At 37.3% G+C, this 115,343-nt stretch carries 104 protein-coding genes and 1 tRNA gene (2 of these 105 only partly in view); 59 read left to right on the forward strand and 46 right to left on the reverse strand.

What is annotated here, in order from left to right:
- Positions 1-78, reverse strand: partial view of an NAD(P)/FAD-dependent oxidoreductase gene (locus J7E57_RS09755; RefSeq protein ID WP_215127498.1) — the 5' end (the start) only. Its footprint begins 1,113 nt before the window's first position; the window shows 78 of its 1,191 coding nt (coding positions 1-78); the start codon lies at positions 76-78; its stop codon lies off the left edge, out of view.
- Positions 79-132: 54 nt separating this feature from the next.
- On the opposite strand from J7E57_RS09755, the gene J7E57_RS09760 reads away from it, so the two are divergent.
- Positions 133-1,272 carry a 5-(carboxyamino)imidazole ribonucleotide synthase gene (locus J7E57_RS09760; protein ID WP_215127500.1) on the forward strand — a complete coding sequence of 380 codons (1,140 nt, stop codon included), beginning with the start codon at positions 133-135 and terminating at the stop codon, positions 1,270-1,272.
- Between the two features lie 85 nt (positions 1,273-1,357).
- Positions 1,358-1,888 carry a 5-(carboxyamino)imidazole ribonucleotide mutase gene (gene purE, locus J7E57_RS09765; protein WP_215127503.1) on the forward strand — a complete coding sequence of 177 codons (531 nt, stop codon included), beginning with the start codon at positions 1,358-1,360 and terminating at the stop codon, positions 1,886-1,888.
- A 378-nt stretch (positions 1,889-2,266) separates the two neighbouring features.
- On the opposite strand, the gene J7E57_RS09770 is transcribed toward purE, so the two are convergent.
- Complete coding sequence (locus tag J7E57_RS09770; protein WP_215127505.1) at positions 2,267-2,830, reverse strand: YqgE/AlgH family protein; 564 nt, start codon at positions 2,828-2,830, stop codon at positions 2,267-2,269.
- Between the two features lie 46 nt (positions 2,831-2,876).
- Here J7E57_RS09770 and pdxH point away from each other — a divergent pair, with 46 nt between their 5' ends.
- The 4 genes from pdxH to J7E57_RS09790 all read left to right on the forward strand — a co-directional run bounded on the left by pdxH (position 2,877) and on the right by J7E57_RS09790 (position 7,323).
- Positions 2,877-3,527, forward strand: a complete 651-nt coding sequence (gene pdxH / locus J7E57_RS09775) for a pyridoxamine 5'-phosphate oxidase (RefSeq protein WP_215127507.1) — start codon at positions 2,877-2,879, stop codon at positions 3,525-3,527.
- 92 nt (positions 3,528-3,619) lie between these two features.
- On the forward strand, positions 3,620-4,513 hold the full coding sequence (locus J7E57_RS09780; protein WP_215127509.1) for a 3-hydroxyacyl-CoA dehydrogenase family protein: 894 nt from the start codon (positions 3,620-3,622) through the stop codon (positions 4,511-4,513).
- Positions 4,514-4,544: 31 nt separating this feature from the next.
- On the forward strand, positions 4,545-5,567 hold the full coding sequence (gene ruvB / locus J7E57_RS09785; RefSeq protein ID WP_029277907.1) for a Holliday junction branch migration DNA helicase RuvB: 1,023 nt from the start codon (positions 4,545-4,547) through the stop codon (positions 5,565-5,567).
- 247 nt (positions 5,568-5,814) lie between these two features.
- Complete coding sequence (locus J7E57_RS09790; RefSeq protein WP_215127511.1) at positions 5,815-7,323, forward strand: bifunctional GNAT family N-acetyltransferase/carbon-nitrogen hydrolase family protein; 1,509 nt, start codon at positions 5,815-5,817, stop codon at positions 7,321-7,323.
- A 61-nt stretch (positions 7,324-7,384) separates the two neighbouring features.
- On the opposite strand, the gene J7E57_RS09795 is transcribed toward J7E57_RS09790, so the two are convergent.
- Positions 7,385-7,591 carry a hypothetical protein gene (locus J7E57_RS09795; protein ID WP_215127514.1) on the reverse strand — a complete coding sequence of 69 codons (207 nt, stop codon included), beginning with the start codon at positions 7,589-7,591 and terminating at the stop codon, positions 7,385-7,387.
- Positions 7,592-7,729: 138 nt separating this feature from the next.
- Between J7E57_RS09795 and queG the strand changes: the two genes are divergently transcribed.
- From queG to J7E57_RS09810, 3 genes are read left to right on the forward strand one after another with little or no spacing between them, the layout of a single operon-like run.
- The gene (gene queG / locus J7E57_RS09800) at positions 7,730-8,665 is read left to right on the forward strand and encodes a tRNA epoxyqueuosine(34) reductase QueG (protein WP_215128117.1); all 936 of its coding nucleotides are present in this window, start codon (positions 7,730-7,732) and stop codon (positions 8,663-8,665) included.
- A 27-nt stretch (positions 8,666-8,692) separates the two neighbouring features.
- The gene (locus J7E57_RS09805; protein WP_215127516.1) at positions 8,693-8,896 is read left to right on the forward strand and encodes a DUF2281 domain-containing protein; all 204 of its coding nucleotides are present in this window, start codon (positions 8,693-8,695) and stop codon (positions 8,894-8,896) included.
- Positions 8,896-9,279 (forward strand): type II toxin-antitoxin system VapC family toxin, encoded by a 384-nt coding sequence (locus J7E57_RS09810; protein WP_215127518.1) that lies wholly within the window; start codon positions 8,896-8,898, stop codon positions 9,277-9,279. The genes J7E57_RS09805 and J7E57_RS09810 overlap by 1 nt, the downstream gene beginning before the upstream one ends.
- A gap of 101 nt (positions 9,280-9,380) precedes the next feature.
- Here J7E57_RS09810 and J7E57_RS09815 read toward each other — a convergent pair whose 3' ends face one another.
- The gene (locus J7E57_RS09815; RefSeq protein WP_215127520.1) at positions 9,381-11,240 is read right to left on the reverse strand and encodes a M1 family metallopeptidase; all 1,860 of its coding nucleotides are present in this window, start codon (positions 11,238-11,240) and stop codon (positions 9,381-9,383) included.
- 91 nt (positions 11,241-11,331) lie between these two features.
- On the reverse strand, positions 11,332-12,285 hold the full coding sequence (locus J7E57_RS09820; protein WP_215127522.1) for a 3'-5' exonuclease: 954 nt from the start codon (positions 12,283-12,285) through the stop codon (positions 11,332-11,334).
- 184 nt (positions 12,286-12,469) lie between these two features.
- Here J7E57_RS09820 and J7E57_RS09825 point away from each other — a divergent pair, with 184 nt between their 5' ends.
- Together J7E57_RS09825 and J7E57_RS09830 are read left to right on the forward strand one after the other, a co-directional pair.
- The gene (locus tag J7E57_RS09825; protein WP_215127524.1) at positions 12,470-14,443 is read left to right on the forward strand and encodes a DUF3857 domain-containing protein; all 1,974 of its coding nucleotides are present in this window, start codon (positions 12,470-12,472) and stop codon (positions 14,441-14,443) included.
- A complete protein-coding gene (locus J7E57_RS09830; RefSeq protein ID WP_215127526.1) occupies positions 14,444-16,351 on the forward strand; it encodes a DUF3857 domain-containing transglutaminase family protein in 1,908 nt (635 codons plus the stop codon).
- Here the strand turns inward: J7E57_RS09830 and J7E57_RS27255 are convergent.
- Complete coding sequence (locus tag J7E57_RS27255) at positions 16,335-16,457, reverse strand: hypothetical protein (protein ID WP_255512125.1); 123 nt, start codon at positions 16,455-16,457, stop codon at positions 16,335-16,337. The two genes, J7E57_RS09830 and J7E57_RS27255, sit on opposite strands and share 17 nt — an antisense overlap.
- A 339-nt stretch (positions 16,458-16,796) precedes the next feature.
- Here J7E57_RS27255 and J7E57_RS09835 point away from each other — a divergent pair, with 339 nt between their 5' ends.
- On the forward strand, positions 16,797-17,582 hold the full coding sequence (locus J7E57_RS09835) for a murein L,D-transpeptidase catalytic domain family protein (RefSeq protein ID WP_215127528.1): 786 nt from the start codon (positions 16,797-16,799) through the stop codon (positions 17,580-17,582).
- Here the strand turns inward: J7E57_RS09835 and J7E57_RS09840 are convergent.
- On the reverse strand, positions 17,579-18,022 hold the full coding sequence (locus J7E57_RS09840; RefSeq protein ID WP_215127530.1) for a hypothetical protein: 444 nt from the start codon (positions 18,020-18,022) through the stop codon (positions 17,579-17,581). The genes J7E57_RS09835 and J7E57_RS09840 overlap by 4 nt on opposite strands.
- A 203-nt stretch (positions 18,023-18,225) precedes the next feature.
- Here J7E57_RS09840 and J7E57_RS09845 point away from each other — a divergent pair, with 203 nt between their 5' ends.
- Positions 18,226-20,079 carry a DNA topoisomerase 3 gene (locus tag J7E57_RS09845; RefSeq protein ID WP_215127532.1) on the forward strand — a complete coding sequence of 618 codons (1,854 nt, stop codon included), beginning with the start codon at positions 18,226-18,228 and terminating at the stop codon, positions 20,077-20,079.
- A gap of 54 nt (positions 20,080-20,133) precedes the next feature.
- Here J7E57_RS09845 and J7E57_RS09850 read toward each other — a convergent pair whose 3' ends face one another.
- The 4 genes from J7E57_RS09850 to J7E57_RS09865 all read right to left on the reverse strand — a co-directional run bounded on the left by J7E57_RS09850 (position 20,134) and on the right by J7E57_RS09865 (position 24,067).
- Complete coding sequence (locus tag J7E57_RS09850; RefSeq protein ID WP_215127534.1) at positions 20,134-22,047, reverse strand: AAA domain-containing protein; 1,914 nt, start codon at positions 22,045-22,047, stop codon at positions 20,134-20,136.
- A 91-nt stretch (positions 22,048-22,138) separates the two neighbouring features.
- Positions 22,139-22,522 (reverse strand): DUF3037 domain-containing protein, encoded by a 384-nt coding sequence (locus tag J7E57_RS09855; RefSeq protein ID WP_215127536.1) that lies wholly within the window; start codon positions 22,520-22,522, stop codon positions 22,139-22,141.
- Entirely contained in the window at positions 22,500-23,291 is a 792-nt protein-coding gene (locus J7E57_RS09860) for a HipA family kinase (protein WP_215127538.1), read from the reverse strand. The genes J7E57_RS09855 and J7E57_RS09860 overlap by 23 nt, the downstream gene beginning before the upstream one ends.
- A gap of 587 nt (positions 23,292-23,878) precedes the next feature.
- A complete protein-coding gene (locus J7E57_RS09865) occupies positions 23,879-24,067 on the reverse strand; it encodes a hypothetical protein (protein ID WP_029277933.1) in 189 nt (62 codons plus the stop codon).
- Between the two features lie 111 nt (positions 24,068-24,178).
- On the opposite strand from J7E57_RS09865, the gene J7E57_RS09870 reads away from it, so the two are divergent.
- Genes J7E57_RS09870 through J7E57_RS09880 form a run of 3 tightly spaced genes read left to right on the forward strand, consistent with a single transcriptional unit; the run spans position 24,179 to position 25,543 of the window.
- A complete protein-coding gene (locus tag J7E57_RS09870) occupies positions 24,179-24,559 on the forward strand; it encodes a hypothetical protein (RefSeq protein WP_215127540.1) in 381 nt (126 codons plus the stop codon).
- A gap of 44 nt (positions 24,560-24,603) precedes the next feature.
- On the forward strand, positions 24,604-24,807 hold the full coding sequence (locus tag J7E57_RS09875; RefSeq protein WP_215127542.1) for a KTSC domain-containing protein: 204 nt from the start codon (positions 24,604-24,606) through the stop codon (positions 24,805-24,807).
- 1 nt (position 24,808) lies between these two features.
- Complete coding sequence (locus J7E57_RS09880; protein WP_215127544.1) at positions 24,809-25,543, forward strand: DNA-formamidopyrimidine glycosylase family protein; 735 nt, start codon at positions 24,809-24,811, stop codon at positions 25,541-25,543.
- Positions 25,544-25,741: 198 nt separating this feature from the next.
- Here J7E57_RS09880 and idi read toward each other — a convergent pair whose 3' ends face one another.
- From idi to J7E57_RS09900, 4 genes are all read right to left on the reverse strand, one after another.
- Positions 25,742-26,284: an isopentenyl-diphosphate Delta-isomerase gene (gene idi, locus J7E57_RS09885; RefSeq protein WP_215127546.1), complete on the reverse strand. Its 543-nt coding sequence runs from the start codon at positions 26,282-26,284 to the stop codon at positions 25,742-25,744.
- Entirely contained in the window at positions 26,285-27,121 is an 837-nt protein-coding gene (locus tag J7E57_RS09890; protein ID WP_215127548.1) for a phytoene/squalene synthase family protein, read from the reverse strand. It abuts the gene before it with no gap.
- A complete protein-coding gene (locus tag J7E57_RS09895; RefSeq protein ID WP_215127550.1) occupies positions 27,105-28,007 on the reverse strand; it encodes a MerR family transcriptional regulator in 903 nt (300 codons plus the stop codon). Before J7E57_RS09895 ends, J7E57_RS09890 begins: the two co-directional genes overlap by 17 nt.
- 162 nt (positions 28,008-28,169) lie before the next feature.
- Positions 28,170-28,445 carry a hypothetical protein gene (locus tag J7E57_RS09900; RefSeq protein WP_215127552.1) on the reverse strand — a complete coding sequence of 92 codons (276 nt, stop codon included), beginning with the start codon at positions 28,443-28,445 and terminating at the stop codon, positions 28,170-28,172.
- Between the two features lie 289 nt (positions 28,446-28,734).
- On the opposite strand from J7E57_RS09900, the gene J7E57_RS09905 reads away from it, so the two are divergent.
- The 10 genes from J7E57_RS09905 to J7E57_RS09950 all read left to right on the forward strand — a co-directional run bounded on the left by J7E57_RS09905 (position 28,735) and on the right by J7E57_RS09950 (position 36,075).
- Entirely contained in the window at positions 28,735-29,475 is a 741-nt protein-coding gene (locus tag J7E57_RS09905) for a LytR/AlgR family response regulator transcription factor (RefSeq protein ID WP_215127554.1), read from the forward strand.
- A 91-nt stretch (positions 29,476-29,566) separates the two neighbouring features.
- Positions 29,567-30,496 carry a sensor histidine kinase gene (locus J7E57_RS09910; RefSeq protein WP_215127557.1) on the forward strand — a complete coding sequence of 310 codons (930 nt, stop codon included), beginning with the start codon at positions 29,567-29,569 and terminating at the stop codon, positions 30,494-30,496.
- 314 nt (positions 30,497-30,810) lie between these two features.
- On the forward strand, positions 30,811-31,569 hold the full coding sequence (locus J7E57_RS09915; RefSeq protein WP_215127560.1) for a LytR/AlgR family response regulator transcription factor: 759 nt from the start codon (positions 30,811-30,813) through the stop codon (positions 31,567-31,569).
- Between the two features lie 126 nt (positions 31,570-31,695).
- Positions 31,696-32,049 (forward strand): two-component system response regulator, encoded by a 354-nt coding sequence (locus tag J7E57_RS09920; protein WP_317196542.1) that lies wholly within the window; start codon positions 31,696-31,698, stop codon positions 32,047-32,049.
- A gap of 10 nt (positions 32,050-32,059) precedes the next feature.
- Positions 32,060-32,686, forward strand: coding sequence for a hypothetical protein (locus J7E57_RS09925; RefSeq protein WP_215127564.1), 627 nt, complete (start codon positions 32,060-32,062; stop codon positions 32,684-32,686).
- A gap of 127 nt (positions 32,687-32,813) precedes the next feature.
- Positions 32,814-34,187 carry an exonuclease domain-containing protein gene (locus tag J7E57_RS09930; RefSeq protein ID WP_215127566.1) on the forward strand — a complete coding sequence of 458 codons (1,374 nt, stop codon included), beginning with the start codon at positions 32,814-32,816 and terminating at the stop codon, positions 34,185-34,187.
- Positions 34,188-34,203: 16 nt separating this feature from the next.
- The gene (locus tag J7E57_RS09935; RefSeq protein ID WP_215127568.1) at positions 34,204-34,539 is read left to right on the forward strand and encodes an MmcQ/YjbR family DNA-binding protein; all 336 of its coding nucleotides are present in this window, start codon (positions 34,204-34,206) and stop codon (positions 34,537-34,539) included.
- 280 nt (positions 34,540-34,819) lie between these two features.
- Complete coding sequence (locus tag J7E57_RS09940; RefSeq protein ID WP_215127570.1) at positions 34,820-35,236, forward strand: VOC family protein; 417 nt, start codon at positions 34,820-34,822, stop codon at positions 35,234-35,236.
- A gap of 84 nt (positions 35,237-35,320) precedes the next feature.
- Positions 35,321-35,638, forward strand: a complete 318-nt coding sequence (locus tag J7E57_RS09945) for an ArsR/SmtB family transcription factor (protein WP_215127572.1) — start codon at positions 35,321-35,323, stop codon at positions 35,636-35,638.
- A gap of 2 nt (positions 35,639-35,640) precedes the next feature.
- Entirely contained in the window at positions 35,641-36,075 is a 435-nt protein-coding gene (locus tag J7E57_RS09950; protein ID WP_215127574.1) for an SRPBCC domain-containing protein, read from the forward strand.
- A 240-nt stretch (positions 36,076-36,315) separates the two neighbouring features.
- Here J7E57_RS09950 and bioA read toward each other — a convergent pair whose 3' ends face one another.
- Genes bioA through J7E57_RS09965 form a run of 3 tightly spaced genes read right to left on the reverse strand, consistent with a single transcriptional unit; the run spans position 36,316 to position 39,048 of the window.
- The gene (gene bioA, locus J7E57_RS09955; protein ID WP_251029869.1) at positions 36,316-37,620 is read right to left on the reverse strand and encodes an adenosylmethionine--8-amino-7-oxononanoate transaminase; all 1,305 of its coding nucleotides are present in this window, start codon (positions 37,618-37,620) and stop codon (positions 36,316-36,318) included.
- A 2-nt stretch (positions 37,621-37,622) separates the two neighbouring features.
- The gene (locus tag J7E57_RS09960; RefSeq protein WP_215127576.1) at positions 37,623-38,075 is read right to left on the reverse strand and encodes an NUDIX domain-containing protein; all 453 of its coding nucleotides are present in this window, start codon (positions 38,073-38,075) and stop codon (positions 37,623-37,625) included.
- Positions 38,062-39,048, reverse strand: a complete 987-nt coding sequence (locus J7E57_RS09965; protein ID WP_131031170.1) for a cation diffusion facilitator family transporter — start codon at positions 39,046-39,048, stop codon at positions 38,062-38,064. The genes J7E57_RS09960 and J7E57_RS09965 overlap by 14 nt, the downstream gene beginning before the upstream one ends.
- Positions 39,049-39,161: 113 nt before the next feature.
- Between J7E57_RS09965 and J7E57_RS09970 the strand changes: the two genes are divergently transcribed.
- Entirely contained in the window at positions 39,162-40,358 is a 1,197-nt protein-coding gene (locus J7E57_RS09970) for a pyridoxal phosphate-dependent aminotransferase (protein ID WP_215127578.1), read from the forward strand.
- Between the two features lie 385 nt (positions 40,359-40,743).
- Here J7E57_RS09970 and J7E57_RS09975 read toward each other — a convergent pair whose 3' ends face one another.
- Positions 40,744-41,988 carry an ABC transporter permease gene (locus J7E57_RS09975; RefSeq protein WP_215127580.1) on the reverse strand — a complete coding sequence of 415 codons (1,245 nt, stop codon included), beginning with the start codon at positions 41,986-41,988 and terminating at the stop codon, positions 40,744-40,746.
- 200 nt (positions 41,989-42,188) lie between these two features.
- On the opposite strand from J7E57_RS09975, the gene queA reads away from it, so the two are divergent.
- Complete coding sequence (gene queA / locus J7E57_RS09980; RefSeq protein WP_215127582.1) at positions 42,189-43,238, forward strand: tRNA preQ1(34) S-adenosylmethionine ribosyltransferase-isomerase QueA; 1,050 nt, start codon at positions 42,189-42,191, stop codon at positions 43,236-43,238.
- Between the two features lie 75 nt (positions 43,239-43,313).
- A complete protein-coding gene (locus J7E57_RS09985; protein ID WP_215127585.1) occupies positions 43,314-43,979 on the forward strand; it encodes a 2-C-methyl-D-erythritol 4-phosphate cytidylyltransferase in 666 nt (221 codons plus the stop codon).
- A 351-nt stretch (positions 43,980-44,330) separates the two neighbouring features.
- On the opposite strand, the gene J7E57_RS09990 is transcribed toward J7E57_RS09985, so the two are convergent.
- The 7 genes from J7E57_RS09990 to J7E57_RS10020 form a co-directional block, all read right to left on the reverse strand.
- The gene (locus tag J7E57_RS09990; protein ID WP_109924584.1) at positions 44,331-44,489 is read right to left on the reverse strand and encodes a lmo0937 family membrane protein; all 159 of its coding nucleotides are present in this window, start codon (positions 44,487-44,489) and stop codon (positions 44,331-44,333) included.
- A gap of 165 nt (positions 44,490-44,654) precedes the next feature.
- Positions 44,655-44,876 (reverse strand): DUF2795 domain-containing protein, encoded by a 222-nt coding sequence (locus tag J7E57_RS09995; protein WP_010603503.1) that lies wholly within the window; start codon positions 44,874-44,876, stop codon positions 44,655-44,657.
- Between the two features lie 85 nt (positions 44,877-44,961).
- Positions 44,962-45,510 carry a cob(I)yrinic acid a,c-diamide adenosyltransferase gene (locus J7E57_RS10000; RefSeq protein WP_215127587.1) on the reverse strand — a complete coding sequence of 183 codons (549 nt, stop codon included), beginning with the start codon at positions 45,508-45,510 and terminating at the stop codon, positions 44,962-44,964.
- Between the two features lie 76 nt (positions 45,511-45,586).
- Positions 45,587-46,345, reverse strand: coding sequence for an ABC transporter ATP-binding protein (locus J7E57_RS10005; RefSeq protein WP_215127589.1), 759 nt, complete (start codon positions 46,343-46,345; stop codon positions 45,587-45,589).
- Between the two features lie 82 nt (positions 46,346-46,427).
- A complete protein-coding gene (locus J7E57_RS10010) occupies positions 46,428-46,898 on the reverse strand; it encodes a hypothetical protein (protein ID WP_215127591.1) in 471 nt (156 codons plus the stop codon).
- A gap of 42 nt (positions 46,899-46,940) precedes the next feature.
- Positions 46,941-47,231: an Asp-tRNA(Asn)/Glu-tRNA(Gln) amidotransferase subunit GatC gene (gene gatC, locus J7E57_RS10015; protein WP_029278731.1), complete on the reverse strand. Its 291-nt coding sequence runs from the start codon at positions 47,229-47,231 to the stop codon at positions 46,941-46,943.
- A 2-nt stretch (positions 47,232-47,233) separates the two neighbouring features.
- A complete protein-coding gene (locus tag J7E57_RS10020; RefSeq protein WP_215127593.1) occupies positions 47,234-47,959 on the reverse strand; it encodes a lysophospholipid acyltransferase family protein in 726 nt (241 codons plus the stop codon).
- Between the two features lie 2,110 nt (positions 47,960-50,069).
- Here J7E57_RS10020 and trpS point away from each other — a divergent pair.
- The 4 genes from trpS to kdsB all read left to right on the forward strand — a co-directional run bounded on the left by trpS (position 50,070) and on the right by kdsB (position 52,793).
- Positions 50,070-51,068, forward strand: coding sequence for a tryptophan--tRNA ligase (gene trpS, locus J7E57_RS10025; protein WP_215127595.1), 999 nt, complete (start codon positions 50,070-50,072; stop codon positions 51,066-51,068).
- A gap of 118 nt (positions 51,069-51,186) precedes the next feature.
- Positions 51,187-51,801 (forward strand): deoxynucleoside kinase, encoded by a 615-nt coding sequence (locus J7E57_RS10030; protein WP_025144984.1) that lies wholly within the window; start codon positions 51,187-51,189, stop codon positions 51,799-51,801.
- Positions 51,788-52,036, forward strand: a complete 249-nt coding sequence (locus tag J7E57_RS10035; RefSeq protein ID WP_215127597.1) for a hypothetical protein — start codon at positions 51,788-51,790, stop codon at positions 52,034-52,036. The genes J7E57_RS10030 and J7E57_RS10035 overlap by 14 nt, the downstream gene beginning before the upstream one ends.
- A 1-nt stretch (position 52,037) precedes the next feature.
- On the forward strand, positions 52,038-52,793 hold the full coding sequence (kdsB, locus tag J7E57_RS10040; protein WP_215127599.1) for a 3-deoxy-manno-octulosonate cytidylyltransferase: 756 nt from the start codon (positions 52,038-52,040) through the stop codon (positions 52,791-52,793).
- A 72-nt stretch (positions 52,794-52,865) separates the two neighbouring features.
- Here kdsB and J7E57_RS10045 read toward each other — a convergent pair whose 3' ends face one another.
- On the reverse strand, positions 52,866-53,819 hold the full coding sequence (locus J7E57_RS10045; RefSeq protein WP_215127602.1) for a bifunctional helix-turn-helix transcriptional regulator/GNAT family N-acetyltransferase: 954 nt from the start codon (positions 53,817-53,819) through the stop codon (positions 52,866-52,868).
- A 105-nt stretch (positions 53,820-53,924) separates the two neighbouring features.
- Between J7E57_RS10045 and J7E57_RS10050 the strand changes: the two genes are divergently transcribed.
- The 11 genes from J7E57_RS10050 (at position 53,925) to J7E57_RS10090 (ending at position 67,823) form a co-directional block, all read left to right on the forward strand.
- A complete protein-coding gene (locus J7E57_RS10050; RefSeq protein WP_215127604.1) occupies positions 53,925-54,494 on the forward strand; it encodes a hypothetical protein in 570 nt (189 codons plus the stop codon).
- 59 nt (positions 54,495-54,553) lie between these two features.
- A complete protein-coding gene (locus tag J7E57_RS10055; protein ID WP_215127606.1) occupies positions 54,554-55,096 on the forward strand; it encodes a hypothetical protein in 543 nt (180 codons plus the stop codon).
- Between the two features lie 30 nt (positions 55,097-55,126).
- On the forward strand, positions 55,127-55,411 hold the full coding sequence (locus J7E57_RS27125) for a hypothetical protein (RefSeq protein ID WP_251029870.1): 285 nt from the start codon (positions 55,127-55,129) through the stop codon (positions 55,409-55,411).
- Positions 55,404-55,604 (forward strand): hypothetical protein, encoded by a 201-nt coding sequence (locus tag J7E57_RS27130; protein ID WP_251029871.1) that lies wholly within the window; start codon positions 55,404-55,406, stop codon positions 55,602-55,604. The genes J7E57_RS27125 and J7E57_RS27130 overlap by 8 nt, the downstream gene beginning before the upstream one ends.
- A gap of 237 nt (positions 55,605-55,841) precedes the next feature.
- Complete coding sequence (locus J7E57_RS10065) at positions 55,842-58,139, forward strand: outer membrane beta-barrel protein (RefSeq protein WP_251029872.1); 2,298 nt, start codon at positions 55,842-55,844, stop codon at positions 58,137-58,139.
- Positions 58,140-58,152: 13 nt separating this feature from the next.
- Positions 58,153-58,620, forward strand: coding sequence for a hypothetical protein (locus tag J7E57_RS27135; RefSeq protein WP_251029873.1), 468 nt, complete (start codon positions 58,153-58,155; stop codon positions 58,618-58,620).
- A 6-nt stretch (positions 58,621-58,626) separates the two neighbouring features.
- Positions 58,627-59,388, forward strand: a complete 762-nt coding sequence (locus J7E57_RS10070; protein WP_215127608.1) for a GLPGLI family protein — start codon at positions 58,627-58,629, stop codon at positions 59,386-59,388.
- Positions 59,389-59,549: 161 nt separating this feature from the next.
- Positions 59,550-61,166: a CTP synthase gene (locus J7E57_RS10075; RefSeq protein WP_215127610.1), complete on the forward strand. Its 1,617-nt coding sequence runs from the start codon at positions 59,550-59,552 to the stop codon at positions 61,164-61,166.
- A gap of 20 nt (positions 61,167-61,186) precedes the next feature.
- Positions 61,187-62,980: a membrane protein insertase YidC gene (gene yidC, locus J7E57_RS10080; protein ID WP_215127613.1), complete on the forward strand. Its 1,794-nt coding sequence runs from the start codon at positions 61,187-61,189 to the stop codon at positions 62,978-62,980.
- 421 nt (positions 62,981-63,401) lie between these two features.
- On the forward strand, positions 63,402-66,260 hold the full coding sequence (locus J7E57_RS10085; protein WP_215127615.1) for a prolyl oligopeptidase family serine peptidase: 2,859 nt from the start codon (positions 63,402-63,404) through the stop codon (positions 66,258-66,260).
- Positions 66,261-66,542: 282 nt separating this feature from the next.
- Complete coding sequence (locus J7E57_RS10090) at positions 66,543-67,823, forward strand: nucleoside recognition domain-containing protein (protein ID WP_215127617.1); 1,281 nt, start codon at positions 66,543-66,545, stop codon at positions 67,821-67,823.
- Between the two features lie 77 nt (positions 67,824-67,900).
- Here the strand turns inward: J7E57_RS10090 and J7E57_RS10095 are convergent, their stop codons facing one another.
- From J7E57_RS10095 to J7E57_RS10105, 3 genes are all read right to left on the reverse strand, one after another.
- The gene (locus J7E57_RS10095; protein WP_215127619.1) at positions 67,901-68,143 is read right to left on the reverse strand and encodes a hypothetical protein; all 243 of its coding nucleotides are present in this window, start codon (positions 68,141-68,143) and stop codon (positions 67,901-67,903) included.
- Positions 68,144-68,243: 100 nt separating this feature from the next.
- Positions 68,244-68,684, reverse strand: coding sequence for a PaaI family thioesterase (locus J7E57_RS10100; RefSeq protein ID WP_215127621.1), 441 nt, complete (start codon positions 68,682-68,684; stop codon positions 68,244-68,246).
- 219 nt (positions 68,685-68,903) lie between these two features.
- Entirely contained in the window at positions 68,904-71,360 is a 2,457-nt protein-coding gene (locus J7E57_RS10105; RefSeq protein WP_215127623.1) for a TonB-dependent receptor, read from the reverse strand.
- 606 nt (positions 71,361-71,966) lie between these two features.
- On the opposite strand from J7E57_RS10105, the gene J7E57_RS10110 reads away from it, so the two are divergent.
- Entirely contained in the window at positions 71,967-72,425 is a 459-nt protein-coding gene (locus tag J7E57_RS10110; RefSeq protein WP_029274701.1) for a MaoC family dehydratase, read from the forward strand.
- Positions 72,426-72,427: 2 nt separating this feature from the next.
- Here J7E57_RS10110 and J7E57_RS10115 read toward each other — a convergent pair whose 3' ends face one another.
- Positions 72,428-73,072, reverse strand: coding sequence for a hypothetical protein (locus J7E57_RS10115; protein WP_215127625.1), 645 nt, complete (start codon positions 73,070-73,072; stop codon positions 72,428-72,430).
- A gap of 1,085 nt (positions 73,073-74,157) precedes the next feature.
- On the opposite strand from J7E57_RS10115, the gene J7E57_RS10120 reads away from it, so the two are divergent.
- From J7E57_RS10120 to J7E57_RS10130, 3 genes are all read left to right on the forward strand, one after another.
- On the forward strand, positions 74,158-74,847 hold the full coding sequence (locus J7E57_RS10120) for a phosphonatase-like hydrolase (RefSeq protein ID WP_215127627.1): 690 nt from the start codon (positions 74,158-74,160) through the stop codon (positions 74,845-74,847).
- A gap of 192 nt (positions 74,848-75,039) precedes the next feature.
- Entirely contained in the window at positions 75,040-75,402 is a 363-nt protein-coding gene (locus J7E57_RS10125) for a nuclear transport factor 2 family protein (protein ID WP_057935321.1), read from the forward strand.
- A 290-nt stretch (positions 75,403-75,692) separates the two neighbouring features.
- On the forward strand, positions 75,693-76,586 hold the full coding sequence (locus J7E57_RS10130) for a phytanoyl-CoA dioxygenase family protein (protein WP_215127630.1): 894 nt from the start codon (positions 75,693-75,695) through the stop codon (positions 76,584-76,586).
- Between the two features lie 354 nt (positions 76,587-76,940).
- Here J7E57_RS10130 and J7E57_RS10135 read toward each other — a convergent pair whose 3' ends face one another.
- The 4 genes from J7E57_RS10135 to J7E57_RS10150 all read right to left on the reverse strand — a co-directional run bounded on the left by J7E57_RS10135 (position 76,941) and on the right by J7E57_RS10150 (position 89,824).
- Positions 76,941-78,956, reverse strand: a complete 2,016-nt coding sequence (locus J7E57_RS10135; RefSeq protein ID WP_215127632.1) for a fibronectin type III domain-containing protein — start codon at positions 78,954-78,956, stop codon at positions 76,941-76,943.
- Positions 78,957-78,958: 2 nt separating this feature from the next.
- Positions 78,959-86,242, reverse strand: a complete 7,284-nt coding sequence (locus tag J7E57_RS10140) for a hypothetical protein (protein ID WP_215127634.1) — start codon at positions 86,240-86,242, stop codon at positions 78,959-78,961.
- 18 nt (positions 86,243-86,260) lie between these two features.
- Entirely contained in the window at positions 86,261-87,937 is a 1,677-nt protein-coding gene (locus J7E57_RS10145) for a hypothetical protein (protein WP_215127635.1), read from the reverse strand.
- A gap of 63 nt (positions 87,938-88,000) precedes the next feature.
- Positions 88,001-89,824, reverse strand: a complete 1,824-nt coding sequence (locus J7E57_RS10150) for a hypothetical protein (RefSeq protein WP_215127638.1) — start codon at positions 89,822-89,824, stop codon at positions 88,001-88,003.
- 283 nt (positions 89,825-90,107) lie between these two features.
- Between J7E57_RS10150 and J7E57_RS10155 the strand changes: the two genes are divergently transcribed.
- Positions 90,108-90,947: a helix-turn-helix domain-containing protein gene (locus tag J7E57_RS10155; RefSeq protein WP_215127640.1), complete on the forward strand. Its 840-nt coding sequence runs from the start codon at positions 90,108-90,110 to the stop codon at positions 90,945-90,947.
- Here the strand turns inward: J7E57_RS10155 and J7E57_RS10160 are convergent.
- Both J7E57_RS10160 and J7E57_RS10165 read right to left on the reverse strand, forming a co-directional pair.
- Positions 90,934-93,081, reverse strand: coding sequence for a sensor histidine kinase (locus J7E57_RS10160; RefSeq protein WP_215127642.1), 2,148 nt, complete (start codon positions 93,079-93,081; stop codon positions 90,934-90,936). The genes J7E57_RS10155 and J7E57_RS10160 overlap by 14 nt on opposite strands.
- A gap of 22 nt (positions 93,082-93,103) precedes the next feature.
- Entirely contained in the window at positions 93,104-93,814 is a 711-nt protein-coding gene (locus tag J7E57_RS10165; RefSeq protein WP_215127644.1) for a LytR/AlgR family response regulator transcription factor, read from the reverse strand.
- A gap of 264 nt (positions 93,815-94,078) precedes the next feature.
- Between J7E57_RS10165 and J7E57_RS10170 the strand changes: the two genes are divergently transcribed.
- Entirely contained in the window at positions 94,079-94,657 is a 579-nt protein-coding gene (locus tag J7E57_RS10170; protein WP_215127646.1) for a hypothetical protein, read from the forward strand.
- 338 nt (positions 94,658-94,995) lie between these two features.
- On the opposite strand, the gene J7E57_RS10175 is transcribed toward J7E57_RS10170, so the two are convergent.
- The 3 genes from J7E57_RS10175 to J7E57_RS10185 all read right to left on the reverse strand — a co-directional run bounded on the left by J7E57_RS10175 (position 94,996) and on the right by J7E57_RS10185 (position 100,992).
- A complete protein-coding gene (locus tag J7E57_RS10175) occupies positions 94,996-97,194 on the reverse strand; it encodes a glycoside hydrolase family 3 C-terminal domain-containing protein (protein ID WP_215127648.1) in 2,199 nt (732 codons plus the stop codon).
- 49 nt (positions 97,195-97,243) lie between these two features.
- On the reverse strand, positions 97,244-100,060 hold the full coding sequence (locus J7E57_RS10180) for a TIM-barrel domain-containing protein (RefSeq protein WP_215127650.1): 2,817 nt from the start codon (positions 100,058-100,060) through the stop codon (positions 97,244-97,246).
- A 233-nt stretch (positions 100,061-100,293) separates the two neighbouring features.
- Entirely contained in the window at positions 100,294-100,992 is a 699-nt protein-coding gene (locus tag J7E57_RS10185) for a DUF1826 domain-containing protein (RefSeq protein WP_215127652.1), read from the reverse strand.
- A gap of 904 nt (positions 100,993-101,896) precedes the next feature.
- On the opposite strand from J7E57_RS10185, the gene J7E57_RS10190 reads away from it, so the two are divergent.
- The 6 genes from J7E57_RS10190 to J7E57_RS10215 all read left to right on the forward strand — a co-directional run bounded on the left by J7E57_RS10190 (position 101,897) and on the right by J7E57_RS10215 (position 106,369).
- Positions 101,897-104,104, forward strand: a complete 2,208-nt coding sequence (locus J7E57_RS10190; RefSeq protein ID WP_215164970.1) for a helicase HerA domain-containing protein — start codon at positions 101,897-101,899, stop codon at positions 104,102-104,104.
- A 56-nt stretch (positions 104,105-104,160) separates the two neighbouring features.
- Complete coding sequence (locus tag J7E57_RS10195; RefSeq protein WP_215127656.1) at positions 104,161-104,727, forward strand: hypothetical protein; 567 nt, start codon at positions 104,161-104,163, stop codon at positions 104,725-104,727.
- Between the two features lie 112 nt (positions 104,728-104,839).
- Positions 104,840-105,310, forward strand: coding sequence for a hypothetical protein (locus J7E57_RS10200; protein ID WP_215127658.1), 471 nt, complete (start codon positions 104,840-104,842; stop codon positions 105,308-105,310).
- Positions 105,311-105,343: 33 nt separating this feature from the next.
- Positions 105,344-105,829, forward strand: coding sequence for a hypothetical protein (locus J7E57_RS10205; protein ID WP_215127660.1), 486 nt, complete (start codon positions 105,344-105,346; stop codon positions 105,827-105,829).
- A 4-nt stretch (positions 105,830-105,833) separates the two neighbouring features.
- Positions 105,834-106,016 (forward strand): hypothetical protein, encoded by a 183-nt coding sequence (locus J7E57_RS10210; protein WP_215127662.1) that lies wholly within the window; start codon positions 105,834-105,836, stop codon positions 106,014-106,016.
- An 8-nt stretch (positions 106,017-106,024) separates the two neighbouring features.
- The gene (locus tag J7E57_RS10215) at positions 106,025-106,369 is read left to right on the forward strand and encodes a JAB domain-containing protein (RefSeq protein ID WP_215128121.1); all 345 of its coding nucleotides are present in this window, start codon (positions 106,025-106,027) and stop codon (positions 106,367-106,369) included.
- A gap of 136 nt (positions 106,370-106,505) precedes the next feature.
- On the opposite strand, the gene J7E57_RS10220 is transcribed toward J7E57_RS10215, so the two are convergent.
- The 5 genes from J7E57_RS10220 to J7E57_RS10240 all read right to left on the reverse strand — a co-directional run bounded on the left by J7E57_RS10220 (position 106,506) and on the right by J7E57_RS10240 (position 111,520).
- Positions 106,506-106,579: transfer RNA gene (locus J7E57_RS10220), tRNA-Arg, on the reverse strand.
- A 225-nt stretch (positions 106,580-106,804) separates the two neighbouring features.
- Positions 106,805-107,041: a hypothetical protein gene (locus J7E57_RS10225; RefSeq protein ID WP_215127664.1), complete on the reverse strand. Its 237-nt coding sequence runs from the start codon at positions 107,039-107,041 to the stop codon at positions 106,805-106,807.
- Between the two features lie 528 nt (positions 107,042-107,569).
- Complete coding sequence (uxuA, locus tag J7E57_RS10230) at positions 107,570-108,733, reverse strand: mannonate dehydratase (RefSeq protein ID WP_215127666.1); 1,164 nt, start codon at positions 108,731-108,733, stop codon at positions 107,570-107,572.
- Positions 108,734-108,776: 43 nt separating this feature from the next.
- The gene (locus J7E57_RS10235) at positions 108,777-109,601 is read right to left on the reverse strand and encodes an SDR family oxidoreductase (protein ID WP_215127668.1); all 825 of its coding nucleotides are present in this window, start codon (positions 109,599-109,601) and stop codon (positions 108,777-108,779) included.
- Positions 109,602-109,690: 89 nt separating this feature from the next.
- Positions 109,691-111,520 (reverse strand): glycoside hydrolase family 2 protein, encoded by a 1,830-nt coding sequence (locus J7E57_RS10240; RefSeq protein ID WP_215127670.1) that lies wholly within the window; start codon positions 111,518-111,520, stop codon positions 109,691-109,693.
- 349 nt (positions 111,521-111,869) lie between these two features.
- On the opposite strand from J7E57_RS10240, the gene J7E57_RS10245 reads away from it, so the two are divergent.
- Positions 111,870-112,886, forward strand: coding sequence for a LacI family DNA-binding transcriptional regulator (locus J7E57_RS10245; RefSeq protein ID WP_262897886.1), 1,017 nt, complete (start codon positions 111,870-111,872; stop codon positions 112,884-112,886).
- 154 nt (positions 112,887-113,040) lie between these two features.
- Here the strand turns inward: J7E57_RS10245 and J7E57_RS10250 are convergent, their stop codons facing one another.
- On the reverse strand, positions 113,041-114,270 hold the full coding sequence (locus J7E57_RS10250; protein WP_083505475.1) for an MFS transporter: 1,230 nt from the start codon (positions 114,268-114,270) through the stop codon (positions 113,041-113,043).
- A gap of 170 nt (positions 114,271-114,440) precedes the next feature.
- On the opposite strand from J7E57_RS10250, the gene J7E57_RS10255 reads away from it, so the two are divergent.
- Together J7E57_RS10255 and J7E57_RS10260 are read left to right on the forward strand one after the other, a co-directional pair.
- On the forward strand, positions 114,441-114,884 hold the full coding sequence (locus J7E57_RS10255) for a MarR family winged helix-turn-helix transcriptional regulator (protein ID WP_131031026.1): 444 nt from the start codon (positions 114,441-114,443) through the stop codon (positions 114,882-114,884).
- 47 nt (positions 114,885-114,931) lie between these two features.
- A protein-coding gene (locus tag J7E57_RS10260; protein WP_215127672.1) for an MBL fold metallo-hydrolase crosses the window boundary here: on the forward strand, positions 114,932-115,343 show its start. Its footprint extends 425 nt past the window's final position; the window shows 412 of its 837 coding nt (coding positions 1-412); it begins with the start codon at positions 114,932-114,934; its stop codon lies off the right edge, out of view.

The raw sequence follows: 115,343 nt of genomic DNA on the forward strand, positions 1-115,343 counted from the left end.
CTTGCCCAGATAGCCTGCCTGCACCGCACACATCAATCCGCAGGCACCTGCACCAATAATTATTGCATCAGCATTCATCAATAAAATTTATTATGGTTACTTTTGCACAAAAGTAGCATTATTTTCAAGCGCATGGCAAAACAGATTAGCGAATTAAAATTAGGTATTTTAGGTGGCGGACAATTGGGCAGAATGCTCATTCAACAAGCAATCAATTACAATGTAACCACATTAGTTTTAGACCCAGATCCTGATGCCCCTTGCAAACACATCTCTAATTACTTCGAAAATGGCTCAATTACCGATTTTGACACCGTTTACGCTTTTGGAAAGAAAGCCGATATCATTACCATTGAAATTGAAAAGGTAAATATCGACGCACTTGAGCAGCTTGAAAAAGAAGGCAAAAAGGTATTTCCACAATCTAGGGTGATCCGTTTAATCCAAGATAAAGGTGTACAGAAACAGTTTTTTAAAGAAAACGATATCCCAACCTCTCCTTTCCAGATTGTAAATACGAAGGAAGATATGGAGAACAGTACTATCCCTTTTCCATATATTTTAAAACTGCGTAAAGATGGTTATGATGGCAAAGGTGTGATGAAAATCAATAGTGCAGCCGATCTGGCCAAAGCTTTCGATGCACCTTGTATTATTGAAAAATTAGTCGATTTTGAAAAAGAAGTTGCCGTAATTGTTGCCCGTAATGCCAATGGCGATATGAAAACTTTCCCCATGGTAGAAATGGAATTTAATCCAGAGGCCAACTTGGTTGAGTTTTTAATTTCCCCATCTACTTTTGCCGAAAGCTTACAACAAAAAGCAGAAAACATTGCTAAAAATATTGCCTCAGCAATGAACATCACTGGGATTTTAGCGGTAGAAATGTTTATTTGCAAAGACGGAGAGTTGCTGGTTAACGAGGTTGCCCCTCGTCCGCACAATAGCGGTCACCAAACTATTGAAGGCAATTATGTTTCTCAGTTCGAACAACATTTACGTTCTATTTATAATTTGCCACTTGGCGATACCACAAGTATTACCAATGCCATTATGATTAATCTACTTGGCGAAAAAGGCTTCGAAGGTGTAGCTAAATATGAAAATCTGGAAAAAATACTAGCGATTGATGGTGTTTTTGTTCACCTATATGGCAAGAAGTATACAAAACCTTTCCGAAAGATGGGCCATGTAACCATTGTAGATATCGATAGAGAAAAAGCCATAGAAAAAGCACGCTTTGTACAAAAAACACTAAAAGTAGTAGCATAGCCCCCTAGCCCCTTGAAGGGGGAACTACAGGCAAGGTTGAAAAACATAATTAGAAACATAAATTACAAAATATTAAACAACATATATGAACGCTGGAAATTCAAAGTCCCCTTCAGGGGATTTAGGGGCATTAGTTGGAATTATCATGGGTAGCAAATCAGATTTACCTGTTATGCAAGATGCTGCTGATGTATTAAAAGAATTTGGAATAAACTATGAAATTACGGTTGTTTCTGCCCACAGAACACCAGAACGGATGTTTAATTATGCTAAAGAAGCACAAGGCCGTGGCCTAAAGGTAATTATTGCCGGTGCCGGTGGTGCTGCCCACTTGCCAGGAATGGTAGCTTCTATTACCACATTACCTGTTATTGGTGTTCCGGTTAAATCATCAAACTCTATCGATGGCTGGGATAGTATTTTATCGATCTTACAAATGCCAAATGGTATCCCGGTTGCCACCGTAGCTTTAAATGCTGCTAAAAACGCAGGTTTATTGGCCACTCAGATTTTAGCTACAGCTGATGATTCTTTAACGGTTAAAATGCAGGCTTATAAAGATGAACTTAGAAGAAAGGTTGAAGAAAGCGCTTCCGAAATGAGTTCTCAGTTGTAAGTTTTCAATTTGCGATATAAACAATGATTATATTGAAGACGATTATCAAGATAGCATTGATTATATCTCTTGTTTCTTTAATCTTCTCGACCCTATTTTTAACAATCTATGGTGAAATTAATGAGCTAAACCTCAATAATTTCACCTCAATATTTATTTGGTATTCATTGATGTATACCATATGGACAACATTTATATCTACCCTAGCTTTAATTATAATCTCTTTATTGAGAAAAATTAATAATCAAAAAGTCTGGAGTTATATTAAAAGTGAAACAATTCTATTTCTGATAGTAATTGGCTTTACAGCTTTGATAATTCTTTTTTATCATCACCAATATTAACTCAATACTCTAAACTCTATCCCCCAACTCCAAACTAATTCAAACTCGGGTCAACCGGAAAATTACTGATATGAGCATATTTTGGCCCTAAATTTACGATCACATCCCGCCAAAGTTTTTCATCATCGTTACTAAAAATGAGATCAGGATTAAAGATGTCGCTCACCATCCAGGCATTCTGCTCTATTTCACGATCAAGCTGTCCATTATCCCAACCTGAGTAGCCCATAAAAAATTTCACTTCATCCGCGCTTATGGCATTAGTATTTAGGAGTATTTTAAGTGTTTCGAAATTTCCACCCCAGTACAATCCATTCCCGAGAGGTTCGCCACTCTGCAATTTATCATAACACCTATGGATAAAATGCAAGGTATCTGCAGCAACAGGTCCACCAAAATAAATGTAATTTTTTGCATCCCACAAATCCTGGATCACGTCGTTCAGAATGAGATTTCCTACCTGGTTAAGGATATAACCCACAGTTCCATCATCACCATGTTCGGTTAGCAGCACCACAGATCTTTTAAAATTCGGATCGGCCATAAAAGGCTCCGAGATGAGCAAGCGGCCTGTTTTTGGTTTTATATTGTTCAGCATGATGATAATCATTTGTTACACCGTAAAAGATGTCTATTTTTGTTAAATGCAAGTTACAAATGAATTTCTACAAAACCTGCGCCAAGATTACAAAAGCGCTTTGCTGGATGAATCTGACGTTGATCAAGACCCAATTATCCAGTTTAAAAAGTGGTTTCAACATGCTGTTGATGCCCAGATATACGAACCCAATGTAATGACTTTAGCTACAGCCGATAAAGCTGGCAGACCCGATGCCCGTATTATTTTACTTAAAGGCGTTGATACAGATGGATTTAGGTTCTTTACAAATTACCTAAGTGCCAAAGGAAAAGAGCTTAAACGTAATCCATATGCAGCTTTAGTATTTTTCTGGCCTGAATTGGAAAGACAAGTGAGGATCGAAGGAACAGTAGAAAAACTAGATAAGGAAACTTCCGAAGAATATTTCAATACGAGGCCAATTGGCAGTCAGATTGGAGCCGTAGCCTCTCCACAGAGCCAGGTTATTCCAAACAGAGCATTTTTAGAAGAAAAATTTGAAGAATTAAAGGCTAAAAGCACCGATAAAGGTATTGCAAAACCTGCGCACTGGGGCGGTTATATTGTAAAACCCACGAGGATAGAATTTTGGCAAGGAAGAAGCAGCAGGCTGCACGATAGGATAAATTTCGAAAAGGTTAAGGGAATCTGGACTAAAACAAGATTGGCACCATAACTTAATATAATAAATAGAGATCGGGCTATCCGGCAAGATCTCTATTTTAACTAATCGTTTACTATTAAATTCTCTTTTTTAATCTCTTAAAGATGAAACAAATCGCAGTTATAGGATCTGGCACGATGGGAAATGGCATCGCTCATACCTTTGCACAATTCAATTATCAAGTCAACCTGATTGATATTAATCAAGCTGCATTGGATAGGGCCATACAAACCATTACCAAAAATTTAGACAGACAGCTTGCCAAAGGTACATTAACAGAAGATCAGAAAGCGGCCGCTCTTAATAACATCACCACATATACCGCAATAAAGGATGGCGTTCAAAGTTCCGCTTTAATTGTAGAAGCCGCTACCGAAAATGTGGACTTAAAATTGAAGATTTTTAAGGATTTAGATGAGTACGCACCTGCACATGCTATTCTGGCTTCTAATACCTCTTCTATTTCCATTACGCAGATTGCTGCCGTAACCGGTAGAGGTGATAAGGTAATCGGGATGCACTTTATGAACCCTGTTCCGGTAATGAAGTTAGTAGAAGTAATAAGAGGTTATGCCACCAGTGATGAAACAACCAGTACTATTATGTCGCTATCGCAAAGTTTGGAGAAAGTTCCTGTTGAGGTAAATGATTATCCGGGTTTTGTGGCTAACCGCATTTTAATGCCAATGATTAACGAGGCCATTTACACCCTGTATGAAGGCGTTGCAGGTGTTTACGAAATCGATACGGTAATGAAACTTGGAATGGCACATCCGATGGGGCCTTTACAGTTAGCAGATTTTATTGGTCTGGATGTTTGTTTGGCAATATTAAAAGTATTGAACGATGGATTTGGGAATCCTAAATATGCACCATGTCCATTATTGGTAAATATGGTTGCTGCAGGTAAAAAAGGTATTAAAACTGGCGAAGGTTTTTATAAATATACTGCTGCATCAAAAGATCTTGTTGTTTCTGATAAATTTAAAAAATCCTAATTTTTTTAGCATTTAATTTTATATTTGCTGTATGAATGAGAATCTGGATCCTGAAGCAAGCAACCTAAGCCCTACCGATCGCGATATTGAAAGGGTTTTAAGGCCACAGGCTTTTGAAGATTTTACGGGACAGGAAAAAGTGATGGAAAACCTGAAGATTTTTGTTCAGGCGGCGAAACTCCGTGGCGAGGCTTTAGATCATGTTCTTTTACATGGCCCTCCAGGATTAGGTAAAACCACACTATCTCATATCATTGCCAATGAAATGGCTACTGGCATCAAAGTAACCTCTGGTCCGGTATTAGACAAACCTGGCGATTTGGCTGGTTTATTAACCGGCCTGGATGAAGGCGATATCCTTTTTATTGATGAGATCCATCGTTTATCTCCTCTTGTGGAAGAATACCTATACTCTGCCATGGAGGATTTTAAAATCGATATTATGCTCGAAACTGGCCCGAATGCCCGTTCGGTCCAGATTTCGCTTAATCCTTTTACACTGGTCGGAGCCACTACGCGTTCCGGTTTGTTAACAGCGCCATTAAGAGCCCGTTTCGGAATTAACGCCCGTTTGGCTTACTACGATGCTAAATTGCTCACTACAATTGTATTACGCTCTTCTGATATATTAAAAACACCTATAAGTGATGAAGGTGCCTATGAAATTGCACGCCGTAGCCGCGGTACGCCCCGTATAGCCAATGCACTTTTACGGAGAACAAGAGATTTTGCACAGATTAAAGGAAATGGAAATATCGATACAGAAATAGCCCGCTATGCCCTCAATGCATTAAATGTAGATGAACATGGCTTGGATGAAATGGACAACAGAATCCTGGTTACCATTATCGATAAATTTAAAGGCGGTCCGGTAGGTTTAAAAACCATTGCGACAGCTGTTGGAGAAGATGAAGGTACTATTGAAGAAGTTTATGAACCGTTTTTGATTCAAGAGGGATATATTATGCGCACTTCACGTGGCCGCGAAGTTACCGAAGCCGCGTATAAACATTTAAAAAAGAATTATCCGGGGCAAACTGGGAAATTGTTTTAGTGCGGTAAGTTTATGCTTAGTCGTCATTTCGACTGAAGCGCAGCGGAATGGAGAAATCTTTGAACTTACACTAAACCTGGTTTGAAGATTTCTCTACTGCGGTTGAAATGACGATCTATCTTAAAGATTGCTTCACACACCCACTAGCCTACTTATTCAGCTCGCTATGCGATCTGCGGAAAAAACAAAATCACATCGGAACATTTAAGTCACTTTTGTGTTCAATAATTACAAATCAAACATTATTATGAATATTGAATTACGTAAACTAACGCTCGAGGATTACGAAGACCTTAAAGAATCAATGCTACAGGCCTACGACAGTATGGGTGGTTCCATCTGGCCGAAATCTAGTATCGCAAAACTTTTAAATATTTTCCCTGAAGGACAGCTCTGTATCGAAGTTGATGACAAAGTTGTGGCCTGTTCATTAGCCATTATTGTAGAATACGACGAGTATGGAGATCGGCATACCTATAAATTGATCACTGGCGATTATTCTTTTACAACACACGACCCCAATGGCGATACCCTGTACGGCATCGAAATTTTCGTTCACCCGGATTACCGGGGCCTGCGTTTAGGAAGAAGATTATACGAGGCCAGGAAAGAACTTTGCGAAAGCCTTAACCTCAAAAGCATTATTGCCGGCGGAAGAATTCCTGGTTACCATCAATATGCAGAGCAGCTGAGTCCGAGGCAATATATAGATAAGGTAAAAGCTAAAGAAATTTACGACCCCACACTTACTTTTCAGATTTCAAATGATTTTCACGTAAGAAAAGTATTAAAGAATTATTTACCAGGCGATAAAGAATCGAAAGAATATGCCACCTTAATTGAGTGGAATAATATTTATTACCAGGGTATTGATGCCTCAGCCCGTTCGGCAATGACCATCCGTTTAGGTTTAGTGCAATGGGAAATGCGTTTATTCCCGAATATGGACGCATTTTACGAACAGGTAGAATTTTTTGTAGATGCTTTGAGCGGTTACAAATCAGATTTCGTGATGTTCCCTGAGCTATTTAATACACCCCTACTGCAACCATACAATCACTTACCAGAAATTGAGGCGATGCGCAAGCTTGCTGAAAAAACGGAAGAAATTGTACAAAAAATGCATGAATATTCATTGAGCTACAATACAAACATCATTACCGGCAGTATGCCGCTCATTGAGGATGGTAAACTTTACAATGCCACTTACCTTTGTCACCGTACCGGTAAAATAGATGAGTATAGGAAAATCCATATTACACCAAATGAGCAAAAATATTACGGTATGATTGGCGGTGATAAAGTACAGGTTTTTGATACTGATTGTGGTAAAGTAGGTATTTTGATTTGTTATGATGTAGAATTCCCTGAATTGAGCCGCATTTATGCCGAGCAGGGTATGCAGATTTTATTTGTACCATTTCTAACCGATACGCAAAACGGTTATACACGCGTTCGCCATTGTGCGCAAGCAAGGGCGATAGAAAATGAATGTTACGTAGCCATTGCAGGCTGTGTGGGCAATTTACCTAAGGTAAATAACATGGATATCCAGTTTGCTCAGTCGGCAGTTTTTACCCCGTCGGATTTTGCTTTTCCAACCAATGCGATCAAAGCAGAGGCAACGCCAAATACCGAGATGGTACTGGTGGTAGATGTTGATCTACATTTATTAGACGAATTGCATCATTACGGAACGGTAAAGGTGTTAAAAGACAGGCGGAAAGATCTTTACCAGGTTAAACTTTTAAAATAAGCACCTATAAAAAAGCCGGTACAAATTAATGTACCGGCTTTTCATTCTAATCTAAAGCTAATTATTTCCTCATCACAAACCATATAATCAGACCAATAATTATAGCTAGAGGTATCACCCATTTTAAGGCTTGTCCTCCTCCGTTTTCATCTTTTTCTGTAACCGCTGGTTTTGCTGGTCCTGGATCTGCTTTATGACTTTCGTAATCTTTTTCTATCGGTTTCGGAGCTGCTCCTGATTCCGTATGTTGTGGATCTATATTTTCCATAGCTAATGCACTAAAAGCTCTCCCTTTCTCGTTGTTACTCCAATCAGGATGAACTATAATTAATTAATTTAGTTTCTGTATTTAGAACAAGTGATTAATGAAAATGTTTTAAATCTTAAGCCTTATCTTTGCAGATCGGTGTATAACAATAATGCAAAATATAGCCAGCTGATCAAAGATGAAGCCATGCGTTTGGGTTTCATTGCCTGTGGTATTTCTAAAGCTGAATTTCTTGAAGAGGAAGCACCCAGACTGGAAAACTGGCTCAACCAGAACCGTCATGGCGAAATGAAATACATGGAAAATTATTTTGATAAACGCCTCGATCCCAGATTATTGGTTGACGGTGCTAAATCGGTAATCTCCTTGTCGTTAAACTATTATACTGAAGAAAAACAATTAGATCCCAATGCACCAAAAATTTCTAAATATGCTTACGGACAGGATTACCATACTGTTATAAAGGAAAAGTTAAAGGAACTCACTCATTTTATAGAAGAAAATATTGGAGAAGTTTCTGGAAGGGCATTTGTAGACTCAGCTCCAGTTTTGGACCGTGCGTGGGCGAAAAAATCAGGAATTGGCTGGATTGGTAAAAATTCTAACCTGATCAGTAAAACCGATGGTTCTTTTTTCTTCCTTGCAGAGCTGATTGTTGATCTCGAGCTGGATTACGATCATCCATATCAGGCCGATTACTGTGGAAGTTGCACCCGCTGTTTGGATGCCTGCCCCACAGATGCCATTATTGCGCCACAGGTTGTAGATGGAACGAAATGTATCTCCTATCTCACCATTGAGCTTAAAAATGAAATCCCAAATGAGTTTAAAGATAAAATGAGCAATTGGATGTTTGGCTGCGATATCTGCCAGGATGTTTGCCCCTGGAACCGTTTCTCTAAAGTACATAATGAAGAGGCCTTTAAGCCCGAGAATGGATTGCTGGATTTGAATGCAAAAGACCTGACCGAAATTACGGATGATGTTTTTAAAAAGGTTTTTAAGGGCTCGGCAGTTAAGCGCACTAAATTTACTGGATTGAAAAGAAATATCGATTTTTTGAAGCCGGAATAGTCACAAATCTTTTCTATATTTGATACTATGACTGATATTCAATTATATACAAAATTAGCAGACTTACCTACTGAACTAAAAAAAAGAGTATCAGATTATATTGATTCTTTAATGGCAAAAGAGAAATCAATTAATACATCTAAAAAGAGGATATCTGGTTTAGGAAAAGGTCTAATTAGTATAAAGGATAATTTTAACGATCCTATTGAAGGTTTTGAAGATTACCTATAGTGAATATTTTACTTGATACCCATATTGTAATTTGGTTTATCACTAATGACGATAAACTTTCAAGAAAAATCAAAGATCTTATTGAAGATTCAAAAAACAAATGTTTTGTTAGCATTGCAAGTTATTGGGAATTATCTATTAAATATGCGCAAGGAAGGTTGAATTTGAATTCAACTATTGAGGAAATATTTAATATTATAGAAAAAAGTGGATTTGTTATATTGCCCATTACACTGAATCATATTATTCAACTTTCAAAGCTAGAACATTTCCACAATGATCCTTTCGACAGATTAATGATATCTCAGTCAATTATTGAAAAACTTCACTTAGTAAGCAATGACAATTATTTTCCAGCTTATAAAGTAAAACTCATTAAATAATATGGGCGTCCTGCTGAATTCATTTCAGCATCTATTATCTAGAATTACGTTAGATGGATCCTGAAACAAGTTCAGGATGACGATCAAGATTTATTCTACCATTAATTCACCGAAAAAGTATTGTCACTTTTAACCTTGTCTGGTGTATGTGGGTTTCCCATCACTACTTTAGATAGCTTTTTAGTGGTTGCTATATTTATTTTAACCTGTTTATCTCCCTTTTCCCAAATGCCGATTGTACTATGGCTCTTTTCGACAGAACCATCAGCATAAGTCAAGGCTAAATCGATTGGTAAAGGCTTAACGCTTTTATTCTCAATGGTAATCGTATATCCATTTGATGTTTTGTCTACAGCCTTTATAGCCATATCGGTAACGCCATCTTCAAAAAACCAGGCTTTCCAGAACCAGTTTAAATTTTTGCCGCTTCCCTCATTCATGCTATTAAAGAAATCGTATGGCATCGGGTGTTTACCATTCCAGTTTTTAATATAAGTATGCAAAGCTTTGGTAAACAGTTCATCTCCTAGGTAATCTTTAACAAACAAATAAGCCAAACCTGGTTTAGGGTACGAATTGGTAAAAGATCCTGATCCTTTTAAATCTGGTGTTAAAGTCATTATTGGGGTATCATCTTTCCCGCCAGATGACGAAGCCGTAGGTTGTACGCCGTATTCATCAACAATTGTAGAATCAATCATCGGAGAAATCAACCACTCACCTATTGTGGCCCAACCTTCGTCCATCCAACCGTATTTTGTCTCATTTATGCCCATGTAAAAAGGAAACATAGTATGAAAAATTTCATGGTCGGTTAAAGTAATCGCATCTGTGCGATTATCAACCGGGTTATCGTTCACCATCATTGGGTATTCCATTTGGTCCAAACCATCGAATATCGTTTCATGGTTGTATGGAAAAGGCCATTTGGGAAAAGTATAACTCATGGCTTCAATCGTTTTACGGGCGAAATCAATCACTTCGTAATAATCTTTATGTTTTGGATTAAAAACAGCATCTACACGGGTTCTTCTTTTGGTTTTAGGATCAACCACCAAACTGCTCGATTTCCATAAGTAATGATCACTCAAAGCAAATACAAAATCGGTCACATTTTTGGCTTCGAACTTAAAAGTGTTATAAGCATTCGGTTGCGTTACTTTTTTATCGGCTAAATCTTTGTCGGTAATCACATCAATTATAGCATCGTTTTTTTCTGCAGATAACATTCTGGAAACAATATCTTTCTGAAAAACTTCTGAAGGGTTTTTAAGATCACCGGTTGCCCAAACACCATAAGCACCTGGCACCGTAATTGAAGCATTAAACTGATCAAAGTCATTATAAAACTCTTCGGCACCTGTATAAGGGAATTTATTCCATCCATCTACATCATCATAAACAGCAATGCGTGGAAAAAAGTAAGCTACAAAATGCGAGCCTTCATCTACCTGACCTGTACGCATATGCGATCCCTTATTTAACGTATAACTATAATCGATAGAAAAGTTAATCGTTTTTCCAGGTAAAACCGCTGGAACATTCACCGTCATGTTGGTTCCATCAATTTTAAAATCAATGATTGACTTTCCGTTTGCTGCCAGTTTTTCAATTGCAACCCCATCACCCAGATCAGACTCTGCCAATTTTGACTTTCTTGGTGTTCCTTTTTTGTATAGATTGGGGTAAAGTTTAAACCATATTTCCTTCAGTGTATCAGGACTATTATTGGTATAAGTTACCTGAACCTTACCTTTTAACAACCTGCTGATTGGATTAAAATCTACATTAAGATCGTATTTTGAAGTATTCTGCCAATAATTTTTCCCAGGCTTTCCATCCGTATTTCTCGTTTCCTTTTGATAGGCTTTTTGAAATTCAGGCGCTATTCGTAAAGTGGTTTGCGCACTTACATAAATGGTAGTACACAATAGAAAGCTAAATATCTTTATAGATTTCATTTTTTTGAGTTTAGGGCAAGCGCTTTGCACATAGCCTAATGTTATCTTTTAATAACCAACCAATATTAACAGTTAACCGATTAACCAAAACCTACTTACCAAACTTCATTTTCAACTGCTCCAACATATCCGTATTGATTGGTTGTGCTGGTTTTTCTTGCTTAGGCTGAGGCTTTTGTTGATATTGAGGCTTATTTGTTGGTGTATTATTTTGAGGTCTTGCTGCCTTGTTTTCGTTTTTCTTGGCATTGAATTTTGCCCACTCCTCATCTAATTTCTTCTTTGTGTACAAAGGGAAATCCCCCTGTTTCATCCAGGCATAATAACTAGGTTCTACAGAAAATACCTGTGCAGTTGTTTTACCTTTATGTTTACCAAAATTGAAACACACTTCATCATTATCATTATACACCAATCTACCGGCAAAATCTACAGGTTTATTAATATTGGTAAAAATATGCAGTGCATCTACATCATTTACAACGGGAATACTTTTTACACCTTGTTTGCTCTCAAACTCGGTTTCCTTGTACATTTCTAACTGTCCTAGTAAAACCTTATAAGTGGCAATAACATCTGCTTCTGCAGCATGTGCATTAATTAAATCTTCCTGGCAATAGAATTTATAAGCCGCTTTTAAGGTACGCTGCTCCATTTGGTGGAATATGTTCTGTACATCAACAAACTTGCGCTTGTTCATATCAAAATCCACTTCAGCTCTTAAAAATTCTTCTAAAAGCATCGGGATATCAAATTTATTCGAATTGTATCCCGCCAGGTCACTTTCGCCAATAAATTCGGCAATTTCTGCTGCCAAAGTTTTAAAGGTAGGCTCGTTTGCAATGTCTTCATCATAAATACCGTGTATTAACGAAGTTTGCAAAGGAATCGGCATTTCTGGATTTACACGCCAGGTTTTAACCAGTTCAGAACCATCTGGCATGGCTTTTAAAATCGCTATTTCAACGATTCTGTCGGCTCCAACATTAATTCCAGTAGCTTCTAAATCAAAAAATGCTAAAGGGCGCTTTAAATTTAATTTCATTTCTTATGATGTGAGATTGGCGACATTAGATTTGAATCGGAATGTCAAATTCTTTTTTTTCAAAAGTGCTAAAAAGGTTTCATTAGTTCTGTAAAACAGCTTTATTAATTTATAAATTTAATTGTCAAATTATTTCAGAATGTTAGTTTGTAGGATTAAATTGCGACAATTTATATACGCTCAAATGAATAAGACATTAGCCATACTATTCCTCCTATTTTTATCATTAACTACTCATGCTCAAAACTTTGACTTTGGCACAATCACTTATGATGATTACGAATTTGACAGAAAAAAATTAGACAGTAATGCCAACGCTATTGTTTTAAAAGAGTTTGGTACAGCATCTATCCAAAGGGATGATAATACTGGAAGTTTAGAACTGATTTTTGAGCACCATGTGAAAATCAAAATCTACAATAAAGAAGGCTTTAAGGAAGCTAATATTGTTATTCCAACCTATAAAGACGAATCTCGGGAAGAAACGATCAGTGATTTAAAAGCTTCTACTTTTAATTATGTAAACAATAATTTTGTAGAAACCGTAATGGACAGAAAGGCTGTTTTCACTGAAAACCGGTCAAAATACACCAGACTAACCAAGTTTACGCTTCCAAGCCTCAAAGAAGGCGCTATAATTGAATATAGTTATAGGTTAAAATCGCCCAACTTATTTAATTTCAAAACATGGGAATTTCAAAGCAACATTCCAAAGGTGATTAGCGAATATTTGGTTTACATCCCAGGCATTTACAATTACAATGTTTCCTTACGCGGATTTCAAAAACTGACGGATCAAAAAGCAGAACTGAGCAAAGAATGTTTAAGGCTTTCAGGCGTAGCTATCGATTGCTCAAAAATCAACTACATGATGAAAAACATTCCGGCATTTATCGAAGAAGATAACATGACCGCTCCCAGTAACTTTAAATCGGCTATTTATTTTGAGCTTTCAGACGTACAGAATTTGAATGGAGCAAAAACTTCCTATACTAAAACCTGGAAAGATGTTGATTATGAACTGTCATCGTATAAAACCCTGGGCGATCAGATGAAAAGGAAAGATGTTTTTAAAGACCTCATTCCAGAAATTACGAAAGGAAGTACTACCGATTTAGATAAAGCAAAAGCCGTTTATAATTACATTAAAAAACAGATCAAATGGAATAATTATTACGGAAAATACGCAGAAGATAACATTAAAAGAGCACTAGAAAACAGATCGGGCAATGTAGCAGATATTAACCTGAGCCTAATTGCGGCACTTTCTGCAGCTGGTTTAGATGCAGAGGCTGTTATCCTTTCTACCCGTGATAATGGAACTGTAAACAAACTTTATCCGGTAATGAGTGATTTTAATTACCTTGTTGCTAAGGTAAATCTTGCCGATAAAAGTTATTTACTGGATGCTACAGAACCACTTCTACCCTTCGGATTGTTACCACTTCGGTGTATTAACGACCAAGGCAGGGTAATCAATTTAAAGAAACCATCTTACTGGATTGATTTAAAGGCCAGCCAGAAAACAACTACCAGTTATATCCTAACGGGAAAAATGACAACTGAAGGAAAAATCATTGGCACTTTAACTACCCATACCATGGGTTACGCGGCATATGGCAAACGTAAAGATATTCTTCGATACAATTCGCCCGATGAATATGTCGAGAAGCTTGATGAACGTTTAACCAGAATTAAGATACTTGATCATCAAATTTTGAACCTGGATAGTGTAGAAAATTCTTTAATAGAAAAATACGAGGTTGAGTTTACCATAAACGATGGCACAAATAAAGATCAGTTTTATTTTAGCCCATTTTTTATCAATACCATTTCGAAAAATCCATTTAATTTAAACGAACGTACCTACCCAGTTGATTTGGGTGCAGCGTCTGACGAGCGCATTATCATCAATGTGCTTTTATCAGAAAAATACCAATTGATAGAAAAACCAAAAGATATGGCAATAGCTTTACCCAATGCTGGTGGAAAGTATTTATTGCAAACAGGTTTAGATGGAAACACCATTTCGATGAGTCAGATTTTACAGTTTAACAATGCTATTTATCAGCCTGAAGAATATCTTTTCTTAAAGGAATTCTATAGCAAGATCATCCAAAACCAGAAAACAGAGTTTTTATTAAAAAAAGCAAATTAAATGAGATTCTTATTTACCGTATTTTCCTTGCTTTTAGTTTCTGTTGTTGGCTTTGCACAAGACAACTATGATGTTGATTTAATCCCCGCTAACCTGCGCAACCGCGCCAATGCCTGTATCAGGAATGAAGAAACAACCATCGATATGCGCTCGCCTGATAACGTAATGCTTAATGTAAAAAAAGCCATTACGGTATTTAACCAAAATGGAGAGGACGAAGCACGTTTGGTACTCTATTACGATAAAAATATTTCAATTAAAGGGATAAAAGGAGAAGTTTACAACAGCGTTGGCAAACTCACCAACAAGTTTTCTCAAAACGATTTTGCTGATATGAGCGCGGCAGATGGGTTCTCCTTATTTGTTGATAGCCGCGTAAAACACTACCTGCCATCGGTAAACCAGTATCCTTACACCCTGGTTTACAATTATGAAATTAGAAATAAGCAAAATCTGATTATACCCGATTGGAGCCCGAAACCAGCAGATGATGTTTCAGTAGAGAAAAGCACTTACACGTTTATTTGTAAGCCAACAGATCAGGTAAGAATAAAAACCCAAAATTATAGTGGAACACCAGAAGTACTAACTGATGAGAAGCAGAAAAAAACAATCTGGAAAGCAAGTAATATCCTCGCCGTTAGAACTGAACCCTATAGTCCGGCACACGAAACTTATGCAACCAACATCCAAATTGCTCCGCAGGCGTTTTATTATTACAACCATAAAGGCAGTTATAGCAACTGGAAAGAGCTAGGCAAGTGGATTTATGACGATCTGTTAGCAGCACGCAAAGCCCTGCCACCTGCCACCATTGAAATGGTAAAAGATCTGGTAAAAAACGAAAGAACCGACAAAGATAAGGCACGTAAAATTTATCAGTATCTACAGGACAAAACGAGGTACATCAGCGTACAAATTGGTATTGGCGGTTTTCAGCCGATTGCAGCCAGCGAAGTAGACCGGTTGGGTTATGGTGATTGTAAAGCTTTGGTAAACTATATGCAAAGCCTGCTCAGTGCAGCAAATATAGATTCTTATTACTGCGTAGTATCGGCTGGTTCTGAAAAGAAAAGTATGGACCCAAACTATGCCAGCATGGTACAAGGCAATCATATTATTTTATGCATGCCATTAAAGGGTGACACAACCTGGTTAGAATGCACCAGCCAAAAAATCCCCTTTGGCTTTTTAAGCGATTTTACAGATGATCGATTAGTGCTTGCCTGTACTACCGAAGGAGGTAAACTATTGCATACACCGAAACTAACCACGGCTGAGAACTTGCAGATACGTAAAGCCAACTTAACTGTTCAGTTAGATGGCAGTGTATCTGGAAAAATGAATACCGTTTATGCTGGCTCACAATATGAAAATCAGGAATTGCTGATTGGTAAATCAATAACCGAACAACATAAACTACTAAAAGAAGCTTATAACATTGACAATATTGATTTCGAAGCAGTGTCCTTTGCGCAAAAAAAAGATATATCGCCCAAATTAACGGAAGAAGTAAGCATTAATATCAGAAATTATGCGCCTGTTAATGGAAATAGAATGTTTTTACAGCTCAATGCCTTTAACCTGAGGCGGTCAATTCCTGAAATAAAGAACAGAACACTGCCTGTTTACATTAACCGTGGATATACAGACGAAGATAGCATTGTTTATACCTTGCCAGATAATGTAATTACAGAATTGATTATTGGACAAGATAAAGCGTTTAAAAGCCCTTTCGGGGAATATGTATGTAAGGCCAGCTTAGTAGGCAACAAACTAACCTATTACCGGAAATTTATACTAAACGATGGTACATTTCCTGCAGCGCAGTATAATGAGTTTTCGAAATTCATTAATGATGTAAATTCTGCAGATTATTTAAAATTAGCACTTAGCTTAAAAAAATAATCCCGAGGCCAATACCAATAATCATGATCAGGTACATTAAAATTTCTGTTGAAGCGAATCTTTTGTATTTGGTCCAGAAAGAGTAATCATTTTCTTCGTTTGGCATTTTACATTTTTATGCAGCAAAAATAGGAAAATAGATTTAAAGAAAAATTACTAAGTTTTTCCCCGCAGATTTAGGGTGATTAACACAGATTATAATTTAATTAGAGGATCATTTCCGTTAGGAATGACAAGCCACTCAAATCTGCGTCCTTCTGCGGTTCTGCGGGAAACAACAGATATGATATAGCTTGCCGCTTCACATTCCCAAAAGCTATATCACAGCAACTTAAGTCACAACAATGTAAAACCAATTGTATTTGAAACGCTACAGAATTGATTTGGGCAACATTTGAGCAAAACAACCGTATAAATAGCTCAATATCAAACTAAACCATACTGAATGAAGAAATACATCCTGGACATTGCTACGATTTTTTTGATGGGTATGAGCATTGTCGGAACAAGTTGGAAAGCAGCGGAGCTTCCCCATACACAACAAGAAGTAGTTAAGCACATAGCTACAGATAGCTTATACAATCAATATATATCAAATATTTACCATCAGGTTCATTTAGATTCTGCCGGATTAAGTGAACAGGTTTTTGAAAAAGCCCTAACCGGTTTTTATAACTTAAAATATTCTGGTCTTTTACATAGCAAATCCATTTTAACCATTGCAGATTTTGATCAGGAAAGTTCTAAAAAACGCCTGTATATTATCGATCTTGCGAGTAAAAAATTGATATTAAATACTTGGGTAGCTCATGGGCAAAACAGTGGTGGCGATAAACCAGCCTACTTTTCCAACAATATCAATTCGAACCAGAGTAGCTTAGGTTTTTATTTAACCGGTGAAGTCTACTACGGAAAACATGGCCGTTCGCTTAAATTGGATGGCATGGACCAAGGTTTTAACAGCAATGCAAGAGAAAGGTCTATTGTGGTTCATGGCGCCAGTTATGTAAGTCAAAAAAGCATCGATCAATTAGGCAGACTGGGCAGAAGTCAGGGTTGTCCTGCTGTCCCGGCTAAGTTGGCCGATCAGGTGATCAATACCATCTCTGACCGAACGGTACTGTTCATCAATAATTCAGAACAACAATACAATTCATCATTTTTAAATGAAACACTGGCAGCAAGTGTTGTATTAAATCAGGAACAGATTTTAGCAGCCCAAATGGATTAATGTTGTTTAATATTTTTGGCGTTCAGGTTTTTAGGTAAAATCCAGATAAAAAACGATTTGCTACTGGCTAGTAAATCCCAAACCCAACGGTTACTGTCTACCCCCTTTTCGCCGCAGTCTACAACTTCTGCCCGTTTGAGCAGTTTGTTAATCAAAGCTTGAATCCATTTTATTTGCACCATGCGATTGAAAGATAGTCCCAGATAATCGCAATACACATGTACCAGGATTTCTACAATAAGCGAAGCGTTGGAAATCGCTAGTGCTTTACCGAAATGCTGTTCATAATCGGCTTTAATTGTATTTATCAAAAGCTCAAACCTTGCATCTGCTTTTCCATCAAGATAAGTCCAAAGTTGAGCATTACTATATACGCGGATTAATTGCGGTTCGAGCCCTACTTTAATTTTATTACCTGCCAGTTCATAAATTTTATCCATTCATTAAAAATCAATTGTAGCTATTAGATAGTGATATTACCGAATTGTTAATCAATCCGATATAAAAATTTCTGACACAAATGATGGACAAAATTATCTGATAATTGTTTGCCTAAACGAATGTTAAGTAGTATTGTGAGTAATTTTTTTAATCTGTTGCCAATATTTTAATCATCTTTGGGGTTGAAAAGATAAGCCCATTCATGAAGATTGTAATTGCAGAAAAGCCCTCTGTTGGTCGTGAACTTGCTAAAGTTTTCGGAGCAACCACCAGAAAAGATGGATACATTGAAGGTAAAGGATATTCTTTTACCTGGGCATTCGGGCATTTATTACAATTGGCTCCCCCTCAAGATTATGGTTTTATTGGCTGGAGGAAGCAACATTTACCTATGCTTCCGCAAAAGTTTAAACTTGCCATTAGAAAGATTAAAACAAAGGATGGCTTTGTAGAAGATCCGGCAGTACGGAAACAATTAGACACCATAAAAAAACTTTTTGATGAGGCGAGTGAAATTATTGTGGCTACGGATGCGGGGCGTGAGGGTGAATTGATTTTCAGGTACATTTATTATTATCTGAAATGCAAAAAACCTTTCAAACGCCTTTGGATCTCTTCGCAAACAGATGAAGCTATAAAAGATGGATTCAGAAATTTAAAACCCGGAACCGATTACGATACCTTGTTTAATTCGGCCCATTGCCGCTCAGAATCAGACTGGCTGGTGGGAATGAACGCCACACAGGCGCTAAGTATTTCGGCAGGTAACAGAACAGTTCTTTCATTAGGGCGGGTACAAACGCCTACCCTAGCCATGATCTGTGCTCGTTTTTTGGAGATTAAAAATTTCGTTCCTCAAACATATTATCAAATCAGCATTTTACTTTCTAAAGATGAGCAGACATTTAAGGCTATATCAACTTCGAATTATAAAGAAAAGGAAGAAGTAGAAAAGTTATTTGCGCTTGTAGAGGATGTGGCTTCTGGTTTTCCAACGGGCGGAAACATTACAGCTGTAGAAGCAAAGCCAAGAAAAGAACCACCTCCCTTATTGCACGACTTAAGTAGTTTACAGCAAGAAGCCAATAAGAAAAAGGGCTATACTGCTGATCAAACACTTAATATTTTGCAAAACCTGTACGAGAGCAAATTGGTTTCTTACCCCCGTACCGGATCGCGCTACATTGGCGATGATGTTTTTGCCGGAGTTCCAGATTTGATTGCAAAATTTACCGATCATGCTGATTTTGGAAAGCAAGCACAGTTTTTGCAAACCATTACTTTAAATAAGCGAAGTGTTAACGCTAAAAAAGTAACCGATCACCATGCTGTTTTACCTACTGGCGAACAGGCTTATGGGCTAAGCTCAGATAAACAAGCTGTATACGATATGGTTGTTGGTCGGATGATTGAGGCTTTTCACCAGGAATGTCTTAAAGAATTAACCAAAATAACTATTCAATCAGGAGTTACGTTTGTGGCCAATGGAACGGTAATCCGCTCTGCAGGCTGGCGGGCTGTTTTTAACGACCCTGAAGATGATAAAAAAGATGAAGACAATGCAGCTTTACCAAAGGTTGCTGTTGGAGAGCTATTGCCTATAACAGAAAAATCTCTTTTAGAAAAGCAGACTAAACCAAAGCCAATGTACAACGAGGCTTCGTTATTAAAAGCGCTTGAAACCTGTGGCAAGGAGATTGAAGACGAAGAACTGCGTTATGCCATGAAAGATAGTGGCTTAGGTACTCCGGCAACTCGTGCATCCATTATCGAAACATTAATCACCAGAGAATATATAACAAGGGAAAAGCGAAATCTTGTACCTACCAATAAAGGACTTGCTGTTTATGAAGTGGTTAAAGATAAACAGATAGCCCAAGCTGAACTTACCGGACAGTGGGAAAAAAGATTAGAAGAAATACGTTCAGGCTCATCCGTAAAAGATTTTAAATCGGAAATTACAGAATATACCAAAACCATTACGCACGAACTGTTAATTGCAGGGGCCAGTATATCGGGCAAACTTGCAGAAGAAAAGAAACTGGAAAAGGCTTAGCATCAACTTGCGTCATGTCACCTGAAGTAGTTGTAAAAAGCAACAATTTTACGGTTATAGCTCCATAAATTCCCAGGCGCTGTGGTATGCGTTCAATTGCTCAGCATACTGGATAAATTCAGCATAAAAATTAGATTTCGATAAAGTAGAACTATCGCCAATAACAACCAGCTTTTTCTTTGCCCTTGTCATGGCAACATTCATTCTCCTGGTATCTGATAAAAACCCAATGCTTCCATCGCCATTACTCCTGGTGAGGCTAATATAAACCACATCACGTTCCTGCCCCTGAAAGCTATCAATGGTGTTAACTGCAATGTTATTGCGATATGGATTTAAAATTTCATTTTCCTGAACCAACGCATTTAAAATCTGAACCTGCTGTTTATAAGGGGAGACAATGGCAACAGACGGAAAACTATCAGTTAAGGTTTTATCTGTCAAACTAGCAACCAAATTCGTTAAATGTTTGACCAAAAATGCAGCTTCATCAGGATTGGTTGTACTTGTTCCATCTAATTTTTCGTCAAAACTACAACCTGCAGTATCGATAAATTGAATCGGTTGATCGCCGGTAAACAATAAATGATCGGCAACAGAGTGATGCGCTATTAACTCATTTCTGTAAAACACCCGAGATGAATAACCCATAATAGCTGCGTTCATTCTATATTGTTCTTTTAACAACACAACCGACTCTGGATGAAGACTTACTGCTTTTTCGAGTAAAGTATTACTTAAACCATTTCTGGCTGCTTCATTTGATTTTATAGTTGGAGAAAGCTGAAAATGATCACCAGCTAATATTACTTTCTGCGCTTTTAAAATCGGTATCCAACAAGCAGGTTCCAAAGCCTGGCCAGCCTCATCAATTACAATGGTATTATACTTTAAATTCCGAACAGTATAATGGTTGGCTCCCACCAGGGTGGCGGTAATAATCTGTGCTTTAGTAAACAGATTATCCATAATATACTGCTCCGTTTTTTCTACTTCCTTTCCAATTTTATGCGCTTCATCAAACAAGGCCTTACGTTGCTCCCGTTCTGCTTTGCCGAAGCTCCGCTTGTATTTATGAGCCATGTTTTTATACTCACTGGCTTGTTTTTTTAAAGCCTTAATCGTTTTCATCTCCGGATGATCGGCCATTTGATGATCAAGAGTAGCCGCAAGCAATCTTTCTGAAACCCTTGCCGGATTACCCACACGAATTACTTTTAATCCCTCAGCCGCTAATTTTTCAGTAAGTAAATCAACAGCAGTATTACTTGGTGCTACCACCAGGATTTTTTGATCGCTGTGTTTAACCAACGATTTTATAGCGTGCACAAGTGTTGTGGTTTTTCCAGTGCCTGGTGGACCATGAACCACAGCCAAATGATCGGCTGCAATAATTTTATTCACTGCTAATTGCTGTGAGTCGTTTAACGTATTTGGAATGATAAATTTCTCTTCGCCCCGAAATGAAGGTTTTTCTCCTTTCGTTAAAATACGGATCAGTTTATTTTCTGATTCATTTTCTGCCAAATGTGTAGCCTGTTTAAGGGCACTCTGCATTTCGTCGTAGCTGTTATTATCAAAAAGTAAGTCTACACCGAGTTTGCCATCTCTGGTCCAGTCTGGTAATTCATCAACACGGAAGCTGATTTTCATCCTGCTACCACTTTGGTGATTTATAATCCCCTCTATCCGATCTTCTTTGGCATCGTGATTAGAAAATAATACCACCGCCGAACCAAAACGGAACTGATGAGAAAAATCCTGATGGGTAGTCCGTTCCAACTCTACAGTTAAATAATCGCCACGGCCTATTTCGGTATTCCTGATTGCAATAGGGTACCAGGTTAAACCCAAGGCTCTCCTATCGGCAGCCGATGTATTTTCAGTAAGTTTTAAATATGATTGTAAATCTTCGTTGCGTTCGGTATCGAGCAGATCCTGGAGTTTTTTGAAATATTCTTTTGGCAAGGGTAAACTGGTTAATTGTGAAAATTGGTTAACTGGTTAATTGTTAAGTTGTTTGATTGCTAACTAAAAACTGCCAATAGTAAACTGATTACTATAAAACCAGTTCCTGGCGCAACCTTAATAAAGTTTCTTCCGCATCATCGCAAAAACCAGGGTGTACTTTTGAGCACTGCACTACCGTACTTCTGGTTGCCGTGAGCCACCTAAAACGAGAGGCCTGGTCGTATTGACCAATCGGACCTGATCCTTTTGCGGCTGTACTTATTCTTTCAAAAGCACATAAGTTCTCTTTTAGCTCTTCTAAATCTATCTCCGCAGAAAAAGCCTTGACTTTTTTCTCATCCAGGGAAAAAATACTTTTTAGAAATTTTTGCTTGGCACAAAACAAAATAATGCCAACATTAATAAATTCTTCACGTTCTACCCTGGGCATTACGCGAATCACAGCATACTCAAATAAGAATTTCCCTTGCATGCTGTGCTTCTTTTAAAAATATAGTTGAATGAATTAACCTGGTAGTAAGGAAATGCGTATAGGCATTACGGTGTGCTGCTTTGCTTTCAAAGTTCGTTTCGCCTTCTAACCAGTCGTCAGGAATTAAATTAATAACAGACTCGATCTTTTCAGGGCTAAGTAGTTTGCTGAATTCATCATTTACACTTTCGAGTTCAGTAGCCCACGGTAACAATACGTGGTCTTTAACCAAAAAGAAGGGTTTAATAGCCTGCTCTTCCCAGTTCTGCCAAGAATGATGAAAATATAATGCAGCACCATGGTCGATTAGCCAAAGCTCCTTATGCCACAGCAACATATTGGTATTTCTGCAGGTACGGTCCATGTTGGTTAAAAAACAATCTAGCCATACAATCTGCGAAGCAAGTTTAGCATCAACCGTAGTTACAGTCGGATCGAATGTTATTGCGCCAGATAAATAGTGTAATGCCAAATTTAAGCCCACGCTGGCTTTTAGCAGATCCTGTATTTCTTCGTCGGGTTCTGTTCTCCCAAAAGCTTCATCTAAATTAGCAAAAACCAATTCAGGTACACGCAAACCTAAATAGCGGGCTATTTCGCCACCAATTAGTTCGGCAATTAAAGCCCGGGTACCCTGTCCTGCCCCTCTAAATTTAAGTACATATAAAAAGTTATCATCAGCTTCCGCAATGGCAGGCATAGAGCCACCCTCGCGCAAAGGCGTAACGTATCTGGTTACATTTACCGTTCTAAGTTGTAAATCGTTCATATCTGCAGATAGAATGGCCTTTTATTTATTTAGGGCACAATTCTAAACTTGCTGCAAATTTAGCAGAATTCCAACAATAAATTGGTCAAAGTTTAGTCGTAAAGATTCTGATGGGAGGTCTACTGATCAATCGTTAAAAATAAACAGTTATTTTTTTGAAGCGCAAAGCCAGTAGCCATTAGGGAGGGTTCAGTCCTGCTGTCCATTCCAATCCTTTTGGTTAAAACCCGATATTAAACAATGCAACGGGCGTCCAAAAGGGATTTCCATTTCCATCAGGGCTATGTGGCTTGAACAGTAATTTATTTCAAAGTCAGGAAGTGTTAAGTAAATTGGCTACTGCAGGGAAAACGAAGCTAAGAGCAGGGACCAATTAACCTAAACCCGACCATAGTGAAATGCCCCGGTTCTTCATCGGGGCAGAAACGGGGGCGGGACTACCTTAAGCGAAGAACCATCGCAATTGCTTTCCAAATAACAAGAAATGATCAATTTATTTTGACGCTCTCCTTTGCACAAATGAGGCCCGTAAATTTTTGCCGTCTATGCTATAAACTTCATCAGTTTGCAGTATTATTTAACCTCGACTAATCATGCCCCAAATAAGCATTTCCTGCAGGCGTCATCGCAGACGACCACTGAACCGAATCGCGGTTAATTTTAATCAGGCCCATGCTTTCTAATTCTTCATATTCTTCTTCCATCCCACCTAAAACCGAAGAACTAACCTGTTGATTGATTACCTCAAGTAGAGATATGATTTCTGATCTTTCCATAAAACAAATAATTAGCTATATTTTAATTAACATAAATATAATCAAAATGTTTATCGCTTAATAAACATTTTCAAGGGTTTAAGGTTGTATTTATATCCTGATTTAATTACTATGGAAGCACACATTTATTATCTTTTCATTATGGCCTTACCCGTAGCTTGCATCGCATGGACAGTTACCAAAGAAGAAATATTTAAAGAAGCACGTGAATTTTGTGTAGACCGTTCGAAGAATTGCAATAAGTTATTTAAACGAAAGTTTTTTTATGTTTTTACCTGCGAATATTGCTTCAGTCATTATGTAACCGCTATTCTGCTTTTTATTACCAAATTCACCTTACTTTATCCCGATTGGCGTGGTTACGTTATTTCTTTCTTTTCGATAGTATGGGTGGCAAATGTTTATATGAGTTTATATAACATTATCCGTATCGATCTGAAAAAGGAAAAGATTAAAGCTCAGCGAGAAGAATCAGCACTCAAAAACGATTGAAACCATTTGTAATTGTAGCTGTTTTTAAGGTATAAATTAATATTATGCCATCATCAGTAATCAAATATTTTAGTTATGATGCAGCTACAGAAACATTGAAAATCATCTTTGTAACCGATATGATTTATTTGTATAAAAAGGTTCCCGAAAAAATTTACAAGATGTTAAAGGCTTCCGGTTCGAAAGGAAGATATTTTAACCGTCACATTAAGGATAAATTTAAATTCCAGAAACTGGAGGAAGAATAATATGCCCGAAGGTCCATCAATAGTAATATTAAAAGATTTAATCAAAGCGCTCCATTTGGGTAAACCAGAAGTACTGGAAGTAGCAGGCAATGCAAATTTCGACAAGGATAGATTGCTCCATGAAAAGATCCAGGATTTTAAGAGCTGGGGTAAACATTTCCTGATCTGTTTTAACGATTTCACAATCCGTATTCATTTTATGCTATTTGGCAGTTATTTAATTAATGAGCGTAAAAAAGCGCCATTAAAATTGGGACTGATCTTTAAAAAAGATGAATTAAACTTTTATACCTGCAAAGTTGACCTCCTGGAAGGAGATGTTAAAAAACATTACCACTGGGAAAATGATGTATTGGCTGATGAGTGGGACAGCAGTACAGCTATTAAAAAGTTAAAAGAAAAACCCCAGGCGCTGGTTTGCGACATATTGCTGGATCAGCAGATTTTTAGTGGAGTGGGTAATATTATTAAAAACGAGGTCTTATACCGTACCCGTATACATCCCTTATCCAAAATTGAAAATTTACCACCTGCAAAATTAAAGGCACTGGTTAAGGAAGCCAGAAATTATAGTTTTGATTTTTTAAAATGGAAAAAGGAAAATACATTAAGTAAGCATTGGGATGTATATAGTAAGAAAGAGTGCCCGCTTAAGCATAAGATGGAGAAAAAAGAACTCGGAAAAACACATCGGCAAACTTATTTCTGTAAAAAATGCCAAAGACTATATGTCTAGCTAAAAATATTTTTTCGGCTTAAAATTTCCGCTCATAAATATAAACCGCTAAATGTTAAGCGTTTAAATTATAACACATCTTTTATCAAAACAACGAACTATAATCTTAAAGTAAAAGAAATGTTAAACTTTTAGGAATTTTCTAAACTAGTCCTATATTTGTCATCGAGAGCGTTAATTTAGATACGGGTATATGGCTTAGGCTGTATGCCCGTTTTTTGTTTTAGCCGTTGATGCATGCGCTACAACTTTATCCAAGCAGATTCTTAACCACGGCGTATAAGCACTTGGATTAATCGCAATATCCTGTGCCAAGGTCTCCAAATCCATATACTTAAAGCTTTCTACTTCATCGTGATTTATAACTGGTAATTCATCACTCATGCCAAAAAAAACATGATCAACTTCGTGTTCCGTTAACCCATCTTCAAATATTGCCTTGTAGGTAAATTTAAACAGATAGTTCAATTCACAGTCCATCCCCATTTCTTCCATCAATCTCCTTTTTGCTGCATGGATATTACTTTCTCCAATACGAGGATGACTGCAACAGGTATTCGTCCATAAACCTGCAGAATGATATTTGCTCATTGCTCTCTGCTGCAGTAATAGTTCGCGTTTAGAATTAAAAATAAAAACAGAAAAGGCACGGTGCAATACACCTTTCTCGTGCGCTTCCATTTTATCCATCTGTCCTTTCGGCACATCCTCCTCATCAACCAGAATAACTTGTTCTTCCATTTAAATTACATTTAACTTATTACGGATAATAGAACCAAACATCAAACCAACTTTACGCGTGTTCGAAATTCTTATCCTTTCAGTCATAATTTTTTCAGCACTTAAGCGCTTTATTTTAGCAAATAATTTTTTATAATAGATATAAGACAAATATACACCATTTCTGGATGCTGTGGGCAACTGCTTGATACCAGTTAAGGCCATTGCAAATTCTGCTTCAATTTCTTTTTCGATTTCTTTTTTTTGATGATCGCAGAATAGGGCTAAATTAACATTGGGAAAATAATTCCGACTAAGTGTTTGATGATCAGCCTTCACATCCCTCAAAAAATTAACCTTCTGAAATGCGGAGCCCAATTTCATAGCGTAAGGCTTCAATTGTTCATAATCTGCAATACTGCCATTGGTAAAAACCTTTAAACACATTAAACCTACCACTTCTGCGGAGCCTAAAATATATTCGTTGTAAAGTTCTGGTGTATATTCTTGCGTAGAGAGATCCATCTCCATACTCCTCAGAAAAAGAACAATCAGCTCCTGATCTATCTGGTATTGATTGACAACCCTTTGGAATGAATTTAAAATGGGGTTTAAACTAATGCCCAGGTTAATGGCTTCGAAAGTATCCTCCTTAAATTTTTCTAATAAAAAATTCTTGTCATAGTGATGGAAACTATCTACAATTTCATCTGCTAAACGTACAAAGCCATAAATGGAGTGTATGGGTTGACGCAGTTCTTTACCAAGAAAATAAATACCATAAGAAAAGCTGGTACTATACAACTTAGTGGTAAGCCGGCTACAATTGGCAGATAGTTGATCAAAAATTTCTTTCATGTAAAAAAGGGTATTGTATTGTTTTTTCAAATTCATCGAGCGTTTTAAACCAGTTGATATGCTCGATATTGTTTAGTTTACCGATAACCTCACTATTTCCCGCAAGATGAATCTTAGCGGATGAACATATTTCAGACAATTGATCTATGTATTTTTGTGCGGCAGGTTCCAATCTTGACTTTATCATAAAAAGCAAAACATGACCTACATTTAATGTAGAAAATATCCGCTTAATTGAATCCAACGGAACTTTGCTACCTAAGAAAATAACTTGATGATGATGCATCCTCAGCATATAACTGGCAAAAAGCAGCCCAATATCATGATCCTCGTCTTCCGGTAAAAAAAGAAGCCAACTTTCGCCAGTATGCTTTGCTAAAGGAAGATTATTGATATGTGTAAATATTTTTTGACGGATAATGTTTGATAAAAAATGCTCGTGTGCAGGGCAAATATCGTCTTTTCGCCACATTAAGCCCAAACGGACCAATAATGGATACATTATTTTCCGGTAGCAATCAGAAAGTCCCAACTGATCAATGCTTTGATCAATTAAATGATTAAATGAGTGCTCATCAAAAGCCAAACCATGCCTAATAAGTTGCGAAACATAATCTGCCTGCTCATCGTCAGTGGGATATGAAAACTGTTGATCGAGAAGTTTATCAATCGCTTCATCAGAAAGGCTGCAGATTTTAGAAATTTTTAAACCGCTTTTATTTAAGCTTACGATGTTTAATAGTCTTCGAAGCTGCTTATCATCATATAAACGCGTATTGCCTTGAGATCGCATCGGACTCAGTGCATTGTACCGCTGCTCCCAGATCCTGATGGTATGAGAATGGATGCCCGAAAGCTGTTCAAGATCTGAAATAGAATAAGTCATTATTTTGTTTAAATATATTCAATAAAATCTAAACAAAAAAAAAGAAGAAAAAGTTTTTACTAAAACGAACTGGTATTACGATGTAATCGTCATAATTGAATTCACATGAAACGCCTGCTAAACACTGTAAATTTTAACTTGATGACCGGATAAAGTAAGCGGTTAAAATACTTTTTCGGTAAGCAGTACACCTCTTTCGCCATTTCCTGTTTCAATAGTATGTACATTTTTATAAGAATGGCTAAAGAAATCGTAGCCATGTTCCCTTTGTTTAATAGCAACCGTACTTAGCGGATAGCTTAAGTTAGTTTGCATGCACTGTAAACTACCGTTAGCCAGTAGCAGAAAATCACAGTCGTAACCTTGCTCCTGTAGTTCAATAACCTTTTTAGTAATAGACACGTTTAATCTATTAGCGGTGCGGGTTCTATTTTTCATGGGATATTGTTTTAGGTGATTAGGGATGATTATTCTGGTTATTAAATATATCTATTAATAACTACGATTCAAAATGCAATATATTGTTATACAAGTAATTAAATAAATTTGTTTTATTCTTTTTATAAAAACCTTTCATCGTCGGTTTTCGCTGATCATGTTTCTTGCATAAAAAAACATATACGTATCATATTTACTACAAAAACCAACTAAACATCATTGCAGGCCTAAAATAATTTCTTTATTTAAAAAGCAACCTATAATTTCGTTTAACCTTAAAACACACCTAATGAAATTAACATGTATCGTAATTGATGACGACATTCACGCCGTCAACGGTATAAAAACATACATCAACAACCTCGCAAACGTTCATTTAATAAAATCATATACAGATCCTTTACAGGCATTAAACGAAATTACTGTAGGAGATCATGTTGACATTATTTTTATAGATGTTGATATGCCTATGATATCGGGGTTAGAATTATCAAAAGCAATCAGGCATAAAACAGACAAATTAATTTTCACCACTTCGCATTCTAAATATGCCTATGAAGCTTTTGAAATGAATGCAAGCGCTTATTTATTAAAACCATATACCTTTGCCCGTTTTGCGGAGACCATAAACAGATTATTTCCCCTTAGCCCCAGCTTACCGAATGTTAGTATTAAACGAGAAGATGATTATTTCTTTGTAAGGAACAAAAATGAGAAAAACAGCTTAATTAAAGTAAGGTATACAGATATCGTTGCGATAGAAAGCCTGCAAAACTATGTCAGGATTTTTACCCTAAACGAAACCATTGTATCATACATTGCACTATCAGAAATAAAGATTATTTTAAAAGATTATCAGAATTTTGCTCAGGCACACCGCTCATTTATTATTGCTAAAAACTACATTGAGAAAGTTGAGGGTAATACCCTAAAAATGATCAATGATTTAACCATCAACATCGGAAATAGTTACCGTGAGAGCATACAGGACTACATAAAAGAGAAAACGATTAAAACTAACCGCTCTTAAACTAATTTTTTAGTATTTTCGTTATCTAAACAATTAAACGCTTATGGTTTTATTGTTTAGTATATATAGCCGTTCCTCAATCAACTAGCCAATGACGCTTATCGCTAAAAAAAACAAATTACACAAAATTTCAGCCTGGTTTTCGGGCAAAAGACTTCACATTTTAGGTTGGACCATATTCATATTTTACGAGGCCATAATCATCGGCATCTTTGCTGGCAGATTCTCTACACTAAGCACTTATGTTATTTTTTATAGCTTAAACATTGCCACATTTTATTTCCACGCACATGTAGTTTTGGCTTTTGCCCTGAAAAAAATTAATGAAAGATGGTGGAAATTACCCCTGTTTATTTTACTTGAACTAGGTGCTTATTTAATATTAACGGTTTGTTTAGATTATATCGTAATTAATTATACCGATTATAATGGTCCTATTAAATTGACATTTAATGCAGCTTTTTTTGCTGCGCCGATTTACCGGGCCATATACTTTATGTGCTTCGCTACCAGTTATTATTTTCTCCTTAATTTTCTCGAAGAACGGAAAAAGATTGAAGACCTGGAAAAACAACGGTTAAATAACATTATCCAGATAGCCAAATCAGAAAATGCCTTTTTAAAGGCACAGATACAGCCTCATCTGTTATTTAATACTTTAGATTTCATTTATCAGAACGCTAAAAATTCTTCTCCGGTTGCCGCAGAAGCCATTCATTCCCTCGCAGAGATGATGCGCTATTCGGTCGACAGCAATCAGGATAAAGAATTTATTTTGCTTGATGAGGAGATTAACCAGGTAGAAAACCTCATCAACCTGCACCAGCTCCGTAAAGATCACCATTTACAGCTCCGTTTCTGGTACGATGATGAAATACGTAACACTAAAATCATTCCTCTAGTATTAATCACTTTGGTAGAAAACATGTTTAAACATGGCGAGCTGCTTACACCATCACATCCTGCCGAAGTGAGTTTGAGCATCAAGAATCATCAACTTATAATAGAAACCTCAAACTAATAAAAGCAATTAAAGATAACTCAGGTTTAAGTTCCGGAATGGAAAACATAAAGAAGCGTTTAGCTTACACCTATGGCAAAAATGCTGAATTCAGCTACTTTACTGATTCAGACCAGTGTTTCAAAGTAATTCTTGTTATTACAATTAAATAAGAAACCTGCTTTAATAATTTTAGCCGAAAATTTCAAATTACACAATAATCTCAAAAGAAAAGCTGATTTTCCTTGCCGAATACATAAAAATCCGTTTCGAATGTGTTTTTTTTTCATTTTAATGGTTGAAATTGTAATTTGCATCAACTAAACCTATAAAAAATGTCAATAAGTTGTATCGCTATTGATGACGACCCTCATTCCCTAGAGAGCTTAATAGCATATATGGAGAAACTGCCTGATTTAAAGCTTATCCAAACTTTTACTGAACCGCTCCAAGCCCTGGCAGAAATATCGGTATCTAATCCTGTCGACATTATTTTTATGGATGTCGAAATGCCTTCACTTTCCGGAATCGAACTGGCAACCCTATTAAGACAAAAAACAAAACACCTGGTTTTCACTACGGCGCACCCACGGTATGCCATTGATGCTTTTAAAGTTGATGCGGATGCTTATTTGCTTAAGCCCTACTCTATTTTACATTTTACAAAAACAATAAACAACCTCTATCCAACCGGAAAAAAAGAACAACATCCTTTTTCCATTTTCGACGATCATTTCTTTTACATCCCTTTACAAGGAGAAAATACTGATTTGGTAAGAATAGATCTGAATGAATTGATTGCCATAGAAGAAATGGGGGAAGATATTCAATTTAAAACTACAAAAAATGCTTTTTTAAGTTCAAAATCTAATTTCATTAAGACTTTGAAGATGTTAAAAAAACATTCTGCATTTATTCAGATTAATCCTAATGTTGTTATTGCAAAAGAGCATATCAAAAGTGTACTCGGTAATAAAGTGCTGCTTTCCGGCGAAACATCTTTTACTGTTACGGGCACATACATAGAACTTTTCGCAAATTTTATCAAGAACAATTTACTTCAGGAAAAGCCCCGTCCCGGCACCATAATATAGTCTTTAATAGTTCGAACATCAGCATCGGATCAATTTTTAACGCATAATCAAAACATTACATCTAAAACTTTGTATTAGGATAATCTATTTTATTATTAATTAATTGATTTATCTGTTTTGAAAAGAGTGTTGGTTGTGGATGATGATCCAGATGTATTAGAAGTTTTCCAGGATGTATTAGAAACCGAACATTATAAAGTTTATCCGTTACTATCGCCACGGCATATTTTTAAAACAATAAGAGATTTTAGTCCCGATCTGATCATTCTAGATATTATGTTAAATGGGATGGATGGGCGTGCTGTGTTTAAAGAGTTAAGGTTAAATCCTGAAACAGAGCGCATCCCTATTATTATGGCATCGGCCAGGTATGATGAAAACTATATCACATCGCAACAATACCATCCCAACGATTATTTAGAAAAACCCTTTAATATGGCAGATTTGCTCCAAAAAGTAAGTGCTTTAACCGAAAATTAAAAAATCAGATATGAAATTAAAATTACTACTATCTCTTCTGTTGTTATGTGCAGCATTATCAATCAAAGTAAAAGCACAAAGCAGACCAGATAAACTCTATTCGATGAGTGGAATTGGCTTTGCATTCCCAATGGGCGAAACTTCGGATTATTTTAAACCAAAATTTTCAACATCATTAGGTTTAAACTTGGGTTTGGGCAACGGTGGTTTGTTCTTATACCCTAAAGCAAGTTTACATGCTTTTACTTTTAACCAGATAACGCCAGATGCGGGCTACACCTATACTTTACAAAAAGGCAGGGCAACCACCTACTTGCTAAATGTTGCTTTAGGGTACCGTAAAATTGTAAACAAATGGGCTTTTTATGGTTTTGCAGGTGCAGGTGGCGGTTTTATTCTTACGCCTCAGGCTAGCGTTAATACCACAACCCTGCAGGTTACCCAAGATAATAAATCAAATGGCTTGGGTATTGCCGAAGGTGGGGCCGGTATTGAATATAATATTGGAGGTGCCAATTTATTTGTCGAGGCCAGTTACATGTATGGCTTTAGTAAAATCCAGAACAGGGCTTTTAACACCGTACCGATTTCTATAGGCATTAAACCTAATTTAAGCAAGCTACTAAGTAAACTTTAAATATTTACATATAAAATACCAGAGCGGTTACGTTAAATACATAACCGCTTTTTTTATGCTAAAGAAATAATCAAAATTATTTTCATACTAATTATTTTAGCATAGATTTGTATTTCAAATTAATTTAATGTTATACGCAGTTGTAGATATCGAAACCACTGGTGGTCATGCCTCAGCAAATGGTATTACCGAGGTTGCCATTAACATCCATGATGGCAATGAAATAGTTGAATCTTACACTACCCTAATTAATCCGAAACAGCCTATACCCGTTTACATTACGGCACTTACAGGTATTGATGATAACATGCTGTTGGATGCCCCAACTTTTGATGATGTTGCTTTACAGATTTATCAGTTATTAAACGATAAGATTTTTGTGGCGCACAATGTAAACTTCGATTATTCCTTTTTGAAGCATCATTTGGCAGCTGCAGGATATGATTTACAATGCAAAAAGCTGTGTACGGTAAGGTTGAGCAGAAAACTAATTCCTGGCAAATCTTCATATAGTTTAGGAAAACTTTGTACAGCCTTGCAGATCCCGATTCAAAACCGCCACCGGGCAGCTGGAGATGCAGATGCGACCAGTATCCTATTCAATTTATTGCTAGAATACGATCAGGAAGGCATAATAGCTGAAATGCTGAAGAAAACATCGAAAGAGCAGGTTTTACCGCCGCACTTAGATAAAGCTTCTATCATGAGGTTACCTCATCAACCTGGTGTATATTATTTTAAAGATAATAAGGGCAAGATTATTTATGTTGGAAAAGCTAAAGACCTTAAGAAACGCGTAACCAGTCACTTTACAGGCAATACACCTAACCGGCAACGCCAGGATTTTTTACGCACGATTCATCATGTAGACCATGTAATTTGTGGTACCGAATTAATGGCCCTCATTTTAGAAGCCAATGAAATTAAACGCCTTTGGCCTGAAAACAACCGGGTAATGAAGCGTTATGAGCATAAATATGATTTATATGTTTTTGAGGATCAAAACGGATATATGCGTTTAGCGATAGATAAACATAAAAAAAACAATAACGCCTTCCAGAGTTTTAACAGCTTATTGGAAGGTTATAATTTCTTAAACCAACTGGTTGATAAATACCAGCTTTGTGCTAAGCTCTGTTACCTGCAAAAAACGGCCACTAAATGTTATGCGCACGAAAATGGGCAATGTTTTGGCGCCTGCAGTGGAATAGAGACTGTTAGTGTTTATAATAAAAAATTAAACACAGCATTGGCTGATATCCAGAACCAACAACCAAGTTTCGCATTGGTGGATGAAGGCAGAAAAGACAATGAGTTTAGCTGTTTAGTTGTAGAGAATGGAAAATTTTATGGAATGGGCTACTTCACCGATAAGAACTATCTTGCTGATGGTCTGGCGCCAATCAAAAATGATCTTTCTATCTATCAGTCCAACAGTTATATCTTAAATTTAATTCTGAATTACGCGGAACAACACCCACAGAAATTGTATAAATTGTAACGTTTAACTACATGCCATGGATTCATCAATATTTATAGCTCATTGCCTATCTTTTGATGAAGTTATTGAATTGCCACATTTCGAAAAAACTTCCTTCCGGGTAAATAAAAAGATCTTTGCTACGCTAAATATTCAGAAAAGGGAGGCAACATTTAAATTATCGGCAATTGATCAGTCTGTTTTCTGTGATTTTGATCGGAACAGCATATGGCCGGCTACCGGAGCCTGGGGCAAACAAGGTTGGACAATTTTTGACCTAACAGCATTAACAGACGAAATGCTTATCGATGCACTTACACTTTCTTATTGTAACGTGGCGCCGAAAAAGCTTTCCGAAAAATATAAATATTAAGTGAATCACCCCCAAGTAACATGCCTAAACTTGATGGGCTAAAATGCCCATAAATGCCTTACATGGTAAAAATTAGCACAATAGCCTAAAATTAGCAGGTTGACCATATAAGAGTTATAAGAAAATATAAGCTGATAACCTAATGATGTTTTAATGCCCACGTGGTAAAAACCAACCATAATAATAAATTGTCTCAAATAGCCCTGTAAATTTTCTTTTTTGGCAAGGACAATCCCATTGCTCCTTACCTATCTTTACTTAAACTAAAATATAAAACGTTATGACAAAATCACTTTGGATAAATCTTCCGGTAAAAGACATTAATAAGTCTAAAGCATTCTTCACGCAGCTCGGTTTCACCCTTAACCTCCAATATGGCGCCCGTGAAGATTCTGCCTGCTTTTTAGTAGGAGAAAGCAATTTAGCCATTATGCTTTTTGAAGAAGCTTTGTACGAAGGTTTTGCAGGAACCAGTATTGCCGATAAACGCAATGGTGGCGAAGTATTATTCTCTTTTGACGCAGAAAGTCCTGAAGAAGTAGATGATCTGGCGGAAAAAGTGGTAGCTGCAGGTGGTACACTTTATGGCGAGCCTGGCTATAAAGATGGCTGGATGTATGGCTGTGGTTTTGTTGACCTGGATGGGCAAAGATGGAGTATTCTCTATATGGATATGAGCAAAATGCCTTTAGGTTAGTTTTTATCTAAAAAATAACCTAAAATTTGCGTAAGTAATTACTTACATGTATATTTGTAAGCAATTACTTACGCAATTATTTTTATGAGAAGAGATGTATTTCAAGCCATTGCCGATCCTACCCGAAGAGAAATCATCAATCTGATTGCCCATAATACTTTAAACCTAAACGCCATAGCCGAAAATTTCGACATGAGCCGGCCGGCCATTTCACAGCATATTAAAGTTTTAACAGAATGTGGTTTAGTAGAAATTACCCAACAAGGCCGTGACCGGTACTGTAACATACAATTTCAAAAATTAGCAGAAGTATCTAAATGGGTAGAACAATACCGTATTTTTTGGCCAAGCAAATTAGATGCTTTAGAAATACACTTATCAAAAGACACTAAATCAAAATAAAGATGAAAAACGAACCAGTTATTGTAGAACGGGTGTATAATGCGCCTATCGAAAAAGTTTGGAAAGCTTTAACCGACAACAATGAAATTAAACAGTGGTATTTTCAATTGGAAAACTTTAAACCCGAAGTAGGCTTTAAGTTTGAGTTTTCTGGTGGACCGGATGATGGTCCTCAATATTTACATCTCTGCGAAATAACAGAAATTGTTAAGGGTAGGAAACTCGCCTACACCTGGCGGTATGACGGTTATCCGGGTAACTCTGTTGTGAGCTGGGAGTTATTTGAGCAAGGCGAGCAAACAAGGCTGAAATTAACACATAGTGGTATAGAAAGCTTTGCTGAAAACGGCCCTGACTTTGCCAAAACAAGTTTCAATGGCGGCTGGACTTATTTCCTTAATGATGCACTTAAAAATTATCTGGAACCAGGAGCGTAATTCGCCCGTTTCGTCATTCTGAATTTATAGTGAAGTCAGGTGTTACCACCTGACTTAGCATATATCTAAAGATTTGATGTAGTGTAAGATGTTACCATCTTACACTACAGATATTTCCAACTTGATAGGAATCTTAATGTTTTAGCTTGATTTGTAAATTGCTTTAAGATTCCCGCCTGCGCGAGAATGACGGCCATTCACCTAATTACTGGTCGTAGCATCTCGCTACGACCTAAGCACTTATATTTCTTCTAAAGCCGATTTTATGGCTGCATAAATATAATCGAGATCTTCATCACTGATTACATACGGTGGGAGGATATAGATTATATTGCCCAATGGCCTCAATATAATTCCCTTATCTAAAAAGTACGCATACAATAAATTACGCAGATTACTTAAATAAGAAGTTTCATTACCAGTCTCCCACTCTACTGCGATAATTGTTCCCGTTTGCCTAATGGCCTTAACTTTAGGATGCGTTTTAATTTCTTCAAGAAAAACAGCATGTTTGGCCTCTACGCGCTTAATATTCTGAAGTGTTTCACCATTTAACAAAATATCCAAACTCGCTAAAGAAGCCACACAAGCAATCGGATTCGCTGTAAAAGAGTGTCCGTGGTAAAGTGTTTTTAATTTATCGTCGCTTAAGAATGCTTCAAAAATCTCCCTCGTACAGGTGGTTACCCCTAATGGCATTGTTCCACCGGTTAAACCTTTGCTTAAACAAATAATATCAGGCTTGTTAGTTAATTTCTCGCAAGCGAAGTAAGTTCCAGTTCTGCCGAAACCCGTCATCACTTCATCAGCGATGGTTAAAATTGCTGCATCTTTACAGGCAGATAAAAGCTGATCCAAATATTTAGCTTCGTACATCAACATCCCGCCCGATCCTAGAATGAGTGGTTCGAAGATAAAACAAGCGGTATCTTTAAGATTCGAGATATGAGATGTGAGATGTGAGATGTTATTTTCGTTTGGCAGATCGATAAACTCGACATCGAACAGTAGACTGTTAAAAGCATCGGTAAAAATACTGCGGCCGCTAACAGACATGGCGCCAAAAGTATCGCCATGATAGGCATTTTTAAAGGCTAAAATCTTCGTTTTTGGTGTGCCCTTATTGTCCCAGTACTGCAGGCACATTTTTAAGGCTACCTCTACTGCTGTTGATCCGTTATCCGTATAAAAAACTTTATCTTGTTTGCCAGGTAATATGGGTAAAAGCCTTTCTGCAAGTAGCACAGCGGGCTCGTGCGTAAAACCTGCAAAAATCACGTGTTCAAGCACATTGAGCTGTTCGGCTACTTTTTGTGCAATATAAGGGTGTGAATGACCATGAATGTTCACCCACCAGGATGACACCGCATCGATATACCGTTTACCATCCTCATCAAAAACGTACACCCCTTCTCCCCTAACAATTGGGATGTGGGGCAGTGCATTCTTCATTTGGGTATAGGGATGCCAGATTACCTTTTGATCGCGTTCAGTTAAATTGAGCTGGGAATTTGGAGTATGGCGTTTAGGCGAATCGGGCATCATAATTATAATTTAACTGAATATTGATTTTTTAAAAGCTGGCCTACGGTTTTATCTGTTTTAAAGGTAATTTCCTCAATATTTAAATCTTCAATTTTCACCCACCTGAATGCCTGAAGAATTTCACCTTCTCCATCGAAATCGTAAATAACATCTTTAAAGGCCAGCTGCAAAGGCGCTTTTTCTTTAACGATATAATACACACTAATTACCTGGCTATCGTTAAATGATGATTTTTCAAAAAAATCTGTAGTATAAAAATGAGATAATACTTCAATTTCAGCATCGCACTCTTCCACAAACTCCCGTTTTAATCCATCGATTAATCCTTCGCCAAGTTCTAAACCGCCACCTGGAAACTTACTGAAACGAAAGCCGTATTCTTCCTCATCACTTACCAAAACCTCATTATTTTGGTTAATTAACAATCCATAGACCCTAACATTAAAGTAGCTCATTTTCGAAATGCTTTTTATTTTTAATTACTATTTCTGGTGTCCATACAATTTCCTTTTTAAAGGCCTCTGCCCTCACTGGGCATTCACTCATATGGCAATAATGGCAACACTCAGGCAAGCATGGATCTGCATGAATGAAGAGTTCTGCTTTGCGGAAGCCGTTTTTATTGATCAGTTCATCAATCTGCGAGATTTCGCGGTGAACTTTATTTAAGTCAAAATAATAAGGCAATGTTACATGGCAATCGATATGAAATTCAGGGCCATATTGCTGGGTACGCAGGTTGTGCACATCAATCCACGGGTTGTGTCTGTTCTTTTGTAAAACATCTACTACTTCTTCAACAAGTGTAAAATCACTTTCATCCATTAATCCACCCACCGAACCACGGGTAAGTTTATAACCAGAATAAACAATGTAAAAACCTACCAAAAAAGAAAGCAGGCTATCTAGCCAAATAATATTTGTTAGCTGAATTAATATTAAGCCAACAACAATTGCCGCGCTGGTGTAGGTATCAGTTAATAAATGTTTACCATCAGCCTGCAATGTAACCGAATGCTCATCTTTACCTACATTGATGAGGTATAGGCCCACAATCAGATTAATCAAGCCCGTGATACCAATAATCAGCGTTCCTGTTAATAGTTCCCCTACCAAATGAGGATAGATAAGGTTGTACGAAGATTTGAAAATGATAACCACCCCAGCGATCAGAATCAATATCCCTTCAACAAAAGCCGAGAAAAACTCAACTTTTCCATGTCCATAGGGATGATTTTCGTCGCGGGGTTGTGTGCTTAGGTAAATGCTATAAAAGGCAAAACTCCCTGCTATTACATTTACAATACTCTCTGCTGCGTCTGTTAAGATGGCGTTTGATCCCGTAATAAAGTACGCAACAAACTTGGCCAACATCAGCACCACACTCACCACCAGAGAAATTATTATAGCTTTCTTTTTTACCGACACCAGTATATTTTTTTCAAAAATACGCTTATCGAATAAATTAAATGAGAAAAACTATGTCTTTTTTAGTGCAGAATAATATTTGGTTTATATATTTGCGCTCAAAGTAATTAACCATGAGCACCTTATCCAAAAGAATCAACAGTCTATCTGAATCTGCAACCCTTAAAATGACCAAACTTGGCCGCGAATTAGCGTCTAAGGGCATTAACATCATTAGTTTAAGCGTTGGTGAACCCGATTTCAATACACCCGATCACGTAAAAAATGCCGCTAAAAAGGCACTAGACGAAAATTACACACGTTATTCGCCAGTACCGGGTTATCCAGACCTGCGCCAGGCAATCGTAAACAAGCTAAAAACAGAAAACAACCTGGATTATGACATTTCTCAGATCGTGGTTTCAACAGGTGCAAAACAATCTTTATCGAATGTTATTTTAACTTTGATTGATCCTGATGATGAAGTAATCATCCCAACTCCTTACTGGGTTTCTTACTCAGAAATGGTAACCCTTGCAGAAGGAAACTCTGTTTTTATCGATACCGATATTGAAAGTGATTTCAAAATCACTCCTGCGCAATTAGAAGCAGCCATTACGCCGAAATCGAAATTGTTCATGTTTTCTTCGCCATGTAACCCAACAGGTTCGGTTTACAGTAAAGAAGAATTAGCGGCGCTGGTTGCCGTTTTCGAAAAACATCCTAATATTTACATCTTATCTGATGAGATTTATGAGCATATTAACTTTGTTGATAAACATGAGTCTATTGCTCAATTCGATAGCGTTAAAGACCGTGTGATCATTGTTAACGGTTTCTCTAAGGCTTTCGCCATGACAGGCTGGAGATTAGGTTATATTGCTGCTAATAAAGAAATTGCAGCAGCTAACGATAAATTACAGGGACAAACCACTTCTGGCACTTGTTCTATTGCGCAAAGAGCGGGAATTGTTGCTTACGAGCAAGGTTTAGCCAGTGTTTTAGAAATGAAAGAAGCATTTTTGCGCCGTAGAGAATTGGTTTACAATTTATTAAACGAAATCCCAGGTGTAAAAACAAATCTTCCTGATGGTGCTTTCTACTTTTTCCCAGAAATCAGTTCGTTCTTCGGTAAAAAAGATGCCGACGGAAATATAATTAAAGATTCTTCAGACCTGGCTTTATATCTATTAAACGTTGGTCACGTAGCAACTGTTGGTGGCGATTCGTTTGGTAACAACAACTACATCCGTTTATCTTATGCAGCATCTGACGAGAGTTTGGTTGAAGCATTAAGAAGAATTAAAGAAGCTTTAGGTAAATTAGCTTAGTTAGTTTGCAATTGACTGTTTTTCAATTAACAGTCCTATAAAGAAACCCCTCATTAATTAAATTTAATGAGGGGTTTATCTTTGAATAATCGTCATCTCGACTGTAGCTTATCGATTTTTCATCGAAAGCGAAATGGAGAGATCTTTTCTGCAGATTTAGCTTCGCTGAGCCTTCGGGTTCTCGACTCTGTTTCACTCCGCTCGGAATGACGATAGAATGAGTTATATAGTCTTCTATTCTTTTAGGAAATGAAAGCAAGCACTTCATCGGAGAATCCAGTCCTTCTTTCCGTTACAAATCCTCGCTACGCTGTGGGTTTTCCACTGCAATAAGGTTTATCAACTAAGGGCATTGCAACTGAAAACTAAAAACTGCAAACCGAAACTAGCTCCTTATCGCCTCTACCGGGTCCAATCTTGATGCTGAATATGCCGGCCAAAAACCAGAGATAGTGCCGATGATTATTGATATGCCGATACCTAAGGCAATATTGTTCAAGCCCAGTATAATATGAAAATCTGTGGCCGCACCAATCCCCAGGGCGAGCAGAAAGACCAGTAATAAACCCAGCAAACCACCTAAAATACAAAGCGAAATCGATTCGAATATGAATTGAAGCAGGATAAAATAGTTTTTTGCACCCAACGATTTTTGAATACCGATAATATTGGTACGTTCCTTAACCGATACGAACATGATATTGGCAATACTGAAACCACCAACCAGGATCGAAAACCCACCAATTACCCAACCGGCAATATTTACCATTTTAAACATCGAATCTAACTGGTTAGAAATAATGGTGGTTTTATTTAGTGCAAAATCTTCTTCCTGGCCAGGTCTGATCCTGTGGATAGAGCGCATTAAACCTTTCAATTCGCTTTCTACCTCTTCTAAATTCACATTATCCTTACCACGAACTGTAATCTGTGGACCATAACGCTCGCTTTGGATGTCTAAAACACCTTTTGCAAAAGCAATCGGAATATTTACGTTTTTATCGAGAGAGGTACCTAACATATCTTCTCCTTCTTTTTTGAAAACACCAACAACAGTTAATCTTCTTCCTAAAATCTGTACCTGTTTACCCACTGGCGCACCTCCATCAAAAAGTCCGTCGGCTATATCAGAACCTAAAATACAAACAGGTGAGCCGTTTTTACTCTCATTTTCGGTAAAATACCGACCGTCCTGAAGCTCGAAATTCCAGGTTTTATTAAAATCGTGCGATGCTGCCCATACCGAAATCCCTTCTACTGAGTTACTTCTGTATTTGATCGTCCTATCGTTAGTCGATATTTCAAATGTAACGCCTTGTGCATTTTCAATTCTCTCGCGGAGGGCTTCAAAATCGCGCAATGAAGGCTGAGGGCGGTTCATATATTTCCACCAAGGGTAATTATCACCAAAACTCCAAGGCCATTTTTGAATATAAATAGTGTTGGAACCCAGTTTATCTACACTGGACTGCAATTTACCGCGAAAGGTATCTACTGCAGAGAATACAGCAATAATGGTAAAAATACCGATTGTTATAGCCAAAAGCGATAACATGGTGCGTAATTTATTCTGGCGCAACGCATCAAATGCAAAACGGAAACTCTCGCCTATTAGCCTAAAGATTATCATAATTAAAGGTTAGATGCAAAGCTTTTCAAAAGGTTACAGCTTATCTTCAAAACTAATTAATTTTATGTCTACAATGAATTAATCGCCCTGTATTATTTGATTTAAATTGATTAAAACATAATATACATAAATTGCGTTTGATAAAATACGGAAAAGAAAAATTAAATTCGTATTTTTGCACCTCAAAAAATTCATCAAGAATGAAATTATCACAATTCAAATTCAACTTACCAGAATCATTAGTAGCCAACAATCCGGCAGAACAACGCGACGAAGCTCGCCTAATGGTTTTACACAAAGACAGCGGTAAAATTGAACATAAAATTTTTAAAGACGTTTTAGGTTATTTCGATGACAAAGACGTAATGATATTAAATAACACTAAGGTTTTCCCTGCCCGTTTATATGGCAATAAAGAGAAAACCGGTGCAACCATCGAGGTTTTCTTGCTACGTGAATTAAACAAGGAATTACGTTTATGGGATGTTTTGGTAGATCCGGCACGTAAAATCCGTGTAGGTAATAAATTATATTTTGGCGACGACGATTTATTGGTTGCTGAGGTTGTAGACAACACCACATCACGTGGCCGTACCATCCGTTTCTTATTTGAAGGTACTGACGAAGAATTCAGAAAAAATGTTGAAATTTTAGGTGAAACTCCTCTTCCTAAGTATATTAAACGTAAAGCTACCGCTGAGGATAAAGAACGTTATCAAACCATTTTCGCTAAACACGAAGGTGCAGTAGCTGCTCCAACTGCCGGTTTACACTTTAGCCGTGAGTTGATGAAACGTCTTGAACTTAAAGGTATAGAATTTGCAGAAGTAACTTTACACGTTGGTTTAGGAACTTTTAGAACTGTTGAGGTTGAAGACTTAACCAAACACAAAATGGATTCTGAGCAATTCATTATCGAGCAAAAGGATGCAAACATTGTAAACAAAGCTTTAGAGGAAAAAAGAAAAATCTGCGCGGTAGGTACTACTTCAATGCGTGCTATCGAATCGGCTGTTTCTGCAAACAGAACATTAAAAGCAGCTAACGACTGGACCAGTAAGTTTATCTTCCCTCCTTACGATTTTAATATTGCAAACTCCATGATTACCAATTTCCACACACCAGAATCTACTTTATTGATGATGGTAAGTGCATTTGGCGGATATGAAAACGTTATGAATGCTTACGAAGTTGCAGTAAAAGAAAAATATAAATTTTACAGTTATGGCGATGCCATGCTAATCATATAGATTTGAGTATTGAGATATGAGATTTGAGTTAGATCAAGTCTCCTATCTCAAATCTATAGTCTCACATCTTAAATTATGAAATACTACGCTATAATTGTAGCAGGCGGTTCTGGCAATCGGATGCAAACGGAAACCCCAAAACAATTTCTACTGCTCAAAAACCTTCCGGTTTTGATGCATACCATAAAAGCTTTTGCACAAAGCGATACTCAACCTAAAATTTTATTAGTTCTAAACAAAGATCAACAGGCTTACTGGGCCAGGTTATGTGAAGAATTTAATTTCCATGTACCGCATCAGGTTATCGATGGCGGCACGGAGCGTTTTCACTCGGTAAAAAATGCAATCCATGCCATCGAAGAAGAAAGTTATATTGCCATTCATGATGCTGTTCGTCCGTTGGTTTCAAAATCTCTTATCGACAATTGTTTTAAAGAAGCTGAGCTACAGGGAAACGTTATTGCAGCAGTGCAATCAAGCGACAGTGTACGCATGCTTAGAAACGATAAAACAACGGCATTACAACGTGATGAAATTTATTTAGTACAAACTCCACAAACTTTTAGCCTTAACATTCTTAAAGAAGCTTATAACCAGGAGTTCAATGCACATTTTACCGATGATGCTGGCGTGGTAGAATCTGTAGGTTATGAAATTAATATCATCGAAGGAGAAAGAGGAAATATTAAAATTACCTATCCTATTGATCTTGAACTGGCAGAACTATTATTAAAGAATTAATAGCTTAAGTTCGTCTAATAATAGCCACTATATAAGTTCTGCGGCAATTTAAACATAGCGTCGTCACCCTGAACCGAGCCTTAGCGAGCTCACCGAAGGTAATTCATTTCAGGGTCCTAATAGCAGGAAAGATGCTGACCACCTAGTAGCTACAAGACAACTGAAAACACTATTTTTATTTGTAAAATAAATTCAGTATGACGATCGAACTGGTTAAAAGAGCAAAAAATTAATCAACATCTGATTATAAAATTAAAAAGGAGTTTCAAAAATGAAACTCCTTTTTTAATCCATCCATTTCAAAGCGTTCCCTACTTCTAAACCAATGAATATCGGTGCGATATATTTTTTTTACGCTGCCCGTCCAATTACTTTAAGCAGAATTGCAATAACTGCGATTACCAATAAAACGTGGATTATACCGCCAACGTCTCCGAAGCCGTGAAATACAAATCCGATCACCCAGAGTATTACCAATACTACTGCGACTAAATACAATAAATTTCCCATAGTGTTAATTTTTTAGCAATGTTATATTATTGGTGTATTAACACTTGGCTTTTCACTTTTGTTTAAAAAATGTAATTATTTTATCGGCATGACGAATAGTATGTGAAATGAAAGCATAAAAAAACCTCCCAGTTTAGCTGGAAGGTTTTTTATAGTTTCTCATGATTAGTATTCGTCCTCGTTAAAGAAGAAATCTTCTTTAGTTGGGTAATCTGGCCAAATTTCCTCAATGGTTTCATAAGGTTCGCCATCATCTTCTAATGCCTGTAAGTTTTCAATTACTTCTACTGGGGCACCAGAGCGGATACCATAATCAATTAATTCGTCTTTAGTTGCAGGCCATGGTGCGTCTTCCAAGTGCGATGCTAATTCTAATGTCCAATACATATCGTCAATTCAATTAAATTCTTGTTCTTATTATTGCGCAAAGTATATTAAAATTTTTGAGCAAAACAAACTTATTTTTCCACTATTAAACCCGCGGAATCCAAATGTTTTCTTCCGTCTTAAAATACACGGTCAGTTTTCGTGCCAAAACGAACAAATAATCGCTTAAACGGTTCAAATAAACTGTTACTCGCTCATCTACAAAGCTATTTTCTGCAAGTGCTACTGTCAGGCGTTCTGCCCTTCTACAAACACACCGTGCAATGTGGCAGTAAGAAACGACAGTATTTCCACCAGGTAAAACAAAATGTTTTAAAACAGGCAGCTTTTCATTCATCAGATCCATCTCGTTTTCTAACAGGGTAATATCAGTATCGTGCAGATCGGGGATCTTCATTTTAGATGTTTCGGGGTCTGCTGCAAGCGATGAACCAACAGTAAATAACCTATCCTGAATTTCTTTTAATAATTTCTGGTCGTGCGCCTCAATATCCTGGCACATAATTAAACCTATGTGCGAATTTAACTCGTCAACAGTTCCATAGGTTTCGATACGTAAATGATATTTAGGTACACGGGTACCTCCAATGAGTGATGTTTGGCCCTTATCGCCAGTTTTAGTGTAGATTTTCATATTGGAATGGTTTAAAGTGAAAGGTTTAAGGCTTAGGGCTTTCAAAGCCTTATGCCTACACCTTACGCCATCAACCTTAATTGATTTTCTCCCAATCGCTGCCAGTATCATTCAAAGCCTGCAAACGTGGAGATACATTTTTAATATCTGTATTTAAATAATCGTTTTCAATCAAACCATCACGCATCCGTACAATACGGTGGGCGTGCTGCGCAATATCTTCCTCGTGCGTAACCAGAATAATGGTGTTCCCTTTGCTGTGGATTTCTTCCAACAGGCCCATTATTTCAATTGATGTTTTGGTATCTAAGTTACCTGTTGGCTCATCGGCTAAAATAATAGATGGATTATTGATCAAAGCCCTGGCTACAGCCACACGTTGGCGTTGACCGCCTGATAGTTCATTTGGCTTATGATCCATACGATTGCCCAAACCTACATTTTCTAATGCTTTAGCTGCTCTTGCATCTCTGTCCTTTTTACTTGTTCCTGCATAAATTAAAGGTAAAGCAACATTATCCAAAGATGTTGAACGTGGCAACAAGTTAAAGGTTTGAAAAACGAAACCGATTTCCTGGTTGCGCACTTCTGCCAAAGCATCGTCACTCATGTGACTTACATTGGTTCCATTTAAAACATAGGTTCCGCTTGAAGGTGTATCTAAGCAACCTAAAATATTCATCAGGGTTGATTTACCGGAACCAGATGGGCCCATCAATGCTACGAATTCGCCCTTATTAATATCTAAAGAAACTGATTTTAAAGCGTGAATCACTTCAGATCCAATAACATATTTACGGCCAATTTCTTTTATAGTGATGAGTGGTTTCTCCATGTTTTTTCTTTTTTAGACAAGTGTAGCAGGTAAGATGTTACAAAATTATTTATTTGATTGTCCTTTTTGCTAAAATACTAGTTCATGTGTTTGAGTTCATTTCAATTTCAGCAAATTTAAAACGGTTCATCAGATCAATAATAGCGTTGTGAGGTTTGTCAAAATTATAGGTTGTAATATCAAATGTTTTACTCCAGTTTCGAAAATAAATAAAGAATATAAGATTTGTCATGTCTCCTGCATCCCCACCAGTTGACTTAGACTCAATAGAATATGTACCATATCTTATTATATCATCCCATTGATAAAAGACATAAGATAATTGTTTTTTAACTTTAATCCTATCGGGTGTTATTATAATTTCTGGCCATAAATTATAAAGTAGTATGATGATAAGAGGCAAAAGAAGAACGGATAACACTATTAACAACTGAATGGCGTCAGAAAGCTGGTGAGATGATAATACTATAAACATGAACAAAGCTATAAGGAAAAACAACAATGCAATCCAAAGTACCGGTTTTTTTGATCTTCTTATCAGAATCTTTTCCATCTTTTCGTATCATTTGCTGACCGTGTACAAAGTTATGCTTAATTATTTTTCGATAATTTTTGGCACCATGAAAAATTGGTCGGTATGCTTTGCTGCATTTTTCAAGCCATCAGCCGTAGCTATTTCTTGCTTAACCACATCTTCTCTCCAAACATTCACCGATTCGTTCATATAAACCAACGGTTTCACGTTTGAAGTATCCAATTCATTTAACTTTTCCATGAATGACAAAATTTTGTTCATTTCAGGAATCAGTGTATCCACCTGCTTTTCATCAATATGAATTCGAGCCAGATCGGCTATTTTATGGATGGTTTTTGCGTCTAAATTCATATTTATACTAACTTACTATCAATCAATCTATAAACCTTTTCTTTTAATACATCAGAATCAACATCAGCCAAAGTTGAGGTATTTATGGGTTTGTGGACGTAAATATCGCAAATTCCTGGCTTACTTCCATACTTTGCTCCGTCATCCCAATTAATTTTCCAAACATCGGTAATACTAACGGGCACCAGCGGTATATTTTTATCGATAGCCAGGCGGAAGGGACCATTTTTAAACTCACCCAACTTTGGTGGGTAATGGTCGTCTATTTTACCTTCCGGAAAAATAATCAGGCTCATCCCCTTTTCTAAGTTTTCGCCAGCTTTTTTAAATGCTTTAAAAGCCGAAATCTTACTGTCGCGGTTCACAGAAATATCGATGGTTTTAAAAAAAATGCCCAATACGGGATTATTCAACAATTCATCCTTTCCCATAAAGTGGAATTTACCATGCCCCATGATACAGAAAATCATAATATCCAGGTTAGAGGTATGGTTTGCACAATAGATGTAAGTTTGTTTGGGATTTAGCTCTTCTTCATATTGATAACGAAAAAAAACACCTGAAAACAGACTGCACAAAAAACTGTTGGCTTTTCTGAAAAAATTGAGCGTACTGTAATACTTCTCATTACGTGAGGTAATGTAATATATTGGATAGAACAGAGCGAAAAAAAACAGTATCCAGAATAGAAACCATATCCGGTGTACTTGTCTTAGAAGATAAATCATAGATAACCAAAAATATAAAATAGTTTGATATTTCAAATAAGTGTTTTACTGTAGGCTCGTTTATAGTCGATAGCACGCTAACCAGTCATTGATCAAAGACTTCCCCACTACGGTCCTATTGTGGACACATCTACATTAGCCTGTATTTATTTTTCAGCACATATTTTTAAGGTGATTGCCATGCCGTCTTAAATGTTCGAGATCAGCATCTTCCTGCTATTAAGAGACCATGATTCTAAAACTATCAAGTGTCGACACAAATGTTTATTTATTTTTTCGCTCTTTGCCGCGGGGCATGGTAGTTTTTCGCAGATCATGTTATTTTTATTTGTGCTCAAGAATGCTGGCGCATTTTGGAGCGCCAAAGTAGCCAAAGCGCTTTGTCATCCGATAGCTATCGGATCCAGCAATGGGCCTCTCACACACATCAAAAAAACAGCGGCACTTTGTTTAATCAGTTTTTGTTTGTGTTTTCTTTGGGCTGATTGAGCCCTTCGGGGTTTGTGTTCAATGCTATTTTGAGCCTTAATTCAGTGATTACGAACACAAAACCACTGCGTTTCAGGTTTGTTGGTGCCAATTATAATGAACTACTCCTGTTTTTTTGATTCTCCCGACCCTTGGGATTGACGGCGTTCTTCGGTAGAACCAGTGTATTATTAAAGCGGGTCAGCATAATGCTTAAAAACCAACAAAGATATGTCAACACGATAGGCTACGGTCGATGATGATTGAAAAAGCACTTGTCCACGGTTCCGTCCCTGCAAAAACCGCTGTTTATAAAGCTTATTGAAGTGTAAAGCCGAGAGCGCAGCGAGGACTTGTAACAGAAAGAAGGACTGTAGCTCCCGATAAATACGTGCTTTCATTTTCAAATTATGGTTATATTGCTCGCTGTGGTTGTTGTGGCACCAGCGCTAGGAAAAGATCTCTCCGCTACGTTACACTCCGGTCGAGATGACGGAAAAAATATTGAGAGATAACGATCGAAAAGGTACTTCTCCGCAGTTCCATCCCTGCAAAAACCGCTGTTTATAAACCTTATTGAAGTGTAAAGCCGAGAGCGCAGCGAGGACTTGTAACAGAAGAAGGACTGTAGCTCCCGATGAAATACGTGCTTTCATTTTCAAATTATGTTTATATTGCTCGCTGTGGTTGTTGTGGCACCAGCGCCAGGAAAAGATCTCTCCGCTACGTTACACTCCGGTCGAGATGACGAAAAAATATTGAGAGATAATGATCGAAAAGGTACTTCTCCGCAGTTCCGTCCTTGCAAAAACCACTGTTAATAAACCTTATTGAAGTGTAAAGCCCAGAGCGCAGCGAGGACTTGTAACAGAAAGAAGGACTGTAGCTCCCGATGAAATACGTGCTTTCATTTTCAAATTATGGTTATATTGCTCGCTGTGGTTGTTGTGGCACCAGCGCCAGGAAAAGATCTCTCCGCTACGTTACACTCCGGTCGAGATGACGGAAAAAATAGTGAGAGATAACGATCGAAAAGGTACTTCTCCGCAGTTCCGTCCCTGCAAAAACCGCTGTTTATAAAGCTTACTGAAGTGTAAAGCCGAGAGCGCAGCGAGGACTTGCAACAGAAAGAAGGACTGTAGCTCCCGATGAAATACCGGCTTTCATTTTCAAGTTATGTTATATTGCTCACTGTGGTTGTTGCGGCACCAGCGCCAGGAAAAGATCTCTCCGCTACGTTACACTCCGGTCGAGATGACGAAAAAATATTGAGAGATAACGATCGAAAAGGTACTTCTCCGCAGTTCCGTCCTTGCAAAAACCACTGTTAATAAACCTTATTGAAGTGTAAAGCCCAGAGCGCAGCGAGGACTTGCAACGGAAAGAAGGACTACAGCCTCCGATGAAATACCGGCTTTCATTTTCAAGTTATGGTTATATTGCTCACTGTGGTTGTTGCGGCACCAGCGCTAGGAAAAGATCTCTCCGCTACGTTGCACTCCGGTCGAGATGACGAAAAAAATAGTGAGATGACAACTATACATATAAATTATAGGTTCTACCAGTATTCAAAAAAAATCTTACCATTAAAATTGAAGCGATTTATGATTTGCTTGTATTTTATTTTTAATTTCGTGCCATTATGAAAGAAACAGTGGTGAGCGGTATCCGCTCAACAGGAAAATTACATTTGGGTAATTATTATGGTGCAGTTAAAAACTTCGTTCAAATGCAGAACGACTACAACTGCTACTTTTTTATCGCCGATTTACACTCCTTAACTACACATCCTACTCCAGCCGATTTACATGGAAATATTAAACATGTTTTGGTTGAATATCTGGCTAGTGGAATTGATCCAGAAAATAGTACCATTTATATACAAAGTGATGTTCCGGAAATTGCAGAGCTTTATCTATACTTAAATATGAACGCTTATATGGGTGAATTAGAGCGCAGCACATCTTTTAAAGATAAAGTGCGTGCCAACCCAGATAACGTAAATGCAGGTTTATTAACCTATCCGGTATTAATGGCCGCAGATATTTTAATCCACAAAGCTACTAAAGTACCTGTTGGAAAAGATCAGGAGCAACATTTGGAAATGGCGCGTACTTTCGGAAACCGTTTCAACAGGTTATACAATACAGAATATTTCCCTGAACCTTACGCTTTTAGCTACTCTGACAAACTGGTTAAAGTACCTGGTTTGGATGGCAAAGGTAAAATGGGTAAATCAGAAGGCGAAGCCAATGCAGTTTACCTATCTGATGACCCTGAAACCATTCGTAAAAAAGTAATGAGAGCGGTTAGTGATGGTGGCCCAACGGAAGAAAACCAACCAAAACCTGAACCTATTCAGAATCTTTTTGATTTAATGAAAGTGGTTTCGAGTGCGGATACACTTGCACATTTTGAAGATTTGTATGGCAAAATGCAGATCCGTTATGGCGATTTCAAAAAACAACTGGCAGAAGATATGATTATTACGACTGCACCTATGCGTGACCGTATTTTGGATATTGCCAAAAATGATTCATATTTAAGGCAAGTAGCTAAACATGGTGCATTGAAGGCCCGCGAAAGCGCGCAAAAAACCATCAGAGAGGTTCGCAGTTTAATCGGGTTTAAAAGTTTTTAATAATTTTAATAGATTTGAGATATGGGAAACTAGATTTGAGATATTAGATTTGAGATTAATTCTCAGTCGCATATCCCGAATCTCAAATCTCACATCTCGAATCTCCAATCTAAAGAAAATGCACATAGCAATTGTAGGAAATATAGGTGCCGGTAAAACTACCTTAACAGGTTTATTAGCCAAGAATTATGGATGGGAAGCTTTATACGAGGCTGTGGACAATAACCCTTATCTGGAAGATTTTTACAGCGACATGAAACGTTGGAGCTTTAATCTTCAGATTTATTTCCTAAACAGTCGTTTTCAGCAAATTACCGACATTGAAGTAAATAAACGCAACGTAATTCAGGATAGGACCATTTATGAAGACGCACATATTTTTGCAGAAAACCTGCATGATATGGCATTAATGACCACCCGCGATCATGATAATTACAGGGCTATTTTTGATAACATTACCTCTTTTATTAAACCACCCGATTTATTGGTTTACCTGCGTGCATCGGTACCTACATTGGTTAATAATATCCAACGTCGTGGCCGTGAGTACGAAGCGGGCATCCGTATCGATTACCTGTCTAAGCTGAATGAAAAATACGAAGCCTGGATTAAGGGTTATAACCTGGGGAAATTATTGATTTTGGACAAAGATAAATTAGATTTCACCAACAACCCAGAAGATCTAGGTACGGTAATCCAATCTATTGAGGCTGAAATAAATGGATTATTTTAAAAACAGAATAACATTTTTCTTTTGTGGCAAAAAAGAGGGAAAGGATTTTGAACATGAAAAACCTGAGAACTGGAAATGGGGAATTTTTTATTTCGCCAAAAATGACTACAGGTTTATTCTTCCAAAAAGAAATAATGCAATGGGCTATACACTCAATTTTGCCCACCGAACAACTTATATTGTTTTGATTTTGATTATAGCCATTGGTATTTTATCTCGGATTTTAAATAAATAGTATGTCTAAAATTATCGGAATTATTCCTGCACGATATGCCTCTACCCGTTTTCCGGGAAAGCCTTTAGTAGATATTGCCGGAAAAACCATGATCCAAAGGGTTTACGAGCAAGCATCGAAAGCCGAAAGCTTATCGAAAGTAGTAATTGCCACCGATGATGTACGGATTGCCGATGAAGTAAAGCGGTTTGGTGGAGAATTTATCTTTACCTCAACTAATCACCAAAGCGGAACTGATAGATGCGCTGAAGTGATTGAGACTTTACCTGGGTACGATATTGTGATCAACATCCAGGGTGATGAACCATTTATCGAACCTGCACAGATTGAATTACTGGCGAGCTGTTTTACTGAAGAAAAAGTACAGTTAGCAACATTAATCAAATCTATCCAGAGTCAGGAAAGTGTATACAATCCCAATAGTCCTAAAGTGGTGATCGATGTAAACGGTCGCGCCATGTATTTTAGCCGCAGTCCAATTCCTTTTATCAGAAATGGCGAACCAGGTGTATGGGCAGAAAAACATCAGTTTTACAAGCACATCGGAATTTACGGTTACCGCACAGAATCATTAAAAGCCATTACCAAATTACCACCATCTTCTTTAGAAATTGCCGAAAGCTTAGAACAACTTCGCTGGATCGAAAATGGATTTTATATCCAAACAAAAGTAACTGACTTAGAAACAGTTGCAATAGATACACCAGAAGACTTATTAAAACTGAATAAATTGCTTAAGGCTTTGAAACTAGACTGAGTTCATTAAACATTGGTTATAAGTTTAGTGTTTAGGTTAGCGCTACTCCCTAAACACTAAACTCTCCCTAACCTACCTAATCACCAGTTCCATCTGAATATTACATCGCGTGTACGGTGTGGGCTTACCTGCCACTTTTTGGAAACCTAGTTTATGGTAAAGGTTTATGGCTGGTTTTAAAATGGTATTGCTCTCCAAATAAATTTTAGATGCATCTAACGATCTTGCCTTATCAATAATGGCATTTGCCAATAGAAAGCCCACATTTTTTCCTTGTGCTTTTGGCGATACCGCCATTTTGGCCAGTTCAAAATCATATTCGCCATCATTCATCTTAATTAGTGCACAAACACCCAAAGGCTCACCTTCGTAAAGAGCAACCAATATAAAACCTCCTTTATCTAAAATATAACCCTGCGGATTATCCAAAGCTTTATAATCAGATTCTTCCATGGTAAAATACTGTGAAATCCACTCTACATTTAGCGACCTAAATATTTCCTGGTATTTGGGCTGGTAATCTACAATCTCAATCTTTAAGCTATCTCTTTCTTTTTTCTTTTCCATTACCCTTCTCAACAAGGTTTTTTGCCCCAATAAAAACTCCCACTCGCCTATTGCTTCCCAAAGTTTATTTTGCGACTGGCCCGAAATCTCTTCAATGGCAGCATTTACATCAATCAGCTGATCTTCAATTTTTTTAGAGATCTCTATTCCTGCCGGAGAAAGGCTCACCACATTCCTCCGTCCATCGGTTTTATCTTTTCCCTCTTTAACGTAGCCCTTTTTTAGCATTTCGCTAATGATTTTACTTACAGATGGATGAGAATGGCCTATATCTTTAGCCAGTTCGGTAATTGTTTTTTCTTTCTCTTGTGCCAAAGCATAAAACACAGGAAACCACTTAGGTTGCATATCAATATTATACAACTTATAAATCTGCGCTGCGTCTTCAGTTACTTTATCGGTTAGCATTCTTAACCTGCTACCTATAGCTACTTTACCAGTTTCTTCGAAAAAATTCATAACAATAATTAATTACGTAATCAGTTACGCAAATATAAGAACTAAATTGAAGTCTGCAACAGTTTTAATTGCCTGGGGTTAATATTTTAGTATTTTCGCCCTTATATGAAAAAGAAAACGCTCCTATTTATATTCATTTTATGTGCCTATACCAGCTTTGCACAAGATGAGCCCGGCTTAATAATAAAGACAAACATTTTGAATTTAGTAGCCAAAAGGCCTACAATAGCCATAGAAAAGACTTTTTCAAACCGCTATGGCTTGGAGTTCGCTTACACCTCTGGCGAAATTAAAAATCTGGGCTACCGCGATTATCTCCATTACGAAGGCTTCTTGCTTCGCGCAAAGAAATACATCCGCCCGATCAAAAAAAGAGAAGCCAATGCTTTTTATGGCGTTTATTTCGGAAACCTCGATAAAACTGTTGTCTCGCATCGCTCAGTTGATGAAACCGGTATTTTCAGCTGGGGCCGAAACAGGGATTTTAGTGCGGGTTCTTTGCGTTATGGCGGAACATTTGGCGTATCCTTTATTCCGGGGAAACATTTTCTTTTAGAGGGCTTAACAGGCTTAGGTTATGGAGATTATTATCATGTTCAAAATAATTTAAAGAATAGGCTCCCAGGTGGTTATTTCGACTTTCAATTGTGGTTATCTATTGGCTATTCCTTTTAAATTTAGGGATATCATAAAATATGGACATGAACTAAAACATAAAATTTGTAGTTTTGAATATGAGAAATATACCGCTCTTTGTTGCTATCTGTCTGTTAGCGCTCGTTGCCTGTAATTCGAACAGCAAAAAGGAAACCAATGCCATTGAGTTTAAAAATGTTAATCAGCGCCTCGCCAAATCTTTTTCTGATTTAAAACGTTTGGACACGTTTAAGATCGAACTTACTGGTCGGAAACCCGAAGAAATGGTATTGAATTTCACAATCAAAAATGCCGACGGAAAAGAAATTTACAATACCAAAATAAAAGGAACTGAATTATTGGGCAGTACCGATCCAAATGTTGATCTTTCAAAAGAAAAAGACCAGATTATTTTCTTAAAAACCATTGCTGATGATTTTTTTAGCGATGATAATTTTCTCGAACCTGCAGTAATGCCTGAGGATAAAGCCGATAATTATACTCCTGACAAAGCCCTTTATGAGGAATTAAAAAAATCGGGGTTAAATGGCTTTAAGTATCGTTTAGGAAAAGAAAACAACATTTACATTGCCTGGAGCGAAAAAGAACAAAAAGTGAAGATTTATTATAACTGCTGTTAATAGATATAAATCAACGCCAGGAATTTAGAAATGAAAAGATCTGAATTTATTGCAAACAGATTAAGAGAAGTTTTATTAAATGGTTATTGGATTGCCAACACCAACTACCAGGAACAATTGTTAAGCATTACCTGGCAACAGGCAAGGCATCAGGTAGCAGATTTAAATACAATTGCAGCTTTAACCCATCACATCAATTATTATCTGGCTGGTATTTTAAATGTATTTAAAGGCGGGCTTTTGGATATTAAAGATCAATATAGTTTCGACCTGCCGCCAATACAATCAGAAATGGACTGGAAAAAAAATGACTGAAGAATTTTTGGCAAATTCGGCAGCTTTCGCCGATGAAGTAGCGCAAATGCCAGATGAAAAATTAGATCAGGTATTTGTAAATGAAAAGTATGGCACTTATCTGCGTAATATAGAAGGTGTAATTGAGCACAGTTACTACCATTTTGGGCAGATTGTACTGATCAAAAAACTGATTTTAGCAGCAACAAAATAAATGTCGCTACTGATGATGAAGCGTATTAATCTAAAATGCCTTCATTAAACGCATAACTTTTACTTCTTTCCCCCCGCCTCTTCTTTTTTAAAGATATTATTCTCCGCAAATCAAGTGCTTATATTCTTTTTTTTTAAAAAAATATTTTATTTTTATTTACAATAACTAAATAAATAGTTGTACTTTCAGACACTTAACCAAGTACACTATTTTATTAACGCTTCTTCAACAACATACATGCTCAAACAACTCTTCTCGGTTCTTATTTTTTTATTGTTATGTCTTCCAGTTCTGGCGCAAAATGCAAGTATAAAAGGTGTTGTTGTTGATACCGTTGAAAAAACAAAATTACAGAACAGCGCTATCCTGCTAATAAGAAGCAAAGATTCCATTTTAGTTAAAGATGCACGGACCAAGGTTAACGGTGAATTCGAGTTTTCGAATTTAAAAAAAGGAAATTATACCCTGGTGGTCACTTTTCCGAGGATGGCCGATTATATAAGAGACATCCAATTGTCTGATTCATCTAAATTCAACCTGGGTAATATCGCGATGGATAGCAAAGCTACACTTTTAAATGAAGTGGTAATTAAAGCCCAAAAGCAGGCCATTAGTATGAAGGGCGATACCATAACCTACCAGGCAGATAGTTTTGCGGTAAAACCACATGCTAATTTACAGGATTTATTAAGACGCTTACCTGGAATTGAGGTTGATAAAGATGGCGCCATAAAAGCTGGTGGAAAAGATGTAAATACACTTTTGGTTGACGGGGAGGAATTTTTTGGCGACGATCCACTTCTGGCACAGAAATACCTGAAAGCCAATGCAGTTAGTGAAGTTCAGGTTTATGATAAAAAAACCAAAGAGGAAGAATTATCTGGTATAAAAGAAGGTGATACCAAAGAGAAGGTAATGAACATCAAACTCAAGGAAAATGCCAAAAATGGGTATCTCAGCACCTTGGATGCCAATAGCGACCTTAAGCATTATAAAAATATAGGTGGCATGGCGGGCATTTATAAAAACAAACTAAAGGCCGCGGTTTTTGGCTCTAACTCCAATACCAATCAAGATTCGAAAGCCAGTGCTGCCATGAGCAAACTAAAAGGCAATGATTATGATGTTATTGAAGTTGGCGATGACGGCAGTACAGTAATGATCAGCTATGGCGGCAACCGTGATGAAGATGATTTTTCACCATCAAGCGGACTACCTGATGTAACGGGATATGGGGCGCATTTTTCTGACAAATGGAACGAAAACAAAGTAGGCCTAAAACTCAATTATAAAGGCAGTGACAGAAACATATTGGACAGAACAACTTCGAAAAACCAGTCGTTACTGCCCAACGGAACGAATTTCTTTAGCGAAGGCAGCTCAAACAGCGAAATCAGAAATACCGGACAGAGTTTAAAAGGCAGTGTCGATATTAAATTAGATTCGCTTTCTACCTTAAAAATATCCTTTGCAGGTAGCAAACGCAAAAACAGCAGCCAGTATATCAGCAAGAACGAAACTAAAAATGACGCAGGGATATTTGTAAATAATAGTGATCAGTCTAATGATAGCAATGGCGACAACGACTTGTTTAACGGAAATATTAATTACGCTAAAAAGTTTGTAAAAAAAGGAAGAACACTCTCTATCGACATACAACCTGAAACCAAAAGCAGCACGAGTTTGGGCACCAGTTTAAGTGTAACCAATTACTATGATGGGAATGGAACAATCAACAGAACTGTCAACCAAAACTTTCTGAACGATAATTCGGGAAGTGAAAGCTCTCTTGGCACCAGAATATCATATACCGAACCTTTAGGCAAGCAATTTTCATTACAAACAGCATACAGCTTTAAAACGGTAACATCAAATAGCCATAAACTGGTATTCGATAAATCATTAAATAATAAACGAATCGATTCACTGAGCAACAATTTCGATTTCAATAATTTTTCGAACATTGGTAAAATTGTGTTGCAATACAGATCAAAGAAGTTCACGCTATCCGGTGGTGCAGAGGCTACCGAAACGACATTCGAGCTGAATGATCTGGACCGCAACAATAAATTTAACCGAAACTATTTAAACTGGGCCCCACAGAGTAACTTTAACTATAAACTTGGTAAAAACACCAGTGTATCGTTAAACTACAATGGTAATACTCGACAGCCGAGTTTAGATCAGTTGCAACCTATCAGACAAATTAACAATCCACTTTACGAAATAAAAGGTAATCCAAATTTAAAACCATCTTTCAACAATAATTTTGGCTTTAATTTTAATACGTATCAGCAAAAGTCACAGATGTATGCGTATGTGTATGGTGGCTACAGCTTTACCAAAAATGCCGTTGTAAGCTCAAGAACAGTCGATGATGTGAATAAAACCATCAGCAGTTATATCAATTTAAATGGTAATAATAATTTTTACGCAGGTGCGAGTTTTAATAAAAGTTTTAGCAAAATCCACTTTAAACGCAGGTTTAAATGCCAATTTCAATCATTCGAACTCCGTTTCAATCTTAAACAATAAGTTGAATGAAAATGTGAACAATAGCATTAATATACGTCCTCGTTTTAGCTATTATGGAGATAAAGTTCAAATCCAGTATAATCCATCGGTTACTTTTTCGAACAGCCGCTCGTCAATCGGTTCGATAAATAATGGTAAAAACTTTAGCCACAACCATGATATTTCTGGAAACATAGAACTTCCATACAATACAGAATTTAACACATCGATATCCTTGTCATATCAACCAGCAAATTCTTCTTTTAGCACACCAGTAAATATTGCCTTGTGGAACGCCTATTTATCAAAAAAGATGCTCAAATCACAAGGATTAGAGCTTAAAGTATCCATTTCTGACATTTTAGCTGAAAAAATTGGCTATAATCGTTACGTTGGAGGTAATAACATCAGCGAATATACCAATAGCTTTATTCCGAGGTACGTCCTAATTGGCATCACCTATAATTTAACCGGAAACTTTGTTAAACAAGACAAAAAATAATTGAAGATGAAAAATTTAGGACTAAGCATTATCTTGTTTTCTGCAGTTATAGTAGTGCGTGCACAAACTGTTTTCATCAAAAGTGCCAAAATAACTTTCGAGAAAAAGATCAATCAAAAACAGCAATTGGCATCAAATACCTGGATATCAGACGATGCCAGGGATAAAATGAGCAAATACAGGATTTCCAATTGGGATTATAGCTTTAACGACAGTAGCTCCATTTATAAGATTAAACCAAAAGAGACCTTGAACGACAATAATTTCTTCTTTATTGCTGGTGAGAATACAAATGAGCTGTATACCGACTTTAGCAAAAAATCAAGAGTAATCAGAAAACCAATAAGAGGCGAAGATTTTATTTTAAAAGATACTATCCCCCATGTCAACTGGAAAATCATGCACGATGTACGCCAAATTGCAGGTTACGAATGCCGTAAAGCAATAGCAGTAATAAACGATTCGGTTACTGTAGTAGCTTTCTATAGTGAAGAAATTTTGTTAAAAGGTGGCCCTGAAGGATTTACAGGCTTACCTGGAATGATATTAGGCCTAGCCATACCTCGGTATAATACTACCTGGTTTGCCACTAAGGTTGAAGCTAAAAACGTTCCCATCTTTAACATTGCTCCTCCTGCAAAAGGTAAAAGAACCGATACCGAAAAAGATTTCAAAAAAATGATCGACCTCTATACCCGTTATGAGGATAAAAAGAACCCCAGAAAGATAGAAGAAATTAAAAAAGAACTCTACACGCTGATACTTTAGGTGCCCGCCTTACCTAAAACAGTCACTATCAGAGATATAATATGGAGAAAAAATATTCTGGCAAGTATCTAATCGAGCGATAATTTTTTGTACCTTTGTATCCCGTACAAAAACAATTAAACAGGTCCAAAACACCTGGTTAATTCCACAAATTATCAATCATGACAAAGTATATTTTTGTTACGGGCGGTGTTACTTCCTCTTTAGGTAAGGGCATCATTTCCGCATCTTTAGCTAAACTTTTACAGGCACGTGGCTACCGTGTAACCATTCAAAAATTCGATCCGTACATTAATATCGATCCAGGAACTTTAAATCCATACGAACATGGCGAATGCTTTGTAACCGAAGATGGTGCTGAAACCGATCTGGATCTTGGTCATTATGAGCGTTTCCTTAACGTTCCAACATCACAGGCAAACAACATTACTACCGGCCGTATTTACCAGAACGTAATTAATAAAGAGCGTAAAGGTGAGTATCTGGGCAAAACAGTTCAGGTTGTACCCCACATTACCGACGAGATTAAACGCAATATGCGTATTTTAGGTGATAGCGGTGAATATGATATTGTAATTACAGAACTTGGTGGAACTGTAGGTGATATCGAATCGTTACCATTTATTGAGGCTGTTCGCCAGTTTAAATGGGAAGAAGGCAGTACCAATGCTATTGTGATCCACTTAACCCTGGTACCTTATTTAGCTGCTGCCGGTGAGTTAAAAACCAAGCCGACACAACACTCAGTTAAAGCTTTGTTGGAGTATGGAATACAGCCGGATATATTGGTTTGCAGAACCGAGCACCACATTAGCCCTGAGATCAGAAAAAAAATTGCTTTATTTTGTAACGTTAACATCAATGCCGTAGTCGAATCGATGGATGCATCTACTATTTATGATGTGCCATTGTTGATGTTAAAAGAACAATTGGATAAAACTGTTTTATCGAAATTAAAATTACCGACCAAAAGCGACCCTGATATGGAAAGCTGGAAAGATTTCCTGGGCCGTTTAAAAAATCCTACGGCAGAGGTTAAAATTGGTTTAATCGGTAAGTATGTAGAATTACCTGATGCTTATAAATCAATTATAGAATCTTTTGTACACGCAGGTTCGAAAAACGAATGTAAGGTTAAAGTAGAATATATACACTCTGAAGGTATTTTCTCTGATAATGTAAAAGATAAATTAGGTCACTTACAAGGTGTTTTAGTTGCACCAGGTTTTGGTAGCCGGGGTATTGAAGGTAAAATTGATGCCATAAAATATGTTCGCGAGAACAATATTCCTTTCTTCGGAATCTGCCTGGGTATGCAATGTGCTGTTATCGAATTTGGACGTAACGTTTTAGGTTTGAAAGATGCACATACTACAGAAATTGAGGAAAATGCTGCCAATCCGGTAATTAACATGATGGAAGAGCAGAAAAAAATAACAAATAAAGGTGGAACGATGCGTTTAGGCTCTTATCCTTGTGATATTAAAAAAGGAACAAAAGCTTTTTCTATTTACGGTAAATCGCACATCAATGAGCGCCACCGTCACCGTTACGAATTTAACAATGCTTATTTAAAGCAATATGAAGATGCAGGAATGATTGCATCAGGTATGAATCCGCAAACCAATTTAGTTGAAATTGTGGAGCTTAAAAACCATCCATTTTTCGTTGGCGGGCAATTTCACCCAGAATTAAAATCAACAGTTGCTAATCCTCACCCACTTTTTGTTAAATTTGTCGCCGCTGCGATGGAGTTTGCGAAAAAGAAAACGAATTAAAAGCAGTACATACATAAATAATGGATAGAAATACCTTTACAGGACTGTTCCTGATTATGATCATTTTGGCAGGATCATTCTACTTTTTGAAGCCGAACGAGGCTGAAATGAAAAAAGCCAAAGAAATAGAACATTTAGATTCTTTGAAAAAAGCTGGCGTTACACCAGTACAAAAAGATACCACTAAAACTGCTGCGATTGCTAACCCAGCTATAGATTCTTTAGCCCTAAAAGGCCCTTTTGGTACCGCAATTACTGGTACCGAAACCAATACTGTTCTAGAAAACGAGAATTTACTAATCACTTTAAGCAATAAAGGCGGTAAAATTACCTCGGTTGAAGTTAAGGGTCAGAAAACCTTTACCGGAAAACCACTTATTTTATTTGATGGTAACCAGAATAAATTTGGTTTAAACCTTAATGCTGTTGGTAAAGTAATTAATACCAACGACTTATACTTTACACCAACAAAAACCGGAAATACAGTCACCATGCGTGCCAATTATGGCGCAAACGCATATGTAGAATATGTATACGATTTAAAAGCATTAAGTAACAAAGTTGCTTTTAACATCAATTTGGTTGGCTTACAGCAAGTAATTGCAGGCAATAACATTGGTTTAAACTGGCAAACTACTTTAAAACAGCAAGAAAAATCGCTCGAAAGTGAGCACCGTTATTCTGCTCCTTATTACAAGTATTTAGATGGCGATGTAAACCATTTAAGTGTTTCTAAAGATGAAAAAGAAGAGTTATCGAAAGGTAAAATTCAATGGTTCTCTTTCAAGCAGCACTTTTTCTCAGCTTCTTTAATCTCGAAGCAGGCTTTTGAAAAAGGAAGTTTAGAAGTTAAAATCCCAACAGCGCCTGGCCTGGTGAAGTTTTATGATGCCAACATGCAATTGCCATATGCGCATACCGCTAACCAGGTTTATGAAATGGAATTTTATTTCGGAACCAACAAATTCTCTACTTTAAAAGCACAGGGCTATGATTTAGAGCAACAGGTTGATATGGGTTACTGGCCATTGAAATACATTAACCGCTTCATTGTACTACCTGTATTTAATTTCTTAAATAACTTCAATTGGAACTTCGGTCTAATTATCCTGGTTTTAACCATCTTATTAAAGGTTGCTTTATCGCCACTTACTTACAAGTCGTATCTGTCAATGGCTAAAATGAGGGTATTGAAACCAGAGATGGATGAGATAAAAGCTAAAGTAGGTGAAGATAATCCAACATTGGTTCAACAGGAATATTTAAAATTATATAAGAAAGCGGGAGTAAACCCTCTGGGTGGATGCTTGCCAATGGTATTACAGTTGCCTTTGGTAATGGCCTTCTTCTTCTTCTTCCCTAACTTGTTTGAGTTACGCGGTGAGAGTTTCCTTTGGATGAAAGATTTATCAACTTATGACGAGTTTATCAAATTTGGCGTAAAAATCCCTTTCATTGGCGATCACTTAAGTTTAATGTGTGTATTGATGACCATCTCTACATTGATTATGACTTATTTTAACAACCAGGTTTCAGGCGCTACAGGCCAAATGAAATATATCGGTTACATTATGCCGGTTATCTTCTTAGGTGTGTTAAACAGTTACCCTGCCGGATTAAACTATTATTATTTCTTAGCCAACTTAATGACTTTCGGACAGCAGTTCTTAATCCGTAAAATGGTTGATGATGATAAAATCCACGCTTTGATTCAGCAAAACAAAGCCAGACCAGCTGATGAGAAAAAGAAAAAATCTAAATTCCAACAACGTTTAGATGATTATATGCGTCAGCAACAACAAGCTAAAAAGTAATTTAGCCTTTAATGATATGAAAACCCTCGATTGCTTAAAGCAATCGAGGGTTTTTAGTTTTGAAAGAAATCTTTTATAATTGAAATAACTGTTTATTTGTGATCTGTGAGAACACAGACCACGGAGGTGGAATATTAAGGAGCCGACTTCATAATAAAGTTGCTGAAACAAGCTCTGTATGACGAATGTAAGAGCCAATTTTACTAAAATGTATTTTCTATAAATGAGTCGTCATCCTGAACTTGTTTCAGGATCTTAATTAGCCCTATCTTAATGAATATTTGATCAAGCACAAAAACCATTTAGCAAATAATAAAAACGCCTTTTAATTGTAATATTTGGCATACAAGTTTCCTAATAAGCTAAAAAATTCCAATTTTAGAAGATTAAATCTCAACCAACAAATTAATTAACTTTTAAAATGCAAAAGAGACTAACTATTATTCTGTTTTTCGTTGTCAGCTTTGCCTACGCACAAAAGAAACCTTTAGATCACTCGGTATATGATACCTGGGAATCTGTAGGAACAAAGCAATTATCAAATAATGGTCAATGGGCCATGTACAGCATCTTACAGCAAGAAGGTGATGCACAATTGTACCTTACCAATATTAAAACGAATGCGAAGATTAATATACCAAGGGGGATGAACTCACAGTTTAGTAATGATTCTAAGTTTGCTGCTTTTAATATCCGTCCCTTAAATAAGGATTTACGTCAGGCTAAAATTAAAAAGAAAAAGCCAGATGAATTACCAAAAGATTCGTTGGGCATTGCCAACCTCAGCACCAGTGCCGTTACAAAAGTGGCAAGGGTAAAATCTTTCAAATTCCCTGAAGAAGGCGCAGGCGTAATGGCCTATCTAACTGAAAAGCCAGATACAACAAAGAAAACTGTAAAACCGGCTGAGAAAAAGGATGGTGAAATGGATTTTGCAGATGATGAACCTGCTGGAAAAGGTAAGGCCGACGAAGGAACCGATTTAGTGGTTAAAAACCTTTTAATGGGTACAGATAAAACTTATAAATTCGTTACCGATTATTATTTCAGTAAAGATGGCAAACAGTTGGTTTTTGCCTGCAGCGGATCTAAAAAAGACAAAACGGCCCCGCAGGGTGTATTCTTGTTAAATACAGAAAAAGGCACATTAAAAACCCTGATTAAAGGTAAAGGAAGTTTTAAAAACTTCACTTTTGATGAGGAAAGCGAGCATGTGGCTTTTGTGGGTGAGCAAAGTCCGGAGAAACAGGAAATAAAAAATTACAACATTTATTACAACTCTTTAACACTAGATACGGCGCAGATACTGGTTGATTTTGATATGCCAGGACTACCTGCAAAATGGTCGGTTAATGGCGATGGTAAAATAACCTTTAGTAAAGATGGCAAGAAATTATTTTTCGGCATCTCTCCTATCAAAAAACCAAAAGACACCACTATTGTAGATTTCGAAGTGGCCAAAGTTGATGTTTGGAATTACAAAGACGATTACTTGCAACCTATGCAGCTTAAAAATGCAGATAGAGACGGTAAAAAAAGTTATTTATCGGTGATTGATGTTTATAGCAGTGATCCAAAAGTAATTCCATTAGCTGATTTAAAATTGCCTGACGCCAATCTGATTGCTGAAGGTGATGCGAATCTGGTTTTAGCATCTACAGACTATGGCCGCAGGATCGAATCACAATGGAGCGGTTCTACCTCAAAAGATTACTATTTGGTTGATACTAAAAATGGCCAGAAAAAGAAAATCATTGATAATTTAAGCGGTTATGCAATGGCTTCTCCTGGCGGAAACTATGTTTTATATTTTGATAGAAAAGCAGGTAGCTGGAATACTTATAGTGTAACCACCGGAAAAGTAACCGTATTAACAGCTGGATTAAGCGAAAAATTTGTTGATGAGGAAAACGATGTACCGGATTTACCTTCCCCTTACGGTTTAGCAACATGGACCGAAGGTGATAAAGCTGTTTTAATTTACGATAAATACGATATCTGGTCGTTCTCACCAGATGGAAAACCGGCACCAAAAAATATTACTGCCGGTTTTGGAAGAGCAAACAATATTACCTTCCGTTACGAAAGAGTACAGCAGGATAACAGGTTTGAGCGCAATGCAGATAGCAAATTTGTAAAAGTGAACGAAACGGTTTGGTTAGATGGTTTTAATAATTTAACTAAAGAAAACGGGTTTTACCGTACCAATGTAGGTTCGGCTAAAGCGCCAGAATTGGTAGTAATGGCTAAGTTTAAATATTCAAACCTGCTAAAAGCTAAAGATGCTGATGTTTATATTTACGATAAAGCCAATTATGTAGAATCGCCAAATGTTTATATCACTACCGATTTCAAAACTGAAATCAAATTAAGCAATACCAACCCTCAACAAAAAAACTACAATTGGGGCACGGCTGAGCTGGTTAAGTGGACTACGCCAAAAGGCTATAAAGCCGAAGGTATACTGTACAAACCAGAAAATTTCGATCCAAATAAGAAATATCCGATGATTGCATATTTCTACGAAAAACTAACGGATGGTTTATACACTTATCAAGCGCCGGCACCTACTCCATCTCGATTAAATATTTCTTATTTCGTGAGTAACGGATACCTGGTTTTTGCACCAGATATTAGCTACGAAACTGGTCACCCAGGTAAATCTGCAGTTGAATTCATCAACTCTGGTGTAGAAAGCCTGAAGAAAAATAGCTGGGTAGATGGTAGCAAAATCGGTATCCAAGGTCAAAGTTGGGGCGGTTATCAGGTGGCGTATCTCATTACACAAAATAATATGTATGCTGCAGCATGGGCTGGTGCTCCCGTAGTTAATATGACTTCTGCTTATGGTGGTATCCGCTGGGAAACTGGTATGAACCGTCAGTTCCAATATGAGAAAACACAAAGCCGTATCGGTGCAACACTTTGGGAAAAACCAGAATTATATATCGAGAACTCACCATTATTTATGTTTCCGAAAGTAAATACACCTGTTGTGGTGATGGCCAACGATGCTGATGGCGCTGTGCCATGGTATCAAGGGATTGAGATGTTTACTGGTTTACGTCGCTTAGGTAAACCGGTTTGGATGCTCAACTATAATGGTGAGGCGCATAACCTGGTTCAACGCCAGAACCGTAAGGATATTCAAATCCGCGAACAACAATTTTTCGACTATTATTTAAAAGGCGCAAAGGCTCCGGCTTGGATGACAAGTGGGATTCCTGCTACTGAAAAAGGAAAAACCTGGGGTTTTGAATTAACAGACGATAAACCGTAGTTGAGTTTGGAGTGATGAGCTGGGAGTTCGGAGTACATGGTGCAGAAACAATAGTTTATAACAGATAGCTGAAAAATTTAAATCCATAATACGTAGCAGTAGCTATTTATTATGGATTTTTTTCGATTATAATATTATAAAGACATTATTATTCCTCTAGAATAAATATGGTTATCGCTAATGACTCCAAACCCCAGCCTCCCAACTCCGAACTCTTTTCTATGATCTTTCGCTTAAAAAAGGTATTTTAACCGCTTCAAAGCAAAAAACTAAACATTCCTAATGGCATTAAGCAGAATTTGGTCGGCATTTATTATTGTAGCTATTGTTGTAGCCTGTATTAAGTGCTTTTTCTTCGGGCAAAGCGATATTTTTAACTGGATGGTGATCGGTAAATCGTCTGATCCGGCAAATCCTTTAAAATTAGATGGAATTATCGAAACCTGTTCAATTGCCGTAAAACTTTGTATCGAATTGGTTGGAACCTTGGCTTTATTTATGGGTTTTATGAGTATTGCTGAAAAAGCTGGAGGTATCCGTTTGTTATCAAAGATTATTGCCCCTTTCTTTTCTAAACTGTTTCCGGATATCCCAAAGGGACATCCTTCGATGGGACACATGATTATGAATTTTTCGGCAAATTTATTGGGACTAGACAACGCAGCTACTCCATTTGGGATTAAAGCAATGGAAAGTCTTCAGGAATTAAACCCGAATAAAGATACCGCAAGCAATGCACAGATTATGTTCTTATGTTTGCATGCGGCAGGCCTAAGCTTAATACCCGTGAGCGTAATCGCCATCCGATCTACACAAAATGCCTCTGACCCTACCGATATTTTTATCCCCTGCATGATTGTAACCTTTGTAGGAACTATGGCAGCCATGCTGATTGTTTCCTTTAAACAAAAAATAAATATATTTCAGCCAGCAATCATCACCTGGGTATTGGGTATCTCAGCTGTAATCGGTGCATTGGTTTGGTATGTGAGTAAGCTAAATGCCGAAAGCATAAAATCATTTTCTGGTTTGTTAAGTGGTGGGATCATCTTATTGATCTTTTTATTGATCGTTCTTGGCGCACTATACAAGAAAATTGATGTTTTCGATTCGTTTATTGAAGGTGCCAAAGGCGGATTTGAGACCGCGATTAAAATCATACCCTACCTGGTGGGTATATTAGTGGCCGTTTGCATGCTCAGAACCAGTGGAACCTTTGATGTGGTCATGAACGGAATTAAGCAGGCTTTTGTTTTTTTTGGAGCCGATACACGTTTTGTTGATGCCCTGCCCACAGCTTTGATCAGGCCTTTAAGTGGTGGCGCGGCAAGGGGTATGATGGTGAGTACCATGATTTCAAATGGTCCGGATTCTTTTGCCAGTAGACTATCAGGTGTTTTTCAGGGCGCTTCTGATACCACTTTTTATGTAGTAGCGGTTTATTTCGGATCGGTAAGTATAAAGAATACGCGTTATGCCGTTGGTTCGATGTTATTGGCCGATTTGGTAGGTGTAATTACGGCAATAACGATGGCTTATTTATTCTGGCCAGGACTAAAATAATGAACAATAAAAAATCCCTATCTGACAGTATAAGCCAAATAGGGATTTTTTTTATGAGCATTAGGTTAAATGTGATTTTACTGCGAAACCTGCGGAGAGGAAATTCTGTAAATAATTTCATCAATAGCATCTGGATCAATGGCTACATTTTTAGAGGCACACCACTTTTCACTTTTGTTATCTAACCAGATACAAAAAGAATGGTAACCATCTAAAACAACGGCATAAGTTTCGTGAAAATCATCTTGAATACGCATGCAAAATCCCTTAAAAATTTTGCCTCTAACAATGAATTGCAGGGTGGAATAATTTTCTAACATGGCTCATTATATTTTTGGTTAAATTACAACAAATTATAAACGAGAATGTTTCGTTAATTTAAAGGAATTAATAATTAATTCTTAAACTATCTGAAAAGGCTTAACCTATGTTTAACATGTTCGAATAGCCTTTAGCTATTAAACGCTTTTTTGAGGGTAAAAATATCTCGCACTGCAGATTTAATATCGTGCGCCCTCTTTTTACAATCGAGGTTTCTGCAACAACTTCGTCGCCCTCACTTGCAGTGGCAAAATAATCGATATAGTTATTTACAGTGGTGTACCGTTCGTTTAATCCCATCGTAAAAACAGTTGCGCCAATTAAATCATCAATAATACCTGCTGTTACACCGCCATGCAAAATTTGATAGGGATTAGTCATTTCTTTGCGGATGGTATACTGGCAAACCAATATGCCATGCTCAGCTTTAATTAAAACAGGAGCCAGCCAATTCATAAAGTTAGAGGGCGAATCGGTAATTACCTTGCCAATTGATTGCCTTAAAAAAGTTAAACGCTGTTCGCTTAAAGAGGATTCCATGGATGTAAACATTTAATGTATGATGGTTGAAGTAAAAATAGGAAAAATGGTCCATAGACCATAGACCATAGACCATAGACCATAGAATGGAAAGGCTAAGAGAAGAAAGGTTTAATTAGCAGTTAAAAAGAAAATGGAAGATATAATACCTCCCATTTTCTAAACGAAACATTAAATCTAAAACATGATTACCACAATCTTCTTATAGTTCTTTCATTCCTAAATTGGAATTATCACTTTGAAACTTAAATTCCTGCCCATATTGTAAATTCCTGATGTGCCATTGGGCGAACGGTTATAATATTCGAAATATTTTAACCTGTTTAAATTTGACTGGTAGGCGATATTGAAAATATTATCGGCCTGGAGAAAAATATCACACAAAGTTTTTCCTTTTTTAGTTTTTAATGCAGATCCTATGCCTCCGTTAATTAAAGTATAACCAGCGGTAAAGGTTTCGGTATTATCTAAAGCATAAAATCTATTCTGATCGGCGAAAAAAGCAGCATCAACTTTAATATAAGGCTTATCAAAAATACCTATGGGTTTTTGCACAGTTGCCTTAATCTCCGTTCTTACTTGCAATGGCGGAATAAAAGGCAAATATTTTGCATCCCTACCGTGTTTATCTAAGAGTTCCTGGTTCTGATTCAACCCAACCACATAAGCCAGGCTATTATTGAAACTTAGCCATTTTAAATCTGCAGGATGTAGATTTATCGAAATTTCTGCACCATACAATCTGGCTTTTGATTGCTGATACTGATAGGTTAAATTACCAGGGACAATAACCACTGGATTTCCGTTGGCATCGGTTAAACGCGATTGATAAATATAGTTCTGAATATTGTTGTTAAACAGCTCCAAGCTGATATCGGCATCTTTCAAATAGGCAATAATGCCAATATCTTCCTGGAGGTTAAACTCTGGCTTAAAGGTTCTGTTGCCCAAATACACAATATGCGCACCAGGATCTAATCCATTAGAGCCGATTTCTGTAATATTTGGAGCTCTATATCCTCTCGCAATATTGGCTTTAATTAATAGCTTTTCGGAAATATTGTAAGTTAGACCCAAGCTTCCTGATAAGCCATAATAATTTTTATCAAAAGAAGGGAATTGCAATTTTCCAGTGGCATCGGTTGAGCTCACTTCTTTACCGAAACCGGTTTGCACATTGGTACCCACATAAAAATCGTCCCAATTTATATTTCTTCTGTCAATCCTAATCCCTCCGGAAACATCTACCTTACCCATCGATTTCTTTGCGAAGTAAAAGGCACCAACATCGAAGAGATCATAATCGGGAATTGGAAAATCGGTAGCAGCTTTGCTCCTGTTTCCCTGGTACATACCATTTACCCCGATAGTACTTTCGATACCCGCAAAATCGGGCAGGTTGTATTTAAGATCGTAATTAAAAGTGTTTAACACGACATAAAGTCCGGCTTGACTTGGCCATGTTGGGTGATTATATTCTCTCCTTACACTTTGCTGTCCGCCAATCAATAAATTTAAATCACTTGTTCCAAATTTAAACTGACTGGTGTTATAAAACCGGTAATGTTGAATGTGCTGATGCAAGGGATTAATTGAGTAACTATTCAGATCACTTTCAGGTACAATAGGCCTGTTTTTAATATCATCTCCGTCATCCAAAACCTGCCTGGTAAATCGTCGTGATAAAGAATCTCTGCTACCATCAGGAATTTCCATTAAATTATCGTAATAGGTGAGGGCAGTTTTAGAAGAACCCCAGGCTTTATCTACCCTGGCACTGGCAGATAGATTGTATTCTCTAAAAGCTGTTCCGTAAACCAATCCATCAATTTTGTTTTGGTAATTATGTGCTGTTTTCCCAGTCGCCCTAAACGTATATTTCCAATCGTTTTTAATGTAGGCCAATCCGAGCGACGAACCGATCATCCCATTATTACTTTGGTAATTTGCTGTAAAATCGCCTTTCAATTTACCATCTTCAAAATTCGGGCTGTAAGGAATCATATTAATTACACCTGCTAAGGCATCAGAACCATAGGTTAAACTGGCTGGACCTTTTACAACTTCAGCCCTGGTAATACCATATTCATCTACCTCAATACCATGTTCATCGCCCCATTGTTGTCCCTCCTGCCGCAAACCATCATACAAAGTTAACACACGGTTATACCCCAAACCCCTAATAAAGGGTTTAGAAACATTTGGCCCTGTGGTAACAGCTGTAATTCCAGGAACGCCTTTAACAATAGCTTCGATCAGATTAGTATTCACATTTTGGTCCATTGATTTTTTCGAGAGGACTGCAATAGGTACGGGGCTTTTACGCAGCTGTGTGGCCCGGTTAACCCCGGTAATTACCACATCGCCTAAATCAGATGCTAAGCTTAACAGATCAGCGTTAACCAGTGCAGTATCTCCTTTTAGCGTTACTTTGATTCTTTTGGACTGATAACCTATACCCGAAAAAATGAGATCATAATTTCCGGATGGAATACCACCTAATTGATAGGTACCGGAAACATTTGATTTGGTGGATCCCTTAGATCCTAAAACTTTAATGGTGATATTTTCTACAGGTTCATTTTGGGAGGTGACCAAACCTTTAACCATAACTTTTTGCGCGATGGCATTTAGCGATATAAAAAAACAGAAGCAGTATAGTAAGAATGGTTTCATGAACAGAAATGATTTGTCTAAATATAATTTTAGACAAATCTAAATTTTAATTTAAATATATCAAATTAAATATTTAGATAATATTTAACAACCTTAAAATCAAAACATTTAAACAAAAAATAAAAGTGCTTAGCGTTGAGTGGTGTGACCCCAAAAAGTTGGACAAAAACTTTTTGGGGTTCACTTCATGAGTAAAGCGCTTTTATTTTCCGAAACCGAATAATAGTTAGCAAGACATCCATCATCCATTTTACATCTCTCCTCTTACATTCTCCATCTCATACTACATTTCCTCCAGCTTCATTTATCAGCCCATTGGTCAGGTTAGCATCCTTTGCTTCCAGTTACTTCTTTTTTTTAAAATTTAATCGATTTTGAGTAAACAGCGATAATACTTATCTAGCTGATTATAAACAACCTGCACTTGCTGTTCATAAATCAATGCAAAATGGACAGAAAAATCTTTTGAATATTTTCACCATATCCTGCAAATACACCGTTATTATGATTATAATTGAATACAAAAGAGTGAATAAAACTATAATACCTGAAGGATTGTTATGCCTAAAGGAGTTTTAAACAGTACTAATCTTATAAACAGAATATATGTTGGTGATTAATAATTTCGAAGAGTATGAATCACATCTAGGTAAAGAACTAGGTGTTTCGCAATGGCATACCATAGACCAAGAACAGATTAATAAATTTGCCGATGCAACCTTAGATCACCAATGGATACACACCGACCCGGAAAAAGCTAAAAATGAAGGGCCATTTAAGGCAACAATAGCACATGGATATTTAACCTTATCCTTAATTCCTTATTTATGGAAACAGATTGCGGATGTACGTAATATTAAAATGGAAATCAATTATGGTATTGAACGTTTTAAATTTGGTCAGGCAGTTTTAGTGGATAGCGAAGTGCAATTAAAAGCAAAATTAAATTGCATTAGCAATTTGAGGGGAATAACTAAAGTTACGATTCAAGCAACGCTTGTGATTAAAGACCAACCCAAACCAGCATATGTGGGCGATGTTGTATTCTTGTACCACTTCATCTGATATCATTCAATTTTGGCTACATAATTACGCTTAGTTTTCATATCGGGATTCTTGATATCGGGTAACTTGATCTTGGCTAGCGACATTTCTATCGATACAGATGCATTCCGTTTTCTGGCTTCGGTGGATACGCTTGAAATGATATTTTTTAAGGTATTCAGTGCTGCAAAATACTGGCGATCCAGTGTTTTAATGGCATTCATATCGCGATTTTTCTGTTGGTATTCCAGGTTTGCTTTTTCACAACAATTGTACTGAATCTGATCTAAGTATGCTAACTTTTCGGTTATTATAGACAGTGCTGACGCGGATAACTTAAGTCCTTTAATATCAACAACTTTACCATCCTTAACTAAATAATTCAATCCATTAAAGGATATGGTTTTGAGCGGAGTATTATTAATGATTGCTGTGGGTTTTGGGGGCTGTTTTTCCGAGTTAAAACCATCTTGAATCAGCGCTTTGTTGTAACTAAACCGATCAGCTAAAAGTGAATCAATTAACCGGTTGCCGTCTATTCTTTCACTATCCTTTATTTGCTCAGCAGTTGTACCGATAGCATGAGAAGCCGTCAGATTTTTAGTTGAGTTACAGCTAAAACAAGTGAATAAAATAACCCCAAAAAAAGGCAAAATTTTATTTTTCATATCCAACAATTAATCAAATGCAAATTATGGAATTAACGGTTTATTGCAATCACAATTGACGAACAATTTACTTTACATTTATTTAAGCTGTGCTATAGAAAAGTATATTCTTGCCAGCAATTATATTGTTTTAATGATTACCTACATTTAAGACATCTGGCAGAATTTCTATTTTTATAAAGTTATTCGAGTTACCGAATTACAAAAAAACGTTTTTTTAGATGATTATTTTACTGTACCAAACAAACCATTTTAATGTATGCGTAAAACTAATATAACATATGTTCTATGTGAGTAAATAAAAGCTATACTGACAAATAACGGGTGAAAATCCTGTTAAAAAGGGCGCTCTCTTTCAGCAATCCTTAATGTTGGTCCTGTTATAGGAGCCAGTTTATCACAAATATGAGAATACAAAGATGGACCAGCCGTGCTGAGCTTCAAACGCTCCGGGAGGGTGATTATATTACATATGAATCATATTCAGGACGGATAAAAAAAATAGAAGTGCATCATTTTAGAAACGAACAACATTTTTATATTAAGCTTTATAATTTAAAACAAACCATACTGATTATCACATGATCAATATCTAAAAAACCAGAGATCATTTTAATGATCCACGTAAAATATTCTATTCTCAAGCTAATCAAATCTTGGGTATGCAGGCGTGCCTTCGCCTTTTTTGCACATTTATTTTAGAACTACTAACGGTCTATCTTACTGGCGAATGCACAAGATGATCCAAGTAATTTTGATATTTTCGATTTTACAATTAACGTCCCGCTAACCTCTTAAGTTAACTGGTTTTTCTGAATACTTTCTTTGAGCAATGTAAATTCGCAACTAATTAGGATTGTATTTTCCATATTTATCTTTTTCTGTTAATTTAATTCTGGCTACCTGCTCCATCCTTTCTTAATGATGAAAAACAATAATGCAAAATGATTTTCAATGTTTAGCTAAAGTAAACAAATGTTAATCTAAATGTTAACTATTACTAAACATTTGTTTAGTAAAAATACCGATGGTATATTTGACGATAAAGTTCAAAAAATTAATTTATCCAATTTAATATAAAGCAGATGTACCCTGAAATTAAAATGGTAGTATTCGATATGGCTGGCACTACAGTGAACGAAAACAACCTGGTTTACAAAACCCTGATGGATGCAATAAATGCCGCTGGTTTTTCATATACCCTTGATCAGGTTCTTGCTGTTGCAGCAGGAAAGGAAAAGAAAGAAGCAATCAGATCGGTACTTAAAACTTACGAAGGTTCTTTTGATGAAGCCATGGTTTTCGATATATATGAAAAATTTATTGGCAAACTGAAACTGGCGTATGAAACTGAGGAAATTTTACCTCAACCTGGTTCGATTGAGCTTTTTGAGAAACTTCGGAAAGAAGGAATAATTTTGGTACTTAATACAGGTTACGACAGGGCTACCGCAGAGGCTATACTGAGCAGACTGGGCTGGAAGGCAGGTACCGAATTCGATACACTCGTTACTGCTTCTGAGGTTGGCCAAAACAGGCCAGAACCGGATATGATTTTATTGGCAATGAGACACCATGGTCTTACCGATGGTAAATCGGTTGTTAAGGTTGGAGATTCAAGTATTGATATTGAAGAAGGTAAAAATGCAGGTTGCGGCTTAAGCATTGGCATTACCACAGGCGCGCATACGCAGAAACAATTAGAAAAAGCTAAACCTGATGAGGTAATAGACAATTTAATGGAAATCTATGCTATGGTAACCAAGCAGAACTAAATAATCGAAATGATTAAATAATTTCAACCGTATATGCTAACATACAAATGGGGGCAAACGATTGCAATTAAACATAAAATCAGCCCCCTCTTCTATTGAGTCTGGTACAGCAACTTAACCTAAACATAAAACCTTTTAACCAGGTAAAGCGTTTATTTTTAGATAACTTAGATCACAACTAAATATAAGCATATGAATACACAGGAAGTAGCTGACAAACTGGTGCAGCTTTGCCGTGAAGGCAAACACGAACAAGCCATTGATGAACTTTACGCCGATAACGTTGTAAGCAAAGAGCCAAAAGGCTCGCCAATGGAATTAACAGAAGGCAAAGATGCCGTTAAAAAGAAAACCATACAATGGGAAGAAAGTGTTGAAGAGATACATAGCTCTTCGTGCTCAGAACCAATTGTAGCAGACAATCATTTTGCTATTGTAATGAACATTGATGCCACTTATAAAGCCCATGGAAGAATGGCCATGAGTGAAATCTGTGTTTATGAGGTTAAAGATGGAAAAATCGTAGCCGACGAGTTTTTCTATCGCATGGGTTAAAATATAAAAAGCCCCGATATCCATCTGGGCTTTTATAATCAACTAACCTAAACTTATAAATACTAACCAAATATTTATACCGCAAAACTAATGACCGATTATTAATTCAATGTTAAATATTTATCACTTGTTACCTGAAATTGGTTACACCGCATTAGCTCATTAAATCGTAAAACACCGCTTATCGGGAAAAAATTAGAATCAAATTTGCCCTGCCTGTTCTGTGAAGGAAAATGTTTTATTACCTTTAAATAAATGAGCAATTTCTAACCATAAAACGTATAAAATTGATGACCATACCCAATCTGCAAGACCTTTCAAAAAAACATCAACTCATTTCCGATCTATTTAAATGGCCCACCAAAGCTTCTGAGTGGGAACAGTACAAGCTCAGCAACGAGCAACTTGATTTTTTTAAGACGTTTGGATACGTTAGCGATGTAAAGTTATTGAACGAATGGCAAGTTGAGCGATTGAACAAAGAATTAGCAGAAATTATAGATCCTGCACACCCGTTAAATGGGCTGTTTCATGAGTTTCACAGCAATGAATCTGCAGATCCTAATTCAGTTTTATTTCATGCTTTAGGCGCCTGGCGAATTACAGAAGGCTTTCATGATGTGGTATGGAATCCCGCTTTTGCGATGGCGGCCAGTCAAATTTTAGGTAATAGAGGTGTACGTTTCTGGCACGATCAATTGTTCTGTAAACCAGCAAAACACGGAGGAGTTGTAGCCTGGCACCAGGATTATTCTTATTGGACACGCACCGGACCCATGCAACATTTAACCTGTTGGGTTGGATTAGATGATGCAACTACCGAAAACGGTTGTTTATATTATGTACCTAAAAGCCATAATTGGGGCTTGTTAGATAAACCAGATTTAGCTGGGGATATGGAAGGCTTAATGCAGTATTTAACGGAAGAGCAGAAAGCAGAATTTAATCCAATCCCAATCGAACTTAAAAAGGGATATGCTACGTTTCACCACCCATTAATGGTTCATGGCTCGTTCCAAAATAAATCACCACGTTCAAGAAGTGCTTTCGTTTTAAATGTATTTACTGACGGTACCGAATCGAATACCGACGAAGCCTTACTTAAGGGAGTGGAACCTATTGGTGCAGGACATAAAATGGAAGGGCAGTTTTTTCCTTTGATATTTTCTCCCGACAGCGTTTAATCGCACTATTTCATTTTTTAAAGCTTTATATGCTGATCAATTAATATGAAATACCTTGCATTTAACCACGGAAGCACTGATACACGGAGTATTCATGGCTTTGCCTTGTCTTTAATCTGATCTGGAATCTTAAATATCCTTTTTTCGTTTCGTTTTCACGAGAATGTCGGTATTTACAATTCTCCCTCAATTTGCATGAGGTTTTTGGGCCTACGAGAAGTGGCAGATATGGCGATGGATGATGTGCCCTTAGCTAAAAAATAAAAAACGGCCTACAAATGTAGACCGAATATTGAGCGAAAATTTATTTTCCCGAATTATTAATTCATTAAGCCATACAATTGCTTACTTAACTTAACGGTTACCTGCATAAGTTTCTACAGATGGTAATGACGTTTTACCATTCACACCTATCGTTTTAATAAAATAATAGTTATTTTTTTCTTTAATGAAGTTTGTATCTATGTATGTGAAAACTTTTGCATTAACATCAGCTATTTTTGTTGGGTCTGTACCTCTTACATATCTATAAATTTCATATTTGGCTACTTCGCTTTGTGAGGGTTGCCATTGTAAAATGATGCTTTTATTATCTTTGCCAGTAAAGGATTTTAATGAATTTGGGGCATAAACCGATTGACTCGTGTTTACCGTTATTTCATTACTAAATTCGCTTTCCTTATCTGCGTCAGTTACACCAGTTATTTTATAGCTCACTTCCATATCATTAAAAAGAAATTCATCCTTAAATGTATTTTTGAAGCCTAGAACAGGTGTTTTATTAACTTTAACATAAGATGAATTTCCAGATTTCCGATAAACATTATAACCAGCTATCTGTTTTACAACAGTTGTATCTTGCCAAAAAAGATAAATACCTTTTCCATCTTTTTTAAAATCTACGATAACTGGTGCCGCAACGCGAAAATTTGGATTACTTAGGTAAATAATTTTAGAAAAACCGCTTCTGGTATTACTTAAATTCTCAGACACAAGGGCATAGCCAACTGTTGGTGATAAATTACTTGTTGTATCGATATAAACGTAATTTCTTTTGGCTTTCTCATCAAAATATATCATTTCTGTAATCGATTTCATGTCTCCCCCAACTTCGTTGGTACGATATACATAGTATCCACGGGTATCGTTATTATAATCTGTCCAACTAACTACATTATGTTTATTCACATTTCTAACAACAACATTTGCTGGCGGATCTGATTGTTTGATTTGATGAACTAAGCCGTAAATTTTAATCCCTCTTTCTGTAGCTCTTCCAAGTTTATCTACAACCACTAAATAATAATAATATTTCTGGCCAGGGATAATGGTTTTATCAATATAATTGTATCCAGCGGTTGAGGCTAAAAGTTTATAACCACCTTCATATTCAGTTGAGCGATAAATATTTACCACACTCACATAATCTGGTTTTATAAAAGCCCAATTTAATTTTATGTGATTACCAATAGAATCGGCAGTTGCCGTAAAAATTTTAGGTATTAACATTTGTTGATCCAAAGAAGCTACCCGAAGTGTATCTGAAAGTATTTTTGCACCACCACCAAAACGGTTTACCGGACTAATGGTATATTGATAAAGCACATCTTTACTCACTTGATTATCTTCTACGGTGTATATTATGCTATCACCACGATGCTCAATATTATAGGTTGTTAAAATTCTATTGAACGGCATTTTAACGCCATCGCTTCTTTTCACCAATAAAACTTCCGGTATCTGTGCAGTAGTTTTAGCTCTCCATTCTATTCTAAATACATCTCCAGTGGTTTTTCTATTGGCGCTTTTTGGTTTATTGGTTATGAAAAAATCATTAGCAGAAACAGGAGTTGAGGTATATTTATGCTGTTCGGTTCCATCTCTTTTAAGCTGTATTACCCTGTATTGATAAACCACATTCTGTTTCGCAGTAGTATCAACCAATAAAATATTAAATGCAATTGCTAATGGCTGTTGAGTAAGATAAACAGAAAGCGAATCGTAATTAAATTTCTTTTTAAATATTGGCCACACCTCATCTGCTGTATAAGCAGTAGTTGGATTGTATTCAAAAACTTTATTTCTTGCAGCCTGATAATTATTCTTTAGTTCCTCGTAATTAGAAGGGGTACTAAATTTATATAGCGCTTGCCAATCGGATTCATTTTGTGCTTTTCTATCTAAACGAAAAGCTACTACATCTCCATCTGGGTGTTCGGCAGAAGCAGGTTTAAATAAATTGTATATATAAGTGCCTTTATACCCATTAAAGGCAACTTTACCTTCCTTTTGAGCGTTGGCCTGTAAACCAATTTGTACGAAAAGCATAATCAATAAACTTTTAACTACTGGAATTCTATACGTTTTCATAACTATTGATATGTTTTAGATTGATTTGAAATGAAAATACCTTTGTTATTTACTCCTGCTTGTACACCTAATACCAGTGTTTTATTAAGGCCTACCCTAACACAAGGTATTGGACTACAGATATCTGTAAAACCTATACTTACGCAAGGTGTTTCGCAACTGCTATTACAAACCCCTCCGCCTACATAAGCGCTACCTTCTAATACAAATGTAAGCCCCATTGTTGCAGAAAACTCCCCTTTAAGTGGTGCTAAATACCCATTAATATCTGCATAGGTTTTAGCACCTAAATTTATACCTGCACAAGCTAAACCTATACTTGCACCGGCGCTTAATTTTACAAATGCACCTACTCTGCCGCCTACCGAGATGGCAATATCCTTAGGGTTTGAGGTGAAATCTGCCTTTAAATATGCCGCGGCAAATAAACCGTGAGTAAATGAACAGTGTGCAACAGGATCGAGATCTAAATCGAAGCTAGGTAAGAGCGGTATTGGCATTTCGGCCGATACGACTAACAACACTCCTTGCACCTTTGTAAATGCTGTTTTTGTAGCATCGGTTACATCGGCATTGCCAAAATGTTTATAAAATGAGTTTTTTTGCGTTTCTGTTAAGGCTTTATTACCCACCATAAAACCAACGCCTATGCCTGTAAATGGCGTGTATTTTACATCGGCCAGACCGTTACTAAAAATGTACCATTCGCTGGAGCCTAATTTTAATTCTGCATCTAAATCTAAGCTGGCAAAATCTGTATTTTGGTTAAGGTGACCAGATCCAATTAATGCGTTTTCGGTAAAATCGTACACAATACTTAAACCTTGTACGCCGCCTGCACTCATATTATTTACGCCAAGGGCAGATGGATTTGCTACTATATCACCTTTTATGGTAAAACTCATAGGCGATGGTGCTATTCCGTTTGCCCCTGTCATGTCGCCACCGAAGGTAAAGTATTGCCACTCTTTACCTACAACCATGCTTTGTCCGGTTGCTTTATCTAAATAGCTTCCAGCTTTTTCTCCTTCATTAAGGTATATTTTGGTATCTTTTGGTACAGTTAGTTTAGTTTCGGTTTTTGTTTTAGTGAGTTCTACAGGAATTTTATACTTGCCTTTAAGGTCTTTATCTGTTAAATAACCTTTTAAGTAAAGTTCACCGTCGTTAAATCGTTGGTCGCCATCAAATGTTACTTTTATCCCTTTGGTATCTAACCCTAAGTTTTGAAACTTCACGTCATGTTTATGTGCTAACTTGCCATTTTCTGCTTTGTAGGTTAAATCGTAGGTTACTAAATCTAGTCCAGTGAAACCTGGAATATCCATGTTTAAATCGCCTCTGAAAGTTACAAAATCAGCGCCGCCCCAAACTGTGCTTGGTTTGTATTTTGCAATGCCGTTTAAGGTAACTGCTGGCTGTTTTTCGGACAGTAAAATTCTGGTGTCGTTTTCGTTTCCTGTATCATAAAGATTAATATTATTGATTTTAATTTCATCGGTTAGATCTAAATCTGGCAACCCTTTTAGACTAGCTAATGAGATAATGTCCGATTTTGTGATGAGCGATACCGACCATGCGCCTTTATCTTTTGAGTATCCTTTATCGTAACCAAAACTGGTGTACACATCATTTCCGTTTATGGTAATCGGAAATGCGTTTAATAGTTTTAGGCTTTTTACTTCGAACTCTCCAAAACCAATTTTAGTGCGGCTAACTTTTAAGTTTGAGAAAGGAAAAGTTAAGCCTAAGGCGTTAAGACTGCCTTTAAGGGTAAGCCCTTCGGAGCCAAAAGTCCAGGTTGGTGCATCTAATTGCCATTGGTTTAATTTAATGGTAATTTTTTGTTGATTAGTAGATTTAAAACCATTTTCGTTTAAGGTAAAGTTTGCTTTTGCTTGTACATCTCTGCTGGTTGTGTAGGCTAAATCGGTTGTTAGGGTTCCTGAAAATGAAATACCTGTGTTGGTTAGGGTTACGTTTCCATCGGGTGTAACCACTATATCATCTACCCCAATAAACTTTGGTTTTGATCGTGTATTATTTGACACTAAGTATTGGGAAGCTGCTAAATCTGATTGAGCAGTAGAAAATGTGTATAAGGAATTGGCTTTTTTATCTGCCGGAAGAGAAGTGAGTACAGTATATGATGCGCCTGCATTGTTGAGATATAGGTAATTATTATCACCAACATTATCTGATGATGAGGTTTCTACGCCTTTGGCTAAGGATGCAGGATCTAATCCTACTTTTCCTGAAATGCTTGCTGTTGTAGCTGTTGTAGGAGCCAAAATTAAACCGTCTTTATTGAGGATGTTGACAGTGTATTTAGAGAACAAAACGGCATCTAAATTATTTTGGTTGAAAACCATTCCGTTTGCTATGGTAAAATAGCGATCTTTTTCCTGTCCTGATGGTGCTTGATTGATGTTTACCAAAACATCGGTAAATTCAAGTTTGGTATCTGCATATTTTCTTTTTAGCGTGCTCTCGCTTACGTTACCTGTTGGCGTTAACTTGCCCGATATTTTATATTGTGCATTAGTTACATACTGAGCTTTGGTTAGTTCGATTGGAAAACCATACATGCTGTTTACATTCATATTAGGTGCTTTTACAAAGTTGAGCATAACATTTGCGTTTGCACCGCCTGGGTTTATGGGCTGTGTGCCTCCAATATAATCTGCTTTAGTACCAATAATTGTGAATGATCTGTTGGCTGGCAACCTGCTCAGCGTTATGGTATAATAGGTTTCGGTAGAAAAAGTTGCTTCATTTTTTGGTATGGCTATTTCATTTTCTGTTATCGCATTATCATCATAACGATTGATTTTTGTTTGGGTAGCGCCATCGGGCGAAATCATATCTTTAGCTAAATCATCATCATTTTGCTGCACAGCGCTGTAATAGTTATTATTTTTAGGTGCTACCGACGCCATTTCAGTTGTGCTGGCTTTTTTAAGCGCTCCTAATTTTATCTTTTTGGGTAGTTTATCTGTTTTCGGTACTACTATAATTTCTTCTTTAGCTGAGTTTGTTACTATAGTTACTTTTTTACTGGTTTTAACATACTCATCTTCATCCATGCCTTCAACGTAGGTATTGTACTCACCATTTAAAGGTTTAATTTCCCAATTACCGAAAACTTCTTGGGCATTAACTGTTATGCTAACTGCAGGTTCTACTTCTACGCTAACAATTACATCTGTAAGTCCATCTACATGTACTTGTGTTTTTGCGATGGTGTAATTTTTATCGGTTGGTACTATTTTTAACTCGAACTGGCTACCGCCTGCTGCAATTTCCACGTAGCTGTAATTTTTCCCTAAAAAAGTGCCTTTAGTTTGCAAATAATTACCAGTGTTTAAAACTGTTACCGTACTTTCTAATGTGATTTTTGTTCCTTTTTTATAACAATACACCGTAATGTTGCGGGTATTCTTTTTAACCTTAAACTTTACGGTTTGGTTTGCTATAACATTATCTAACGTAACAACGGTTGTTTTGTAATTGGCTCTATCTACAGGAATTATGGTAAAAGCTACTTTGCCTTTTGGCGATTGTAGCGTTGTAGGGTTACCGGTTTCGGGTTTATAGTCGTTCCAGCTAAAATCATCGCCAACAATAATGCGGGCGGCTACTGTATTTTCTTTATCATCAACCACTGTTGTAGTTAACATAATTGGTAAATCCATGTAAACTTTACCCAGATTTTCACGTTGCCCCTTTACCAATGGTTTACCACTGTTTAATACTTTATAGGTAACTAAAAATCCATTTTTGGTAAGGCGGAGTAGTTTCCAGCTATCGTATAACCAACTGTTAATGTTTTCGAATAGGAAACGACCATTTGTGCCGGTTATAAGATCTTTTTGTGGTGTTTTACCTTTTAAATAAGTTTCGATTTGGCTATTGGTTGCTGTATTTGATAAGCCAGACATATTAAAAAGCTCTACATGAACACCTGATAATACGGATGTACTTGCCTTACTGCTTGGGTAAACGGCTCCGTCTATATAAGGCGCCAAAGGAACTACGGGTACGTGTGTGTATCCAATATTGTAATCTTGTGTAGAAAAGACTTGTTGATCGGTAAAACTACCTTGTTTTTGTGTTTCGAAATTGAGCACACTGGTAACCGAAAAAGCATCTTGCGTAATGTAATTGTCTTGACTTGTGCTTATTGGCTCGGCAAAAACATAATACTTATCGTTAATATCGGCTGGTACAATCAATCTATCGAAAGCAAAATAACCTTCTTTTCCGGCAGAGCCAAATGAAACCGTTTTATCTATAATTTCGTATTTCTCTGTTTCATTATATGCATTTTTGCGTTCCCAAATCTTTTTGAAATAGGTTCCTTTATTTGGGTCGCCATCATTTACAGGTCGGCCAATAGATACTTCATCGCCAATTTTTCGGCATAAATAAACATCCATACCTCCTATTGGCGTAATTGGCGGTGTAGCACCCGGCCCATTATTTACCGCAAGTTTAGATTTGAAACTATATTGTTGTACCGTTGCGGTTAACTCTGGTACTTTAATATTTTCGTTTTGGTTATAAGGAATGGGATAAGGTTGTGAATAATACTGATTACTTTGAATTACAACAACTAAATTATAGGTTTGCCCATCGTTAAAGGTATTGTAATCTTGCATGCCCACTTTAAAAGAATACTCTCCATTTTTTTTAACAGTGGTCGTGGCTATTACGCGTTCATCTGACAAAATGGTTCCATCTTTAAAAAAATCTTTTTGAGCTAAGTTTCCTTTTACCAGTTTTAATTCTGTTCCTTCTGGTAATGGCAATGGTATGTTAGTTTTGCCGTACGGTTTTTTCCAATTGTAAACATACCTACCAGAAACGTTCATAGAAAGGAATTTTGGCCCAAACTCAACGGTTTCTGTTAAGTTTTTATTGGCAAAATTTGTAGCTTCAAAAGCATTTGTTTTACCACCAATTTTACTTACGGTTTGTGGGCTAAAATATAAAGCATCTAATTCATCAGTTGGCTCAAAAAATACCGTATAAGTATCGTTTGCATTTACAGCGCTTACTAAGTTTGAAAAAGAAGTGTTAAAATTATTTGCATCTAACTCGTTAATATCAGTGCTGCCAACCACTACATAACTTTTGGAGCTTTTTTTAATTATATCTTTACCCAACACGGTTGAAGATTTGTAAATGGGTATTTCTTTAGTTTGCCCAATTATGTTTTCGACCTCGCCATTAAATACACTTTCGGCTTTGCGGAGGATATATAATTTGCCTTTATAATTACGTTGCGCTGTTGTAGTTAGCTTGGTATTTACTTTATAACTATATGCTTCAACTGTGTTTTCGGTTAAGGTAATGCTTCTATTATTTGCATTAGGTACCACAAACCAATTTGGATCTGACAGGCGATTATCGTCTATTTTCACCACTAAACCTTCTACAAAAGCGTAGCGTTTACCCGATATAGTTAGGGGTTCTGAAACTTTAAACCGGGTTTGATCAATTGGAACATCAATTTTAAAATTCCCCATCCCATCGGTTTTACCTGTTGCTACAACTGTTGCCGATGGAATTGTTGGTGCGCCATAAGGGTAGGTTAATAAATCGCTTACCGATGCAATGCTATCCTGCTCCTCTGAATATATTTTTTCGACACCGTTTTCCATCACTTTAACACTTTTGGTTACTTTAAAAACTGGTGCCAACAATTGAACTTTTAATATCTGTACATTTTTATTGGCCACAGGAAAACCTTTTTCCAGCTCTGTTAAAACAACATTTTTATCAAGCTCTGCTTTTATTTTCATTAACTCAGGTTTAGATTTTGCATTCTGCAATTGCGTTTCGAGTTTAATTTTCAGCTCTTTATCTTGCTTTATTTTGTTAAAGCCCGTTGCATAATTATCATAAAAATTATACTGCAAAGTGCCTGATAAGGCGATTGTATAATCTGTAATAATTTTTTCAGATTTTACCGTAAATGTTCTTTCTTCTGATAATACACCAGTTGCTATATGCTTTACTTGCCAGGTATAATTGTTACCGTCTTTTATATATGCAGCCATTGCTGGCGATGATTTAAAATCTATAGTTTCTTTATTAACAGGAATAAAAATGCCGTTATCTTTTGGTGCATTTTGCTTGTTAGCGCCCAATCCTTTAGTCAAATTTGCTTTCTTTTCGGCCGCTAAATCTTCTGCATTTTTTACTTTAGTAATGTGCAATTCGTATTTAGCAGTAACGCCAAAATTGTTTTGTTTCATGGCAACTGGCCCGTCATAAAAACCAACATTGTCATTTTTGGAAGAATTATCGGTGAAAGTCCAGTTAAACTTTAAGTCGTCTAAATTTTTAATGGAGATATTCGCTTTGGGCGTATCTAACTGAAGTGTTGAAGTGAAATAAGGTTTTTCTCCATACCTGAACTCATTGGCAGCACTTATTCCATTGTTCTTAAAAATGATTTTCCCAGTTGGGTCTGAAGCAATTACACGCCAGGCATAACGTTTGCCTTCTATTAGTGGTGGATCAGATGGCAATAATGTTGTACTTGTACCATTAACTATTGTTCTATCAATTTTTAACCTAGAGGTTGCATTTAAAATCTGATTAGGATCTTTTCTTTCATCGGGCATCTCTGCAACCTGAAATTGATACATCACTGTTATTGATTGTGGCAAATTATTCCCCCAAACAAAAGATTGACCGGTGAATGCAGGAATTGAGCTATTAGCTGATGGATTAATCAATACCGGCGCATCAGGATAAATAATGCTGATGAACGAACAACCCAATGGAGCACCTGTAGAAATAACCTGATTTGTTGTCATATCTACTGCCTGGATACAAAAAGTGTAATTGCCTTCAGGTAACCGGGAGGTCCGCACCAGCTTTACTTTATCAATTCCATATACATTTAGTGTATTTAAATCGAAAATATCTTTTAAAGCCAGTCCGTTGAGTTGTTTGGTTTCATTTGGATTTAAAATGATTGGCTGTAAAGGAGTATAAGTTGATTTGGTGGAGATTGTGATGCCATTGTCTCCACTTAACTGACCAGTCAGCTTAATTTTTTTCTGGGTCGAAGTTAGATTTTGCACAATCAATAATACTTTTGATGCATTTTGGCCAGCATAATCTGCATAAAAAGGCGAATAGGGCGGCGAAATGCTAACATTGATGTTAACTTGTGCAAACAAACCACATGAAACCATCATTAAAAAGGCAATCAAAAGCAAAGTTGTGCTTCCTTTAAAACGCTTTATAATTGGGGAGAACTTAGTCATAGCAATTGATGTTAAAATTTAAAAGGAATGTGTTAAACCAAGATTTGACCTCAATTCGTTAAATGAAGGAAGCGTTACATCTTTTGAATTGCTCTTTAAATAATTGAGCGTTAAATTGGCTGCATTTCTTTTGCCAAGGCGATAAGAACTGTTAAAATTTACATTGAAAATATTCCCAGCATCGATGTTGTTATTGCGTTGCGATTGATAGCTAACCGAAGCACTTAAGCCCAAATTACCTTTATCCAGCGCTTGGCTAACGCCTAATGTTGGTCCGTAAAAAATGGTTTTGCCAAAAGTTACTTCTGCTACCGTATAACTTAAATTGGCATTGGCGCTAAAAGATTTTTTGGGCAGACCGAACTGATAAGATAAATTGGCCATTTTACTGTTCGATTTGCTATTGGGCTTCGTTAATTCATTTAAATCGACCAGCGATTGCAAATTACCAACGAGTACAAAACCATGGTTAATGCTTTCGTTATTAATATTATAACGTAACATGGCACTTAAATTATGATTGGTTCTGGCCACACGGAACATATCTATAATGGGATTTAATCCCCGATCTTGTGTGATCCCGAAATTGGTATAGCGGAGGTCTGCACCATAATCAGCTTTATTGAACGAGATATTCGCAGCGCCAATTTTTCGGTTAGACCGGACTGATTTATCGTGCAGGATGTTGTCATTTTGCAGACCAAAACTTCCACCCAATTGCAACTGGCCCTTCATTAAACGCAACATTCCCTCAACCGTATAATTCTGCACATCCGTTTCGAAATAATAAGCGCCCATACTTTTATAATCAGGATCTACCCTACGGTATCTGAATCTTACATTGTAGCTAGTGGCATTGTAACCAATACTGGTTTGTGCAGCCGTTAATAATTGGGTAGAGGAATTGAGCGTAATCAGATCTTTAATAAAATCAACTTTATCCAACTTTAAGTTTTTAACGGTATCCGACAATACATTTCGGGTATAGATACTGCCCGAAACATCCATATCAAAAACAAAATGTTTTAGAAAACTAAATTTTGAAGAAATGCCCAGCACCATATTTTCTGATGGGCTTAACTCAGTAGAAATTGGTGTAGCACTTAGAGAACCTACATGGTCTTTGGCATTCAGAAAAATTAGATCTACATGGTTACGTTCAGTACCCCAACCTAGTTTGGTACTGTAACCAGTTCTTTTATAAGCGGCCTGTTGTGCCAAAGCGAGCGGCTGATTCAGATCTTCTTCTATCGCTTTATTAAACCGGCCGTAAACAAATCCAAACCTCAATCTGCCAGGATTAAGTTCTATGCCTCCACCCAAAAAATTATGCCCGGCCAAGGTAAATGGCGAAAATTCTAAACTTTGCCAGCCCGCATGAAAAGTGATCCATTTGTAGGCAGGGCTAATGCCATACTGGTTAAAGGGTTGCGTATAGCTTCGTTGTTGATCGCTAACTACAACAGAAAATGGGAAGGATACACCGTAAACGGTTAAAGTTGGTGCTCCATTAAAAATATAAGAGAAATCCCTTTGTCTGGCCGGAATACCATTTACATTATAAGTGCCAAGCCCAAGGCCAACGGTTCCGTTTATGGCAAATGGCTTTTGCTTTGCTATTTGACCTAAATCTTGCGACTTAGCCAAATAACAGGCAGCGAATAAAAACAACACTAAAAGTGATATACGTTTCATAAATTCTACGTTTGTTGGAATAAAGAATAATCAGCAACTTTTTAATCAGCTACATGAATGTGATCACTTTAATGCTTTAAAATCCTTGTCATTTAGATTGAGCTTTTGCATGGTCTGCAACAATGGTGTATTATTAGGATTTATACTTAACACCCCTGTTGTACTTTGTGGAATGATGACTATCCTAACCTTATCAACTGGATAGGCAGTGAAAGTTGAACCAAATCCATTATAAAATGAAATTCTAACTTTTGCGGTAGTTGCATCAACCCTCAACGAATAGCTATAAATTAAATTTTGATTTGGATTTTGGCTTAAATCTGTATAGTTCAACTGTTTCCAGCTATAAACACCCGGTGTTTCTGTTTTTCGCATATACACCATTACAATACCTTTATTTACAGCAGTTAAATGTATGGCGGGGATGTTAAATACCGATGTAGTATCGTTAAATGAAACCCCATGTTTCTTTAAAGCATAGGTATTAAAATTAGCACCTTCACCACTCCAGTTAAAGGTTACATTATCGGGCGTTTCTAAAGAGACTACATTAGCATTCCCATCTGCACCTTTTAAAGGTGTACCCGGAAAAGGCCAAGCACCACCTGTTTTAGGGCCATACATAACATAACTTGTTAAGTCTATGTAAAAATCACCATCGTTGCCTAATGTATTTTGCGGAAAACTGCCTCCACTTAAAATTCTATTTCCATTGGCACCATTGGTTCCATTTGTACCATTTGTGCCATTAATTCCATCCGCACCTTTTAAATTGGTACCGTCACCCCAACCAAAAAGAGCTGTTTTAGGGCCATAAATCATAACTGGAAGCCTTGAAATATAGAAATCTCCATTTTTCCCCAAATTAGGGTCTGGAACCGTTTCTCCACTATAAATAACAGTTCCATCGGCACCTGCTGGTCCAGTAGGTCCCTGCGCGCCAGCTGCACCACGCAAAAGAATAGGAACACCCCAGCCTGTATTGTCCTTAGGCCCGTATAATAAATAATTGGTTTTGTCTAAATAATAATCGCCAGCTATACCAACAGTTGATCCGGGAGTGCCATTTCCGCTTAAGGTTGTACTACCATTTGTACCGTTGGTTCCGTTTGTACCATTAGCTCCATTCGTACCATTCGTACCATTTGTACCATCAGTTCCGTTAGTGCCATTAGCCCCGTTTATACCATTAGTGCCTTTAAGTACAATTGGTGTGCCCCAAGCCCCGGCGGTTTTTGGTCCGTATAAATTACCCGTCGTTTTATCTAAATAATAATCTCCATTGGCTCCTACTGTAGCAACTGGAACGCCCGCACCACTATAAATAATGCTGCCATCTTTACCTGCAGCGCCTGATGGGCCTTGTGCACCATCAGCACCACGCAATAAAATCGGGATGCCCCAGCCTGTGGCTGTTTTTGGTCCGTATAGTTGATAATTGGTTTTATCAAGATAATAATCTCCTGTTATACCAGCCGATGAAGATGGAATGCCATTTCCACTCAAGGTGGTGCTGCCATTGGTTCCATTTGTACCGTTAACGCCATTTGTACCGTTAGCACCATTGGCTCCGTTGGTGCCATTCGCACCCGCTATACCCATTAAAGTAATTGGTGTTCCCCAGCCAGCAGCTATTTTTGGGCCGTAAAGGTTTCCTGTTGCCCGGTCTAAATAATAATCGCCATTTGCGCCAAGCGCTGCCGGAGGTGTGCCTGTTCCACTATAAATGATGCTGCCATCTTTGCCTGCAGCGCCTACTGCGCCAGCATTTCCTGCCACTCCTTGTGGTCCGGCTGGCCCTTCTGGCCCTTCTAATCCAGTTTCAGAACACGAATTAAATAAGATAGCAATAAGGCAGATGATTAAGAAAGCGTAAAAATTTTTCATATGGGTAATTTTTGATTGATTGAAGATATTGCCCTATACACAACAATTTGGAACCTAATCGATGAACGGAACGAAATAATCGGTAAAGGGTTTGCCTGGCGTTTGTAATCCACACGATCACGATCAAATTTATACCAGAATAAGGTTTGGCACATAGTACAAACACGACAACCTCAAGCAAATGCATATAATTTAAAGAGAAGTGTAAAATTCTGATATAAATACTTAACTTGGATATTGTAAATATTATCCTTAACCTCTCACCTTAAAAGGTCAAAATATTATGGGTTTTACCTATTTTATGCCTGAACCAAGTTTGCAACAATATGTAGAGAGCATTATTGTTATAGACCTCAATTTCAACGAAGATTTCATTAAAGAGATCACAATTGTTCCCGATTACAGGTCTTGCTTATGTTTTATACTCGAAGACAAAATCAGCGCTTATGAAAACGGGCAATTGGTGGAAAGAGAAAACGTGATTCTGGCCAGCTTCCATTTATTTTCTACGATCATGAATCTGGGCAAAAAACACCGGGCGGTATGTGTGCAATTTAAGCCTATTGGCTGGAACAGTTTGATGGAAAACGTACCTCAGAATGAAGTGCTGAACACCTGTTACGATGCAAAATTATTTTTAGGAAACTATGCAGCTATATTAAGCGAACAGTTAGCAGAAGCAAGCTCGGCCCCTATGCAAAACCAGATCATTCAATCCTTTCTTAAGGAAAAACTGAACAGCTTACCTACGGCATCTCCCTTTGATCGGGCCATTGATATTTTTATCCGGTCGGGCGGTAATCTGACCATAGAACAAACGGCCTCTCTCGCCTGTTTAAGCCTGCGGCAGTTTGAAAGGCTCTGTAACCATAAAATTGGTGTTTCGCCGCGTATGTTTGGGCGTTTAATTAGATTTTCTAACACCTATAAACTTAAAGAACAACATCCAAACCTATCGTGGAACAAGATCGCATTTCATTGTGGTTATTTTGACCACATGCACCTCATCCGCGACTTTAAACAGTTTTCGGGTACCATACCCACTATTACGGATGATGAAGACCATTTTAGGTCATTCCCTTATGAAAGCCAAAAAAATAATCTTTCAATCAACCCTTTCTAGTTTTAAAAACCAAGGTAATTTCGGTACCATTTTCGATACCGCTGCTGATGTTAAATGCTGCATTAATCTTTAAGGCAAGTTCCTTAACAATCAATAACCCATAACCAGATGATTTGCTTTTTACCTGCTTATTATCTATTAAGGCCTGGATCTGATCAGCAGGGATTACCTCACCTTGATTAATTACAGCGATATAAATCTGGCTGTTTTGATTTACACCTGCCCTTAAATAAATTGTTGTTTGGTTAAAAGCATGATTGATTGCATTCTGTACCAAATTGCGTAAAATAATCAGCAATAAATTTTGATCACTGTTTAAGCTACCTATCCCTTTAATTTCTGTGATTAGCCTTATCTCTTTGGCATCGGCCTGATTTTGCATCAATAAGACGGTATCGCTGAACAATTGGGCCAAATCAACCTCGTCAATGTCGAGTTCAAAATTTTCCATCTGACTTTTAGACCAGAGTAACAAATCTTCCATTGTTTCTAAGAGATTTTTCGAAGATGTTATTAATTTTTGTCGGTGTTGATCCCGCTCTTCTTCAGAGACCTGGATATCATTTTTTTGTTGGAGCTTTAAAAAAGTGAATAACTGGCTTACAGGACTGCGCAAATCGTGAGAAATAATACCAAATAATTTTGTTTTGGTTAAATTGGATTCATTAAGTTTTTTATTTAGAATATCTAATTCTCGGTTTTTTTGATCTAAAATATTGGCCGATTGCTTTTTATTCCTATAAATGGCATATAATAACACTGCAACCAAACCTGATAGTAAAAGACCTGATATGAGCCACCATTTTTGTTTTTTGGCAAATAGCAGTTGTTCGTTCTGAATATCGATCAATTGCTTCTTTTCTTTATTTTGATATTTTTCTTCGGCTTCAGCGAATATTTTTTTGGTATCAATTGCAGTTAAAGAATCTTTAACCATGCTTAGTCTTTTGCTGTAGGCATATGCTTGCTCCCAATTGCCTAAACCTGCATAACAATTTGCTATGTTTTCTATAGTGAAGATGCGCATATCCTGATAGCTCCAGGCAAGCGCCAACGGTTCGGCTTTTTTAAAATAAGGCAATGCTTTTGCATAATCCTTTAAGGCCAGGTATACTTTTCCATTCACATAGTTTAATTGCGCTTTATAAAAATCAAAGGCCCAGATTTCACCTATTATATTGGCATGGGTACTGTATTTTAAGGCCTCTTTGTTTTTACCGAATTTGATAAAACCCTGCGCAAAGTACATATCAGCATCTAAACAGTTGTTCCATAATTCGGCATTGTTGTATTTTTTGCAAATATTCAATAAGCTATCATAGTATAGTTCTGCCTCGCTCATTTTCTTTGTGATCACTAAGTTTTTGGCAGTATACAAATAATAATAGCTCAACAAAACCTTATTTTTAACTAAATACTTGCGCATTTCCTCCAAATAAACCTGTTGTTTAGCCTCCTGGTCCATATTACCATAAGTTCTAGAAACGATTACCGCTGCATCCGCCACTTCGTCGGAGCTTATTTTTTTCGACTGGTATAATTCCTTGTAATTTGAAAATGCGTTTAGGGCATATTGAAGTGCTTTCCCGTCGTTGCCGGTCAGTTTATAATACCTCGAAATAAACAAGAGGGCAACTGCCACAGCATATTTATCTTTTTTGCTATCAACCACCGTTTGCAAAACCTTTGCAATAGAATCCCTACGGGCTTTGCCTGATTTCTTTTCCGGATTGCAAAGCGACAAGATAGCGCCTAAAGATTGTGTAATGATTTTTGTATCAGTTACCTGCTTGGCATATTTTAGTGCCTGTTCATAATTTTTGATACAAGAATCAGAAGAAGCCGTACTTGATTCGGTTAAAAGACCTTTGTAAAACCAAAAACGGCTCAAATGCTTCGCATCGTTTTTGGGGGTAATTTTAAATGCAGTAGTTAGGGTTGTTCCGAGTAGTTTATTATCTCCCGCCAAATAAACAGAATCGCACGAAAGAAGTAACTTTTCTAAATAATCATTAATATTATTTGCCGACTTTATTTTAGGAAAATCTGGTTGTTTTTGGGCAAATACCCCTGCACAATAAAAGAAAAGAAAAAAAATAACGATGTTGTAATTGCTAAATAGGTATTTTTTCATCATTGATATATAAAGTCAACCATCAATTAAAAATTTTCTTAGCTTCCTTAATATACGTTTTACCTACCGGAATAACGCTTGTCCCCATGTCAATGCTTTTTAAGCTTGTACCTTGAATTTTATTAATAGAAACCACATAGCTTCGATGAATACGAATAAATTTGCCGCTAGGCAACGACTCTAGAAATGCACTCAAGGTAGTTAAAGTTAGATAGTTTTTATTTGAGGTAACAACTTTCGTATAATCGCCAAAAGCCTCTAAATAAATAATCTCATTTACATTTAGTTTAACCGTAGCATAACCCTCCTTAAAGATAACATTTTCATTTTCGAATAAAATATCATACAACTCCGCCTTCTCTTTAAGAATAACAAAATCGGTTAAGCGGTTCATACATACTTCAAATCGCTCGGTTTCCACAGGCTTTAAAATAAAATCAAAAACCTTTAGCAAAAAACCTTCCAGGGCATATTCAGGGTGAGCTGAAATAATAACATTAATGGTATTGGTATTATTAATGGTTCTGATAAATTCGAGTCCATTAATATCAGGCATATCTATATCCACAAACAGGATATCTGGATGGTGCGCATTGAAAAAACTCAATGCTTCAATACAGTTGTCAAAGCTTCCAACTAATTTTAAATCGGAACACCTATCTATTTCATTTTCAACAGATTTCCTATCTAAGTCAGAATCATCGACAACAATACAAGATAACGGGACTCTCATACGATTAGCGGATTAGATGTATAAACATAGCAAAAAAATTACAGTCTGCACATCAAAAAAACTTTGAATAAAATTACCCACATTATTAAATTTTGCTAATATTTTGGTGGTTGGACGATATAAAATGAATGATGGACCTCAGTGTCTCTCCAAAGAAAAAATTAATTACCTCTTGTTGATCACTTTACAACAAAATTATCAATTCGTTTTCCATAGGCGCTTTATATCACTTCAACTAAGCCGTACATTTGTAAAAAAGACACAATGAACGATATTACAGATTACCCTGTGTTGGCATATGTTGTTAAGCTCATCAAAAACACCATTACCGACATTAAAACAGAATATATTGCCCCAGCTAGCGTAGAACTTAAGGACGGCAATGACACGATATACCTTCAACAGCGATTGGATGAAAATGGTAATCCTTCAACAATTTTCATTAACGATCCTAAAGATATCATCTTCAGTGAAGACCTGCTTCCCTCTTTAAAAAACCTACAAGAAGGAGCTGAAGGTAAAACAGCACAAGAGCTGTTGAATGCCAGGGTGATCATCAACGAATTGGATGTAGAAACACACCTGATCTTCCATGCAGTAAAGGATCATTTTGACGAAATTAGCAACAGCTATGAATTTTCTAAGGCAATTGAAAAACAGGCAGACAAAATAAAAAGCAAATTTAAGTTCGGAAGTCATGCCTTTGAGCTTACTGTGACCAATCATGCACAGCTGATCTCCGTTACAGCAGATTTCCCTCCTTCATTTGACGAGTCTATCCAAAAAACCATCGAAAATGACGCAGCTAAGGTTCAGCTGGCCGTCCAAAAAATATTTAGATAAAGTAACGATAGCAGCATAAAGATTGAAACTAAAAGAAATGAGGTTGTATCATAAATATAGATTTGTCATCCTGATGGATAATTTATTTTATAAAAATCGATATAAATAACAAGAGATTTTAAGGAGATAAATCTCCTCAGATTATCGTCATTGCGAGAAGGCTTTTTCAGCCGACGAAGCAATCTTTATAGCAGGATCAAAGCAGGAAAGATTGCTTCGTCGTTCCTCCTCGCAATGACGACCTTTCTATACGAATCTGTCAATAGTAGAAGTTTATGATACAATCTCATTTCTCTCCAAATAATACTGTTTTATTTTACATTCTTCTTCTTTACCGGCTATTTAACAGTTATTTTCAGTTTCTGGGAAATATTACCTGATGAATTTCCAAGCTGCAGGATAAAGTCTCCAGGTTCAACGTTCCAATCCTTTTTACTTTCATCATAGAAGGCAAGATCTGACACTTTTATATCCATTTCAACAACTTTCGTTTCTCCTGGCTGCAGGAAAACTTTTTCAAAGGCTTTCAGCTCTTTTACCGGGCGCGGAACACTGCAAACAGGATCGTTCACATACAACTGAGCAACTTCAGCGCCATAGCGTGCTCCTGTGTTCTTAACAGTGAATCTGACCTTGATGATTTCGTCTTTACTATAAGCCGATTTATCTGCAGAAAGAGTGCCTAAATTAAAGCTGGTGTAAGAAAGGCCGTATCCGAAGGCGTATTGAGGTACTATTTTTTTTGTATCAAACCAACGGTAACCGACCAAAATATCTTCCTTGTAATATTGGTTAATACTGTCGCCGGGATAGGAAATTTTACCATAAAAGTGTGCACCGTTATCCTCCAGTTTTTTTGGAAAAGAGAATGGAAGCTTACCAGAAGGGTTTACCTCACCCGAAATAACATCAGCCAATGCAGATCCAGCCTCTGAACCAAGATACCATCCTTGAATAATAGCTGGCACTTTATCTACCCAAGGCATTGATACTGCGTTGCCGCTAAGCAGTACTACAGCTGTGTTTTTATTTACTTTCAATAAAGCATCAATCAGCTTATCCTGTCCGAAAGGAAGGCTTAACGATTTACGGTCGCCACCTTCACAATCCTGAAAGTGGTTTTTATTCAGTCCTCCGATAAAGAATACAACGTCGGCATTTTTAGCAACTTCGATCGCCGCATCAATCAAAGAATCAGCATTTAGCTTAGATGGTTCTTCACGTCCGTACATTGATGGCCCAGAAGCATATCCAAGACTGTATACCACATGGTCTTTCCCATATTTAGCAATCAATCCATCCAATGGTGATTTTTCATAAGCCACCTTCAGTGATGATGATCCCCCGCCGATTACCAGACTGCGATCGGCATTTTCGCCGATAACAGCAATCTTTTTGAATTTACCGTTTGTAACAGGAAAAAACTGTTTATCATTCTTTAAAAGCACAATTCCTTCCTGAGCAATTTTACGCGCAGCTTCACTGTGTTCAGGAGAAACGAAACGGCCAAAGGGCCTGTTGGCGCTCATGGTGGTCCGGAAAATCAAACGTAATATCCGGCGGGCTTTATCATTAAGCAAAGCAATATCATATTTCCCCTCTTTAATGCCTTTAAGGAACGGATTGGCCAGATAGTATTCTGAGTAAGGAAACTTCCCCTTCGTTGTTAAACCATCGGTATAGGTACCCATTTCGAGATCGAGCCCGTTTTTAACCGCCTGATCGGTACTATGTACACCTCCCCAATCGCTGATTACTACGCCATCGAATTTCCAGTCTTTTTTTAAGATTTTATTCAAAAGCAGGTCGTTGTGGCAACAATGCTCACCTCTAAATTGATTGTAAGACCCCATAACCGACCAGGCTTTCCCTTCTTGCACAGCGGCCTTAAAAGCAGGTAAATAAATTTCATATAATGCACGGTCGCTCAGATCAACATTGATATGCCCGCGCCATTCTTCCTGGTTATTCAGTGCAAAATGTTTTACGCATGCCGCTACGCCAATGGATTGAACGCCCTGAATGTAAGGCACTACCATACGTGAGCTGAGATAAGGGTCTTCGCCCAGATATTCAAAATTACGCCCGTTTAATGGTGTGCGATAAATGTTTATTCCAGGGCCTAATAACACGGTTTTATTGCGGTAACGCGCTTCTTCTCCGATTGACTTGCCATAAAGCAACGATAATTTAGGATTAAAGGAAGCTGACAGACAGGTAAGTGCTGGAAAGGCTGTACAAGAATCGTTTGTCCAGTTGGCACCACCCCATTCATCCCATAAAACTTCCTCACGGATACCGTGGGGGCCATCGTCCGTCCAAACTTCAGGAATTCCTAAGCGGGGCACGCCTTTTGAACTAAACTTAGACTGGGCATAACAAAGCGACACTTTTTCTTCGGTGGTCATTGCTGAAAGTGCATTTTCAACCCGCTCTTCTATGGGTTTATTTATATCAAGGTAAACTGGCAGCTTTTGTTGCGCATTAACCATTAACCAGGCTCCTGTTGCTACTACAGTTAAAAATATCGATTTCATTAATATATTCTTTGGGGTTCAGTTTTTATTGCTTATTGATCAAATCTTATCAGAGTTTCACTGCCGTTTTAGCACCATTGTATTGAACAACTTTAGCCTGTTCAGTTGTATTGCTAATGGCAACCACCCTGAAAATTCTTTTGGTTAACATCCCTTCGTAAGTACCCTCACGGTTGCCAATAGTAAGCGTGCCGTTAGCATGGTTATATTCAAAATTGATCGTTGAAAATGCACCCTTTTCGTAATTATAGTTGTTTCCCTCGTCTTCGTATAAGCTAAACTTGCCATCTTTACCTTTGTAAACCCTGATCTCAATATCATCAGCTTTCTTTTCTGACGTATATTGCATCACATCACCAACAGGCAAAATAGTACCTGCAGGAACAAAAAGAGGAATACGCTCAAGTGGCGCTTCTATATTTATCTTTTGTCCGCCTTCAATCTGCTTGCCTGTATAGAAATCATACCATCTGTTTCCCGATGGGAAATAAACTTCACGGCTACGTGCTTTGTAACTATAAACAGGACAAACCATCAAGCCTGAGCCCAAAAGGAACTGGTCGCTCACGCCGTAAGTTTGTTTATCGGCAGTATAATCCATTGCGAGCGATCTCATCAGGGTATAATCTTTATGATACGCCATTCCTGCCAACGAATAGATGTAAGGCATTAAGCGGTAGCGCAGTTGATCGTAATAAACCAGACTTTTGTAAACCGGATGGCCTTCTGGAGCAAGGTTATAGATTTCGCGGTAAGGAAACTGGCCATGACTGCGGAACAACGGACAAAATGCCCCAAACTGAAACCAACGTAGATTTAGTTCACGCCATTCTTTTAGATCGGCATTTTCAACACCTGTACTGTCAAAAGCATTTTGGCCATCTCCATAACGTTTCTCCACACAGAAGCCACCAATATCCATTGTCCAGAACGGAATACCCGACATTGCAAAATTAAGCCCGGCAGGAATCTGCGCTTTTAGGTCTTCCCATCTTGATGCGATATCGCCACTCCAGGTAGCGGTAGAATACCTTTGTAAACCTGCAAAACCAGATCGTGTTAATAGAAATACCCGCTTGTTATTATCCGTTTCACGCTGTCCGTTATAAATAGCGTTGGCGTTCATCAGTGCATATGCATTAAAGTATTTTGTAGAAGAACCCAGCGCAGTTGGCCCACACAGTTTCTTGCGATACTCCATATCGGTACAATCACGAATGTTGGGCTCAGAAGCATCCATCCACCAGGCATCAAATCCCTTTACATAAAGGCTTTCTTTCATCTGTTTCCAAAAAAGTTTTTGCGCATCGGGGCTATAGGCATCGTAGAAAGATCCTACATAACCCGGGCCTATCCAATCGCGTACACTGTCCTGCACCGCCTGCATGTACATCCATCCTTTTTGCTTAAATTGTTTAAAATGATCTGTTGTGGCATAGAATTTTGGCCATACCGATATCATGATATTTGCATTTTCTTTATGCACTGAGTCTACCATTCCTTTGGCATCTGGAAACCGTTTCAGGTCAAACTGATGGCTTCCCCAGGCATTTTCGGGCCAATAATTCCAATCAAGCACAATATTATCAAGCGGAATCTTACGCTTCCGGTATTCGCTTACCACATTTAATAGTTCATCCTGGGTTTTGTAACGCTCGCGGCTTTGCCAAAAACCCATTGCCCATTTGGGCATAATGCTCGCCTTGCCGGTCAGTGTGCGGTAACCACTGATTACATCGTCCATGTTTTTGCCGGCCACGAAATAATAATCCATCTTATCGCCCATTTCTGACCAAAAGGATATATTGCCATTTTTTTCTATCGGAGATGAAGAAAGTGCTTTAAGGCCAACATACGAAACGCCTCCGTCGGGTTTCCACTCCAGTCTTATTTTGGTGCGTTTTCCCTTTGTTAGCGAGAAAGGAAACCTATAAGTATTCGGATTCCATGAAGTCCTCCAACGCTCCGGTACTACCAATTTTCCATCAAGCCATACTTTGGTATAACCTGCATAATAAAGACTAAACTTGTAAATATCAGTTTGGTTGGCAAGAATTTCTCCTTCCCAGACTACAGAACCATTGTTAAAATTAAAATCTGCAGGAAATTTCTTCACAGTTGTGAGGTTTTCATAGTCGATTGCCGACTCCTGACGGATAATAGGCGCGTTATTTTTTTGATTATATGTAGCGGTAAGAAAACCTTTTTTGCCTTGTTTATTAAAGAGGGTAAACTGGTTCAGGTCTTTATAATCTCGGGGATCGCCGTATTTGCTCTGCGAATAATTATCCCACAATACACCATAGTTGTTTGTAGACATGATGAATGGCACAGCCACTTTCGTATTGTACTGGAAGAGGTCTTCGCTTTTATGTTTATAGTTAAAATCGTCAGACTGATGCTGCCCGAGCCCATAGATGGCCTCGCCCGGAGTACCCGAGAAGACCTGTTGCATGGTGTATCCTTTATCGTTTTCGACATTAATAGGGCTAAAGCTTCTTTTTGCCTCCTGCAGCACTACTTTCCCTAATTTATCAGTAAATGAAACCTTACCTGTAACAAGGGAAACCTTTACGGTAAGCTCTTGGGTAGAAAGTTGGGCAAATTCTGTATTTTCTGTTATTTTGAAAGGCACAGTCGGAGTCAATCCGGCTATTACGCAAAGGCTTGCAACCTGGGGAATAGTGCTTTCGGGTGAAGCCTGCACCCTAACAATATGGCTGTTGATCACATTTATTTCAATAGTTTTGGCAGCTCCCCCTTTTGGGTGGACCTTCATTCCGTTCTGCAGCGTCTCAACAGCTTCAGCGGCAAGCAATCTCCCAGCAACAAATAACAATATAATAAAGAAAGAGAATCGTTTCATAACGGAACAAAGAATTAATTGGTTAGAATATGGTGGTATGTTTTTATGATGCAAAACTACAATGCCATATCATGACCACAGAGCAGTAATGTTAAATTAGTAAGCAGAAATGTTAACTACGAAACTTTTCGAGGGGTATTTTTTAAACAGACAGATTGCCTTGCAGATAATTAAACTGATATAACCTATTTGATTAACACCTGATTAAAGGGTCTAGATCAAAAAATTTAATTTTAGCAGATCAAAAGCAATCTATACTCACCATCTTTTTCTTTGGGTGCCCGGTGCACGCATGGTAAAACCTGTTTATCAGGATAATCTACTGCCAACCTCCATAAATGACCCAATCCCAAATTGATGGGCCTTGCGCCAGCTTTGGCCTGGTAATGCAGGTCAAAATAATGCTCCATCAAAAAGTCTTCAAATTCCGATTCAGGACCGTTATGCAACGCTTTGAGCTTTTGCCGGATTTCAGGAACCAGGACTTTTTGTTCAGCCTGATGATTAGCTAAAATTTCACTGGCAGCACCATAATAGGTACATAAAAAAGTATCAGTACCGATGGGCGAACGGTCTACATGGAATGAATATACATCTGTTGAAATGAAACCGAGTTCCTCATCCCGCTCGTAACTTTTGATTAAATTGAGCGAAGGCAATGCGCCGGAATCTGCCAACAACTCAAAATCACTTGAGATAATATTCCTTGCCATACTACCTTTTTCCGATAGCTTAAGCGCATGGAGGTCTTTCATAGAAACTTCCGTGAGATCTGCTTTCAGTTCAAGTTTAGATACAATTTCCTTAAAGTCGCCAACCAGGTCTCTCTGCCAGCAAACTGCATTTATATCTCCCTTAAAATCCGTATTTAAAAGATGAGAAAAAGTGGAAACCACCGCAACCTGCTTGCTGTTAGAAAATCTATTATCCATTGATTGATTAAGCTATTTAGCCTTTATTCGCTGCAAAAGTAAGGAATAATAGTTTCCTGATCTGCAGCGCAGGTTAGTAAAATAAATATTTAATAGGCCAATAAACAAGGTAATCTATGCTGCGACTTTGCTGCCAATTACACCACCTAATTGCCCGAGAATGCGCCATTTGCGCCTTTTGAATACATTGCCATAATTTTTGTTCAAAAAATGGATTACTGTTTATACCGGTATGTTTAAATCCATGCTCAAACATAGCGACTTGGCAGCGAGGCACCGCATTTTGAGCTAAAATGGACCAAATTGAACCAATTTGTACGCGAAATGAGCTAAAATGAACCGTTATAGCTGGCCTGCAGGGCAGGAACCAGGGCGTTTGTGGCAGTCTGCTTTAGGGCAGCATAACCATAACGAGTGTGGCCATTCTGCGAAAGCAAGCACTGGCTTTACCTTTTAGGTAGAGAAAAGGTAACGCCGGGGTAACCCTGGGGTAACCTTGGGGTTAACTTGGTAGCAACAAAGGGTAAACAATAGGTAAAGAAAGGGTAATCAAATACGGCCTTTTCGTTGGCTTTCCAGGTAAATTTAATTTTGGCAATACGGATGGCTTCGTGAGCCTTCTCTCTATCTTTATCTACGATTTGCTTCGCTTCATCCTGTATAAATCTAGTCAGGCTCCACTTTTCAGCTCACCTGCGTTTTTCGAAAATGCTGCGCTGCGCTTGTGTTAAAACATAGATCGAACCTCGCTGCTATGCAGCTACCAGTTCTCACACATTTTCTCAGTTCGCAAACGGTGGGCACATTACCAGAATCATTATCTAGGAAGCTAATTAGATATTTGATTTACTATATTTGGATATCGAATACCTCATTAGGCTTTCATCTTAATCTAAATTTCCTCATGCTCTTAAATATTAAACAAAGGTTTGTTGTCGTAGCAATTTATAGTTCATTGATCTTACTCATTGGATACTACTTTTCAGGGAGTTGGCGATTCGTTGTTGACACTAGCGATAATTTAAACACTTTATTAATAGCAACTGGTCTCGCCTTAGTTTTAAGTACGTATGTCACAGAGCCATATTTCTCTAAGCCGGTTGACGTTATCACGAGGTGGGTTGCAATCTTTTTATTTGTCCTTGGACTTAATAGTAAACAATGTTTGTCATTGCACAGCTATTGGCTATATGCTAGTTTGTTATTTACACTTACAGCGCTGTTGATGATTCTACTTCATGGTTATGGAAAGTTTGAAAAGCAACAAAGGGCGATCGTAAGTCTGATTTGTGCTGTGTCTCGGCCAGATGTAGTATTCACTATTCTTTACTTTGATATTGTGATTTCGTTATTTAGGTTCAACCTCATTGAGTACCCTATATTAATCGGTTTTGGCTTTTTGCTTACTATCAATAAGCCAATTGTTTGGGCAGTCAAGTATATTACAAATCTGATCTCCACGGTAACTGCTAAAGGAAAGAAGATTTACTATGTTGGTAAAGTCATTGGACATGAAAGCACGGATTTATATAAGGTTGAAGTAGAAGTCGACAATGAGCATCGACAATTAAACCTCAAAGGCAGGCTTGTATATTTGGAAAATGTTAAGAATGGAACTGTTGGAGTAATCATGAATGAGCGAATACTCTTGGGAAAGAAGTGGTTAGATGTTCTCTCTCTCAGAGATTCTCAAAACAATCTTGTCTCCTTTAACATCTCTTCTCTTATGCCTCTTAGTGGTGAGAGGTCAATATATTCTAAGTCAAATGCGGTTTATCTTTTTAACCTTGATTCAATAGATATCTCATTAAAAGAAATCATTGAGAATAACTTAACTTTTTCAAACTTTAATTCGTTAGTAGGTACCGTTTGGGAAGGTTCAACTATTAATAAGATAAGATTTAACAAACTATTTACAGATGAACTTCAAGTAACAAGAGGAATTGGTGAGGGATCGATAATTGAAACTCGAATCGCAAATGAATCGGTTCTATACCAAATAATTGATGCTAGAACAAATGAAGAATCACTAGAGTTCAAGGATACTCATGGCTTTATAATAGGTACTGCACAGAAGCTAGGGCAATACAACAGAGAAATTAATGAACTTAATACTGTTAAGTGGCTACCCGAAATATATACACCTACATTCCTTCTAAATCCTCTAGATGTTGCATACGATAGCAACTCTTTTATAGGAAAACTGCCAAACACGGATTATGGAATTCCGATTAAGTCTCCACATGAACTTGTAACACACAATACAGCAATACTCGGTATTTTGGGGATTGGTAAGTCATGTTTAACATTCGAAATACTTCAAAAACTAATGGCAACTACAGAGGTTAAAATCTTCTGCATTGATTTAACTAATCAATACGCAAAGTCATTGCCAAAATATATTAATGCAGCTTTGATCCAAAACGAGATACCTACTGCCGCTTTGGCAGCGTTGAGAGCTGGAAACAACACGGGCAATACTTCAAACCCTCAAACTTGGGGAAATGAGGCTTTATACAAACAAACCCTTATAACTGAAATTGATTCCTTCATCGCATCTGATAAAAGAGTTCTGATTTTAAATCCTGATATGCATAACGTCTCAAAAGCTGCAAGTGCATTTAACATTACAGGCAAAGTTGATCTGACACCTGCTGAAAAAACGAGATTGATATCTGAAAGATTAATTGTAAATGCAAGTATTTTAGGAGAAACTACTGATGCCAGATATATGATAGTGCTCGAAGAGGCACATTCATTAGTCCCAGAATGGAATTCAATATCCAATGAGGGAGATAAAAATGCGACAAACGGCACCGCAAAAGTTATTCTTCAAGGTCGCAAGTACGGATTAGGCACATTAGTAATTACTCAAAGAACTGCAAATATTAGCAAAAGCATTCTTAATCAATGCAATACAATATTTGCGATGAGAATCTTTGACGATACAGGAAAGCAGTTCCTAGAGAACTACATTGGTTCGGACTATTCTAATTTACTTCCTACTCTAGAAGAAAGACACTGTATAGCAATTGGTAAATCCATGAAACTCAAACAGCCCGTTATCTTAGAGCTAAACGATATGAATGATATTATTTTACCTGTGGTATAACCATCTCTAAGATGGACATTAGTTCTGTAAATGAACACTACTATACCATCATAAAAATGAATAAGAAGGTAGCAAAATCTGTGAAAGACACAATCAGTAACGTATTGGGAATTAGTAAGGCTGATTTTGGATTTGATGGATTTTTCCATAGCGAGGAAGTTGAGCATACGGTTACAATGCAAAATATTGAGCATATGATAGGGAAACATTCAGACTGGACTGCTTATAATTGCTACGAATACTTCTTCATGCCAATCATAAGTAAAAACCCTACTAAGCATCAGGCCATTAGATCAATATATGCCGCACTTGCAAACACTTGCACAGATAAGGTAATGGAGCGAAACTACTACGAGAAAAGCTTTAAGCATATGATTCTATCCAAGTTAGATAACCTGCATATAGAGGGGGTTGACCAATTTTATGCTGTTGTGTTAACAAGAGACACATGTTGCAACCAGTGCGGTCATTACAACAAGAATGACATTTATTCTATTGAAAGTGTTTTAAATGACTTGCCGTCTTTAGTAAGAAACTGTGAGCATGAGTTATCATGTCATGCTGCTATTTCTGTAATGACTAGCAATAGATATAGTGCGCTAATGAAAAAACAAAATAGGTAACAGGCAGCTTGGTTTGCTATTCTTTGAGATATCGGTCAGCGACTATATGTTGATAAGTTTATTGCATTGTAACATTAATAATACGTTATATTAGGGTTTTATAAAATCAGTTATGAAGTTACAGAAATCACTAACCCTTGATGAAGCAGTCAAAGAAAGTATAATTGATGATAGCAGCATTGGTCAATTAATTTACTTTTTAAATGAGTCTCTCTATGAAACTCCTTATAGAACATCTGATCGCATATCTAATGCAGATATGGAGAAGCTCAATAAGTACTTGGCTGACAATTATCGCAGGCAAATAATGAACGAAATAAAAGGCTTCAAGTTTGATGATTTAACTGGAACCTATAGAATACGCGTTAGCTTGGGTACTTTGAGAATTGCATCTTTTGATAAAGATAGGAAAGAAATAAAGGCTAGTATTCTACTACATTCAGAGGAGCTAAAACTAATTAGAATTTATGATTCTTATCTTATTGCGCAGCAAGAGGCTGTATTTGGGTCAGCGTGCATTACATTCAAGCTAAATGATACCTTGACGATCGGAGAAATGGATATTAATAACAATGCATTGTAAATAAGTTTATATTGGGATTGTTAAAAATATAAGATGGGACAAGCAGAAGTTGCAATTACCGAAGATGATGCAATGCGTGACAAGGAGAGGCGCATTGAAATGCTTGAGAAGCATATTGAAAAGGCAGAGAAAGGAGCTGAGTATTCCATAGTAAGATTTGACCTGCTTGTAATTTCATTATCTACAGGAGCGTTGCTCCTTTCAATCAACTATGCTAAAGATTTAACAGGGTATTCGCATGTGGGGTATTTGAAATTCTCTTGGCTAATGCTAGGAATTTGCATTATTGGCAATCTCACATCACAGGTGACAGGTTATTACACTAACCTAAAAGATATTTCAGTTACTAAAAACATGGTTCGGCAAAAGCGAGGTAAAGCCTTTAAAGGTAACCAAGAACGCTTGAAGAGAATGTGCAAATTATATAGTAAAACTACTTTGATACTTAACTTGGTCAGTTTAATGACATTTGCGATAGGATTAATTGCACTGGGAATCTACTTTAAAACTAATACTTAAAATCATGAACGAAAACGAAGAAGCAAAGAGAAGACATGAAGAATCGAAACAGCGGGAAGAACAAGCAAAGCTGCATAGAGAAGCGGAATTAAGAAAAGCCCTTGAGGATAAACAGCGCAGAGAAGGACAAGCTGGTGAAATAAGAAAAGGGCATCCAGGGAGTGAGCGACCTGATGAAGACGATTAGTATATCGTATCTATCATTGGCAATTAGGGAGAATTGAGTTACTAGAAGAGTTCAAAGTAATTCTACTCAATACCAGTAACCGAGTGTTAGGAATTGTTGATATTTCAGTTGGTGAAGTGCAGGGAACGCTAGCAGATCCGAAGATCATATTTTCAGTCGCCTTGAAGACCAATAGCAGTAAATTAATATTGGCGCATAACCATCCGAGTGGTAATTTAAATCCTAGTGATGCTGATAAAAGGCTAACAAAGAAGCTAATCGATGGTGGTAAATTATTGGATATTGAAGTCTGTGATCATTTGATTATACATGAGAATAGTTATTTTAGTATGGCTGATGAGGTAATGTTTTAAACAATAACTACATTTAGACAATTAACAAGATTATATAACTGCGCCAATCCTGCTAGATAATACTCAAATTCATTATAGAAAGAAGTCAAACGGAAAACAAAAAAGGTCTTTAGCATAACTAAAGACCTTTTCTTTGTACCCCGGAAGGGACTCGAACCCCTGACCCTCGGTTTAGAAAACCGACGCTCTATCCAGCTGAGCTACCGAGGCTCATTTTTTAATGAGCTGCAAATATAGAAGTTCTATTTAATATGTAAAAATATATTTTAAACTATTTAGAAGGTACTTTTTCTATTTAGAATAAGTATTTAAGAACGAAGCAATTAAAATTAAATTTGGGCGGAATAAATTTGACTTTGCCTCAAAAAAAACGTTGTTTTTCACCCCATTCTATACCAAAAGTACAGAGCGAGCACTCAAAAAACATGATCAAATCTAAATTACGCGTCTTCTCCGTTCCAGATCATCATCGGCATTCCGAATTTTGTCGTGACTGGCGGTTGCACTCTTTAATTCTTCATGGTGATAATTTCTTTCAGGATTTTCCGGCAATCCACTGTCGTGATTTAGCGGCACCTTCCGTAAATGCTCAGGCTTTTTAACCTCTGGTAAATCATCGTGTACAACAGAAGGCGTTAAGATCTTCTTCTTGGGGTTATTGCTGTTTTCCATAATTTTAAGAGACTCAAATTTCAAGCCACAAGCAAAGGTGAGTTAAAATTTCGGGAATTGCTGTGTATTTATGGATAATAAGGATCAGCACTAAGGGTTTGTCGGTTGGCGAAAGGCGGATACAAGCCCGGCTATTACAAAAAATGCGCACAAATAAAACAGTGTTTATTTGTGCGCATATGTGGTTAAAAAGATCCTTCGACAAGCTATCATTGACAGACTCCAATAGAGTGGTCGTCTTTCCCGCGCAGGCGGGAATCTTAAAGCGCTTGCATTACGATTCCCAATCAAGTTGGGAATGACGAACCGCTAAAACCTGTCGTCCAACTCCTTTGTTTTTGGCTAAAAACTGATCTCTACCATTGACAGGTCTCTTAAGAAGGGTCGTCGGCTGAAAAAGCCTTCCCACAATGACGATTCCTCGCAGCCTATCACCGTAAAAAAAATCCGCTGTCATTCATATTGATTTTTATACAATAAATTATCCATCAGGATGACAAATACAGCGAATTTTCTTCGCTTCCTTGGCTAATAATTTCCCGTAACGCCTATTTCCAACCCTCTTAATTCAGCAAGACCTCTTAATCTGCCAATTGCAGAATAACCCGGATTAGTTACTTTAGCCAAATCATCCAACATTTGGTGGCCATGATCTGGGCGAAAAGGAATTGATTTATCGCGTAAAGCATTTTCTTCTGATAAGGCTTTCATAATTTCGTACATATTCACATCACCACCTAAATGGTCTGCTTCGTAAAAACTTCCGTCCTCATCTTTTTTAACGTTACGCAAATGCGCAAAATAAACACGGTCTTTAACTGCATTGAAGATCTCTAAAGCATTATTTCCCATTCCTGCACCTAAAGAGCCTGTACAGAAACATACACCGTTAAAAGCCTGGTCTACTTCTTTAATAATATAATTAAAATCTTCGAGCGTACTCGCAATTCTTGGCAAACCTAAAATAGCATAGGGAGGATCGTCGGGATGGATGGTCATTCTAATACCTTCTTCTGTACAAACCTCAGCAATAGATAACAAGAAAAACTTTAAATTTTCTTTTAAGCCCTGTCTTCCAATGGCTTTATATTCATTAATGCTATTACGCAAAGTCTCCAGCTCGATTTCTTTTTCGGTCGGGATGCCCATTAATACATTGATGCGAAGGTCAACTAAATCCTGTGGTGTTAAAGTAGTATGTTTAGCTGCAGCCCTATCTAAAATAGATTGCGAATAATCTGCTTCTGCACCCTCTCTCTTCAAAATATAGAGATCAAAAATCGCCAGATCGATCCAGTTAAAATAAAGTGCTTTCGATCCATCGGTCATTTCCAGATCCAATTGTGTACGTGTCCAATCTAAAACTGGCATAAAGTTGTAGCACACAGTCTTAATTCCGCAGGCCGATAGGTTACGCAAAGAGGTTTTATAGTTTTCGATATACTGCCCTGCATCTGCCCTACGCGTTTTAATCGCTTCGTGTACGGGAACACTTTCTACTACCGACCAGGTTAAACCTGCTGCCTCGATAATGGCTTTTCTTTCCTGAATGTCATGTAATGGCCAAACTTCACCATGTGGAATATGATGCAGTGCGGTTACAATACCCGTAGCACCTGCTTGTTTAACATCTTGTAGGCTAACTGGATCGTTCGGACCATACCAACGCCAGGTTTGTTCTAATTTTTTCATATTATGATTACACAGATTTATGTGATTGAAGGATTACTGTTAACTAAACGCCAGAAAATGCTGTAAATCCCCCATCCACTGTAACATTCTGTCCATTTACAAATTTAGAGGCATCACTTAGCAAATATACTAAAGCGCCAATCAATTCTTCTGGCGCTCCAAACCGTTTAAAGGGTGTTTTAGAAATGATGGCCTGCCCTCTTGCGGTTAAAGAACCATCTTCATTGGTTAATAATGCCCTGTTTTGGTTAGTAATAAAAAAGCCGGGTACAATGGCATTTATCCTGATTTTATCCTGATAACGATTGGCTAATTCAACAGCCATCCATTTGGTATAACAATCTATAGATGTTTTGGCCAATGAGTAGCCCAATACGCGTGTAATGGCTTGGTTAGCAGAAACTGATGAAATATTCACAATACTACCCCCATTTTTCGCGATTTCTTTACCGAAAATCTGTGTAGGCAAAATAGTTCCAAATAAATTGAGGTCAAATGCTTGTTTTAGGGCTGGAATATTAAGATCAAAAATATCACTTCCGGGCTGAATAACAGCTTCCGCCACATTTCCACCTGCTGCATTAATCAGAGCATCTATGCGGCCAAATTCTTTGATAATGATTTCATTCGCATTAAGCAGATTCTGCTCATCCAATACATCGGCAATAATATAAATAGCTTTTCCTCCTGCGTTTGTTACATCAGCAACCCTTTGCTTTGCAGCGTCTTCATTTCTTCCTATAACAACGATTACAGCACCAGCTGCACATAATCCATTTACAAAAGCCTCGCCCAAAACACCTGTAGCACCTGTAACTACTACAACCTTGTTTTTCAGCGAAAACAGGCTTTCTACTTCTTTTACCATTTGTTTAGTTCTTTTTTAAGTTTATTTAACAGCGTCATCGAAAGCATTATTTTAGAAGCAAAACTAGTTTTCTGTAAGCTGTTCATATTTTATTTGTATTTGACCTGCATCTGGTCGTAAAAATCTTTCAGCACGAAGAAGGCTTTCTTTTTCTTACCTGTTTCGCTGATCAAGCCTTTACGGTTCCAGAAATTCTGATAAATAGGATGTTGTCTTCTTGGTGACCTGAAATCAGTCAAAATCCATGGTGTCATGCCTCTTAGAGCACCAACTTTGCTTAACATAGCGATCTGATTTTTGTACAACGCCTCTTGGTATTCTTCGCTCCAACGTGTATTTTCATCGGCGTGGAAACCACCCAAAGCATCGCCACCAAACTCAGTAATCACCACAGGTTTTTTATATTTAATATCGAAATTGTATTTGGTAATTTCGGATGGATTACCTCCCCAGTACCAGCCAGCATATTCATTAAAACTTACCAGATCGATTTTTTCGCCTAATGGATCGTTTAAAATGATGTTATTTCCTTCGCGGTGTACTTCTAATGCAGCAGCCACTAAACGGGTATCATCCAAAGAGCGGGCAGTTTCTGCCAGATTGCTCATAAAACTCAAACGGGCATCGCTTAACGGAGTTTCGTTACCAATAGACCAAACAATCACACTTGCCCTGTTTTTATCGCGTACGATTAAATCAGTCAATTGCTTTTTTGCGTTGGCATAGGTTGCCGGATTTGTCCAGCTGATGGTCCAGTAAACAGGAACTTCAGCCCAAACCAATAGTCCCATTTCATCGGCAAGGCGAATCATTTCTTCGTTATGCGGGTAATGCGCCAGGCGAACGTAGTTACAGTTCATTTCTTTTGCCCATTGCAACATCATACGCATATCGCCTTCTGAACGTAAACGACCAGCTAAAAGCGGGTTTTCGTCATGTAGTGATATTCCTCTTAAAAAAATAGATTTACCGTTTAACAGAATGCTATCGCCATCAACCTGAATGGTTCTGAAACCAATTTTATCGTCGATATTTTCTTTATCGGTTTTAATATTTACCGTATATAATTTTGGTGTTTCTGGCGACCATAAACTTAAATTGTTCCAGAGAAACTCATCTACAATTTTACCTTCGCCATCTGTTTTGTATTTCTTTTCCAGCTTCAGCTCTGGGATAGAAAGCGTAATTTCCTGTCCAGCAGTTGCATCAGCAAGTTTTACCGAAAAATTTAATAAGTTATTGCTTCCTTTAACAAGCTGAAGTTTATAATCACTGATAAAATGTTCAGGAAATTCGGCTAGGTAAACATCGCGTGTAATGCCTCCATAGTTCCACCAATCGGTATTTACAGTTGGAATTTCATCCTGTTTACGGATATTGTCAACTTTAAGCACAATGGAGTTTTCGCCAACTTTTAAGTTGCTGGTTACATCGAACTGGAAAGGCGTAAAACCGCCTTTGTGTACACCCAGTTTTTTGCCGTTGAGGTAAACATGGGCTTCGTAATTTACTGCACCGAAATAAACGAAGTATTTTTTTCCTTTTTCTGGTTTTGCATCAAACTTTTTGCGCAGCCAGACATTGCCTTCGTAAAGTTCTAATTTTTCTGATTGCGAGTTCCAATCGCCAGGAACATTCATTTGTGGTGAATGATCGAAATCATACTCGATCAGTTCTGACTTATCTTTCTGAATTTTATCATCGAAATAACCTCCCGTTCCGGTTTTCGACTGATCGAATGGATCATGACGATAATCGTAATAACCGTTTTCGTAAGGATCAACAATATAATTCCATTTACCATTAAGGCTCTGGATTTTCCGGCCCTGAATATTTTGTATAGCGGTAACCTGACCGTAACTGATGGATGAAAGGAGCGAAAAGCAGATTAAAAATACGCTATAGGTTGTTTTTAGCATAACTTAAGTTTTAATATTAATTAATTGATCGTTTCAAAACTAACAATTAATTAACAGACGGTGTTTCCACTGCCCTCCTAAATTTGAGCAAAATTTAGTTTTTCGTTAATAAAGAGTGATTTGCTGCAAAAGCATAAGTTAGGTTTTTGACAGCATTTGCTGGCAGCAAGTAATGATTTCATCATGTTTATTTGGATAGTTTGTGCTAGTGATCACGAATTTAGAAAAGCTTAAAAAATTAAACGTTTTAAAATAGGCCAAAACGTAATAAAATCCACTGAAACAACATTTCAAACGTTTGAAATAATTGCGTTTTTTTCTTAACTATGCACTGAGATTGGAAAAGATAATGAATAATACCCCTGTTACACTAAAATTCTTGGCTGAAAAGTTAAAGATGTCAGTATCAACAGTATCAAAGGCCCTTAATAACTACCCAACCATAAACGAGTACACGAAACAACGTGTTCAGGAAATGGCCCGCGATTTGCATTTTACGCCCAATAAATCAGCTATTAATTTAAAGGAAAAGAAATCGCACATTATTGGTATTATCTTACCCAATCTTTTGGATCACTATTTTACCAGAAGTATTTATGGTGTGGAGCAATTTGCCACACAAAATGGATATAATGTGATTATCAGCCAGTCTCACGATGACCTGAAAAAAGAAATCCAATCTGCAAATATGTTGTTGCGGAGCCGGGTTGATGGTTTAATTGTGGCTATTTCGAAACACACACAAGATTTTTCGCATCTAGACCAGTTCGAAAACATGGGCATTCCGGTAGTGTATTATGCCCGAAACCCGAGTTTTAACTTAAGCTGCCATAAAGTTTTGGGCAATACTTTTCAGGGCTGTTATCAGGCTACAAAGTTTTTAATAGACAGGGGGCATAAAAAGATTGCGTATTTGGGCGGTCCAAAAATGATTAATTTTACGCACGATCGCTTTAATGGCTACATCAATGCTTTAAATGATAATCAGGTTCCTTTTTCATCTGAATTGGTTGCTTACACCGATTTCGACAAAGAAAATACGATCTCAGCAATTAAGAATTTATTTGCCAACCCAGAAAATATGCCTACTGCGCTCGTAGCTTTTAAAGAACCTATTATGTTCGATGCGATGAAATACCTGAAATCGATAAACCACCCTGACTTTGACAAAATTGAATACGTAGGATTCGGGAACACCTCTTTTATCAGTTATCTCGATTCACCACCTATTGCCTCTATTGAAGAAAACCCCGAATCAGTAGGTGAAAATGCAATTAAACTATTGATACAATTGATTAACAAAGAAATTGATATTCATAATTACCAGAAAGTAGTGGTGGATTGTAAGTTGATAGTGCATGGGTAAGTGTTTTGCGTTTTGTGCACAACGTTGCATCTACTCGATCGTCATGCTGTCCCGAATATTCGGGATCAGCATCTTTATCTATCTATTAAGACCCTGAAATAAATTCAGGGTGACGACCACTCGTACCCAAATTAAAAAAATTCCAGATGACATATTAATTTAACGACATTGCACTACTGTTCAATTGATTCCTGTGTTTTTCATTGTACACAAACGCAGCCACAATCAACAAACCCGCAACACCTTCAAAAGCAACTACAGTTTGGGTGCCAAAAAGATGCGCCAAATACCCCATCAACAAACTGCCGATTGGCAATACACCCTGATAAGCCATGATATAGTAACTTAAAGTCCTTCCCCTCATTGCATCATCGGCATGAGTCTGCAGATAAGTATTGATAGATGAGGTTTGCGCCATTAAACCTAAAGCAGCTAAACCAGTACAAATTAAAGCCAGAACAAGTGATGGTGATATAGCCAGCGCCACAACTGAAATTGCTAACAAAATACCCGACATCATTACAATTTTCTGCAGATTCTGCTTTACCTTTAAGGTAGCCATGTAAATAGCTCCAAAGAAAGCTCCAAACCCTGCGGCGCTTTCAAACCAGCCAAATGTTGTGGCATTTCCGTTAAAAATATCTTTGGCAAAAACAGGCAATAAAGTAGTAAAAGGGATTACCAATAAACTCGATGCAGCCATCATCAATACCATAGAGGCCAAATCTGGCGATGATTTAAGATAATCGTAACCTTTTTTCAGGTCGATCCAGATATTTTCTTTCGATTTTTGATGTGCAGTGAGTTTAAGCTTCATCATCACCATACAACCCAGTACGGCAATAAAGCTCACAAAATTGATCAGGAAACAGATATCTTCACCCAAAGTACTCAAAATTACCCCTGCCAACGCCGGGCCGATTAACCTGGCTGCATTAAACATGGAAGAATTGAGCGCAATGGCATTTGGTAAATCTTCTTTATCATCAATTAAATTTACCATTAACGATTGGCGGGCAGTAACATCAAAAGCATTTACCAGGCCCTGAACCAGCGAAAGTGCTGCAATCCAGAACATATCGTATACTTTAAACCAGATCATCAAAGCCAGTGCACCAGCCTGCAGCATCAGGATCACCTGGGTAATCACCAATATCTTATACTTATTATGCCTATCTACATAGCTCCCAGCATACGGTGCGAGTACCAGCGAAGGGATTAAACTCAAAAAAGTAATCAACCCCAACAAAAAAGCTGATCCGGTTAAACGATATACCAACCAGCTGATGGCTACACGCTGCATCCATGTGCCAATTAGTGAAATAGCCTGACCTGTAAAAAATAACCTGTAATTGTAATGCCTTAGCGAACGAAAAATACTCATGTTTAAAATAGTAAAGTAACTTTACAAAAGTACAAAACTAAACCCAAATCAAAAAGCCAAAAACAGAAAGTTTTATCATTATAAGATCAAAATTCAAACAAAACAAAGACCCACGTTAGTTTATCTATAAAATTAAAAGCTTATATTTGTAAAGTTTATTTACCATTAAGATGCCTACTCAAACACAAGATATAGCCGCAAAACTAAGAAGCACAGTTACCCGCTTAACCAGACAGCTACGCAAACAGAACGTAAGTTCAGACTTTAGCAACGCCGAACTGTTAACAATGTCGCTGCTCGAACAACATGGCAAAATGCTATCTACAGAGCTGGCAGACATGGAAAGGGTATCAAAACAAGCTATTTCACAGATTATCAACCGCTTGTTCGATGCCAAATGTGTGGAACGCTTTCCAAGTAAAGAGGATAAACGAAAGGTTTTTATCGGCTTAACCAAGCTTGGCGAAAAACACATTATTGCCAGCAGAAAAATAAAAGAAGAATGGCTGGCACAAACCATGGAAAAAATCTTCTCCTCAGAAGAAATCAACTTGATTCAGGCTTTTCTACCCCTCCTTTCGCGTTTGGTAGAACACAATGGCGCAAGAGTATAGTTTTCCTTTTTCCTTCGCCAAATAAGCCTTATCTTGCAAGCTGAAAAATGGCACTATATTTTACATCAATCAATTCGGGCAGTAATGGCAATTGTTACTATGTGGGTAACGATAATGAAGCAATTTTGGTTGATGTTGGCCTAACCTGCAAAGAGGTTGAAACACGGATGAACCGTTTAGGTTTATCAATCAGTAAAGTAAAAGCCATTTTTATCTCACACGAACATAGCGACCACATTAAAGGGCTGGCAGTGTTTGCTAAAAAACATAAACTCCCGGTTTACATTAGCACAGCTACCCTAAAAAGCAGCCGCTTAGTTTTGGATACAAACAATACCTTTTCATTAAGCCATTTACAACACATTCAGATTGGCGGTTTAAAGATTTCTGCCTTTTCTAAATTTCACGATGCTGCCGATCCTTATAGTTTTACTGTTGAATGTAATGAGGTAAGAGTGG

This window comes from Pedobacter sp. ISL-64, from assembly GCF_018613605.1.
Taxonomy (GTDB): domain Bacteria; phylum Bacteroidota; class Bacteroidia; order Sphingobacteriales; family Sphingobacteriaceae; genus Pedobacter.

Coding starts and splice junctions, on each gene's coding strand:
- J7E57_RS09760 (WP_215127500.1), top strand. CDS start 133: ATGGCAAAACAGATTAGCGAATTAAAATTAGGTATTTTAGGTGGCGGA.
- purE (WP_215127503.1), top strand. CDS start 1,358: ATGAACGCTGGAAATTCAAAGTCCCCTTCAGGGGATTTAGGGGCATTA.
- J7E57_RS09770 (WP_215127505.1), bottom strand. CDS start 2,830: ATGCTGAACAATATAAAACCAAAAACAGGCCGCTTGCTCATCTCGGAG.
- pdxH (WP_215127507.1), top strand. CDS start 2,877: ATGCAAGTTACAAATGAATTTCTACAAAACCTGCGCCAAGATTACAAA.
- J7E57_RS09780 (WP_215127509.1), top strand. CDS start 3,620: ATGAAACAAATCGCAGTTATAGGATCTGGCACGATGGGAAATGGCATC.
- ruvB (WP_029277907.1), top strand. CDS start 4,545: ATGAATGAGAATCTGGATCCTGAAGCAAGCAACCTAAGCCCTACCGAT.
- J7E57_RS09790 (WP_215127511.1), top strand. CDS start 5,815: ATGAATATTGAATTACGTAAACTAACGCTCGAGGATTACGAAGACCTT.
- J7E57_RS09795 (WP_215127514.1), bottom strand. CDS start 7,591: ATGGAAAATATAGATCCACAACATACGGAATCAGGAGCAGCTCCGAAA.
- J7E57_RS09805 (WP_215127516.1), top strand. CDS start 8,693: ATGACTGATATTCAATTATATACAAAATTAGCAGACTTACCTACTGAA.
- J7E57_RS09815 (WP_215127520.1), bottom strand. CDS start 11,240: ATGAAATCTATAAAGATATTTAGCTTTCTATTGTGTACTACCATTTAT.
- J7E57_RS09820 (WP_215127522.1), bottom strand. CDS start 12,285: ATGAAATTAAATTTAAAGCGCCCTTTAGCATTTTTTGATTTAGAAGCT.
- J7E57_RS09825 (WP_215127524.1), top strand. CDS start 12,470: ATGAATAAGACATTAGCCATACTATTCCTCCTATTTTTATCATTAACT.
- J7E57_RS09830 (WP_215127526.1), top strand. CDS start 14,444: ATGAGATTCTTATTTACCGTATTTTCCTTGCTTTTAGTTTCTGTTGTT.
- J7E57_RS27255 (WP_255512125.1), bottom strand. CDS start 16,457: ATGCCAAACGAAGAAAATGATTACTCTTTCTGGACCAAATACAAAAGA.
- J7E57_RS09835 (WP_215127528.1), top strand. CDS start 16,797: ATGAAGAAATACATCCTGGACATTGCTACGATTTTTTTGATGGGTATG.
- J7E57_RS09840 (WP_215127530.1), bottom strand. CDS start 18,022: ATGGATAAAATTTATGAACTGGCAGGTAATAAAATTAAAGTAGGGCTC.
- J7E57_RS09845 (WP_215127532.1), top strand. CDS start 18,226: ATGAAGATTGTAATTGCAGAAAAGCCCTCTGTTGGTCGTGAACTTGCT.
- J7E57_RS09855 (WP_215127536.1), bottom strand. CDS start 22,522: ATGCAAGGGAAATTCTTATTTGAGTATGCTGTGATTCGCGTAATGCCC.
- J7E57_RS09860 (WP_215127538.1), bottom strand. CDS start 23,291: ATGAACGATTTACAACTTAGAACGGTAAATGTAACCAGATACGTTACG.
- J7E57_RS09865 (WP_029277933.1), bottom strand. CDS start 24,067: ATGGAAAGATCAGAAATCATATCTCTACTTGAGGTAATCAATCAACAG.
- J7E57_RS09870 (WP_215127540.1), top strand. CDS start 24,179: ATGGAAGCACACATTTATTATCTTTTCATTATGGCCTTACCCGTAGCT.
- J7E57_RS09875 (WP_215127542.1), top strand. CDS start 24,604: ATGCCATCATCAGTAATCAAATATTTTAGTTATGATGCAGCTACAGAA.
- J7E57_RS09880 (WP_215127544.1), top strand. CDS start 24,809: ATGCCCGAAGGTCCATCAATAGTAATATTAAAAGATTTAATCAAAGCG.
- idi (WP_215127546.1), bottom strand. CDS start 26,284: ATGGAAGAACAAGTTATTCTGGTTGATGAGGAGGATGTGCCGAAAGGA.
- J7E57_RS09890 (WP_215127548.1), bottom strand. CDS start 27,121: ATGAAAGAAATTTTTGATCAACTATCTGCCAATTGTAGCCGGCTTACC.
- J7E57_RS09895 (WP_215127550.1), bottom strand. CDS start 28,007: ATGACTTATTCTATTTCAGATCTTGAACAGCTTTCGGGCATCCATTCT.
- J7E57_RS09900 (WP_215127552.1), bottom strand. CDS start 28,445: ATGAAAAATAGAACCCGCACCGCTAATAGATTAAACGTGTCTATTACT.
- J7E57_RS09905 (WP_215127554.1), top strand. CDS start 28,735: ATGAAATTAACATGTATCGTAATTGATGACGACATTCACGCCGTCAAC.
- J7E57_RS09910 (WP_215127557.1), top strand. CDS start 29,567: ATGACGCTTATCGCTAAAAAAAACAAATTACACAAAATTTCAGCCTGG.
- J7E57_RS09915 (WP_215127560.1), top strand. CDS start 30,811: ATGTCAATAAGTTGTATCGCTATTGATGACGACCCTCATTCCCTAGAG.
- J7E57_RS09925 (WP_215127564.1), top strand. CDS start 32,060: ATGAAATTAAAATTACTACTATCTCTTCTGTTGTTATGTGCAGCATTA.
- J7E57_RS09930 (WP_215127566.1), top strand. CDS start 32,814: ATGTTATACGCAGTTGTAGATATCGAAACCACTGGTGGTCATGCCTCA.
- J7E57_RS09935 (WP_215127568.1), top strand. CDS start 34,204: ATGGATTCATCAATATTTATAGCTCATTGCCTATCTTTTGATGAAGTT.
- J7E57_RS09940 (WP_215127570.1), top strand. CDS start 34,820: ATGACAAAATCACTTTGGATAAATCTTCCGGTAAAAGACATTAATAAG.
- J7E57_RS09945 (WP_215127572.1), top strand. CDS start 35,321: ATGAGAAGAGATGTATTTCAAGCCATTGCCGATCCTACCCGAAGAGAA.
- J7E57_RS09950 (WP_215127574.1), top strand. CDS start 35,641: ATGAAAAACGAACCAGTTATTGTAGAACGGGTGTATAATGCGCCTATC.
- bioA (WP_251029869.1), bottom strand. CDS start 37,620: ATGATGCCCGATTCGCCTAAACGCCATACTCCAAATTCCCAGCTCAAT.
- J7E57_RS09960 (WP_215127576.1), bottom strand. CDS start 38,075: ATGAGCTACTTTAATGTTAGGGTCTATGGATTGTTAATTAACCAAAAT.
- J7E57_RS09970 (WP_215127578.1), top strand. CDS start 39,162: ATGAGCACCTTATCCAAAAGAATCAACAGTCTATCTGAATCTGCAACC.
- J7E57_RS09975 (WP_215127580.1), bottom strand. CDS start 41,988: ATGATAATCTTTAGGCTAATAGGCGAGAGTTTCCGTTTTGCATTTGAT.
- queA (WP_215127582.1), top strand. CDS start 42,189: ATGAAATTATCACAATTCAAATTCAACTTACCAGAATCATTAGTAGCC.
- J7E57_RS09985 (WP_215127585.1), top strand. CDS start 43,314: ATGAAATACTACGCTATAATTGTAGCAGGCGGTTCTGGCAATCGGATG.
- J7E57_RS09990 (WP_109924584.1), bottom strand. CDS start 44,489: ATGGGAAATTTATTGTATTTAGTCGCAGTAGTATTGGTAATACTCTGG.
- J7E57_RS09995 (WP_010603503.1), bottom strand. CDS start 44,876: ATGTATTGGACATTAGAATTAGCATCGCACTTGGAAGACGCACCATGG.
- J7E57_RS10000 (WP_215127587.1), bottom strand. CDS start 45,510: ATGAAAATCTACACTAAAACTGGCGATAAGGGCCAAACATCACTCATT.
- J7E57_RS10005 (WP_215127589.1), bottom strand. CDS start 46,345: ATGGAGAAACCACTCATCACTATAAAAGAAATTGGCCGTAAATATGTT.
- J7E57_RS10010 (WP_215127591.1), bottom strand. CDS start 46,898: ATGGAAAAGATTCTGATAAGAAGATCAAAAAAACCGGTACTTTGGATT.
- gatC (WP_029278731.1), bottom strand. CDS start 47,231: ATGAATTTAGACGCAAAAACCATCCATAAAATAGCCGATCTGGCTCGA.
- J7E57_RS10020 (WP_215127593.1), bottom strand. CDS start 47,959: ATGATTTATCTTCTAAGACAAGTACACCGGATATGGTTTCTATTCTGG.
- trpS (WP_215127595.1), top strand. CDS start 50,070: ATGAAAGAAACAGTGGTGAGCGGTATCCGCTCAACAGGAAAATTACAT.
- J7E57_RS10030 (WP_025144984.1), top strand. CDS start 51,187: ATGCACATAGCAATTGTAGGAAATATAGGTGCCGGTAAAACTACCTTA.
- J7E57_RS10035 (WP_215127597.1), top strand. CDS start 51,788: ATGGATTATTTTAAAAACAGAATAACATTTTTCTTTTGTGGCAAAAAA.
- kdsB (WP_215127599.1), top strand. CDS start 52,038: ATGTCTAAAATTATCGGAATTATTCCTGCACGATATGCCTCTACCCGT.
- J7E57_RS10045 (WP_215127602.1), bottom strand. CDS start 53,819: ATGAATTTTTTCGAAGAAACTGGTAAAGTAGCTATAGGTAGCAGGTTA.
- J7E57_RS10050 (WP_215127604.1), top strand. CDS start 53,925: ATGAAAAAGAAAACGCTCCTATTTATATTCATTTTATGTGCCTATACC.
- J7E57_RS10055 (WP_215127606.1), top strand. CDS start 54,554: ATGAGAAATATACCGCTCTTTGTTGCTATCTGTCTGTTAGCGCTCGTT.
- J7E57_RS27125 (WP_251029870.1), top strand. CDS start 55,127: ATGAAAAGATCTGAATTTATTGCAAACAGATTAAGAGAAGTTTTATTA.
- J7E57_RS27130 (WP_251029871.1), top strand. CDS start 55,404: ATGACTGAAGAATTTTTGGCAAATTCGGCAGCTTTCGCCGATGAAGTA.
- J7E57_RS10065 (WP_251029872.1), top strand. CDS start 55,842: ATGCTCAAACAACTCTTCTCGGTTCTTATTTTTTTATTGTTATGTCTT.
- J7E57_RS10070 (WP_215127608.1), top strand. CDS start 58,627: ATGAAAAATTTAGGACTAAGCATTATCTTGTTTTCTGCAGTTATAGTA.
- J7E57_RS10075 (WP_215127610.1), top strand. CDS start 59,550: ATGACAAAGTATATTTTTGTTACGGGCGGTGTTACTTCCTCTTTAGGT.
- yidC (WP_215127613.1), top strand. CDS start 61,187: ATGGATAGAAATACCTTTACAGGACTGTTCCTGATTATGATCATTTTG.
- J7E57_RS10085 (WP_215127615.1), top strand. CDS start 63,402: ATGCAAAAGAGACTAACTATTATTCTGTTTTTCGTTGTCAGCTTTGCC.
- J7E57_RS10090 (WP_215127617.1), top strand. CDS start 66,543: ATGGCATTAAGCAGAATTTGGTCGGCATTTATTATTGTAGCTATTGTT.
- J7E57_RS10095 (WP_215127619.1), bottom strand. CDS start 68,143: ATGTTAGAAAATTATTCCACCCTGCAATTCATTGTTAGAGGCAAAATT.
- J7E57_RS10100 (WP_215127621.1), bottom strand. CDS start 68,684: ATGGAATCCTCTTTAAGCGAACAGCGTTTAACTTTTTTAAGGCAATCA.
- J7E57_RS10105 (WP_215127623.1), bottom strand. CDS start 71,360: ATGAAACCATTCTTACTATACTGCTTCTGTTTTTTTATATCGCTAAAT.
- J7E57_RS10110 (WP_029274701.1), top strand. CDS start 71,967: ATGTTGGTGATTAATAATTTCGAAGAGTATGAATCACATCTAGGTAAA.
- J7E57_RS10115 (WP_215127625.1), bottom strand. CDS start 73,072: ATGAAAAATAAAATTTTGCCTTTTTTTGGGGTTATTTTATTCACTTGT.
- J7E57_RS10120 (WP_215127627.1), top strand. CDS start 74,158: ATGTACCCTGAAATTAAAATGGTAGTATTCGATATGGCTGGCACTACA.
- J7E57_RS10125 (WP_057935321.1), top strand. CDS start 75,040: ATGAATACACAGGAAGTAGCTGACAAACTGGTGCAGCTTTGCCGTGAA.
- J7E57_RS10130 (WP_215127630.1), top strand. CDS start 75,693: ATGACCATACCCAATCTGCAAGACCTTTCAAAAAAACATCAACTCATT.
- J7E57_RS10135 (WP_215127632.1), bottom strand. CDS start 78,956: ATGAAAACGTATAGAATTCCAGTAGTTAAAAGTTTATTGATTATGCTT.
- J7E57_RS10140 (WP_215127634.1), bottom strand. CDS start 86,242: ATGACTAAGTTCTCCCCAATTATAAAGCGTTTTAAAGGAAGCACAACT.
- J7E57_RS10145 (WP_215127635.1), bottom strand. CDS start 87,937: ATGAAACGTATATCACTTTTAGTGTTGTTTTTATTCGCTGCCTGTTAT.
- J7E57_RS10150 (WP_215127638.1), bottom strand. CDS start 89,824: ATGAAAAATTTTTACGCTTTCTTAATCATCTGCCTTATTGCTATCTTA.
- J7E57_RS10155 (WP_215127640.1), top strand. CDS start 90,108: ATGGGTTTTACCTATTTTATGCCTGAACCAAGTTTGCAACAATATGTA.
- J7E57_RS10160 (WP_215127642.1), bottom strand. CDS start 93,081: ATGAAAAAATACCTATTTAGCAATTACAACATCGTTATTTTTTTTCTT.
- J7E57_RS10165 (WP_215127644.1), bottom strand. CDS start 93,814: ATGAGAGTCCCGTTATCTTGTATTGTTGTCGATGATTCTGACTTAGAT.
- J7E57_RS10170 (WP_215127646.1), top strand. CDS start 94,079: ATGAACGATATTACAGATTACCCTGTGTTGGCATATGTTGTTAAGCTC.
- J7E57_RS10175 (WP_215127648.1), bottom strand. CDS start 97,194: ATGAAATCGATATTTTTAACTGTAGTAGCAACAGGAGCCTGGTTAATG.
- J7E57_RS10180 (WP_215127650.1), bottom strand. CDS start 100,060: ATGAAACGATTCTCTTTCTTTATTATATTGTTATTTGTTGCTGGGAGA.
- J7E57_RS10185 (WP_215127652.1), bottom strand. CDS start 100,992: ATGGATAATAGATTTTCTAACAGCAAGCAGGTTGCGGTGGTTTCCACT.
- J7E57_RS10190 (WP_215164970.1), top strand. CDS start 101,897: ATGCTCTTAAATATTAAACAAAGGTTTGTTGTCGTAGCAATTTATAGT.
- J7E57_RS10195 (WP_215127656.1), top strand. CDS start 104,161: ATGAATAAGAAGGTAGCAAAATCTGTGAAAGACACAATCAGTAACGTA.
- J7E57_RS10200 (WP_215127658.1), top strand. CDS start 104,840: ATGAAGTTACAGAAATCACTAACCCTTGATGAAGCAGTCAAAGAAAGT.
- J7E57_RS10205 (WP_215127660.1), top strand. CDS start 105,344: ATGGGACAAGCAGAAGTTGCAATTACCGAAGATGATGCAATGCGTGAC.
- J7E57_RS10210 (WP_215127662.1), top strand. CDS start 105,834: ATGAACGAAAACGAAGAAGCAAAGAGAAGACATGAAGAATCGAAACAG.
- J7E57_RS10225 (WP_215127664.1), bottom strand. CDS start 107,041: ATGGAAAACAGCAATAACCCCAAGAAGAAGATCTTAACGCCTTCTGTT.
- uxuA (WP_215127666.1), bottom strand. CDS start 108,733: ATGAAAAAATTAGAACAAACCTGGCGTTGGTATGGTCCGAACGATCCA.
- J7E57_RS10235 (WP_215127668.1), bottom strand. CDS start 109,601: ATGGTAAAAGAAGTAGAAAGCCTGTTTTCGCTGAAAAACAAGGTTGTA.
- J7E57_RS10240 (WP_215127670.1), bottom strand. CDS start 111,520: ATGCTAAAAACAACCTATAGCGTATTTTTAATCTGCTTTTCGCTCCTT.
- J7E57_RS10245 (WP_262897886.1), top strand. CDS start 111,870: ATGAATAATACCCCTGTTACACTAAAATTCTTGGCTGAAAAGTTAAAG.
- J7E57_RS10250 (WP_083505475.1), bottom strand. CDS start 114,270: ATGAGTATTTTTCGTTCGCTAAGGCATTACAATTACAGGTTATTTTTT.
- J7E57_RS10255 (WP_131031026.1), top strand. CDS start 114,441: ATGCCTACTCAAACACAAGATATAGCCGCAAAACTAAGAAGCACAGTT.